The sequence below is a fragment of the Kovacikia sp. CALU 1929 genome (genome assembly GCF_056784235.1).
Genome location: NZ_JBXBCF010000068.1, coordinates 1 through 107282, shown reverse-complemented (window position 1 = coordinate 107282; position 107282 = coordinate 1). Strand labels below are relative to the sequence as shown.

The 107282-nt window shown below is 50.2% G+C and carries 90 protein-coding genes, 1 tRNA gene and 2 pseudogenes; 55 read left to right on the top strand and 38 right to left on the bottom strand.

Going from position 1 to position 107282, the window contains the following annotated elements; genetic code table 11:
* Nucleotides 1-614 (top strand): annotated as a pseudogene (locus tag AC1S52_RS15490) (IS256 family transposase); the annotation flags it as partial.
* 91 nt (nt 615-705) lie between these two features.
* Here AC1S52_RS15490 and AC1S52_RS15485 read toward each other — a convergent pair.
* The 6 genes from AC1S52_RS15485 to AC1S52_RS15460 all read right to left on the bottom strand — a co-directional run bounded on the left by AC1S52_RS15485 (nt 706) and on the right by AC1S52_RS15460 (nt 6688).
* A complete protein-coding gene (locus tag AC1S52_RS15485; RefSeq protein ID WP_482029924.1) occupies nt 706-918 on the bottom strand; it encodes a hypothetical protein in 213 nt (70 codons plus the stop codon).
* A gap of 97 nt (nt 919-1015) precedes the next feature.
* Complete coding sequence (locus AC1S52_RS15480) at nt 1016-2332, bottom strand: glycosyltransferase (protein ID WP_482029923.1); 1317 nt, start codon at nt 2330-2332, stop codon at nt 1016-1018.
* A 371-nt stretch (nt 2333-2703) separates the two neighbouring features.
* Nucleotides 2704-3093, bottom strand: a complete 390-nt coding sequence (locus AC1S52_RS15475) for a hypothetical protein (RefSeq protein ID WP_482029922.1) — start codon at nt 3091-3093, stop codon at nt 2704-2706.
* Between the two features lie 8 nt (nt 3094-3101).
* Nucleotides 3102-4088 (bottom strand): protein translocase subunit SecF, encoded by a 987-nt coding sequence (gene secF, locus AC1S52_RS15470; protein WP_482029921.1) that lies wholly within the window; start codon nt 4086-4088, stop codon nt 3102-3104.
* Complete coding sequence (gene secD / locus AC1S52_RS15465; RefSeq protein ID WP_482029920.1) at nt 4085-5497, bottom strand: protein translocase subunit SecD; 1413 nt, start codon at nt 5495-5497, stop codon at nt 4085-4087. The genes secF and secD overlap by 4 nt, the downstream gene beginning before the upstream one ends.
* A gap of 207 nt (nt 5498-5704) precedes the next feature.
* Nucleotides 5705-6688 (bottom strand): pyruvate dehydrogenase complex E1 component subunit beta, encoded by a 984-nt coding sequence (locus tag AC1S52_RS15460; protein ID WP_482029919.1) that lies wholly within the window; start codon nt 6686-6688, stop codon nt 5705-5707.
* Between the two features lie 100 nt (nt 6689-6788).
* On the opposite strand from AC1S52_RS15460, the gene AC1S52_RS15455 reads away from it, so the two are divergent.
* From AC1S52_RS15455 to ispF, 3 genes are all read left to right on the top strand, one after another.
* On the top strand, nt 6789-7787 hold the full coding sequence (locus AC1S52_RS15455) for a PhzF family phenazine biosynthesis protein (RefSeq protein WP_482029918.1): 999 nt from the start codon (nt 6789-6791) through the stop codon (nt 7785-7787).
* A gap of 501 nt (nt 7788-8288) precedes the next feature.
* Nucleotides 8289-11261, top strand: a complete 2973-nt coding sequence (gene pgmB / locus AC1S52_RS15450) for a beta-phosphoglucomutase (protein ID WP_482029917.1) — start codon at nt 8289-8291, stop codon at nt 11259-11261.
* 571 nt (nt 11262-11832) lie between these two features.
* On the top strand, nt 11833-12324 hold the full coding sequence (gene ispF / locus AC1S52_RS15445; protein ID WP_482029916.1) for a 2-C-methyl-D-erythritol 2,4-cyclodiphosphate synthase: 492 nt from the start codon (nt 11833-11835) through the stop codon (nt 12322-12324).
* A 15-nt stretch (nt 12325-12339) separates the two neighbouring features.
* On the opposite strand, the gene AC1S52_RS15440 is transcribed toward ispF, so the two are convergent.
* From AC1S52_RS15440 to AC1S52_RS15430, 3 genes are all read right to left on the bottom strand, one after another.
* Nucleotides 12340-13269 (bottom strand): sensor histidine kinase, encoded by a 930-nt coding sequence (locus AC1S52_RS15440; RefSeq protein WP_482029915.1) that lies wholly within the window; start codon nt 13267-13269, stop codon nt 12340-12342.
* 125 nt (nt 13270-13394) lie between these two features.
* Nucleotides 13395-14021: an L-threonylcarbamoyladenylate synthase gene (locus tag AC1S52_RS15435; RefSeq protein ID WP_482029914.1), complete on the bottom strand. Its 627-nt coding sequence runs from the start codon at nt 14019-14021 to the stop codon at nt 13395-13397.
* Between the two features lie 42 nt (nt 14022-14063).
* Complete coding sequence (locus AC1S52_RS15430) at nt 14064-15629, bottom strand: hybrid sensor histidine kinase/response regulator (RefSeq protein WP_482029913.1); 1566 nt, start codon at nt 15627-15629, stop codon at nt 14064-14066.
* Between the two features lie 122 nt (nt 15630-15751).
* Here AC1S52_RS15430 and AC1S52_RS15425 point away from each other — a divergent pair, with 122 nt between their 5' ends.
* Genes AC1S52_RS15425 through folP form a run of 4 tightly spaced genes read left to right on the top strand, consistent with a single transcriptional unit; the run spans nt 15752 to nt 19335 of the window.
* On the top strand, nt 15752-16432 hold the full coding sequence (locus AC1S52_RS15425) for an RNA polymerase sigma factor (protein WP_482029912.1): 681 nt from the start codon (nt 15752-15754) through the stop codon (nt 16430-16432).
* Between the two features lie 57 nt (nt 16433-16489).
* Complete coding sequence (locus tag AC1S52_RS15420) at nt 16490-17587, top strand: tetratricopeptide repeat protein (RefSeq protein WP_482029911.1); 1098 nt, start codon at nt 16490-16492, stop codon at nt 17585-17587.
* A complete protein-coding gene (locus tag AC1S52_RS15415) occupies nt 17574-18431 on the top strand; it encodes a DNA-methyltransferase (protein WP_482029910.1) in 858 nt (285 codons plus the stop codon). Before AC1S52_RS15420 ends, AC1S52_RS15415 begins: the two co-directional genes overlap by 14 nt.
* Nucleotides 18432-18477: 46 nt before the next feature.
* The gene (folP, locus tag AC1S52_RS15410) at nt 18478-19335 is read left to right on the top strand and encodes a dihydropteroate synthase (protein WP_482029909.1); all 858 of its coding nucleotides are present in this window, start codon (nt 18478-18480) and stop codon (nt 19333-19335) included.
* Between the two features lie 9 nt (nt 19336-19344).
* On the opposite strand, the gene AC1S52_RS15405 is transcribed toward folP, so the two are convergent.
* Nucleotides 19345-19962, bottom strand: coding sequence for a hypothetical protein (locus AC1S52_RS15405; protein WP_482029908.1), 618 nt, complete (start codon nt 19960-19962; stop codon nt 19345-19347).
* Between the two features lie 229 nt (nt 19963-20191).
* On the opposite strand from AC1S52_RS15405, the gene AC1S52_RS15400 reads away from it, so the two are divergent.
* Together AC1S52_RS15400 and AC1S52_RS15395 are read left to right on the top strand one after the other, a co-directional pair.
* A complete protein-coding gene (locus tag AC1S52_RS15400; RefSeq protein ID WP_482029907.1) occupies nt 20192-22066 on the top strand; it encodes a hypothetical protein in 1875 nt (624 codons plus the stop codon).
* A 135-nt stretch (nt 22067-22201) separates the two neighbouring features.
* Nucleotides 22202-22275: transfer RNA gene (locus AC1S52_RS15395), tRNA-Pro, on the top strand.
* 457 nt (nt 22276-22732) lie between these two features.
* Here AC1S52_RS15395 and AC1S52_RS15390 read toward each other — a convergent pair.
* Together AC1S52_RS15390 and AC1S52_RS15385 are read right to left on the bottom strand one after the other, a co-directional pair.
* Nucleotides 22733-23915 (bottom strand): annotated as a pseudogene (locus AC1S52_RS15390) (IS3 family transposase).
* Between the two features lie 57 nt (nt 23916-23972).
* A complete protein-coding gene (locus AC1S52_RS15385) occupies nt 23973-24167 on the bottom strand; it encodes a hypothetical protein (protein ID WP_482029906.1) in 195 nt (64 codons plus the stop codon).
* Nucleotides 24168-24274: 107 nt separating this feature from the next.
* On the opposite strand from AC1S52_RS15385, the gene AC1S52_RS15380 reads away from it, so the two are divergent.
* The 5 genes from AC1S52_RS15380 to AC1S52_RS15360 all read left to right on the top strand — a co-directional run bounded on the left by AC1S52_RS15380 (nt 24275) and on the right by AC1S52_RS15360 (nt 27823).
* Nucleotides 24275-24754, top strand: a complete 480-nt coding sequence (locus AC1S52_RS15380; protein WP_482029905.1) for a hypothetical protein — start codon at nt 24275-24277, stop codon at nt 24752-24754.
* A 140-nt stretch (nt 24755-24894) separates the two neighbouring features.
* A complete protein-coding gene (locus AC1S52_RS15375; RefSeq protein ID WP_482029904.1) occupies nt 24895-25308 on the top strand; it encodes a hypothetical protein in 414 nt (137 codons plus the stop codon).
* 52 nt (nt 25309-25360) lie between these two features.
* A complete protein-coding gene (locus AC1S52_RS15370; protein WP_482029903.1) occupies nt 25361-25636 on the top strand; it encodes a hypothetical protein in 276 nt (91 codons plus the stop codon).
* 24 nt (nt 25637-25660) lie between these two features.
* Nucleotides 25661-25858, top strand: coding sequence for a hypothetical protein (locus AC1S52_RS15365; RefSeq protein ID WP_482029902.1), 198 nt, complete (start codon nt 25661-25663; stop codon nt 25856-25858).
* 243 nt (nt 25859-26101) lie between these two features.
* Nucleotides 26102-27823, top strand: coding sequence for an SLC26/SulP family anion transporter (locus AC1S52_RS15360; RefSeq protein ID WP_482029901.1), 1722 nt, complete (start codon nt 26102-26104; stop codon nt 27821-27823).
* A gap of 85 nt (nt 27824-27908) precedes the next feature.
* Here AC1S52_RS15360 and AC1S52_RS15355 read toward each other — a convergent pair whose 3' ends face one another.
* Nucleotides 27909-29366, bottom strand: a complete 1458-nt coding sequence (locus AC1S52_RS15355) for an ammonium transporter (protein ID WP_482029900.1) — start codon at nt 29364-29366, stop codon at nt 27909-27911.
* 308 nt (nt 29367-29674) lie between these two features.
* Here AC1S52_RS15355 and AC1S52_RS15350 point away from each other — a divergent pair, with 308 nt between their 5' ends.
* On the top strand, nt 29675-30406 hold the full coding sequence (locus AC1S52_RS15350) for a response regulator (protein ID WP_482029899.1): 732 nt from the start codon (nt 29675-29677) through the stop codon (nt 30404-30406).
* 149 nt (nt 30407-30555) lie between these two features.
* On the top strand, nt 30556-32040 hold the full coding sequence (gene zds / locus AC1S52_RS15345) for a 9,9'-di-cis-zeta-carotene desaturase (RefSeq protein ID WP_482029898.1): 1485 nt from the start codon (nt 30556-30558) through the stop codon (nt 32038-32040).
* 187 nt (nt 32041-32227) lie between these two features.
* Here zds and AC1S52_RS15340 read toward each other — a convergent pair whose 3' ends face one another.
* A complete protein-coding gene (locus AC1S52_RS15340) occupies nt 32228-32545 on the bottom strand; it encodes a 2Fe-2S iron-sulfur cluster-binding protein (protein ID WP_482029897.1) in 318 nt (105 codons plus the stop codon).
* Nucleotides 32546-32777: 232 nt separating this feature from the next.
* On the opposite strand from AC1S52_RS15340, the gene AC1S52_RS15335 reads away from it, so the two are divergent.
* The 12 genes from AC1S52_RS15335 to AC1S52_RS15280 all read left to right on the top strand — a co-directional run bounded on the left by AC1S52_RS15335 (nt 32778) and on the right by AC1S52_RS15280 (nt 47285).
* Nucleotides 32778-33254, top strand: a complete 477-nt coding sequence (locus AC1S52_RS15335; protein WP_482029896.1) for a globin family protein — start codon at nt 32778-32780, stop codon at nt 33252-33254.
* A gap of 271 nt (nt 33255-33525) precedes the next feature.
* Nucleotides 33526-34209, top strand: a complete 684-nt coding sequence (locus tag AC1S52_RS15330; protein WP_482029895.1) for a V4R domain-containing protein — start codon at nt 33526-33528, stop codon at nt 34207-34209.
* Nucleotides 34206-34526 (top strand): hypothetical protein, encoded by a 321-nt coding sequence (locus AC1S52_RS15325; protein WP_482029894.1) that lies wholly within the window; start codon nt 34206-34208, stop codon nt 34524-34526. The genes AC1S52_RS15330 and AC1S52_RS15325 overlap by 4 nt, the downstream gene beginning before the upstream one ends.
* A 129-nt stretch (nt 34527-34655) precedes the next feature.
* Nucleotides 34656-35138, top strand: coding sequence for a globin family protein (locus AC1S52_RS15320; RefSeq protein ID WP_482029893.1), 483 nt, complete (start codon nt 34656-34658; stop codon nt 35136-35138).
* Between the two features lie 54 nt (nt 35139-35192).
* Nucleotides 35193-35849 (top strand): V4R domain-containing protein, encoded by a 657-nt coding sequence (locus tag AC1S52_RS15315; RefSeq protein WP_482029892.1) that lies wholly within the window; start codon nt 35193-35195, stop codon nt 35847-35849.
* A gap of 26 nt (nt 35850-35875) precedes the next feature.
* Complete coding sequence (locus AC1S52_RS15310) at nt 35876-37864, top strand: serine/threonine-protein kinase (RefSeq protein ID WP_482029891.1); 1989 nt, start codon at nt 35876-35878, stop codon at nt 37862-37864.
* 144 nt (nt 37865-38008) lie between these two features.
* On the top strand, nt 38009-38719 hold the full coding sequence (locus AC1S52_RS15305) for an NnrU family protein (RefSeq protein WP_482029890.1): 711 nt from the start codon (nt 38009-38011) through the stop codon (nt 38717-38719).
* 57 nt (nt 38720-38776) lie between these two features.
* A complete protein-coding gene (locus tag AC1S52_RS15300; protein ID WP_482029889.1) occupies nt 38777-39145 on the top strand; it encodes a thioredoxin family protein in 369 nt (122 codons plus the stop codon).
* A 54-nt stretch (nt 39146-39199) separates the two neighbouring features.
* A complete protein-coding gene (locus AC1S52_RS15295; RefSeq protein ID WP_482029888.1) occupies nt 39200-39916 on the top strand; it encodes a J domain-containing protein in 717 nt (238 codons plus the stop codon).
* A 165-nt stretch (nt 39917-40081) separates the two neighbouring features.
* Complete coding sequence (locus AC1S52_RS15290) at nt 40082-43174, top strand: PAS domain-containing protein (RefSeq protein ID WP_482029887.1); 3093 nt, start codon at nt 40082-40084, stop codon at nt 43172-43174.
* A gap of 8 nt (nt 43175-43182) precedes the next feature.
* Nucleotides 43183-44796 (top strand): hybrid sensor histidine kinase/response regulator, encoded by a 1614-nt coding sequence (locus tag AC1S52_RS15285; protein ID WP_482029886.1) that lies wholly within the window; start codon nt 43183-43185, stop codon nt 44794-44796.
* Nucleotides 44797-45068: 272 nt separating this feature from the next.
* Nucleotides 45069-47285 (top strand): PhoX family protein, encoded by a 2217-nt coding sequence (locus AC1S52_RS15280; protein WP_482029885.1) that lies wholly within the window; start codon nt 45069-45071, stop codon nt 47283-47285.
* A gap of 17 nt (nt 47286-47302) precedes the next feature.
* Here AC1S52_RS15280 and AC1S52_RS15275 read toward each other — a convergent pair whose 3' ends face one another.
* Nucleotides 47303-47902: a retropepsin-like aspartic protease family protein gene (locus AC1S52_RS15275; protein ID WP_482029884.1), complete on the bottom strand. Its 600-nt coding sequence runs from the start codon at nt 47900-47902 to the stop codon at nt 47303-47305.
* A 765-nt stretch (nt 47903-48667) separates the two neighbouring features.
* Here AC1S52_RS15275 and AC1S52_RS15270 point away from each other — a divergent pair.
* Together AC1S52_RS15270 and AC1S52_RS15265 are read left to right on the top strand one after the other, a co-directional pair.
* A complete protein-coding gene (locus AC1S52_RS15270; RefSeq protein WP_482029883.1) occupies nt 48668-50032 on the top strand; it encodes a glycosyltransferase family 4 protein in 1365 nt (454 codons plus the stop codon).
* A gap of 368 nt (nt 50033-50400) precedes the next feature.
* Entirely contained in the window at nt 50401-54033 is a 3633-nt protein-coding gene (locus AC1S52_RS15265; RefSeq protein WP_482029882.1) for a tetratricopeptide repeat protein, read from the top strand.
* A 20-nt stretch (nt 54034-54053) separates the two neighbouring features.
* On the opposite strand, the gene AC1S52_RS15260 is transcribed toward AC1S52_RS15265, so the two are convergent.
* From AC1S52_RS15260 to AC1S52_RS15240, 5 genes are all read right to left on the bottom strand, one after another.
* Entirely contained in the window at nt 54054-54284 is a 231-nt protein-coding gene (locus AC1S52_RS15260; RefSeq protein WP_482029881.1) for a hypothetical protein, read from the bottom strand.
* A 104-nt stretch (nt 54285-54388) separates the two neighbouring features.
* Nucleotides 54389-54736 (bottom strand): hypothetical protein, encoded by a 348-nt coding sequence (locus AC1S52_RS15255; protein WP_482029880.1) that lies wholly within the window; start codon nt 54734-54736, stop codon nt 54389-54391.
* 443 nt (nt 54737-55179) lie between these two features.
* The gene (gene pckA, locus AC1S52_RS15250; protein ID WP_482029879.1) at nt 55180-56994 is read right to left on the bottom strand and encodes a phosphoenolpyruvate carboxykinase (ATP); all 1815 of its coding nucleotides are present in this window, start codon (nt 56992-56994) and stop codon (nt 55180-55182) included.
* Nucleotides 56995-57596: 602 nt separating this feature from the next.
* Nucleotides 57597-57971, bottom strand: coding sequence for a DUF7980 family protein (locus AC1S52_RS15245; RefSeq protein ID WP_482029878.1), 375 nt, complete (start codon nt 57969-57971; stop codon nt 57597-57599).
* Nucleotides 57972-58272: 301 nt separating this feature from the next.
* Nucleotides 58273-60729 (bottom strand): tetratricopeptide repeat protein, encoded by a 2457-nt coding sequence (locus AC1S52_RS15240; RefSeq protein WP_482029877.1) that lies wholly within the window; start codon nt 60727-60729, stop codon nt 58273-58275.
* A gap of 320 nt (nt 60730-61049) precedes the next feature.
* Here AC1S52_RS15240 and AC1S52_RS15235 point away from each other — a divergent pair, with 320 nt between their 5' ends.
* The 3 genes from AC1S52_RS15235 to AC1S52_RS15225 all read left to right on the top strand — a co-directional run bounded on the left by AC1S52_RS15235 (nt 61050) and on the right by AC1S52_RS15225 (nt 63946).
* Nucleotides 61050-62426: an LCP family protein gene (locus tag AC1S52_RS15235; RefSeq protein WP_482029876.1), complete on the top strand. Its 1377-nt coding sequence runs from the start codon at nt 61050-61052 to the stop codon at nt 62424-62426.
* 16 nt (nt 62427-62442) lie between these two features.
* Nucleotides 62443-62979, top strand: a complete 537-nt coding sequence (locus tag AC1S52_RS15230) for a pentapeptide repeat-containing protein (protein ID WP_482029875.1) — start codon at nt 62443-62445, stop codon at nt 62977-62979.
* Between the two features lie 526 nt (nt 62980-63505).
* Nucleotides 63506-63946, top strand: a complete 441-nt coding sequence (locus AC1S52_RS15225) for a DUF3800 domain-containing protein (RefSeq protein WP_482029874.1) — start codon at nt 63506-63508, stop codon at nt 63944-63946.
* 33 nt (nt 63947-63979) lie between these two features.
* Here AC1S52_RS15225 and AC1S52_RS15220 read toward each other — a convergent pair whose 3' ends face one another.
* Both AC1S52_RS15220 and plsX read right to left on the bottom strand, forming a co-directional pair.
* Complete coding sequence (locus tag AC1S52_RS15220) at nt 63980-64984, bottom strand: beta-ketoacyl-ACP synthase III (RefSeq protein WP_482029873.1); 1005 nt, start codon at nt 64982-64984, stop codon at nt 63980-63982.
* Nucleotides 64985-65022: 38 nt separating this feature from the next.
* Nucleotides 65023-66072, bottom strand: a complete 1050-nt coding sequence (gene plsX, locus AC1S52_RS15215) for a phosphate acyltransferase PlsX (RefSeq protein ID WP_482029872.1) — start codon at nt 66070-66072, stop codon at nt 65023-65025.
* A 134-nt stretch (nt 66073-66206) separates the two neighbouring features.
* Between plsX and AC1S52_RS15210 the strand changes: the two genes are divergently transcribed.
* The 6 genes from AC1S52_RS15210 to AC1S52_RS15185 all read left to right on the top strand — a co-directional run bounded on the left by AC1S52_RS15210 (nt 66207) and on the right by AC1S52_RS15185 (nt 71556).
* Nucleotides 66207-68000 (top strand): phospholipase D-like domain-containing protein, encoded by a 1794-nt coding sequence (locus AC1S52_RS15210; RefSeq protein WP_482029871.1) that lies wholly within the window; start codon nt 66207-66209, stop codon nt 67998-68000.
* Between the two features lie 100 nt (nt 68001-68100).
* Complete coding sequence (locus AC1S52_RS15205) at nt 68101-68718, top strand: DUF4129 domain-containing protein (RefSeq protein ID WP_482029870.1); 618 nt, start codon at nt 68101-68103, stop codon at nt 68716-68718.
* Between the two features lie 65 nt (nt 68719-68783).
* Nucleotides 68784-69920 (top strand): DUF4350 domain-containing protein, encoded by a 1137-nt coding sequence (locus AC1S52_RS15200; RefSeq protein WP_482029869.1) that lies wholly within the window; start codon nt 68784-68786, stop codon nt 69918-69920.
* Nucleotides 69921-70070: 150 nt separating this feature from the next.
* Nucleotides 70071-70268, top strand: a complete 198-nt coding sequence (locus AC1S52_RS15195; protein ID WP_482029868.1) for a hypothetical protein — start codon at nt 70071-70073, stop codon at nt 70266-70268.
* Nucleotides 70222-71346: a DUF3616 domain-containing protein gene (locus AC1S52_RS15190; RefSeq protein ID WP_482029867.1), complete on the top strand. Its 1125-nt coding sequence runs from the start codon at nt 70222-70224 to the stop codon at nt 71344-71346. Before AC1S52_RS15195 ends, AC1S52_RS15190 begins: the two co-directional genes overlap by 47 nt.
* Before the next feature lie 12 nt (nt 71347-71358).
* A complete protein-coding gene (locus AC1S52_RS15185; protein WP_482029866.1) occupies nt 71359-71556 on the top strand; it encodes a hypothetical protein in 198 nt (65 codons plus the stop codon).
* 69 nt (nt 71557-71625) lie between these two features.
* Here the strand turns inward: AC1S52_RS15185 and AC1S52_RS15180 are convergent, their stop codons facing one another.
* The 5 genes from AC1S52_RS15180 to AC1S52_RS15160 all read right to left on the bottom strand — a co-directional run bounded on the left by AC1S52_RS15180 (nt 71626) and on the right by AC1S52_RS15160 (nt 76464).
* A complete protein-coding gene (locus AC1S52_RS15180; protein ID WP_482029865.1) occupies nt 71626-73059 on the bottom strand; it encodes a hypothetical protein in 1434 nt (477 codons plus the stop codon).
* 6 nt (nt 73060-73065) lie between these two features.
* Nucleotides 73066-73848, bottom strand: coding sequence for a PP2C family serine/threonine-protein phosphatase (locus AC1S52_RS15175; protein ID WP_482029864.1), 783 nt, complete (start codon nt 73846-73848; stop codon nt 73066-73068).
* A 15-nt stretch (nt 73849-73863) separates the two neighbouring features.
* A complete protein-coding gene (locus tag AC1S52_RS15170) occupies nt 73864-74517 on the bottom strand; it encodes a vWA domain-containing protein (RefSeq protein WP_482029863.1) in 654 nt (217 codons plus the stop codon).
* A 345-nt stretch (nt 74518-74862) separates the two neighbouring features.
* Nucleotides 74863-75936: an acyl-CoA dehydrogenase family protein gene (locus AC1S52_RS15165; RefSeq protein ID WP_482029862.1), complete on the bottom strand. Its 1074-nt coding sequence runs from the start codon at nt 75934-75936 to the stop codon at nt 74863-74865.
* 120 nt (nt 75937-76056) lie between these two features.
* The gene (locus AC1S52_RS15160; protein ID WP_482029925.1) at nt 76057-76464 is read right to left on the bottom strand and encodes a response regulator; all 408 of its coding nucleotides are present in this window, start codon (nt 76462-76464) and stop codon (nt 76057-76059) included.
* A gap of 585 nt (nt 76465-77049) precedes the next feature.
* On the opposite strand from AC1S52_RS15160, the gene AC1S52_RS15155 reads away from it, so the two are divergent.
* From AC1S52_RS15155 to AC1S52_RS15140, 4 genes are all read left to right on the top strand, one after another.
* Nucleotides 77050-77559, top strand: a complete 510-nt coding sequence (locus AC1S52_RS15155) for an allophanate hydrolase-related protein (protein WP_482029861.1) — start codon at nt 77050-77052, stop codon at nt 77557-77559.
* Nucleotides 77501-77647, top strand: coding sequence for a DUF4089 domain-containing protein (locus tag AC1S52_RS15150; protein WP_482029860.1), 147 nt, complete (start codon nt 77501-77503; stop codon nt 77645-77647). The genes AC1S52_RS15155 and AC1S52_RS15150 overlap by 59 nt, the downstream gene beginning before the upstream one ends.
* On the top strand, nt 77644-79029 hold the full coding sequence (locus AC1S52_RS15145; RefSeq protein ID WP_482029859.1) for an AtzE family amidohydrolase: 1386 nt from the start codon (nt 77644-77646) through the stop codon (nt 79027-79029). The genes AC1S52_RS15150 and AC1S52_RS15145 overlap by 4 nt, the downstream gene beginning before the upstream one ends.
* A gap of 617 nt (nt 79030-79646) precedes the next feature.
* A complete protein-coding gene (locus AC1S52_RS15140) occupies nt 79647-81803 on the top strand; it encodes a helix-turn-helix domain-containing protein (protein WP_482029858.1) in 2157 nt (718 codons plus the stop codon).
* A gap of 742 nt (nt 81804-82545) precedes the next feature.
* Here AC1S52_RS15140 and AC1S52_RS15135 read toward each other — a convergent pair.
* The 3 genes from AC1S52_RS15135 to acpP form a co-directional block, all read right to left on the bottom strand.
* Nucleotides 82546-84459 (bottom strand): transketolase C-terminal domain-containing protein, encoded by a 1914-nt coding sequence (locus AC1S52_RS15135; RefSeq protein WP_482029857.1) that lies wholly within the window; start codon nt 84457-84459, stop codon nt 82546-82548.
* 53 nt (nt 84460-84512) lie between these two features.
* On the bottom strand, nt 84513-85766 hold the full coding sequence (gene fabF, locus AC1S52_RS15130) for a beta-ketoacyl-ACP synthase II (protein ID WP_482029856.1): 1254 nt from the start codon (nt 85764-85766) through the stop codon (nt 84513-84515).
* Between the two features lie 120 nt (nt 85767-85886).
* Entirely contained in the window at nt 85887-86138 is a 252-nt protein-coding gene (acpP, locus tag AC1S52_RS15125; RefSeq protein WP_482029855.1) for an acyl carrier protein, read from the bottom strand.
* 478 nt (nt 86139-86616) lie between these two features.
* On the opposite strand from acpP, the gene AC1S52_RS15120 reads away from it, so the two are divergent.
* From AC1S52_RS15120 to AC1S52_RS15110, 3 genes are all read left to right on the top strand, one after another.
* Nucleotides 86617-87522 (top strand): CoB--CoM heterodisulfide reductase iron-sulfur subunit B family protein, encoded by a 906-nt coding sequence (locus AC1S52_RS15120; protein WP_482029854.1) that lies wholly within the window; start codon nt 86617-86619, stop codon nt 87520-87522.
* 29 nt (nt 87523-87551) lie between these two features.
* Entirely contained in the window at nt 87552-88163 is a 612-nt protein-coding gene (locus AC1S52_RS15115) for a DUF4333 domain-containing protein (protein WP_482029853.1), read from the top strand.
* 548 nt (nt 88164-88711) lie between these two features.
* Nucleotides 88712-89014: an RNA recognition motif domain-containing protein gene (locus AC1S52_RS15110; protein ID WP_482029852.1), complete on the top strand. Its 303-nt coding sequence runs from the start codon at nt 88712-88714 to the stop codon at nt 89012-89014.
* Nucleotides 89015-89165: 151 nt separating this feature from the next.
* Here AC1S52_RS15110 and AC1S52_RS15105 read toward each other — a convergent pair whose 3' ends face one another.
* From AC1S52_RS15105 to AC1S52_RS15090, 4 genes are all read right to left on the bottom strand, one after another.
* The gene (locus AC1S52_RS15105) at nt 89166-89996 is read right to left on the bottom strand and encodes an ABC transporter permease (protein WP_482029851.1); all 831 of its coding nucleotides are present in this window, start codon (nt 89994-89996) and stop codon (nt 89166-89168) included.
* A 112-nt stretch (nt 89997-90108) separates the two neighbouring features.
* Nucleotides 90109-90996 (bottom strand): ABC transporter permease, encoded by an 888-nt coding sequence (locus tag AC1S52_RS15100; RefSeq protein ID WP_482029850.1) that lies wholly within the window; start codon nt 90994-90996, stop codon nt 90109-90111.
* Nucleotides 90997-91211: 215 nt separating this feature from the next.
* Nucleotides 91212-92333 carry a polyamine ABC transporter substrate-binding protein gene (locus AC1S52_RS15095; RefSeq protein WP_482029849.1) on the bottom strand — a complete coding sequence of 374 codons (1122 nt, stop codon included), beginning with the start codon at nt 92331-92333 and terminating at the stop codon, nt 91212-91214.
* A gap of 9 nt (nt 92334-92342) precedes the next feature.
* Entirely contained in the window at nt 92343-93467 is a 1125-nt protein-coding gene (locus AC1S52_RS15090; protein WP_482029848.1) for an ABC transporter ATP-binding protein, read from the bottom strand.
* A 327-nt stretch (nt 93468-93794) separates the two neighbouring features.
* On the opposite strand from AC1S52_RS15090, the gene mrdA reads away from it, so the two are divergent.
* Nucleotides 93795-95612, top strand: a complete 1818-nt coding sequence (gene mrdA, locus AC1S52_RS15085; protein ID WP_482029847.1) for a penicillin-binding protein 2 — start codon at nt 93795-93797, stop codon at nt 95610-95612.
* Between the two features lie 164 nt (nt 95613-95776).
* On the opposite strand, the gene AC1S52_RS15080 is transcribed toward mrdA, so the two are convergent.
* Both AC1S52_RS15080 and AC1S52_RS15075 read right to left on the bottom strand, forming a co-directional pair.
* Nucleotides 95777-96109, bottom strand: coding sequence for a glyoxalase superfamily protein (locus AC1S52_RS15080; protein ID WP_482029846.1), 333 nt, complete (start codon nt 96107-96109; stop codon nt 95777-95779).
* A 228-nt stretch (nt 96110-96337) separates the two neighbouring features.
* Nucleotides 96338-96772 carry a C6orf136 family protein gene (locus tag AC1S52_RS15075; protein ID WP_482029845.1) on the bottom strand — a complete coding sequence of 145 codons (435 nt, stop codon included), beginning with the start codon at nt 96770-96772 and terminating at the stop codon, nt 96338-96340.
* A 178-nt stretch (nt 96773-96950) separates the two neighbouring features.
* On the opposite strand from AC1S52_RS15075, the gene AC1S52_RS15070 reads away from it, so the two are divergent.
* Both AC1S52_RS15070 and AC1S52_RS15065 read left to right on the top strand, forming a co-directional pair.
* Nucleotides 96951-97874, top strand: coding sequence for an ABC transporter ATP-binding protein (locus tag AC1S52_RS15070; protein ID WP_482029844.1), 924 nt, complete (start codon nt 96951-96953; stop codon nt 97872-97874).
* 163 nt (nt 97875-98037) lie between these two features.
* Nucleotides 98038-98721, top strand: coding sequence for a histidine phosphatase family protein (locus AC1S52_RS15065; protein WP_482029843.1), 684 nt, complete (start codon nt 98038-98040; stop codon nt 98719-98721).
* Between the two features lie 80 nt (nt 98722-98801).
* Here AC1S52_RS15065 and AC1S52_RS15060 read toward each other — a convergent pair whose 3' ends face one another.
* Nucleotides 98802-99989, bottom strand: a complete 1188-nt coding sequence (locus AC1S52_RS15060) for a glycosyltransferase family 4 protein (RefSeq protein ID WP_482029842.1) — start codon at nt 99987-99989, stop codon at nt 98802-98804.
* A gap of 232 nt (nt 99990-100221) precedes the next feature.
* On the opposite strand from AC1S52_RS15060, the gene glyS reads away from it, so the two are divergent.
* On the top strand, nt 100222-102375 hold the full coding sequence (glyS, locus tag AC1S52_RS15055; RefSeq protein WP_482029841.1) for a glycine--tRNA ligase subunit beta: 2154 nt from the start codon (nt 100222-100224) through the stop codon (nt 102373-102375).
* A 426-nt stretch (nt 102376-102801) separates the two neighbouring features.
* On the opposite strand, the gene AC1S52_RS15050 is transcribed toward glyS, so the two are convergent.
* Nucleotides 102802-104079 (bottom strand): tetratricopeptide repeat protein, encoded by a 1278-nt coding sequence (locus AC1S52_RS15050; protein WP_482029840.1) that lies wholly within the window; start codon nt 104077-104079, stop codon nt 102802-102804.
* Here AC1S52_RS15050 and AC1S52_RS15045 point away from each other — a divergent pair.
* The 4 genes from AC1S52_RS15045 (at nt 104078) to AC1S52_RS15030 (ending at nt 107141) form a co-directional block, all read left to right on the top strand.
* Nucleotides 104078-104230, top strand: coding sequence for a hypothetical protein (locus AC1S52_RS15045; protein ID WP_482029839.1), 153 nt, complete (start codon nt 104078-104080; stop codon nt 104228-104230). The genes AC1S52_RS15050 and AC1S52_RS15045 overlap by 2 nt on opposite strands.
* A gap of 9 nt (nt 104231-104239) precedes the next feature.
* Nucleotides 104240-104938, top strand: coding sequence for a Uma2 family endonuclease (locus AC1S52_RS15040; RefSeq protein ID WP_482029838.1), 699 nt, complete (start codon nt 104240-104242; stop codon nt 104936-104938).
* Between the two features lie 127 nt (nt 104939-105065).
* Nucleotides 105066-106343 carry a serine--tRNA ligase gene (gene serS, locus AC1S52_RS15035; RefSeq protein WP_482029837.1) on the top strand — a complete coding sequence of 426 codons (1278 nt, stop codon included), beginning with the start codon at nt 105066-105068 and terminating at the stop codon, nt 106341-106343.
* Nucleotides 106344-106379: 36 nt separating this feature from the next.
* Entirely contained in the window at nt 106380-107141 is a 762-nt protein-coding gene (locus tag AC1S52_RS15030) for a Uma2 family endonuclease (RefSeq protein ID WP_482029836.1), read from the top strand.
* Nucleotides 107142-107282: the final 141 nt, after the last annotated feature.

Genomic DNA, 107282 nt, shown 5'->3' with positions numbered 1-107282 from the left:
CTGTTAGGACTGTGGATGACTCAGAATGAATCGTCCAAGTTCTGGCTCTCGGTGCTCACAGAGTTGCAAAATCGTGGCGTTAAAGACATCTTCATTGCCTGTGTGGACGGGCTAACAGGCTTTCCAGAGGCGATTGAAACCGTTTTTCCGCAAACCCAGGTGCAACTATGCATCGTTCACATGGTGCGAAACTCCCTCAGCTACGTCTCCTATAAAGACCGTAAAGCGGTCGTCGCTGACCTGAGGGCAATCTATACCACTGCAACTGAAACCGAGGCAGAGCAAGCCCTGGTTGACTTTGCCGAACGCTGGGACAAGCAATATCCCACTATCAGCAAATCCTGGATGAGCCATTGGCACCGGATCATTCCCTTCTTTGCGTTTCCGGCTGACATTCGGAAAGCGATCTACACCACCAACGCCATTGAATCAATGAATATGACTCTGCGGAAAGTTTTACGCAACCACCGTTCCTTCCCTACCGATGAATCTGCCATGAAGGTAATCTACCTGGCAATTCATACATCTCGAAAAAATGGACGATGCCGATTCGAGATTGGAAAGCAGCTTTAAATCGTTTTGCCATTGAATTTGAAGGGAGGTTTCCGATGTGATATTCCTCTCTTGACACAAACTACTTTACAAACTCAATTGAAAGTCTTCAATTCATACAACTCTCCATTCATACCCAAAATCAGCAACGCCTCATTGAGAGACGGGGCTGGGGTTATCTACCTTTACCCAGGCAGAAGTGACATCTTCCAGAATAATGGGACAGTTTGTAGCGCTTTTCTTAGGAATAATCTTGACTCTCAGAGTTGAAAGATAAATACCATCATCAATTCGATGTCCATATCCAAATACAGTACCTAGATGTCCCATTGATTGATGTCGAGCATGGTCTCCGATATTAAACATGTTTCTTCTCCTAGCTCAAACTTCATTCATTTGACAAATTGTGTTGGCAAAGTCTCCATCGCAAAAGAGTTGGTAAGGACTAAACTGTAGCTTCTCTCTACCCGGCTTTAAGCGGATAGTCTTCCACTATCGCAACCCCCCGGTAACTTAAGGACTCATACAGTTGATACATCTGGTTTGCGATCGCAGCACGGCTAAACCGCTCCTGCACCCATTTCCATCCGTTTTCACCTAGCACTTGCCAGCTATCTGGATGCTGTAGCATCTGTTGCAAGGCGTTTGCCAATGCTTTAACGTCGCGGGGCGACACGAGGAGTCCTGTGTTATCGGGTACAACCGTTGAACGTAATCCACCCACATCGCTGGCAATGACGGGGGTTTTGGCAGCCATTGCCTCAATCGCAACCAGTCCAAACGGTTCATAGTAGCTTGGAACAACGCAAACGTTGGCAGCAGCATAATAAGCCGGTAATCGGGTTTGAGGAATACGACCTGCAAACGTCGTGACGGATTCTAAGCCTAACTCTTTAACCAGAGTCCGAATGCGCTGCTGTTCTTGGAAGTCAATTCCGGCATCCCGACTGCCCCCGACCAGGTATAGCTGAAATGGCTGTGACAATCTGGCACAGGCACGCACCAGGGTTTCAATTCCCTTGCGGGGATCAAACCGTCCGACATAGAGAATCAGAGGGATGGCTGAGTCAATGCCAAGCTGATGTCGGGCAGTTTGGCGATCGCTAGCCCCAAAGCGCTGAGTATCAATCCCGCAAGGAATCACCGAAATTCTACCTCGACGAGCCACCAGGTCACGCAAATCGGCTTCCTCCTGGGGACTGGTTGCCACCACATAGTCAGCCGTTTCCAAAATCCGTTTCTCCGTTGCCAGCCTGACCTGGGAGATCTTGGGGAGGGACTGCATCGTTTGATATTTCACAGCCCCAATTGAGTGGTAAGTATGGACCTGGGGAATATCTAACTCAAATTTGAGCCTTAAGCCAACCCAGCCAGACAGCCAGTAGTTTGTATGCAGAATCGAATAGTTGTTCCCTGATTTCCGGCGAAAATCATGCCATGCTGCCACAAACTTCGGCAGATGATCAAACAGCTCGTCTCGATGAATAAATTGAGTTGGTCCTGCGGTTAACCGAATTGTACGGCAACCCGGTGCATGTTCCACAACATCGGGTTGGTCTGGATCTTCACGCCGGGTAAACATGTCAACCTGGCACCCTCGTTGAGCCAGCGCTAAACCCAGTTCACGTACATAAACATTTTGCCCACCGGCTCCTTCCTTCCCCACCTCTGCACTTGGGTCCCCGTGGACTGAGATTAATGCACAGTGAGGTTGAGGCTTAGAAAGGACAGAACTCCCTTTTATCGAGGGTAAAGCGTCAAGAGGGTACGGTGCTTTCATAACTGACTGTTTGAACTACAAATTGCCACAAAAGCCTATCCGAAGACCTTTTAGGTTTAGCTTTGGAGGTGGCTAATTCTGGGTATGAACTGAAGGTTGTACGAATTGAAGCTTCGCCCTAATTCATACAACGATTCAGTATCCCCTGAGGTCTGAACGTTATACCAGTTCAATATCAGTGTGCACTTAACAAGGGGCTTAAGCCCCCTGTCTACCAGGCGTTCTTCTGTGCAGCTTCAAAGAGAATTGGTATAAGCGATTGAGGTTTTTCGGATAGGCTTTGAGTAAAGTTTTTCTAACCTTACCTTAGTGGGATCAAGTCAAAAAGCTGGGGGGAAATCGGGGGGAAATCGGGGGGCTGATGGGCGATATTAGCGCTGACAAATGAATTTCCAGAGGGGATGGGTGGGACCCTGCTGGCGAATGCGGTAAACCTGCTGTTCTAATCGCTTCTTTTCGCGATCGGGAATCCCCATCAAAATATTGCGGCTCTGCCAGATTAAGACACCTAAAGTAGAACCGACACAAATCGCCAGACCGATCGCCGACAGCCGATGAAATACTAGCCCATAGCGGACTGCTGACCAGGTGAAATGGTCGAGAATCAGGGAAATCGGGTAACGCAATCCCCATAAACTGAGGGAGCCAACGGTTAGCCAGAGTAACCCGACTACAAACCACCGACCATAAACGGTCAGCCGGTGCAACCGCTCCATTTCCTGTTGAAACGCTTTGTTGAAACCATCATCCGCGTCCAGCATAGGCTTTCCTACAAGGCTTCATCTGACTTTTGAGGCGGTTCGGTCACGACCAAATCCCCCGTTCCTGTGGCAGCCACTTTCTCGGTTCGTTCGCGCCAGAGTGCCAATAACGTACTGGCGATAAAAATGCTGGAGTAAACTCCAGCGATAAAGCCAATAATCAGTGCCAGGGCAAAGAACTTTAAAGTTTCTCCACCAAACAAAAAGATAGAAACCAGCGGCAGCAGCGTGGTCAGCGTGGTATTGATGGAGCGGGACAACGTCTGGTTCACTGCCGTATCGACAATATCGTCGATGGAGCGATCGGGGTTGAGGGCGATCGTCTCCCGAATCCGATCATAAATTACAACGGTGTCGTTTACTGAGAAACCAACAATCGTCAACAGCGCTACGATGAACAGGCTATCCACCTCAATCCCAAACAGTAGACCCAAGATGGAGAAGATGCCAACCGTCACCAACACATCATGGAACAGGGCAACCAGGGAAAAAATGGCATAGTCTAGCTGGAAACGTAGACTTAAATAAACTGTAATTCCAGCAAAGGAAACCAGGAGTGCCAGTAAGCCAGAAGACAAAATCTGCTGCCCAATCACCGGACCGACCGTATCAATCCGGGTGGTTGTCGGGTCGAAGGTACCAATTTTTTCACTTAACGCCGTTTGCAAACGCGATCGTTGATCAGGACTCAGGGGCGAAGAGCGAATCGAAATACCCCGCCGACCTTCATTGGTTGCTTCCTGTACACTGCTGTTGCCCAGCCCTTGCTCAACCAACACTGAGCGCACCGCCCCAATATCAATCGGCTTACTACAATCACTCTGGGTGCAATCCAGTTCAAACTGAAGCCGGGTTCCGCCAACAAAGTCAAGGCTGGGGCGCAGGGGTGAACCAAGTTGTTGCCAGGAAATAACCATTGCCGCAATCCCAGCCAGAATCAGCGCACCGGAAATTCCCCACCAGAGGTTGCGCTGCTTAATCACCTGAAGCTTCATGAGGTTGCCTCCGGTTGGGATTTGGTGGATGACAAGTTCGGGCAGAAATATCCAGGCTTACGCAGGTCAGGGAAGTTGAGTACAAACAGCAGCAGCGTGCGGCTACAGGTCAAAGCTGTGAACATACTAATCAGAACTCCAACGGACAGGGTGACTGCAAATCCCCGGACAAAACTGGTTCCCAGATAGCCCAGCGCTGCACAGGCAATCAGGGTTGTAACGTTGCTATCTAGAATGCTGGAAAATGCCCGGTAAAACCCAGCTTCAACCGAACGGTACAGTGTTTTCCCTGCCCTTAGCTCTTCACGGGTACGTTCAAAAATCAACACGTTTGCATCTACCGCCATCCCAATGCTGAGGATAAATCCGGCAATACCGGGCAGAGTCAGTGTAACTCCCAACAAATTAAAGGCAGCAAAGGTCAGTAGAGCATAAATAATGAGCGAAATGTCTGCAATCAAACCGGGCAAGCGGTAGTAAAACACCATAAAGCCGAGAACCAGCACTAAACCACCAATCCCAGCGTAGATGCTGCTCTGGATGCTGTCCTGCCCCAAACTCGCACCGACGGTACGGGTTTCAACTACTTCTACTGGAACCGGCAACGCGCCTCCGTAAAGTTGGGTTGCCAGGGTGGTCGCAGATTGCGCCGTAAAGCTTCCGGTGACAACCGCACTGCCGCCAGTAATCCCCGTTTGGGCGAATTCAGGACCCACCGTGGGAGCACTAATCAACTCGTTGTCCAGAAAAATGCCAATTGATCGCCCGGTACCCGCCAAGCTTTTGGTCAATTCCGCAAACAGATCGGCCCCTTTGCCATCAAATCTCAACCCCACTTCCCAAACATTTTGCACATTTGTCGATTGGGGATAGGCATCTTTTAAGTTTTCGCCGGTTAAGCCTGTGGGTTCAAACAGACCGGCGATCGCCGTATTACTCCGCTGAATTGCGGCTTTGTTGTCTTCCAGTGCCTTTGGGTCATCGCCCTTGCTTAGCGTTTCCTGCTGCAACTGCAATTCTCTCAGCACCCGGTATTCTGCCTGAAGCTGCGCCTCACTGCCCGCTTTTTGCTTGCGAAACTCCAGTTTGGCAACCCGATCCAATAAATCCTCCGCTTCCTTGGGATCGTTCACCCCCGGTAGCTGAACCAGAATCTGGTCGTTACCCGCTGACTGAACCACAATCTCGGAAACCCCCTGGGGATTGAGACGATCCTCAATCACTCTCAGAACGGCATCCATCTCCCTGGAGGTGATTTCTGGTACTTCTTTGGTGGTCTGTACCTGTACGGTTAATTGAGACCCACCCCGCAGATCTAAACCAAGCCGTGGTGGCATTCTGACAATCACCACGATGGCAGCAATGAGCAATACCAGGATAAGCGCTAAAAGCGATCGCTGTCTTTGCATGTTGTAACCCCTGTAACAATCGCTATGATAGCGCCTCTGGGAAGGATGAAGGATGAAAGCTGAAGGATGAAGTTAAGAGGTGAAAGTTGAGAGTTGAGAGTTGGGGTTTGGAAGTGGGGAGTTACCAATCACTCATTGACCGATCATTGCTGTTCTTCCGACTAACCACTAACAACCAACAACTAATAACCCCCTCACCGTTGACCCCTAAACCTTCAGTTCCACCATTTTTCTCACCGCTTCCACGATCTGGTTGGGTTGCACGATCGTCAGGTTTTCCAGGGTGCCGTTGTAGGGGGTGGGAATGTCCTGAGAGGACAGCCGCAAAACGGGGGCATCCAGTTCGTCAAAAAAGCGATCGTTGATAGAGGCAATAATTTCGGCGGCGACCCCCCCGGTTCGCATACATTCTTCCACAATAATCACCTTATGAGTTTTGCGGATAGAGGCTCCAATCGTCTCAAAGTCCAGAGGCTTGAGCGAGATCAGGTCAATCACTTCTGGGTCAAACCCATCCTTTTCCAGGGTTTTGACCGCCTGCATCACATGGTGCCTCATGCGGGAGTAGGTGAGGATAGTAACATCGCTACCTTTGCGAACGGTTTCGGCTTTATCCAGGGGCAGGTAGTACTCCTCTTCGGGTAGATGATCCTTCAGGTTGTAGAGCAAGACATGCTCGAAGAACAACACCGGGTTGTCATCCCGAATGGCAGATTTGAGTAGCCCCTTCGCGTTATAAGCCGTAGAGCAGGCAACAATTTTGAGTCCGGGCACTGCCTGAAAGTATGCCTCTAACCGCTGGGAATGTTCTGCCCCCAACTGGCGACCCACCCCACCGGGACCGCGAATTACCATGGGAATCTTGAAGTTACCACCGGAGGTATAGCGCAGCATCCCAGCATTGTTGGCAATCTGGTTAAACGCCAGCAGCAGGAAGCCCATGTTCATCCCTTCGATGATCGGACGTAAGCCCGTCATGGCGGCTCCAACTGCCATGCCCGTAAAGCTATTTTCAGCGATCGGCGTATCCAGCAGGCGCAATTCGCCATATTTCTGATAAAGGTCTTTTGTGACTTTATAGGAACCGCCGTAATGTCCCACATCTTCCCCCATTACCAGGACAGTGGGATCTTTTGCCATTTCTTCGTCGATCGCCTCCCGGAGGGCGTTGAACATCAGCGTTTCTGCCATGAGGTTCCTCTTCTCAAGTTAAGCCGTTCTCCATTCTATCGGTTGGGCGATCGCAGGAAAAGTATTATGAAGTGCAGGATCAAACTCACCGCAAATAAGTATGGCACCTCTGAAGTTCTTCATCGTTGATGTCTTTGCCGAAGCGAAGTATGCCGGAAACCAACTGGCCGTTTTTACCGATGCAGGCGATCTGACAACCGAGCAGATGCAGCAAATCGCCAGGGAAACGAACTTTTCAGAAACCACCTTTATCCTTTCACCTCAACCACAGGATGGCGGCTATCCCGTGCGCATCTTCACCCCAGGACAGGAGTTGCCCTTTGCCGGACACCCCACCCTGGGAACCGCTTTTATCCTGCAACAGGAATTGATCCGGCAGTCGGTGGAGACGGTCACGCTGAACCTGAAGGTGGGTCCTATCCCGGTCAACATTCTTTACAAAAACCAGCAGCCTGATGTGCTGTGGATGGTGCAAAATCCCCCGGTGTTTGGAGAAACCCTACCCGCTGAAGCTGTGGCGGCCGTTCTCAACCTGGAGCTTGATGATTTCGATACCCGCTTTCCAATTCAGGAAGTTTCGACAGGCGTACCGTTTATTATCACGCCGTTGAAGCGCCTGGAAGCTTTGCAGCGGATTAAGGTTAATGTAGACCGATTGGTTGCCCTGGTTGAACCGCTTCAGGCAAAGATGATTTTTGTCTTCTGCCCGGAGGTGCGCAACCCAACAAACCAGTTTAGTGCCCGCATGTTTGCCCATGCGGTGGGAATTCCTGAAGATCCCGCAACCGGAAGCGCCAATGGTTGTTTTGCCGCATATCTGGCGCATTACGATGATTCGCCCAGGTTAGGGAGTACGGAGTACGGAATGCAGGAGACCGAAGGCAGCGGTCAGAAAACAACTTCCCTCCCATCCGATACCCAGTCCCCCTCTCCCCTCTCCCCTTTCCCCCCTTCCTATCTAATGGAGGCACGGGTAGAACAGGGTTACGAAATTGGCAGACCTTCTTTACTCCTGTTGAGGGCGCAGAAAACGGAAGAAAAGATTGATGTTTTTGTCGGTGGCAAGGTGATATTGGTTGCCCGTGGAGAGTTTGTTTAGGGAGCTAAAATAAGATTACAGAACGTTGAGTTTTCCATAGAAACAGAACAGTTATTCGGAGTGGTGTTTTGCATTCGTGTAAGAAGTAATAGTGACGCAATCGCAAAACCGCCCTGGATTTCAAAAACTCCGCTCAAAGGTCAATTTTTGTTCCACAGCAGTTGATGTTCAAAACTTAAAAATTACTTAAGGAGTTTATGAAATTGAGGGTGCCTGGAGCATTCCCCTGGTAAAGAATTGCTCATGGATTAAGGAACGCTTTTTCTTTAACCTGATCGAAAAAATCGGAAAAAATAAGATCCAAAGTTGCGATCAGGATGTTTAATAACGGGAACTCTACATCAATAGTGAAAGATTGAGTTCCTTCACTTTTTTAAACCTCAAAAATCTTGTCCCCAAATCATAATTTGGATCGGTCTTTGTCTGTCCAAAAAGACAAAGATTAGGGACGTATGGGCGCGATCGCAAAAGAATTCACTCGTTTGTCAAGAAGGGCTACGAATGCAACAGGCTGATTGGATTGTGATTGAAACAACGGAAGACAGGTTTAACCCAGCTCAACAGCACCACAAGGAAACCGTCTTTACTCTAAGCAATGGGTATCTTGGAACCCGTGGTTCGTTTGAGGAGGGCTACCTGGGCGATCGCCCCGCCACCTTGATCCACGGGGTTTATGACGATGTACCCACGGTATTTACTGAACTGGCAAACTGCCCCAACTGGCTACCACTCACGATCTCAGTAGGTGGTGAGCGGTTTCGCCTCGATCAGGGTACCATTTTGAGCTATAAGCGCTGGCTCGACCTGCAACGTGGAGAATTGAGCCGTTACGTCCGCTGGCAAAGTCCTTCTGGTTATACCCTGGAGTTTCGCTTTGACCGCTTCGTGAGTCTGGCAGATGAACACGTCCTCGCCCTCCGCTGCCAGGTTACTTCCATTGACTACACGGGACCCGTGGAAGTCCACACCAGTCTCAACGCCTATTCCGACAACCAGGGCTTTATGCATTGGGACTCGGTAGACCAGGGAGGGGGCGACCATGCCATCTGGCTGCATGTCCGCAGTCGCCACAGCAAAATTGATGTTGGGATGGCGGCACGGCTTACCCTATCAGGGGTGGAAGCTGAGAACACCATTGCTATGGGGTTCCAGGGTTACCCCACCCTGGTGACACAGTTTTCCGTCGTACCGGAACAGACGGCTTATCTGGAAAAGGTGGTCACCGTCTACACCTCCCGTGATGTCGGTGAGCCAGTATTGATGGCACAGGATAAACTGGCAAACCTGGCGGACTACAAAATTCTGCTGGCTGACCACGAAGCCGCCTGGGCAGAGGTCTGGGAGATAAACGATATTGTTATTGAAGGAGATCTGACGGCTCAACTGGCAGTCCGCTTCAACCTGTTTCAACTGCTGGCGGTTGCCCCCCGCCACGATCGACGGGTCAGTATCCCAGCAAAAACCCTGTCTGGCTTTGCCTATCGCGGTCACATCTTCTGGGATACGGAAATTTTCATTCTGCCCTGTCTCACCTATACCCAGCCTGAACTGGCACGGAACCTGCTCACCTACCGCTATCACACGCTGGCAGGGGCACGTCGCAAGGCAAAGGCAGCGGGCTATGAGGGTGCCATGTACGTCTGGGAGAGTGCCGATACGGGAGATGAAGTCACCCCTAGCTGGGTACCCACTCCGACGGGTGAGGATCTGGTGCGGATCTGGTGTGGGGATATTGAGCTACACATCAGCACCGATGTCGCCTATGCCACCTGGCATTACTGGCAGGCAACCGGCGATGATGAATGGATGAGGGATTACGGTGCAGAAATGATCCTGGATACAGCGGTATTCTGGGGCAGTCGGGCAGAGTGGAACAACGATCGCCACTGCTACGAAATCAATCATGTCATCGGTCCCGACGAGTTCCATGAGCGGGTTGACAATAACGCCTTTACCAATGCCATGATGCGCTGGCACCTGAGAACCGCGCTGAAGGTGCTGGACTGGCTGGAGCAGAGCGATCGCGAACAAGCCACCGATCTGCAACAACGCCTGCATCTAACGAGCGATCGCCGCCAGCACTGGCAGGATATCATCGACAAAATCTGGATTGCCCAGGACTCCACCGGGTTAATTGAGCAGTTCCAGGGCTTTTTTGACCTGGAAGACATTGACCTGGCAGCTTACGAGCCGCGTACCCGCTCCATGCAGGCAATTCTAGGTATTGAAGGAGCCAACAGCCGCCAGGTGTTGAAGCAGCCTGACGTGGTGATGATGTTCTACCTGCTACGGCAGGGCATCTTCACCCAGCCCACAGAAGACGACTTCTCCCGTCAAGCCTTACAAACTAACTGGGACTACTACGTTCCTCGCACCGACCATACCTATGGTTCCTCCCTCGGTCCTGCTGTCCACGCCATCATGGCTTGCGAACTGGACAAACCGGCAGAGGCTTATGAACACTTCACGCGGGCAGCTTTAGTCGATCTATCCGATGTCCGTGGCAATGCCCATGAAGGGATTCACGCTGCGTCTACAGGTGGCACCTGGCAGGCAGTCGTCTTTGGCTTTGGTGGTATCCATTTGACTGAAAACGGACCCGTTGCCAAACCCCGCCTTCCCGAAGGTTGGACTCGCCTCAAGTTCAAGTTTGTCTGGCGCGGAAAAGTCTACCAATTTGACCTGCGCCAACAGGGATCCACCACCATCTGGAAACGCAGCCAGCCAGAGGCTTTCTCCCCCACTCCCCCACTCCCCCACTCCACTCCCCCACTCCCCCTCCAGGCTGTCATCTTCGACCTGGACGGCGTTCTCACCGACACCTCAGAGTTTCATTATCTGGCTTGGAAGCGGCTGGCACAGGAGGAGGGCATTCCCTTCAATCGCAAAGCGAACGAAGCCCTGCGGGGGGTTTCCCGACGTGACTCGTTGCTGTATCTGCTCAAAGGGCATTCTGTGACGGAGGCTCAGCTCCAGGAAATGATGGCACGGAAGAACGGCTATTACCTGGAGTTGATTCGCACCATTACCCCCGAGCATCTGCTCCCCGGTGTGCCGGAACTGCTGGATGAACTGCATGCTGCTGGAATTAAGATTGCGCTGGGGTCTGCCAGCAAGAATGCGCGGGAAGTGCTGGAACGGTTGGGAATTCTGCATCGCATGGACGCGATCGCCGATGGACTGAGTGTCACTCACTCCAAACCCGCCCCCGATGTCTTCCTTTATGCCGCTAAAGAGCTAAACCTCCATCCTATGAGTTGCGTGGTGGTTGAGGATGCTACCGCCGGAATTGAGGCTGCCCTTAAAGCGGGAATGTGGGCGATCGGGTTGGGTCCTGTGGAGCGGGTAGGGGATGCCCATCTAATTCTGCCCAACTTGCAGGGTGCCCACTGGGTCAATTGGCTAGAAAAGTTAGCCGAACTCAATCAAAAAGCACCCAGGGAGTTGATTCTGCAAGGATCAACCATGCTGTAACTGGAAACCTAACCGCCAGAGGGGGCGATCGCGCGTGAATGATACCGCGATCGCCCCTGAATCATCCTTCTTTCCCATTCTTCTCAATGGAAGTTGTAGCCATCGTGTAAAAAAGCACGCTGTCGAAAACACAGAATCGCTAAAAACGTTTTTGGACAGGATGTTCAGGATTCTTTCAGAAGGGATATGAATGATCCAGATTAGGGTTGACCCCAAGCAGGATTGCAAATTACCTGGCATCAGGCATTAACTGGAACTATTCTCACGCTGTTAATCGAGATGGGCTACAGTTTGCAGAGCGATCGCAAAACCCAGGCAGGCTTAGAGGTTCATGCTTAACTCGATGACAATCTCTATCCCTGGCATTCAAGTCATCGATGAACAATATTTATCTATATTCATCAACATGCAAAACCGTCAATAGCGAGAACTAGTAGAGCAACCCAAAAGTTATGCAACGTAGGTTGGGTTGAGCGGTAGCGAAACCCAACACTTTCAACAGATCGGTGTTGCAAAATTAAATACTCACTGTACTAGCGTTGAGATTTAAAGCAGTTTCGAGGGTTTCAAGATGGCAATCAATATTCGCATCGGTAATGGTTATGATATCCACCGTTTGGTTCCGGAGCGATCGCTGATCCTGGGCGGTGTGAATATTCCCCATGAATTGGGTTTACTGGGACATAGCGATGCTGATGTGCTGACCCATGCCATTATGGATGCCATGCTAGGGGCGTTGAGCCTGGGCGATATTGGGCTGTACTTCCCGCCCTCAGACCCGCAGTGGAAAGGGGCAGATAGCCTGGAACTATTGGCTCAGGTGAACCAATTAATCCAGGATAAAGGCTGGCAGGTGGGCAATATTGATTCAGTGATTGTGGCAGAGCGTCCCAAGTTGAAGCCTCACATTGCGGCAATGCGCGATCGTCTGGCAAGCGTTCTCAAGCTCCAGCCTGACCAGGTGGGTGTTAAAGCGACTACCAACGAAAAATTAGACGCAACGGGACGGGAAGAGGGCATGGCTGCCTATGCAGTCGTCCTGCTGCAAATGAAAGAGTCCTGATCCCAAGATTTTTCTTTACTCCTCTGTCACCCGGTAGCCCGGCAGGGAACACCGAATTTGAGTTAAAACCTCTCCTTGGTCGGCATCTTCTGAGCCGGTAATACTCGCATGAATAGGCACCACTTCCAAACGTCCTTGCATGGATTGCAGCAAAATTTGGACGATCAGTAGATTTAACCCCGGTGATGGCAGTGGTGGATTGGTGGCTGTTTCTGGCTGGAAGGTTTCTGGCTGCAATAGGTTAACCGGTTCAGTGCGGGCGGCAAGGGGGCACGAGTCATTAATCCAGATGTGAACATCCCCCAATTCTGCTGAAAGCTTTGCAGAAACAGTAATACTCTCTTCGGGCAGTCGTAAAATGGCTGACTCCACCAGATGCAGTAAGATCTGGCGGAACCTGAAGTGATCGACCTGCACATAAATGTCTGGGTCTGGGGGCTGCATGTGTAGTCCGACATTGCGGTCTTTTGCCAGAAGCTGGGTCAGATTGTAGACTTCCTGGAAAATCTGGGTCAGGGGAATCGGTTGAATCGTTAACTGAGTAGTGCCGTGTTGGACTCGGGCAGCATCTACCACCCTGTCCAGTACTTCAACCATTTTGCGGGCGGAGGTATGTGCCTGGGCAAGGAATTCTCGCTCCTCCTCTGGACTGTCGCAGAGGTCGGACAGAATCAGTTGGTGCATGCCGATGAGACCATTCAGCGGCGATCTCAGTTCATGGGACGTGCGTGCCAGATAACCGGACTTAAACTGGCTCATTTCGGTTGCCATCTGGTATGCCAGTTGAAGTTGCTTCACCGGGTCCAAGGAAGCATTGGTCAGGGGCGTTTCAACCAGCGCCGCCGATTTTGGTTTCCGTTTTCTGATGGTCTGCTGCCACAGGCGATCGCAGACTACCCCCAACCCAAAAGCTATCCCCATCCATACCAGGTTTGTCCAATTCATGAACCCAATTCCAATCCCTACTGAACTGTTGTACCCAAATTCTCGGTGAAAGCCCTCATTCAGAGAATTCCAAGAAACCTAAGGTGCTTGTTCTATCGGTAGGACAGCCTGCCACCTTAGAACGTTCAACGGAACACTAGCTGTACCGCCCCCTGCCTGAGGATCTCCCACCCTGCGCCCGTCCAACGGATGACGGATGACGGGATGCCTGAGCCTCCCTTGGCACCCATTTTGTCAGGTGACAAACCTTCCAGGGCTTCCAGTTCAGAAGCGAACAAAGTCAACACCTGGGGAAATTGCTGCTCGATTTCAGGCATGGTTAACAAAGGAGACTGACCAGAGAGATTGACACTGGTGGTTGCCAGGGGTCCCGTATGGCTCAGAATTGTGCGAGCTACTGCCCGGTCTGGCACCCGCACCCCAATCGTGCCTGGATCTTTAGGATTCATAGCCGCCGGAACGCGATCGCTGGCAGGCAAAACCAGGGTCAACGCTCCCGGCAGATATTTATCAGCTACCTGCTGCCAGATCTGTCGTTCCTCTGGGCTACCAGTCACATAGGGCCAAAGATCGGCAATTGTGGCTGCCATCAATATCAAGGGCTTATCCAGGCTGCGTTGCTTTGCCTCAAAGATCAGTTCTGCCCGGTCAGGACGAGCCGCTAAAGCAGGCACCGTATCCGTTGGAAAACTGATCAGATATTCGCCAGAGCGGCTCTTTTTTACCAGTTCATCCAGAGATACTTGAGTCATTTGGAGGGGAATGGGGGTGAGGGGGTGAGGGGTGGGTCTAGCTTACTGCTCTGAAGGCGGCTGTAGTGGTAGCCGGATATAGAATGTACTGCCTTTGCTAGGGAGGCTCTCTGCCCAGATTTTGCCATCATGCTGCTCGACAATATTGCGGCAGATGGAAAGCCCTAGCCCCGTGCCTCCTTTTTTGCGAGAGTCGGAGGCATCCACCTGTTGAAACCGCTCGAAAATGGTTTGTAGCTTGTCCCCAGGAATGCCGCGCCCTTCGTCTTGGACGGTAATCAGGAGGGAGGGAGTAGAGGGGGGAAGAGGGGAGGAGGGGAGGAGGGGAGGAGGGCATCCCCCCATATCCCCATCCCCATTCGCCACTTCCGCCCTTAACCACACCGTTCCCCCCGGTTCCGAGAATTTAATCGCATTACTGAGCAGGTTGGTCAGGGTTTGCAGGAGGCGATCGCTATCTGCCCACAGGTCCACATTTAGCGGGCGCGTGACCAGGGTAATGCTTGCCTGATCTGCCATGCCTTGCATGACTTCCGTTGCCTGGATGAACAGATCCGCTGCATTGCACAGGGCTTTTTGCATCGTCATCTTACCTGACTTCATTCGTTCCAGATCCAGGATGTCGTTAATCAGGCGGATCAGACGCTCGGCGTTGGTGGTGGCGATATTTAGAACGTTGAGTCCTTGCTCGGTGAGGTCGCCCAGTTTACCGGCACTCAGAATATCCAGTGCCCCCATCATGGAGGTGAGGGGCGTTTTCAGTTCGTGACTGACCAGGGAGATGAATTCATTTTCCAGGCGCTTGCGCTCCGTGATGTCGGTGATGATGTTGAGGGTGCATTCAATGCTGTCCAGTTCGATCAGTTCAATACAGAACAATACGGCTCGGACTTCGCCTGATTTGGTGCGAAATTCACATTCCTGGTTAAAGAGGGTTCCGGTTTCTCGCAATTCCTGGACTGCCTGGTTGTAAATTACCGGCTCAACTCCCAGACTCAGTTCGGCGGCAGTATGCCTAATCATTTCCTGCCAGGTATAGCCGCTAAGGCGTAAGAAGCTGGGGTTGACATCGATAAAGCGTCCTTCGGCAACAGAGGTAATGGCAATGGGCGCAGGGCTGGAGCGAAAGGCTTTGGTAAATTTCTCCTGGGCTTGCTGCCGTTCGCGGATCTCCTGTTGGAGTTGGAGGTTTTGTGCCTGAAGCTGCTTTTGCAGGTTGCGAATGGTGAGGTGGGTTTCAATCCGGGCTAACACCTCTTCTAGATGGAAGGGCTTGGTGATATAGTCAACTCCGCCAACGGAAAAGGCTTTGACCTTATCCAGTACGTCTTCCAGGGCACTAATGAAAATGACGGGAATATCGCGGGTGCGATCGCTCGTTTTCAACTGTTGGCAGACTTCGTAGCCATTCATTTCAGGCATATTAATGTCGAGCAAGATCAGGTCTGGCGGAACCACTTGCGCCCCCCGCAGTCCGGTGCTTCCTTTGGTGACACTGCGAACCTTATACCCCTGATCGGTAAGCATGGCAGACAATAGATTGAGATTGTCTGGGGTATCGTCGATGACCAAAATATCCGCTCTGGGGAAGGATGTTGGCATAGACATTGCAGGATCAGGGGATAGCGAATCCATCATCTTTCGTTACTATTTTTTGAAGAAATCGTGCCAATTGCAGAAAAGCGCCTATATATTTAAAGGTCGTTCTTTCCACCCCGGTAACTAAGGCTGTGTCCATTCCACCATTTCCCGCCATTCCCACATTCCCTGAATGTAACCATCCGATTGTCAAATCCCTGGCTCACTATAGCGATCAGGAATTGCTGACGTTGTTTCAGCGCCATCCCGACTCTGGACAATATTTTGCCACTATCTTTTGCCGCTACAGTCCCATGATCTATACGCTGATCCGCCACTCAGCGAGATCGCCCGTCCAGGCAGACTACCTGTTTGCGACGACCTGGCGGCATATTTTTCACGAACTGGGCGGGCTGGATCTGCGGAGTGGTGAAAGTGCGGGGATGACCTTGCAAAGCTGGCTGCTGAATGTCACAGCGATTTGCATCAATCGTTCTGACTTGCCACCAGTAGAAGCGATTCACTATGACTTGAAGGCAGCTTCCCCGCCGCTCTGGTGTTATATCGAGCGGGCACTGGATCAGCTCTCACCAACCCTGAGATTAATTGTTTTGATGGCGCAAACGTTTAACTGGAGCGAGACGCGCATTTCTGCTTATCTGCGGGCGGAAGGGGAAGTCATGGCTCCGGCAGAAGTGAGGGCGAAATTGCAGGAAGCGTATCGGCAACTGGAAGCGGTTCTGCCAGAGGATGTGCAGACAATTTATCTGGTTAGTGGTTTTGGCAGTGGTGGCAGGCAACTGGATGTTGATGCGGCGGAGAATAGAGCGTAGGGCGAGTGATGGGGGGATGGGTTTTTTTGACAGTTGTGATCGGGTAGGGAGGGCGTGATGGATTGGCAGCAAGGAACCGGGCAAGGTTGGAGAAGGGCATTAATGAGCCATCGGTTAAGGGCGATCGCTCTGGGGTTGGCAGTGTTGCCTCCGTTTGTCGTGGGTAGCCCATCGGGGTTGATGCAACCTGCTAGGGCTTCTGATCTGAATGAACAATTAACGGTGCGCCTGAACAATGGCACCTATGGTCGTTCTCGGAATACCGCTGACAGTCTGTTGCGGGTGGGCAAAACCCAGGAAAGGGATGGGTTTCTACCGGGGGCGGTTGATTCCTGGCAAAAGGCACTGAAAATTTACCAGGAAATTGGCGATCGGGAGGCGGAAACCCTCACCTATGGTTACTTAGCATTTGCCTATGCCCGTTTGGGACAGTACGCTGCCTTTGAAGATGCGATGCGACGCTGGTTGGCAAATTCCCGCGATCGCCAGGATTTTCAAACTCAAATTTACGCCCTCAACAGTTTGGGACGAAACTTGCAACCACGCGGGGGCATTGCTGGGGCAGAAGAGCTATTTGCCGATGCGGTCGCAATTTCCAATAGCATCCGGAGTCTGGATGGGCAGGCGGTTTCCTACGAAAGCATTGGCTTACTGGCATTGGGTACGGGCAATTACGAGCGTGCTGCCCAATCGTTTCAGCAATCGCTGGCAGCCAGTCGCAAGTCGGGGGATACGGTCGCGCAGGCAACCACCCTGAACCACCTGGGGGATGTTTACCGAATTACGGGATACTATGCCGAATCGATGCGATACTACGCTCTGGCTTTTCGGCTGGCGGATATGAACCGCGATCGGTCCAACCAGTACCGGGCAATTGATGGCATGGTCACGGCTTACAATGCTGCTGGCTCTTACCAACAGTCCGTTCGGATGCTGAACGAGCGGTTGGGGATCGCCCGCACCCAGGAAAATCTGCGTCAAGAGCTAACTTCTCTCCATGCCCTGGCACAGGTTTACCAGCAGACCGGTGACAAGTCCCAGGCGGTGGCTTCCTATGAGCGGGCAATCGCGATCGCCCGTGCGTTGCAAGACTACAACCAGGAAGCAATTTTGACCCAGCGGTTGATTAACCTGACGGACGATGGCAACCGTTGACTACCAGACTGAAACCGGCAGTTTGTTCTGTGGAGATTCCCTCCAATGGCTACCCACCCTTGCTGATGCGTCCGTTGACCTCGTTTTTGCCGATCCTCCCTACAACCTGAAGAAGGCGGAATGGGATACTTTTGAGTCCCAGGAAGCCTACATTGCCTGGTCGCTTCAGTGGATTGAGGAAGCTGCCAGAGTTTTAAAGCCTGCTGGATCCCTCTATATCATGGGTTTTTCGGAGATACTGGCAGATCTGAAACACCCTTGCAGCCGTTATTTCAAAGAATGTCGCTGGCTGATCTGGCATTACAAAAATAAAGCCAACCTGGGCAATGACTGGGGGCGATCGCATGAAAGCATTTTGCACTTCCGCAAAACTGCCAGCACCAAAATTAACATTGATCGAATTCGGATTCCCTACGGCAACCATACCCTCAAGTATCCTTCCCATCCCCAGGCGGCGACCAGCCAGTACGGGAATGGTGCCGGACGAAAAAACTGGACTCCCCATCCCAACGGAGCCAAGCCCAAGGATGTGATTGAAATTCCCACCACCTGCAACGGGATGCAGGAAAAGACCCGACACCCGACTCAAAAACCCGAAGCACTGATCCGCAAGCTTGTATTTGCCGCCTCTGACCAGAACGATATAGTTCTGGATCCCTTCTCTGGCTCTGGAACCACTCTGGTAGTGGCGGAACAGTCCGGGCGCAGGTGGTTAGGATGCGAAATCAATCCAGAGTATAACCAGTGGGCGATCGCCCGCCTGCAAACCACCCCCCACTTGAGCGATGCGGAGTGGGTTCTGAGCGATCGCAAAAACGAAGAGCGGCGTAAGCGCATCCGGTAGCCCATCCCCCACCCCCCACCCCCCTTATCCCCTATCTCCCCATCCCATGAAGCCACTTTCTTCCCTCCCCGCCTGGAATCTGCCGAATGGTACTTTTTCCTGGGGGCAACGAACTTACCTGATGGGCGTTTTGAATGTCACCCCGGACAGCTTCAGTGATGGGGGACAATTTGATCGCGTAGAGACTGCCCTGGCGCAAGCTCGATACCTGGTTGAGTCGGGAACCGACCTTTTGGATGTGGGGGGACAGTCTACTCGTCCCAATGCGGCTGAGGTATCCCTGGAAGAAGAACTGCGCCGCGTAGTTCCGGTGATTGCAGCAATTCGACAAACCCTGCCGACACCCATTTCAATTGATACCACCCGCTCAGAGGTTGCCCAAGCCGCGATCGCCGCTGGAGCTGATATTGTCAACGATATTTCGGGTGCAACCTACGATTCTGACATGCTGCCAGTGGTAGCAAAACTGGGGGTACCCATCATCCTGATGCATAGGCGAGGTAAGCCCCAAACCATGCAGCAACTCACCGATTATCAAGATTTGATGGGTGAAATCATTACCTTTCTGCAAGCACGGGTGGAAGCAGCGATCGCAGCGGGGATTGATCCTGCCCTGATTGCGATCGACCCTGGGATTGGGTTTGCCAAAACCTACAGTCAAAACCTGGAAATTTTGCGGCGATTGCCAGAGTTCCAGTCCCTCGGTTGCCCCATCCTGGTTGGTCCCTCACGCAAAAGCTTTATTGGGCATATTCTGGATCAGCCCAATCCTAAAGAACGAGTCTGGGGAACGGCGGCAGCCTGTTGTGCCGCGATCTCAGGGTCCGCTGACATCATCCGAGTCCACGACATCCGCGAAATGAGAGATGTGTGCCGGGTTGCTGATGCAATCTGGCGGCGTTAATTGACGATGTTAATTGGCGGCGGCTTCCTCCTGCTCCCTCATAGCCTTGAGCAGAGTTGCCAGCACCCGATCTTCTGAAGAGTTCACCCGTTTGTCGAGCATGGCAATACTCACTGCCTTGGGCAAAGCTACCGCCGCCACATCAGCGTCTAACCCGCTCATCAGGTCATCCAAGGACTGGGGGACTTTCAACGCAGATCGAATCCCCATCAGGGTCAACTCATCCAATCCAATCATCTGTAATTGGGGACAGATGACAGTCCAGTCTATGGGTTCTCCCGGATTGCCAATCTGGATCAAATACGCCAGCAGGCGATGCATTTTGCTTTGCTGCTGGGGCGTAAACTTTGCAGCAGTCGTTGAAAGTAAATCGGCTTCCGAATCCGCCTGGTTAAGGTTACACAGGATTTGCTGCCAATCTCTAGGGTCACAGGCTTCTGGCTTATCCACAGTCAGAGAAATTTGAATTTTGTCAGCCCCAGAATCTAACTGAGTTACCTGAGCATTAACACCCAGAAAACCAAGCCAGTGAGAAACCGTAGAAACTAGAGTTGCACGGGTCGCCCGACTGTTTGCTAACAGCCGCAGTTGGGTCTGCACCATTGGGCGCACAATTTGCGTAAGCATAGGTAGCCCGAAGATTAATAGCCTGAATCTCTAATCTAGCCCCTAGAATATCTAACTTTCTAAGGTTCTGATAGAAACTTTAGCGATTCCCTAACAATCAACCAATCCCCCTTCCCCTTTCTCCCTACTGTCAACTCAAAACTCAAAACCCTTCACTCTTGTGATCTAATTGTGCCGTCTTCGCCGATCGCGAGTAGGATATTGGCGACAGTCTAGCCTCGATCGTCCAATGGAAGTACTAACGCACTCTGAGACTCTGGCTCATCAGGAAGGATTGCAGCAGGTTTCTCAACAGTTGCAGGATTTTTTGTTATCGCTGCCCCAGGGAATTCCATTTCAAGTCCAGTGTGTGGTTAAGCGGGGCAACCTGATGGTTTTGAGCCAGCACACCCCCGATGAGCAGCCTGGTGAGCAATCTCTGTTCGAGGCACTGGAGCAGGCAATTCAAGTCTTTGCGCCGGGATGGGTCGAAACCGTGTTTGGGACTAGCACCATTCCTCACAACGCCCAGGTAAAACTGTATCTCAGGCGGTTGGGGCAAAAACAGCCCTATGCGGTTCACACCTTCAAACTGGCTTCAGTAGATTCATCGGAATCGGAGCAGTTTGAGCAGGCTGCAATGGACGCTGACACAATCGCGTTATCCCCTGAGGACCCGAAGTATCTGGAAGAACCACTGGATCGCCAGGGAGAAGCCGTTGATCTAGATCATCTACTGGTTTTGGACCCCGACTCTGACTCAGAAGAGGCTTCGCTGGTTACGGATACACTCGACTCGGAAAAATCCGTGCCGGAGGTTGAGGAGCCAGCCGAGCGATCGCAATGGATCCTTTGGGGCGCGGCGGCAGTGGGGGTCAGTATTGTCTCTTTTATCGCTGGAATTTTGATCGTTTCTCGCCCCTGTCTCATCCAGCAATGTGAGCCATTTGAGGCGGCTGAGGCAACCAGTCAAGATGCAACCCGGATCCTGGGGCAGGCAACCTCAGAACAGGATTTGCGGCAGGCCCAGGAGAAGCTAAAAGCGGCAAGTCAACGGTTGAGCAAAATTCCCCTCTGGTCTGGGCAATATAAGGCGGCTCAGGCGATCCTACAGACTGACCAGGCTCAAATGGGTCAGATAGATACGATCCTGGCTGCGGAAAGCAAAGCGGATGAAGCAATCCAAAAAGGACGGTCTTTACCCCATTCGGTGACTGAGTGGCAAAATATCCAGTCGCTTTGGAGGAGCGCGATCGCCCAACTTGAATCCATCCCCCAGACAACGCCACTCCATCCCTTTACCCAAAAGCGTTTGACCATCTATCGAGAAAATCTGCTGATGGTCGAGCAATACCTGATGGCGGAACGGCAGGCTCAGAAAAAGCTGGCAGCAGCTAAATCCACCGCAAGTATTGCCCTGACACGGCAGGGGGTTGCCCAATCCATTGAAAACTGGCAACAGGTGCAGGTAACCTGGCAGGTCGCAATCGATGCTTTGAAGCAGATTCCCAACACAACGACTAGCTTTACCCCCTCCCAGGGATTGCTGGCAGATTACGGCACCAAACTGGCGATTGCCCGCGATCGCATCAGCCGGGAACAGCGTGCCCAAACTGCCTATCAACAGGCAGTGGCTCTGAGTCAAAAAGCGGAAAGGTTTCAGCAGCAAAGCCAGTGGACTCTAGCAGTCACCAACTGGCGCAGTGCGCTCAACCAAATTGAGCAAATTTCCGAAAATACAGCTTTCTACGACCCGGCACAAAAGCTGATTCCTACCTATAGCACCTCGTTGCAGCAGGCAGAAACCCAACTCAGAACAGTGGTTGCTCAACAAAAGCTGCGCGATGACCTGAATCGCATTTGCTCCGGTTCTCCCAGAACTTGTACCTATTTGGTTCTGGGCAATAGCATTCGGGTACAGTTTACGCCTGCCTATGAAAACGCCTTAAAGCAAGCATTTTCTGCGGGTCAGTCAGGCAATTATGGGGTGTTAGGCGGTGCCGTTAACCACGTCGATACTCTCCAGTCAGCCCTTCAAACGATTTCTAACAACTCAGGACTGGCGATCGAAGTCTACAATGCTGGCGGTACTGAGATGGTTGGCTCTTTTAACCCCACCAGTTAAGCCTGAGCCAGTCCATGCTATTTTGAATAAGCCCATGCTTCAGAGACCATGATTGAGTCAAGTGATACAATGAGTGTCAGTCTGGTATACACCAGATGAGTTGTAGTGTCGCGATGTTTTTATCGTGAACTATGCCGGGATGTGGCGCAGCTTGGTAGCGCACTTCGTTCGGGACGAAGGGGCCGCTGGTTCGAATCCAGTCATCCCGATTTATCAATTTGTCGAATTGTCCGTTAAAGAGCTATTTAAAATTGACAAATAGCTCTTGTCAAAGATTTATGCTGACCAACGTTTTTTTGAAGATTTTCAGGTGTTGTCCTAAAGGTCTTTTTCCAGGTCTGGAAAAATCAGTTTTAAATAGTTATAGGGGAAGAATAATTGCAAGCTTTATTTGGCTTCAGGAGCCATGCCTATAAAAAGACAGTCACCTAACCTGGGTGTCGTCTCGAACGAAGTGCGCCTTTTTATCCACCAATTATGTTCTCTTCTACCCATCGTTAGCCAAAGAATCGCTTGAGACCTGAATCTCTGAGTGTTTGCAGCGCTTCCAGCCGAGTGTCTTTCTAACGATATCAAGCTAAAAAGTCGATTGCGACTTTCATACGATGAGTACTCCTTAGCGCGAGACCCGCCACCTGAGATTGATCCGCTTTTGTAGACAATAACTCAAGCAACAGATGATTTTAGTCTAGATGCATCATGGTACCTCTGTTCAAACTCAACGGGAGAAAGATAGTTGAGGGTTGAATGTTTGCGGTGTTGGTTGTAAAACCCTTCAATCCAAGTGGCAACTTCGACCTGTAACTGAGCCGATTGCAGACCTCCATTTTAGAGACCAACTCTGTTTTCAAGGTAGAGAAGAAGCTTTCAGCGACCGCGTTGTCCCAGCAGTTGCCTCGACGGGACATACTGCACGTCAGCCCCCGAGCGGAGAGCACCTGACGATAAGCATGGCTGGTGTACTGGCATCCCTGGTCAGAGTGAACCAGTAACCCCGTTGGATGGGGGAGGCGATGGCCAAACGCCCGTTGTAAGGCTTCGAGTACCAGATTTGTCTGGAGATGGTCGGCTAACACCCACCCCACGACTCGCCGAGAGAACAGGTCAATCCAAACCGCCAGATAGCGCCACCCTTCCGTAGTGGGTAAGTACGTAATGTCTCCGACCCAGACTTGGTCCGGATGGTCTACTGTAAACTGACGGTTGAGGTGATTGGGAGCCGCCGGTGTCTCCGGGGTTGAGGCTTGCCGACTCCGCTTGGGACGAGGTCGAGCAACGAGACCCTGTTGCTGCATCAATCGAATCACCCGTTTGCGACTGACAGCCCACCCTTGCTGGACCAGTTGAACGGTAATGCGGGGAGATCCGTAACTTTGATGGGATTGCTCAAAAATATCCGTCACCCTCTGGGCCAGGATGCGTTCTTGCAGTTGGCGTTGGCTGGGTTTGAGCGCCAACCAACGGTAAAACCCACTGCGGCTGACCTTGAGCCATCGACCCATCCACTGGACGGGGTAGTTCACCTTCTCTGCGGCGATCAATTCGTACCGTTCACCGACAGATCCCGAGCAAAGAAGGCAGCTGCCTTTTTTAAGAAATCTCGCTCCATTTCCAACTGCTTCACCTGCCGTCGCAGTTGCACCAATTCTTGACGCTCATCACGGCTTAAAGCCCCGGACAATTTAGCCGCAGTATTTCCCTGGCTCTCACGGACCCAACGGCTGAGGCTACTCTCCGCAATCCCTAAATTACGAGCGACTTGTCGAACCGATTGCTTTGTGCTTACAACAATTTTGACTGCTTCCGCTTTTTGCTGATCTGTATATTCCTTGCGGATTTTCTGACTCATGGAACCCTCCTAGTTCTAGGGTACTCTTATTCAGATGTCCACTAAACCGGATCAATCTCAATGCGTAATTTTGTTGGGGTCGCGCCATTCCTCAATGCATTCGGCAATCCCTTGGCAAACTTGCATCTGGTGTTCGGCTTGTCGAGCCAGTAAAATCCCCGCATCGGAACTCAATTCCAGGTCGGCAAAACGAACGACTAGAGACCGATGTGAATAAAAATCGTAGGGCAGGTCTGAATCACACTCTGTCATGGCAGAATAGGAGCACTAAAAATTCTAGAGAGCTTGATTCTATTCTGTTTCAAGCTCTTTTTCTTATCCTTCTTTTGCCCCTTCGTGAATAATCCAGGTTAGAAGGTATGGCGTTAGGATTTACCCAATGGTTGGTACTACGACGCTACATCAAACATGTGGGTTGGTGGGTTGTGGCAACTGGAATTGGTGCGATTATTGCATGGCTGATTGGCTTGAAAGTCATAGTCATGCTGACCCTGATTTTCTTTGATGGGGTAGCGACTGAACCAACACCGTTTGCGCTATTGAAGGCAGTTTTTTTTCTGGGAGCCTGGGTGGGGGCAGTATTGGGACTTGCTCAGTGGTTTGTACTCAGAACCCATGTTCGTAAAGGGATTACGTGGGTGGCTGCCAATGCATTAGCCTGGGGGGTAGCACTGCCGATAGCCTTGATGGGAGCAACCCTGGCGCAACCGGGAGAATTCACAATTCAAACAGCACTGATTGGAGTTGCCACAGGAGCCACAACCGGCGTGGTCGTTGGAGTAATTACAGGAATTACATTATTTTGGCTCTTAAAACCTCGGTTACAGAGACATTACTGAGCATTGCATTGCCCCTACCAGACACCGACCACGCCGTTGAAACATCACCAGAGTGTTGAACCCTGTGGAAGATGGATTTCCTCACAAGTTCCTCAAATTTGAGATCTACTTTAAATGGTGAACCTGAAGCGGAGTCCGTCATGGTTTTCCTCAAAGGAATCGTGGTTTGGATCATCATGATAGTTGCGGAAACGCTGCATGGAACGGCTCGTAACCTATGGCTTGCCCCTTATATGGGTGATCTCCCTGCTCGTCAGATTTCGTTTTTCACCGGTTCTATTCTTATCCTGGCGATCGCCACTCTTTTCGTACAGTGGCTCCAGGCATCGCGCGCTCAATTGTTTAGGGTGGGTATACTTTGGGCGCTCCTCACTTTAGCGTTTGAGATTAGTCTGGGGCGATTGATCCTGGGCTATTCGTGGGAGCGCATTCTGGCGGACTACAACCTGTTGCAGGGCGGCTGGATGGCGCTGGGTCTGGTCATTCTGATATTGGCTCCTCTGATCGCTACACAGGTGCGAGGAGTGTTGACCCATCGGAGGCAAAGCGTTTAGTGGAGGAATATTTATATTTTGTTTCAGCAACGCCCGTTTTACTGAATCCCAAGTGGTCGATTTGCATATGTTGGGGGTGGCTGGCGTGTTTAGAGGTGCTTTACTGGCGACATTACACGGTTCGCTGGTGATTTCCAGCCTGCACCAACGCACGACTGAGAGCGAGTCGGAAGTGGCAGGTTATCAATTTGGGCAGCCTTATGTCACCTATAACTTTCTCTCAGGACACTCTGGCTTTCTGGGACGACTGCTGATTCCCTGGCTGGCTATCCGTAATCACCGCACGTTCCACTTTTTGCTGGTCGCTTTACCCACAGTCGTTATCTAGTGTGCCGCTTTAGGGGTCGGTGTGGTGGCATTCAACCTGAATGGCTTTAACTTCAACCATTCCCTCTCTGACAGCCGGGGCGCATTGATTAGAACAGATGCCGATCTGATCAATCGCGCTAATCTGGGGATTCAAGCGCTCCATGCGCCCAATGTCCATCATTTTCCCAATCTGTTGTCTGCTGGAGAGTCGGTACCCGTCGTCATGACAACGGCAGGTTGAGGATCCGTCCTGACAGGGAAAACCTTGTGCGGACTACAGCCCATCCAACCCAAAAGATTCTTTAAGAAGCTTGAAGTCAGGAAAATTAAACATGAGAAAATTACGGCGATTTGCACTTGAGCGAATCGCAAGATTGGGCAGTCGTTCCTTGTCCTTCAAGACCTTGCGCTTCAAAATAACTGGCGATCGCGATTGGTGCCTCAATCTCAAACGACTAACCGTTACTAATGAATTCGTAAGTCCGTGACTACAAAGCTGAAAACACCAATCACTGTAAGATTCCGCCTGGTGGGCTTACACCAGCTATTGTCCTATCAGCGATCGTGGTTGCGTGGAGACGTGCTGGCAGGCATCACCGTAGCTGCCTATCTGATTCCCCAATGCATGGCGTATGGAGAACTGGCAGGGGTTGAACCTGTAGCGGGGTTATGGGCAATTCTGCTGCCGTTAATTTTCTACACGGTGTTTGGGTCATCCCCTCAACTCTCCATTGGTCCAGAATCAACTACGGCTGTCATGACCGCAGCGGCGATCGCTCCACTGGCAGCAGCCGATGGCAGCAACTACGCCAGTTTGGCTGCTCTGTTGGCTCTGGGAGTCGGTTTAGTCTGTTTGATTAGCTATGGTGCCCGATTGGGGTTCCTGGCAGATCTGCTATCAAAACCAATTCTGGTTGGCTATATGGCAGGGGTGGCGGTGATTATGATCGTCGGACAACTCGGCAAAATTAGCGGCATCTCAATCCAGGCAGAGAGCGTGTTGGGAACGGTAGGTGAATTCTTGCACAGGTTGAATCAAGTTCATTTGCCAACGTTGATTTTAGCGGTTCTGGTTTTGTGCTTTTTGTTCATTGTGCAACGTCGTTTTCCCTCTGCCCCGGTTCCATTACTGGCAGTGTTACTCTCCACCGCAGCCGTTGTTCTGTTTGATCTGGATCAACAGGGGGTGGCGGTGGTTGGTGCCATTCCAGCAGGCTTACCAAGCTGGGCTTTGCCCAAGATAGCGGTTCAGGATGTGCCAGCAATGGTTGCTTCTGCGATTGGCATTGCCATTGTGGGCTATTCGGATAATGTGTTGACTGCCCGTGTTTTTGCCACCCGCCATCACTACAAAATTGATGCCAACCAGGAATTACTGGCGTTGGGGATTGCCAACCTGGGCAATGGATTAATGCAGGGTTTTCCGATCAGCAGCAGCGGCAGCCGCACGGCGATAGGTGATTCCCTGGGTAGCAAATCCCAGCTATTTTCACTGGTGGCACTGGTGGTCGTTATCCTGGTTCTGTTGTTTTTACGTCCGTTGCTGGCACTCTTTCCCACGGCGGCTCTAGGGGCAATTGTCATTTTCGCTGCTACCAAACTGATTGAGATTTCCGAGTTTCACAGATTACGCCGATTTAGAGGCAGTGAATTTGCCCTGGCTCTGGCTACACTCGCGGGTGTGTTAATCACCGATATTCTGGTTGGGGTTGCCGTGGCAGTCAGTTTATCGGTCATTGACTTGTTCGCTCGTATCGCTCGCCCTCACGATGCGGTTATGGGTCAGGCTCCAGAGATTCCTGGACTGCACGACATTGAAGATTGGGAAGGAGCCATTACCATTCCAGGTCTGGTGATTTACCGTTACGATGCACCGCTCTGTTTTGCTAACGTGGAAAACTTCAAGCAGCGTGCCCTCCAGGCGATCGCAACTGAAACGGTTCCCGTAGAGTGGTTTGTATTAAACACAGAAGCTATCGCTGAAGTGGATATTACAGCAATTGATACGCTATCAGAACTGATTGATGAATTAGCTAGCCAGGGCATCACATTTGCAATGGCACGAGTCAAACAGGATCTTTATGCCCAACTCAAGCGATCGGGATTGTCGCAAAAAATTGGACGTGATTATATCTATCCAACCTTGCATACAGCGATCGCCGGATTTGAAGCTCGTCATCCACACTCCAGCGATCGCTCAACATAAAAAACTAACGCCTGGATTGGTTCAAGAATAACTGCACGGGAAGCCAGAAATAGCTCCCATCGCCTATTTCAGCCCTATGGGCAGCTTAGTTCTCTGACTCTACAAAGCCACTGTATGCCTCCATCCCGTGCTCACTCAGATCCAATCCCTGGAGTTCCTGATTGGGGGATACGCGAATTCCAATGGTGTACTTCAAACCAACCCAGGCTACTAAAGCAAACAGGGCGGTAAACCCCCCGATCGCAAGAATACCAACGAGCTGAGCAAAAAGCTGCTGCAAGTCCCCACTCAGCAGTAAGCCAATGCCTGGACCAACACCCTCACCATACCAGCTATAAATGTTAGGTCCTACACTGAATAGCCCAACCGCTAACGTTCCCCAGATACCACATACCAGGTGAACCGAAATTGCCCCTACCGGGTCATCTATCCGCAACCGATCCAGCACCGTCACTGAGAAAACCACAATCACCCCAGCCATTAGCCCAATAATGGCAGCGCTGCCGACTGTGACATAGGCACAGGCAGCGGTGATACCAACGAGTCCTGCCAGAATGCCGTTGATGATCATTGATAGATCAGGCTTGCCTAAATAGAGCCAGGACGCGATTGTGGCTCCAATCCCACCCAATGCCGCAGATAGGTTCGTGGTGAGAATAATGTGTCCAATCTGTTCTGGGTTGGCGCTCAGGGTAGAGCCGGGGTTGAAACCAAACCAGCCCAGCCAGAGGATGAGACACCCCAGGGTAGAAATACTCAGGTTGTGGGCAGGCATTGCCACTCCCACCCCTCCGCGATAGCGACCCAAACGCGGCCCCAACAGGATTGCGCCCATCAGTGCTGCCCAGCCGCCAACCGAGTGCACAACCGTCGCTCCGGCAAAATCATAAAAGCCCAGGTTAGATAGCCACCCATTTCCCCAAACCCAGTGCCCGGTAATGGGGTATGTCACTCCAACCAGCAACAGGCTGAAGACAAAAAAAGCGAGAAAGCGAATTCGTTCAGCAACCGCGCCGGAAACGATAGTCGCAGCAGTGCCTGCAAACGCCAGTTGAAAAAAGAACTTGACGCTCAGGGGAATGCTTGCCCAACTGAGGGAGTCAAATACTCCCTGATAGCCAACTCCAGTCGTCGGGCTATTGTCAGCCCCCACCAAAAAGAACCCGCTAGAACCAAAGTAGGGGGTACCATCCCCAAACATAATGCCAAAGCCGATCGCCCAGTAAGCAACCGTGGACAGCGCAAACACAATCAGATTTTTTGCCAGCAGGTTAACGGCATTCTTGCGGCGACAGAAGCCGGTTTCCAGCATACAAAATCCGGCATTCATAAAAAACACCAGGACTCCAGCAAAGATGACCCAGAGGGTATCCAGCACCACCTTGACTTCGACCGGAATGGGGGTTGAAGCAGGCTCTACTGCCCCCCCACTCCAACAAAAGCCAAGCAGGAGAAAGGGGGCGATCGCCCAACCAATCCCCCCCCTCAAAAATTTTTGAAATCCAGGGAATCGTTTCGATTTCAACTTCAAGCGCTTTGGCATAGGTTTTCGGGACCTCGTAACAGGCAAAACACACCAGGGAATTTGAGGATTCATCTTGTACCCAACTGTACGGATGCAAGTGCATTCCAGGATACCGATTTATCGGATTCTTCCTCGGTACTATTATTGGGTAGTACCTCACCCTTTTGAGGGAAATTATTTCGCTATGCAGACTTTTAAGACAAAATCCTTCTGGGATTTTTCTAGTACTCCCAGGCACAAATCTGGATACGTTGACCTAAATATTTAGCTCCTTTTGAACCCTGCATCCATGCTCTACCAACAGCTCTACCCATTCATCAAAACCTATGGCTGACTCACAGAAGCTTGTTCTGATGGTGCAGATGACGAGAATTCAGGGACTCATCTGGCAAACGGTGCTCAAGTCTCAGCAGCTTTCTGTTATCTGGGAAACTCCAGATATAAATTTGTTTGACAGCATTACTCAACTTCAGCAGGCTGGACTTGCTTTACCAGACTTGCTGCTGATTGATGTCCGAATGGATCACTTTAACCCCTACGCCTTCTGTCGCTGGTGTCAGCAAAACCATCCGACCGTCAAGGTGATCTTGACCAACCCTTCTCAAAAGGAAATCCTGCCCTCTGAGCGACAGTGGGCGGTTCATCAGGGTGCATCCGACTTTTTACCAGGGTTTCAACTGGAGAACCTGGTTAGCAGTGTTGCTTTTTCGGTCAAGCGTGTTTTGGATATTTTGGATAGCCATCCATTAAATAATGGCGCGCTGATCTCGGTGCTGCTGTCTATGAAGCGACAGCTAGATGCGCGTTCAGCAGTGCGTTCTCAACTTCAGCCAGATCCCCCGAGGGAACCTAAGAAAAGGGCGATTCCTCTAGACCTGCCTGAAGAGGTACGACTGGAAGTGAATGGTCACTCCCCCTCTGGTTATGAAAAAGACAGTTATTACCTGGGTGAAAATTCCCGTGTCCGTTCCACCAGCAAGCCCAAATTCTTAGAAGAGGGCAGCCCGGTTGAGCCTGAATCGCCACCTGTTCGGCGTTATCGAGGATTGATTTATTAATAAAGCAGTAATTGGTAGGTTCCGGCTTAGACCTCCGAGGTTTTCAAAACCTCGGAGGTCTGGAGGGTTTGAGGTTAACCGACCAGAACCCTATATCCTCAAAAGCATTGTTACTTTACAATATTTAAGGAATTGTAAAGGACAGATAGATGCGAGTTGCGATCGTTGGGGCGGGGCTGGCGGGGTTGGCAGCAGCAGTAGAGCTGGTCGATGCTGGACATGAGGTTGAAATTTTTGAGGCACGCCCCTTTGTCGGAGGAAAGGTCGGTAGCTGGGTCGATGCCGAGGGTAATCACCTGGAGATGGGTCTGCATGTCTTCTTTGGTTGCTACTACAATCTGTTTGACCTGATGAAAAAAGTGGGTGCTTTTCAACACCTGCGGCTAAAGCCGCACACCCATACCTTTGTGAATCGAGGCGGACAACTAGGCGCACTGGATTTTCGCTTCCTTACAGGTGCCCCATTTAATGGGCTAAAAGCATTTTTCACGACTTCTCAGCTTTCTTTACAAGACAAAGCGCAAAATGCGATCGCCCTTGGCATCAGTCCTCTGGTGCGGGGCTTAATCGACTTTGACGGTGCCATGAAAACAATTCGTAACCTGGATGGCATCAGCTTTGCTGACTGGTTTCGGCAACATGGCGGTTCTAACGGTAGCCTTAAGCGGATGTGGAATCCGATCGCCTACGCCCTGGGCTTTATTGATACTGAAAACATCTCTGCCCGCTGTATGCTCACGATCTTCCAGTTTTTTGCCGCCAAAACGGAAGCCTCGGTGCTTCGAATGCTGGAAGGTTCGCCGGATGAATACTTACACAAACCGATTGTTAAGTACCTGGAAGAACGGGGTGTGCAGATTCACCTGCGCCGACGAGTGCGTCAGGTGCTATTTGCAGAGCAGGCAGGACAGACCCATGTAACCGGCTTATTGATTGGCAAAAGTGAAGCCGAAGACAGCTTTGCCGAAGAAACCATTACTGCCGATACCTACGTCGCTGCCTGTGATGTGCCTGGAATTCATCGCCTCCTGCCCCAGGAATGGCGCAAATGGAAGGAGTTTGACAATATTTACAAGTTGGAAGCCGTCCCCGTCGCCACCGTGCAACTGAGGTTTGACGGTTGGGTCACAGAACTCAACGATCCAGACCAGCGCCAGCAACTCAAACAAGCCGTTGGATTGGACAACCTCCTCTACACCCCCGATGCCGATTTTTCCTGCTTTGCTGACCTGGCACTGACCAGCCCCAGCGACTACTACCGGGAAGGACAGGGTTCTCTACTACAACTGGTGTTGACTCCCGGCGATCCCTTCATTAAACAGAGCAACGAGGCGATCGCCCAGCATGTACTCAAACAGGTGCATGATCTATTTCCCTCTTCCCGTGAACTGAGCATGACCTGGTCCAGCGTCGTTAAACTTGCCCAATCCCTTTACCGGGAATCCCCCGGTATGGACCTCTACCGCCCCAGCCAAAAAACGCCCATTCCTAACTTCTACCTGGCTGGTAGCTACACCCAGCAGGATTACATCGATAGCATGGAAGGAGCAACCATTTCTGGTAAACAAGCCGCCGCCGCCATCCTGGAACCTACCGGGTATCGGGTTAAAGGGACTGGGTTATTTAAATATTAAGCCTGGTGTGCAACTGGATAGCCAAGATCCCAGATATTTCGTTGAACCTGGTTCAATTCACCTGAACAATCCTGCCTAAACCAGCTACCAGATTGTTCAGGAACGGACACTGAGGATACAGCCATTTTCGGTCCTGCTTAACACACTTCCCTGACACCTACACCTGACACCCGACACCTAACACCTGCTACAAGTAGAGCGCAGACTGATACAAAACCTTCTCCTGATGGGTTTCCAGGGTGCAATCAGACAGAGGCGTTCCGACACAGGTGATCACATAGCCCTGTGCCACTTCCTCTGGACGCAGGAACTTTTGTTCACTCTGATCGACCTCCCCCTCAACCAAGCGGGCAACACAGGCAGAACAGTCGCCCTGCTTACACCCCGATGGCAACCGAATCCCCGATTCCTCGGCAATATCCAGAATATATTCCCCATCCGGAACCGAGATTGTAGAGTCGAGACCTGCTTCCGAGTTCAAAAGTCGCACTTGATAAACCGTCATCTCCAAATTCCTCAAGATTTGGGGAGCAACCGTGCATCGTTTTTTTACTATAGCGATCGCCAGGATAGATAAGAAACTGGATCAGTGCCCATTCCACCCTTACAACAATCGAGGTCGCTCGGCCGGATCGAGCAATCGCCGTAGGCAGCTTCCCTCAAATGTTTCAAATCATGTAGGAAAGGGAATCCTGAAACCATGTTTGTAAAGTTACATTAACTACAGGAGATCGGTCATGCTGAGTCCAATGTATGCTCTGGACACCCAAATGGACGGACGATATGCCACTGACTCAGAACTTCATCTGGCTGGGAAGTACGTTGAATCTTACACTCTACGCCTCAGCGCCTATCGTAAGATTCAGGCAGCCGAAACCCAAATTGTGCAACAGGTACAGACTCGCATTCGGCAAATTGACCCCAATATTCTCGTTTATGACCGGGTTGATGTCAGCAAAACCTGTGAGCGAGATCTGCTCTATGTCCTCCGCTACTCCGCGATCGCCCTGCTGACCAACTCTACAACCCTCCTGGAAGAGCGCGTCCTCCTCTGGCTTCAGACCATCATGCGTAGTTTCAAAGACCATCAGCGTTGCTGTGATTTGACCTACCGGGTCATGCAAGAAGTGATAACGGAATACTTGACTCCGGCTGAAGCGGCTCTCTTTTCCCCCATTCTTGAACTCGATCGCCAGTTCCTGGGCACCCGCTAAATCGATAAGAATCTTTACCTGGATTCCCTTGTAGAAGTTAGATCCTTAGGGCACGGGGAATATTAATTTAAGAGCAGACATGACAATGCATCTGTCCTTCCCTATCTCAGGCGCTTTAGCTGACAGTTTGCTATCTTCGCCCCAGATACCCTACCCAGGTGGTGCTGAATAGCCGTATGAGTTGAAACTTCGTTCCAATTCATCCAACTTCTAATTCATCCCTAGAATCAGCAACGCCCCTACCCACTCAAACTATTGCCGAGAGATAATTATGGTAATTGCAAATCCTTACCAAAATTCCGCCAAGCTCAAGAACCCCAAAAAGCATAACCACTATGGGTTTCGTGACTTTTTCCAGTTCGATACTGAAAGGGGCATCATCACCGACTGGAATGATGGTCAAAATGTGCTGACAACGGAAGACTTTATCATTGGTCTGGTCGAAGGTTTAGAAGAAGAAGTGGGCGATGCTTCCGCCGTCACCATGTACACTATCGGCTGCGAGTGGGGACAGAAAGATGCTTTCTTCTTTGAAAAATGGTTTCAGAAAGAGTTTGACCGCAACATTCGCCAGACCAACCTGCTGTTTTTGTTAGAAACCTGGTGGTGGCCCTTCACCTCCCAGGGGTGGGGACGTTGGGAAGTAGACATGGGCGATCGCAAACAGGGCTTCATGTTCATCAATATCTTTGACTCGGCGATCGCTCGTACCCTGGGAGATGTGGGCAAGCCGGTCTGTTTTCTCTACGCCGGTTTGTTTGCTGGCTTTTTCACCGAAATGGTGAAAAAACAACTGAGCTGCATTGAAATTCAGTGCTACTCCATGGGAGAAACCTACTGCAAGTTCCTTCTAGGAGGTCAAGACCGAATTGATGCCGCGTCCTTCTGGCTCAACGAAGGGGCAACCGCAAAAGATATCGAGAAGCGTCTGCGGTCAGGAGAACTAGTGCGATGAGTACCATGACCCTACCCCACACCAATGGTTCTGCCGCTTTCCGTCCCTCCGAAGCTTGGCTGCAATCCTCTGTCCAGAAATTCTTCACAGGTATTAACTGGGAGGATAACCCGCCAGAAGTACAGGAGGCGAAGATAGCATCGTCGGAATCCGGTAATGCCGGTCCGCTCAATCTGACAATGCCCGTGAACCAGTTCTTTGCCACATTCAATTGGGATGGGAGTGCGATCGCTGGTGCCGTTCCCCAACAGCAGTCCTTCAGCCAGACACCCAAGCCGAACGAAATCACTCTCGATGACTTTTCAAGTCTCTTTTAGAAAGGATGAAGGATGAAAGCTGAAGGATGAATGTCTACTTCCCTTCTCTTTGCTCCTATCCTTTGGAACAAGCCATACATCCTTCCTCCTTTATCCTTCCTTCTTTATCCTTCTTCTTTCCTACTTGCCATGCACCCCCAAATTGAAGCCATTTTCGACCAAGCCGAAAGCCGCTACCTCAACCCTGAAGAGTTAAACCTGATTAACCAGTATGTTGACTCATTGCCGGAGCGATTGGAGGCATATCGCGCGGTTAGAGACCACGAGTTGGAAGTGATGCAACAGGTAGCCGACCAGTTGCAGGCGGCGATGCCCCAGGAAAAAATTGAAAATCTGGAGCGCAGTATTAAAAATGCCCTCTTGCTTCTCCGCTATTGCTCGATGGGAATGTTGCTGAATGATGAATCCTTTGTCCAGGAAAGGTTGCTAGGCTGGTTACGCGGAACCATGAGCGTCTATAACACTCAGGCAATTGACACTACCCTTCATCGCCTGTTAAATCAACGCCTCTCCCAAACCCTCAGTGCAACCCACATGAACCTGCTGGCTCCCTTTCTGTCAATGGCTCAGAATACACTACTGCAAAACACTCCGTCTCCCGCGATCACCTGATTTTATCCTTCATCCTTCCTCTTTCCCCCTCCCCCCCTCTCCTGGTACTAAGCTATGATTTCCGTCGCTGATCTACTCGTTGATAACCGAATTCCCGGTAACTACTACGCTACCGATGCCTATGTGCGAAGTGACCTGGAAATGGGCTTGCTGGAAAACCGTCGCGGCGATCGCCTGCTGGCACTTCCAGAGACCTTGATCCAGGCAATTTATGCTGGATTGGAAAAAGAAACGGGTCAAGCATCCCGCCTAGTCTTACGCAACTGTGGGCGCTGGTGGGGCAAAAACTTTTACATTCGCTTCCGGGAAGAACTGACCGAGTATTATGGTACTGCTCTGGCTGATATGCCAATGGCAGAGTTTTTGCAATGCCTCCAAGCCTGCTGGATTACCTATGGCTGGGGCAAGATTGAACTGGATCAGTCCCATCATCAACGTGGTTTTCTAGTGATTAAAACCTGGAACTCCCCCTTCGCCCGCCTCGCTCCCAAGGGTGAACTGCCTGTGTGCCATCTGGAAGTAGGGGTTTTAAGCGCATTCTTCAGTCAGTTAACGGGTAAAGACCTGTCCTGTGTCCAAACCAGTTGTGAATCGCAGGGGGCAGACTGTAACCGCTTTATCCTTGGTCTAGCTAAGCGTTTAGGATCGGCTGAGAGCATGGTAGAAGACCACCAAGATCATGACACCATTATGGAAAAACTTTATGCTTAAACCATTACTTTCAACTCCTTAATGATGTGTCAAACCTCCTTGTAAAAGAGCTGAAAAGCTCCAAGTATCGGCTTCTGGGGCTGGTCGGACAAGGACAATTCGGGCGGGTTTATTGTGCCAGTCACCGTAGAACAGGTCATCTTGTTGCCCTTAAAGAGCTAGGCAAAGAACGGTTTCCAACTCATAAGTTCCTGCGCGAACTGCGCTTTTTGTTGAGCTTACAGCATCCCAATATTGTTAACTGTCGCGCCCTGGAGCATACGCGCACTGGGCGCTATTTAGTCATGGATTACTGTGAAGGTGGAACCCTGCGCAGCTTGATGGAGGAAGACGTTCGACTGCACCCTGCCCATTGCCTAAAGTTAGTTGGGGACGTGCTGGCAGGATTAGACCATGCCCATAGTAGGGGAATTATTCATTGCGATATAAAACCAGAGAATATTTTATTGACGGTACAACCAGACGGATGGACCGCTCGGATCTCTGATTTTGGGATTGCCCGCTTGAGTCAGGAAATTTCCAAGGATGGTACGGGTAATACCGGTTCCCCTGCCTATATGGCTCCTGAACGGTTTTATGGTCAGTATTCCCAATCCTCCGATCTTTATGCAGTGGGTATCTTGCTGTTTGAGTTGCTGACGGGCGATCGCCCCTTTTCAGGGCAACCGGCGGAGCTGATGTCGGCACACTTAAACCAACCCGTCAAAATTCCTGAAACCATTCCACCTGCTCTGCAAAGGATAATTTTCACCGCACTACAAAAATTGCCTGCCCGTCGATTTCATTCTGCTATAGAGATGTTGACGGCAGTTGAATCAGCCGCCACGAATTTGAAATCTGAATTCAGCCAAGAGTGGGCGCGCATCAGCCTCTTGCAGTCAACGATTCATCTACCCATCTGTGCATTTAAACCCCTGCGCCAGGAAACTTTGCAGGCTAACGTGAAGCAGTTAGTCGTAAAACTGCGATCAGCTCAACCAGAACGGGAGACTGAGTTCAGCAACCCCAACCAGGATGACCTGATCGATCTTCAAACAGGTGAAAGAGAAAATGAGAGCGATCGCATCTACCGAGTTTTTGGCAGTTATGTCGGGTATCAGAGCTATCCAGAGGGGATCTTGCAGCCTGATAGCCATCAGGACGATGACATCTTCCTGACGACGATTCGCTTACCGGATAAGGTGCAGCAGTTGGTGGTGCGTTCCCAGGGATGTTTTGCAGTGACCCAGCGTTCTGTTTATTGGCTCCCGGCGGGGCTATTGCAGTCGCAGGTTGCCCAGCATGGGCAAAAACACCTACAGCAAGGAGGGGGAAATCGATTCCCAAGTCAACATTTAGTGCCTCATTTAATCGCTGATTTTCGCAAAGACTTTGCTGTGGCGATCGACCCCAAGGGTCAGTGGATGGCAACGGTGCCCTTAGAACCCACCCAAGGGGTCATAGAGTTAAGCTTCTGGCACCTGACTCGAATGCATCTGGTTAAGACCATCACCTGCCCTTCCAGCCATCTCTTTCAACTGATGGCACTGGATTCACGCCATATCGCTTTGTTTTCCCATACTGTAGATCCGGCGAGTAACACCTGTATTACGGGTGCTTTGGCTGAAGTATTTACCCGCCGGGGTAATGCGGTTGGGTCTCTAAAACTGCCGGTTCCTTTGCATCATTTACTAGCCAGCCCAACCCCTTACCGATTGCTTGGGCTAGAGCCAGGACATCCTAATACCGTTTTGCTGATTGACCTGAAACCACTCCGGATTTCACGTATCGGACTGGAAATTTCTCCGATTCTGGCAGCGGCAAACGACTGGGGCTATATTTTGATAGCGACTGATGGACAGATTGTCCTGCTAGACAAATATGGTCAACCAGTAGGACGGATTCAGGGTCCCCCCAACCCGGTCGCGATCGCGCCCCTCAACCCCTACGGTCTATTAATCTCCACCTGGGAAAATGGACAGGGAAGCCTGTACACTGTGGATCTACGCCAGCTAGATTTAGAGTTTATGTTTTAGAAGGGAAGTTTGCGGTTTGAGTTGAAAATGACCAATGACCAATGACCAATCACCCCTTTCTTCCCCTTAAAAACTCTCAACTTTCAACTAAAAACTCCTCCTTCCCTTCCTCCCACCATTCCCTGTACCCTATCTCTATACCCTATGCCCAACTGGTTAACGCCCAGCCACTTGATTATGCTTGGGCTGTTGATGACTTTTGCGATCGCTCACAGTGGACTGGCTGCCCTACGCGATCGGGGTGAAAAATTGATGGGTCCCCGTTTGTATCGGGTGCTGTTTGCGCTCGTCAGTCTCCCTCTGGCAACGGTACTGATCATCTATTTCTTTAACCACCGCTATGACGGACTCCAATTGTGGCAGGTGCAGGGAGTTGCCGGGGTGCAGACCACTGTTTGGGTGCTATCTGCCCTCTCATTTCTGTTTCTCTACCCGGCAACGTTTAACCTGCTGGAAATTGCCGCAGTTCAGAAGCCCCAGGTGCATCTGTTTGAGGCCGGCATTATTCGGATTACCCGGCATCCCCAAATGGTGGGACAAATCATCTGGTGTATTGCCCATACCCTGTGGCTGGGGACATCCTTTATGGTGATCACCTCAATGGGGCTAGTGTTGCACCATGTGTTTGGGGTCTGGCATGGCGATCGCCGTCTCCTGGCTCGTTATGGTGCAGCGTTTGAAGCGGTAAAAGCCAGGACATCCGTGATTCCATTTCTGGCGATCGTTCAGGGCAAACAATCCTTCAGCCTGCTCGAATTTCTTCGACCTGCTTACCTGGGAATTGTCGCCTTTATATTACTGATTTGGTGGGCACATCCTGTGCTGATTCGTGCAACTGGAAGCATACCCTGGTAGGATGATCCCTAAAGAGATATAAAAATCAGAGTTATAGAAAGGAAACTTGTGATCTCAATGGGTGAACAAACATTTGAACAAGAAGTTTTAGAATCTACAACTCCGGTTCTGGTTCATTTTGGTGCTCCTTGGTGCGGTCCCTGCCGCATGATTGAGCCACTCTTGCTCCGGTTTCAATCTGAGTGGAACAAGGGTTTCAAATTTATTGGAATCAATGCGGATGAAAATTTGAAGCTATCAAGCCATTATCGGATTACCACCTTGCCAACCATTTTGTTTTTTCAAGGAGGTAAGGTCATCCATCGGCTAGAAGGGCTTTATAAACGAGATGACCTTCAGGTAGAACTGCAAAAGTTCATGGGGGGTTCTCTGCAAACCAGGGCTTCGGCGATCAATGCCCAGCCTCTAAAGCCGCTCAGGTCGTGAACTTACTCATGTTCAAGTCTTTTTCCTCTTTCCTGCGAGCGGTAAGATAGCCCTATGGCTATTTTTGATCATTACCGCACTCTCAATGTCAAACCAACGGCGACCCAGGAAGAAATTAAAAGGGCGTATCGGCGTTTGGCGAAGCAATTTCATCCTGATAGCAATCGGGAAACTTCTAATCACGAAAAGATCGCAAAGGTCAATGCGGCTTACGAAGTGTTGGGCGACCCAGACAGTCGTCGCTCCTACGACCATCAGCGTCAGTACCATTCTCAGCTAGAGTCTGCTGGGTTTACGGTGGATGAGTCTAGCCGCGAACAGCGAACGGCTGCTGCCCAGGCACGTTACCGGCAACAACGCGCTGCTCGGCAAGCAGACGAACAGTTACAGCTATGGTTAAATCGGGTTTATACTCCGGTCAGTCGCATTATTCAGCAGATTTTGAAACCGATACGGGAGCAGATTGATGATCTCTCAGCCGATCCGTTTGATGACGAACTGATGGAAGACTTTCAGAACTATCTGGAAGACTGCCGCGATCGCCTGAGTCGGGCTGAAGCCATTTTTCGGTCTTTACCGAACCCACCCAATGTGGCTGGCGCGGCTGCCAGTCTTTACCACTGCCTGAATCAGGTGAATGATGGGATTGAGCAGTTTGAGTTTTATACTCTCAACTACGATGAGTATTATCTCCACACGGGGCAAGAACTGTTTAAAATTGCCGCTGGTCTGCGCCGGGAAGCCCAGTCAAGTGTGAGGAAGATTGCTTGATTGGCTATCGATCGCCTCATCAGATCCTCATAATCTCTCAGTAGTTTATAGAGATGGGAGGTGTGGGTGTCAGTCTTTGACATGAGCGCTGAGCCGAATGGTGTCAGATGTTAGATGTTAGGTGCTTTTGCCCATTGCCCATTCCCAGAATCTTAGAAAAGTGCCATGAGTAAGCGAGTTGTTCAAGCGGCGATCTCCTTCGTCATGCTGATGGGGGTAATGGTTCTGGTTGGCTGGCAGTTTGAGATTGAACTGTTGAAACATGGGCTTCTGGTCAGTCCTTTTACGATGAAGGGGAACACAGCACTGTGCTTTGTCATTGCAGGAATTTCTCTGGCTGCATTGCAGATTAAACCTCAGGCGCAAAATTCAAATCTCAGACATGGGCTGAAGATTTTACCCCTAGTGGGGGCAGGGTTCATTACCCTTATCGGTACTCTCACCCTCAGCGAGTACTTCTTTGGCTGGAATCTTGGCATTGATCAGTGGTTATTTCGAGATCGGGTAGCCGCCATCAGCACACCTTACCCAGGCAGAATGGGAGAAACATCAGCCCTGAATATGATGCTGATTGGAGTTACCCTGATACTATTCAGGCAAAATCGACGGCAGAGTGATTGGTTGGCTCAACTATTGAGCTTTCTGATTGGTTTGATTGCGTTGGTGCCACTCGTCGGGTATTTGTTTGAAATCAGCGTTCTTTATACGTTTGACGTGCCTTCTACAGGAGTTGCCTTTAGCACAGTGGTCACATTTCTGGTGCTGAGCCTGGGACTACTGTGGACTCGACCACGACGGGGGCTGATGCAAACGGTGAGCAGTCCCCTGCTGGGAGGGGCAATGGCGCGGCGACTGCTGCCCTGGATGCTACTCTACCCACTTCTACTGAGCTGGCTGATGTTGCAGGGTGAGCAACGGATATGGCATGACCCTGCACTGACCCATGCCTACCGCATTTTTCTCCTCACCATTAGCTTTTCGGTGCTGATCTGGTGGACTGCCCGATCGCTCAATCGCACCGATTCCCAGCGGCAGCGGGCTGAAAAAGCGTTAAAGCAGTTGAATCGATCACTGGCAAAGGGGGTGGCAGAGCGCACCGCAGAACTGGCAGAAACCCAAACCGTTCTCCAAGATATTTTCAACAGTGCGATCGCCTCTTCAATTGTGCGCTTCCGTGTATTTCCTGATCGAGCCTGGAAGTATGAATACCAATCGCCGGGTTGTGAAACGCTGTTTGGCTATCAGGCAGAAGAAATTTTAGGCGATCAAACCTTTTGGTTATCGCAAGTGGTTCCAGAGGACTTGGAAACCGTCATGATGCCGCTGTTTGAAGCGATTTTTGCTCGACGCACCACAACGGTTGAATATCGCTTTCGTCACAAAGATGGTTCCCTCCGCTGGATCTCTGGCACCTATACCTCGCGCCACGATGAAGCGACCAATAGTTGGATAGTCACTGGCGTTAGCAGCGACATCAGCGATCGCAAACAGGCAGAGGCATCCCTGCGGGAGAGCGAGGAGCGATCGCAACTGGCATTTGAAGCCTCTGGTGACGGGTTGTGGGATTGGCACATCACTACGGGCACCGTCTATTACAGTCCTCTCTGGTTGGAAATGTTAGGCTATGCTGCCGATGAGTTGCCCCAAGATTTCAGCACCTGGGAACAGTTGGTACACCCGGACGACATGGGCTGGGTCAGGGAGATTCTGGCAAAGCACTTGCAGAATAGCACGGTACCCTATCAGTTTGATTACCGGTTGCGAACCAAACTGGGCACCTGGAAATGGGTCGCCGATTACGGCAAAGTCGTTGTCCGAGACGAGCAAGGCAATCCCTTGCGAATGCTGGGCACCCATCGGGATATTGATGTGCGTAAACGTGCTGAAGAAGCGTTGCGGCAGAGTGAAGCCAGAAGCCGCGCTTTAATTAATGCCTTACCCGACTTGCTGATCCGGATGCGCACAGACGGCACGTATCTGGATTTTCATAACAACAGTGGCTTTCAGGTTTATCGGCGCTATGACGTTTATGAAGGCGTTACGGTGTATAACGCACTCCCCCACCATCTGGCAAACCAGCGGATGGACTATGTGCAGCAAGCGGTGCAAACCAGCAAGCTTCAGGTGTATGAGCAGGAAATCATGGTTGCGGGCAAAAATCGAGTCGAAGAAGTACGAATCGTGGTCTGTGGCGAAGCTGAAGTGCTGGTAATTGTGCGGGACATCACCGATCGCAAACGCGCCGAAAAAGAACTGGAACTACAGGCTATCGTCACTCGCAGTATGGCAGAAGGCATCTGCCTGGTGGGGGCAGCAGATGGGGTGATCGTTTATACGAATCCCAAATTTGATCAGATGTTTGGCTATGACCCTGGTGAGCTTGCAGGCAAAAACGTTGAGATTGTCAACTACCAGGATGAACACACCACTGCTGGCGAAGTCGCCCAGATCATCATGCAAACCATATTGACTAAAGGGGAAGCCACCTATGAAGTTCACAATCTTAAGAAAGATGGTACTCCCTTCTGGTGTCGAGCAACCGCCTCCACCTTTGAACATCCCGAACATGGCACCGTGTTCGTGGTCATCCAGCAAGATATTACTGAGAGCAAGCAAGCAGAAGAGCGAATCAACGCTTCCCTCAAGGAGAAGGAAGTCCTACTTCAGGAAATTCACCACCGGGTCAAAAACAATTTAGGAATTGTCAGCAGTTTGCTTCAGATGCAACTCAGACGCACCCAGGATGCTGAGGCAGTAGCCATTTTGCGCGATAGCCAGAACCGTATTGCCTCGATCGCCCTCGTCCACGAAAAACTCTACCGCTCTGAAGACCTGGCAAATGTGAACTTTGCCCAATACATTGCTGACCTGACTGCCCATTTATTTTCGTCTTACAATATTCGTTCGCGCCAGATTCAACTCTTGACTCAAGTGGATGAGGTTTGCCTGGATATTGAAACTGCCATTCCCTGCGGCTTAATTATCAATGAACTGATTTCGAATGCGCTAAAGTACGCCTTTCCTAACGAGCGGGGGGGGCAAATTCGGGTCAGGCTCTACCAGGAAGGAGAAAACGCGATCACGCTTCTGGTCCAAGACAATGGCAGTGGGCTTCCACCAGACTTTGACATCACCACAACTCGAACATTGGGCATGACTTTAATTCAGGGCTTGATCCAACAATTAAGGGGAACGATCGCCATCAACCGTGACCAGGGCACTGAGTTTAGAGTTTGTTTTTCTGGAAATATTAGGTAACCATAAAAATGGCACTCGAAAATAATTCCCTGATCATGTTTAGTTCCCCAGCAGACTCGACTGACTCAACCACTCAGATTCTAGTTGTCGAGGATGAGTACATTCTGGCTCTTAATCTGCAAGAAAGCCTGGAGTTTCTTGGCTATGGGGTGGTAGGGATTGCCGACTCAGCGGAAGCCGCGATCGCAAAAGCGCTTCAGCTTCAGCCTGATCTGGTTTTGATGGATATCCGGTTGCGGGGTGAAGCCGATGGCATTCAGGCAGCCGAGCACATCTGGAACAACCTGCAAATTCCCGTTATTTATCTCACTGGGCATTCTGACAAAAGTACGGTAGAGCGGGCATCCCAAACCCTTCCATTTGGCTACATTCTGAAACCTGTGAATGAACAGGAACTTTATGTTGCCATTCAAACTGCCGTCAGGCGCTGTGAACGAGAGCAATTTTTGAGTACAGTGCTGCGAGGGATGGGAGACGGGGTGATGGTCGTTGATCCAAAGTTACAGGTTAAATACCTCAACCGGGTGGCTGAAACATTGACCGGGTGGCATTTAGCCGCAGCCATCGATCGACCTCTAATCAATGTGTTTAACCTGGTGGATGAGCAAACCCGGCTTCCCGTAGAAAATCCGATTGTGACTGCCCTTCAGCAAGAAACCACAGTTTATATCAGAGATAGCCTCCTACTTGTCACCAGAGACGGCACGCTGATTCCCATTGCCGACAGCGCCACTCCCTTGAGAGACCCCCGAGGCAACGTCACGGGGGCTGTTATGGTGTTTCGAGATGATACCCAACGGCGACTGGTGGAAGAACGCAACCTTGCCCTGGAGCGCAGTCACCAGCAGGAAACTCAAATTGCTGAACTTGAACGCCTCAACCAATTGAAAGATGACTTCCTGGCAACCACATCCCATGAACTGCGCACACCCTTGTCAAATATTAAAATGGCGGTTCACCTGCTGGAAACCATCCTAAATCAGCCAACAGGCATGGAATCCGAGATCCATTCAGATCCGCAGTCGGTGGCTCGCTACCTTAAAGTCTTGCACGAGCAGTGCGACCAGGAGTTGAATCTGGTCAACGATTTACTGGATATGCGGGCAATTGAGGCAGATTCCTACCCCCTGGATCTGATTCCCATTCATCTGCAAGATTGGCTTCCTCAACTGATTGAGCGATTTCAGAAACGCTCCGAAACGAATCAACAAACGCTTCAGGTCACGACTGCTCCAACCCTTCCGCCCCTGCTTTCTGATCTGCATAGCGTCACCCGCATTATGTCAGAGTTGTTGAATAACGCCTGTAAGTATACGCCTCCTGGTGGAGCCATTCTGGTGTCAGCATCCTCCACTGCCGCCTCCATCCAGATTTGTGTGACTAACTCTGGGGTGGAAATTCCCTTAGAAGAGCAGGAACGAGTGTTTGAACCGTTTTACCGGATTCCCAAGAGCGATCGCTGGAAACATGGCGGCACGGGCTTAGGATTAGCGCTGATCAGAAAATTAACCAACCATTTAGGTGCCACCCTGTCAGTTTCCAGTGCAGCAGGCCATACAACCTTCACAGTAGAATTTCCCATACCTCCTTCAGGGTCTCCCACCCAAAACCCAGAGATCTGAAAAATGCGACTGAAAGTAATATGACCGAAAATAATACGTCTAAAAATAATGTTGCTGAAGTCTGAATAAACCCGTCTATTGTGAACTTCTCTTAACCACTGGATCATGATTCCTTAATCCAGTCGAGCTAAAGTCGTGGAAAAAGCATCTGCTGAAAAGCCTATGCATAAAGACTTTCAGATGATGTATAACCGTAGCCATCAGGGTTAGGACACAAAGCATACCATCTGAATACACCAGCCTTTCACCGCTAACCCCAACACCTGCTACAAATGACCCTCAATCGCAGACATTTCCTCCTGTTTTTAGGCGCAACCCTTGGCACAACCGCGTGTGGTGTATTTCAACAAACAGGACAGCAGCCACCGAGCGATCGCGTCATTAAACTGGCATTTCAACCGATTAAATCTCCAATTCCGCTTTCAACCAATGATGTGGCCGCTGCCGAACAGGTCACAAATTTCAGCACCTACGAAGTACTGGATGACCTGGTACTGCCAGAAGGGTACACCTACCATGTCATCGCTTCCTGGGGCGATAGTGTCGGCAATTCGCGCTTTGGCTACAACAATGACTACCTTTCCTTCATCGAAACGGAAAAGGGGGAAGGGTTACTGGCAATCAATTTTGAGTACATCAGTGCCATCCCCTGGCTCCAGACTTATCCAACGGTGATTGGTAAGGCTTTGCCAATAGCAGAAGTGCAGAAAGCCGTTGAAGCCGCGAAAAAAACAACCAAGGGAAATCAGCCTCCCGGCTTAAATGCCCATGCATTGGATGAGCGGGATCCACTCAAGGCACAGGTCGAGATAATTTGCCGAGAGGCACTAATTGACCAGGGTGTTGGCGTGATTTCGATTCGTCGAGAACCCAGCGGCGCTTGGAAGCGAACCTACTCCCTCCGCGATCGCCGCATCACGGGCATTTCCGGTTTAACCGATGAACGCTATTTAAAGTCAACAGGTCCCGCTGTTGCAGTCTTCCGCAAAACCAGTGGGAAAGGCTATATTGACAAGCTGGGTGACAGGATTATTGGCACCTTTCAAAATTGCGCTGGGGGCACCACTCCCTGGGGAACGGTGTTGAGTGCGGAAGAAAATTTTCAAGGGCAGGTGCCCGAACTGGTTTATCCAGATGGCACCTCCTTTGACCCCAAAGAGCGTCCATTTACCATTACCAGCGAAGAGTTAGGCGGACTGGGTAACGTTTTTGGGCTGGCAGGGAACAAATACGGTTGGATTGTGGAATTTGACCCGGCAGACCCACAGGACAACGGCACAAAACATACCTGGCTGGGGCGCTACCGCCACGAAGCCGTTGGGATTCGGGTAGTGGCAGGCAAACCGTTGGCGTTCTATTCCGGGTGCGATCGCCAGGGCGGACACCTCTACAAATTTGTCAGCCAAAATCCAGTCATCGATCCTACAGACAAAACCAACTCTAAACTGCTGTCCGAGGGGATGCTTTACGCGGCTCAATTGAATCCCGATGGTACCGGAAGCTGGATTCCCCTGACAGTCAGTACCCCGGTAAATCCCATTCCACCCACCTTCCTCAGCGGAGTCATGCTGCCCCTGCCTAAACGTCCAGAGGGCGGCATCCTTAAAGCAGAGGATGATAAGCAAATCGAAGCATTTAAGCAAAAATTCAAAACCCTGGGTGAACTCTATACCGGCAGTGCCCAGGAAAAACAGGGAGCAATCTTAATTGATGCTCACTATGCGGCAAATGCAGTCGGTGCTACCTGCACGGCTCGCCCCGAAGACACAGTTGTAGGAGCCGATGGTTCCTTGCTGATTGCCTTTACCTCAGGCAGTATCGGTAAAGAAACTGGTAGCCCCGATATGCGCATTTTCAAAGGACCGGACGGCAGTTCCGCCTACGAATTTGGTTGGATCATGCGGCTAACGGAAGATAACAACGAGCCAACCGCTCGCTCCTTCCGTTGGGAAATGATTGCCACAGGCGGCGAACCTGCCAGCGGCGGGGCGGGGTTTGCCAATCCTGATAATCTGGCATTTGACCCCAACGGCAACCTCTGGATGGTCACCGACATGTCCTCTGGCACGATGAACCGGGCAGTTCCCGACAAACGAGTTGAACCAAATGGAAGAGTGATTAGCCAGTCCCATCTACGGGGCATCTTTGGCAACAACTCCATCTGGTATATGCCACTCTCAGGCGAAGCAGCAGGACAGTCATTTTTGTTTGGCATAGGTCCAATGGACTGCGAAACCACCGGACCCTGCTTTACCCCCGATGCAAAAACCTTATTTCTATCGGTTCAGCACCCAGGAGAGGTCAACGGCATCAGAAAAGATATGGCAGTAGAAACTCGTCAGTTTTCCCTCCGTACCACGGAGGGGCAAGCGTTCATTCAAACTCGCCAGGTACCAATCGGGTCAAATTGGCCCACAAAACAACCCAATGATCCACCAAAACCTTCAGTCGTCGCAGTTTCTCATCAAGAGAACCAGGCGATCGCTTGATGGGAAAGTCAGAAGTCTCAACGCCGATAAAACTCCACAACATGCTGCTTGATCTTGACATCGTAATTGTCAAAGAAGTCATGCCCTAGAAGACCGATATCCGTTTTTTCAGCGATCGCAACCTGGACATTTCTAACTTCAGCCCCACTGACTGACATGGAACGCACCTGCGCCAGCGGCATCACGACCACCCTGCCATCTGCCATTTCAAACTCGCCAGCACCCGTAATTGGGAGTTTCAAAGCGCTTGCCATCCGACGGGTAATTAAGGTGCCATCTGCCCCCGTATCGACAATCATTTCAAAGGTCTGATTGCTGTTGAAGGTCACATCAATGACCGGGGTTTTGCCCATACGGTACTTGATTTTTGCTTGAAACATGTTCCCAGCAGGGGCACTGGTGGGGGCATTCCTAGTCGTGGGATTGCTGCGTGCCGGTGGAGTACCCCCACTACATAACTTATCGAGACCTACCACTCGCCCTGAAGACGTTACCATGTAGCAGCTATCACTCTGGGCAGATACCTGGGACATTTGCAGCAAAACGCTCACTCCTGGCGCGATCGCCATCAACGCAAAACCAGCAAACGACAGCAGCCGAATGGAATTTTTTTTCACCTTGCCTCTCCCTGGGTTTGTGCAATTGCCCGACTGTATAACAAACGAATACTCCCTATTGTCGAAAATTTGAGCGATTTTTTACCATCTCTAGAAAGCATTTATGGAATCTTATTCTGACAGAGGCAGGGGTGCCCTGAAGACTCTGGTACTGAGTAGTTGTACTGGGTAGCCATTTAGTATGGTTACCCGGTAACTTCACGTATTATTTGAAACAATGTACGGTATACGAAAATGGCACTATATAACGCTCAAAATCTGTATACTTTGCTCCACAACCGCCAGAATTACCTGGATATTTTTATTTGCTTAAATGTACCACTTTAGGTAGATGCGAGAAACTACTTACTCTACAATTTGGTTGTTTAAGTGTTACCTAATGGTTTTTATGAACCTATTTCAGCCAGGTTAGAAAAGCGATTAAATCACAAATACGAATTCCGAAAATTCTCGTACATATAGGTTTCAAGCATTGTTTCAAAGTACCTAAATAACAGCCAAGTTCCCCACCAAACAAAGGCTTTACAAAAAGTTCACAAATGAAAGATTATGGTCATTCTGAATAGCTCTTCTCCGGATACTCGTTGAACCCTCCGTAAAGTTGTGAAGATAGTGAGTATTCAAGATTGCAGAGTAGCCACTACCTGGCACTTAGCCTTTTCCATACTTGCCTGACTCGGTTCGTCTGACTCGGCACTGGAAAGGCGCTTCTGCAAACCTGAATGCTCCCTGAACATGTCACAGCAAAGGTTCAAGGAGTTTGCAATGGTGAAGAAATCCGCACCGAAAACGCTGGATTTAACTAAATCAGGGTCTTCACCGACAAACTGTCAGACAGTTCAAAAACAACCGGAAAAGGTTTTCCGGCTTTCCATCTTCACGCAGTTCTATCCACCTGACTTTGCTGCAACCGGTCAACTAATTGAAGAACTGGCAAATCACCTTAAGAATCAGGGTATGCAGGTGAAAGTCTTTACTGGACAGCCAGGATACGCATTTAGCAAAGCATCTGCGCCGGTTAAAGAGGAGTCTGATTTACTACACATTCGGCGATCGCGCACCGCCAGACTTTTTCCCAACCAGATCCGGGGAAAAGCCATTAATGGGCTAATGTTTGCCCTTCGCTCTGCCTTACACCTGCTAAAACCCAAAAACCACGGGGATGTCCTGCTGCTGACCACAGCACCTCCGTTTCTACCCATTTTAGGCTATCTTGCCCACCTGCTCTTTGGTGTTCCCTACATCTGTTTGCTTTATGACCTCTACCCCGATGTAGCCGTTGGGCTAAACGTGGTCTCTGAAAACCACTGGATGGCTAAAGCCTGGGATTTCATCAATCGCTGTGTCTGGAGAAAAGCTGAGGGTGTGATTGTTTTAAGTTCCTCCATGCGGGAACGGATTATTGCCAAATGTCCAGAAGTTGCTGACAAGATTTCGGTAATTCATAGTTGGGCAAACCCCAACTGGATTGTGCCGATGCCAAAGGAGCGCAACTGGTTTGCACTTAAGCATCATTTAGCTGACAAGTTTACCGTCCTTTACTCCGGCAATATGGGTCGCTGCCATGACATTGACACGATCTTGGAAGCAGCGGTTGAGCTTCGCGCTGAACCGATCCAGTTTGTGTTCATCGGCAATGGCGCAAAACATGAATCATGCATTGACAAAGTCAAACGGTTAGGGCTAGACAACTGCCTATTTCTACCTTATCAGGATAAAGCGGCTCTGCCCTATTCCCTTACAGCCTGCGATCTATCCCTGGTCAGCATTAGCCCTGGGATAGAGGGTTTGGTTGCTCCCAGCAAGTTCTACTCTGCGCTTGCATCCGGCAGACCGATCGCAACCATCTGTGAGCGGTCTTCTTACCTGCGTCAACTGATTGCCGATGCCAAATGCGGCGCATCCTTCGACAACGGTGATGGGCAAGGACTGGCTGAATTTATTCACCGTCTGGCAACAAACCCTGATCTGGTTACAGAGATAGGCAATACAGGTCGTCGCTATCTGGAGGCACACTTCACCCCTGAAGTCATTTCCAGACAGTATTCTGTAATTCTGCGGCGGGCAGCCATGAAGCGAGAAATCGTCTCTTTGCCACCCCAACCCTCCGTCAACGGACCTTTCTCTTAGCCTTTTTGGGAACGTAAATCAGCAAATCCCCTTGTTAAGGATGGGTGGCGAAGGCTGCTCATCCTTTTTTTTAAGGAGGTTTAAGTTGAGAGTTTTAATACCAATTTGAATTGCAACCACACAGATCCCGGTACAGGCTTGGCAGTGCCAAGTCCCTCCTGAACTTTGATGTGCCCACAAATCCGTTTAAATCGGTATAAGTTTAGAGTTTTGAAGTTTACGGATAGTGGATGAAGGCTATACAGCTTTGTTCATAAGGGGAGACTAAGGGCTACAGTTTCCTGACACCTGACATCTGACACCTATTCAAGCTGGAATCATTTCTGGGCAATCTGTAATTACTAGTCGTTCCACCCATGACTTCACCCATGACTATTCAGAAGAGTGTCTTGAGCGTCAACTGTTGCCTGGTGTCTTCGGTTCTAGCGATCGCTGCCCTTGCTGGTTTAACGCCTGCCACCGGCAACTTTGTTCTTTCTCCAGCAGCGGCACAAACAACAACCGAGCGCAAAACAGAGGCGGAAGCTCTCTTACGGCAAGGGGTGGAACAGTTTGATCAGGGGCAGTACGAAGCGGCAGCGAAGCTGTATCAGCAGGCATTGGTGATTTATCGCGAGATGGGGAATAGGCGGGGAGAAGGCGGGGCATTGATGGAGCTGGGACTGACCTATGCCACCCTGGGGGACTACGATCGCGCGGGTTCCCTCTATGAGCAAAGCCTGACCATTGCCCGCGAGGTGAAGGATCGCCATCTAGAAGCTGTCACCCTCAATAGCATGGGTTTTGTTTATGCCGACCGGGGCAATTATCCACAAGCGCTTGAGCAGTATCAACAAAGTTTAGCGATCGCCCGCGAACTGAAAGACCGCTTGCTGGAGGGGCGCGTTTTAGGCAATTTAGGAAACGCCCACAGCAGTTTGGAAAATTATGCCAGGGCAATTGAAATTTATCAGCAGCGATTGGCGATCGCCCGCGAACTCAACGATCGCCGGGGACTGAGTACGGCTCTGGGTAATTTAGGAATTGTCTACAAGTCATTGGGAGAATTTACCAAAGCGCTAGATCACTATCAACAAAGTCTGGCGATCGCCCGTGAACTTAAGGATCGGTATGGGGAAGGCACTGTAGTGGGAAATTTAGGCAGTGTTGCCTTTGCCCAGGGTGAGTATCCGCAGGCAATTGAGTACTATCAGCGAAGTTTCCAGATTGCTCAAGAAACAAAATTTCTCTATGGTCAGGGAATCGCATTGGAGCATTTAGGCAATGTCTATCAGGCGCAAAAAGATAGCGCTAAAGCACTCGCCTATTTTGAGCAAAGTGCTGAGATTGCCCGACAGATAAAAAATTACGGCATGGTCAGGCGGTTACTCAAGTCCATCGCTACGATTTTTCAAGCTCAGGGTAACGTCACCAGAGCATTGGAGTTTTATCAGGAAAACCTGGCGCTGGCTCAACAGGTGAAAGACCGGGCTGGAGAGGCATCTTCCCTGGAAGATTTAGCCACTTTTTTCTATTTTAGGAGTGATTATCCCCAGTCAATTCAATGGGCACAACAGAGCTTGGCCATCGCCCGTGACTTGAACAACCCAAAGCTTGAAAGCTCCGTGCTGCGGACGGTCGGTACCACCTACTTTGCTCAGGCAGACTATCCGGCGGCGATCGTCCACCTGCAACAAAGCTTGAAGATTGCCAGAGCAACCCAAAACCGCCTCCTGGAGGGGGGAACACTCAACAATTTGAGTCTGGTCTATCGCACGATGGGGGAATATGACCGCGCCCTGGAGGCGGCTGAACAAAGCTTAGCGATCGCCCGTACTCTCAAAAGCCGTTATCTGGAACAGACCTCATTAAGCAATCTCGGTTCTGTCCTGACCTTTCTAGGGGCTTATGGTCAGGCAATTGAAGTCTATCAGCAGAGTTTAGTCCTTGCCCGTCAGGTGGGCGATCGGCTGGGGGAACACAACACGCTGGGTAATCTAGGCGTGGCTTATCTATCACTGAATAACCCTATAAAAGGGTTGCAATATACCCAGGAGAAGCTGAAAATTACCCGCCAAATTTCTGATCGCTCTGGGGAGGGAAGTGCCCTGAGCAATCTGGGTATCGCCTACGATGACCTGGGAGACTACGCTAAAGCGGTTGAGTACTATCAGCAGTCATTGGCGATCGCTAAAACAATTGGCAACCGACAGGGAGAAGGCATTGCCCTGGGTAATCTGGGCTTGCTCTATGAAACACTGGGCGATGCAACCAGGGCAATTGATTATCAGCAAAAGCGGTTGACCCTGACCCGTACCATTAAAGACCGGCAGGGTGAAGCACAGGCATTGATTAATCTGGGGAAGGTTTACACCGCTCAAAGTCAGGTTGCTGAAGCAATAGAGTTCTACCAACAGGGGTTGGAGATTGTCAGAACAATGGGTGCCCGCCGAGAAGAAGGAATTGTCCTTAGCAATCTGGGCGGTGTTTTCCTGGATGCGGGTGATCTGGTTGTGGCTGAAAAGTATTTACGCCAGAGCATTGAAGTCTGGGAATCTCTGCGGGCAGGCTTGGGCAGCGATGATGCCAGCAAAGTTTCTATTTTTGAATTTCAGGCTCACACCTACCGCCTGTTGCAAAAAGTTCTGGTTGACCGCAACCAACCCCATGCCGCCCTGGAAATCGCTGAACGAGGACGGACTCGCGCCTTTGTCGAATTACTAGCAACCCGGCTGGCTGACCAGCGCAAAAATTTAAGGGGAGGCGAAAAACCGCAAACTCGATCCTCCGGTAGAGATGGGAATCAGCCAGTTGGCGCGAATTTGAAATCGCCTACGTTTGAGCAAATCCAGCGCATTGCGCAGCAACAAAATGCCACTCTGGTCGAGTACTCCATCCTCTATGGTGAGGTAAAAGTGAATGGGCGCGAGGTGACTCAAGAATCTCAGCTTTTGATTTGGGTCATTCAACCCACAGGAACGATTACACTGCGTCAGGTTGATCTGCACCTTTTACAGGAGCAAAACACTTCTCTCAGCAGCCTGGTGAACCGTAGCCGCAGCCAGATCGGGGCAGGTGGGCGCGGCATCGGTGTCATAAACAGCAAACTGGAACCTGCCAGTCTTACCAATCAACCTTTGCAGCAACTCCACCAACTGCTGATTCAGCCGATCGCAGATCTGCTGCCCACAGACCCCAATGCCCGTATCATTTTCATTCCCCAGGATGCGTTGTTTCTAGTCCCCTTTCCCGCCCTGCAAGCTCCAGCGGGACCCTACTTAATTGAACAACACACCCTCTCCATCGCACCCTCCATCCAAATCTTAGACCTGACCCGCCGGATCAAAGCTGAAAAACAGCCCCCATTCCCCACCCCCTCTGCTCTCATTGTCGGCAATCCCACCATGCCCAAAGTGGTCTTAGCAGCCGGAGAACCCGCGCAACAGCTTGCGGAATTACCGGGGGCAGAGCAAGAAGCAACGGCGATCGCTACCTTGCTCAATACCCAACCGCTGATCGGGAATCAGGCAACCAAATCCGTAGTGATGCAGCAGATGGAAAATGCCCAGATTATTCACCTGGCAACCCACGGGTTACTGGATGACTTCAAAGGGCTAGGAGTACCGGGGGCGATCGCATTAGCTCCTTCCCCCAGAAATGCTGCCCTGGCTCCCTCTGGTCAAGACAACGGACTACTGACTGCCAGTGAGATTTTAGACTTAAAGCTAAATGCAGAATTAGTTGTCCTGAGTGCCTGTGATACCGGACGGGGTTCGATCACAGGTGATGGAGTCATTGGCTTATCTCGCTCCCTATTGACTGCCGGAGCTTCCAGTGTAATTGTCTCCCTCTGGGCAGTGCCCGATACGCCCACAGCTTCACTAATGACCACCTTTTACCAGCATCTCCACCATCGTGGCTGGGACAAAGCCCAGGCACTGCGACAGGCAATGCTAACGACCTTAAAGCAATATCCCAATCCCCGCGATTGGGCTGCCTTTACCTTGATTGGAGAACCCTAAGGGTGAAGCTACACCCTTTCTCAGTGCCCTGAAAGATTGGCTGTCACAATCTGACTGCCCGAAGTGTCTACACCTGTCTCAGCACCAAGCTGCAATGCACTGCCAGCATCTTCATCAGGCTTTTCAATCACATCGCTTTCGTAGCTAGACTCATCCTCATGGATTGGGTCGTTTTCGGCGGCTTGTTTGAGTTCAACCGGGTTCGGCGTATTGAATAAAAGCTTTTGTTGCTCGTTGTGGTCAGTCACCATAATTGCACCTGGTAAGCATTAACATTTACTTTCCAGTGTTCAACGCTATCCCTAATCCCGCGTCTTTCTCAAGAAATAATCTGAGCAGGACTTCAGCCTAAATGCTAGGCGCGATCGCGCTCCAGATCTCGGATGACTTTCTCGTAGACCCAGATAGACGAGCGATGTGGATTTTGGGCTTTAGTTTGCTCCACCAAACGGACAGCCAGGTCTTCATTGCCATTGACCAACTCCAGCAATCGGCGATGTAAGCCAAGCACCTCCCAACCAGGACTGGTGGACTGCTGAGTTTGCTGGACAACCTGTTCTCCTCGCTCAATGCACTCATCCAGGATTTGTTCAACCTGGGCTTTGAGATCGGATAGGCTGTCATCCAGCTTTTCAAATTTTTCTGCGGTATATGCCGCTAGACCGACACCGAAGTAAACTGCCTTCTGGAAAACGTCACTCAAACTATCCATCTGCGTTGTAATTCTCTTTACAAAGATGAGATTTGTTCCATCTGTTAAACCTCACCAACTTAGAAACCCGTAGTTTTTCCTGGGAAAAATCTCCAGTTCTCAACTTGGATGCAGGTTTATTCCGTGATTACAACATAAACTCGCAGGGGTTCGCCTGAAAAAGTGTAAATATTCAAATAAATCGCCACTTTAATTAAGAAATTGATAAGTTATTGCAAATCTTAGATGGGCGTAATTAATAACGGGATGGGCAACTAATTTACCCTCATTCCCACCCTTCTCCCCAAGGAGAAGGGCTTTCAGACATTTCCTGTTCCCTCTCCCATCGGGAGATGGCTAGGGTGTAGCTTGCGTCCCAAAGGGTGGGCAGTTTTTGCAGGCATTTTAGCAAAGTTGCAGATCGCATCATTAGGAGACCGTTATAGCGATTAGGTTCATTCAACCATTGGACCCGCTTCCACAATTGCCTGGGGTGCCTCTGCAAACTGCTTGAAGTTCTCTGCAAATTGCTTTGCCAATCCCCGCGCCTGTTGGTCGTAAGCAACCGGGTCATGCCAGGTCAGTTTGGGGTCTAAAATTTCGGAGGGCACACCAGGAACTGATTCAGGTACGAGAATTCTGAAGATGGGATGGGGTTTGTAGTTGACCGACTCCAATGTCCGATTCAGGGCAGCAGAGACCATTGTACGGGTGTGTTGAATCGAGACTCGTTTGCCAACCCCGTAACCTCCCCCTGACCAGCCGGTATTCACTAAGTAGACTTGGGTATCCGGGTGTTGCAGCAGGCGATCGCCCAACATCTCTGCATAGACCATAGGTGACAGCGGGAAAAAGACCTGCCCAAAGCAGGCAGAAAACGTGCTTTGGGGTGTGGTAATCCCTCGCTCTGTTCCTGCCAGTTTACTGGTGTAACCTGACAGAAAGTGATACATTGCCTGTTCACGAGTTAACCGGGCAATCGGAGGTAACACCCCAAAGGCATCGGCAGTCAGAAACAGAATCGTTTGGGGATGATTCCCCAGTCCAGAGGCAACGCTATTGGGAATGAACTCTAAAGGATAGGCAGCGCGGGTGTTTTCGGTGAGGCGATCGCTGTCATAGTTCAGCTTGCGGGTCACTGGATCCAGGTCCACATTTTCAAGTAATGCCCCAAACCGAATGGCTGACCAGATCTGCGGCTCATTTTCCTGGGACAGGCGAATAGTTTTCGCATAGCATCCCCCTTCAAAATTAAAGATGCCATCCTGCGACCAGCCATGCTCATCGTCTCCAATCAAGCTCCGCTCTGGGTCGGCTGACAGTGTAGTTTTACCCGTTCCTGAAAGCCCAAAGAGCAGAGCAGTGTGACCATCGGCAGCTATATTAGCGGCTCCATGCATGGGCAGCACATCGCGTTTGGTCATGACATAGTTCAGTAACGAGAATACCGACTTCTTCATCTCTCCGGCGTAGTAGGTGCCGCCAATCAGCACGATTTTGCGAGTCAGGTGCAACACAATGAAGGCTTCGCTATTTAAGCCATTGGTTCCCGATTCCCCCCGCAGTCCGGGTAATGCAATTACGGTGAAATCGGCATGGTGGTTGCCTAACTCTTCAGAGGTGGGGCGGCGGAAAAGCTGATGCACAAATAAGTTTTGCCATGCAAATTCATTAATTACCCGCACCCCAAAGCGATAGGTCGGATCAGCCCCAACATAGCCATCGAAGACATAAAGGTCACGCTGCTGTCCATATTCCAGTGCTTGCTGATGCAGCCATTCAAAAGTTGCTTCGGAAAGGGGACGGTTAATTTCATTCCAATCAATCTCATGACGAGTTTCTGGCTCATCTACAATGAATCGGTCTTTGGGGGAGCGCCCGGTATATTTTCCCGTCTCGACACAGAGCGCACCATTTTCTGCTAAATGCCCTTCACCCCGTATTACCGCATGTTCTACCAGTTCAGGAACAGAAAGATTGTGGTAAACCTGATGCAGATTTTTTGCTGCCAGAACTAGCAAATTATCAACGGTTTCTATCGGTGTTTGTTTAGATTCTTGTAAATCATTTTGCTCAGAGAATCTAGCTAGATCTTCTTTAACTGGGTGCAGATTCCATGTGGGGTTAGTCTGAAGAAGATGATCATCGGATGTAACTAATTCTTGATTATCTGGTGTGACTACTTCACACCGATTTAAGCGGGAGCAAATGAGCCACGAAATAACTTGACGCTGGTAATCTTGATTCTCTAAGTTGCTCTGGACTTCCATACTAAAGCCTCCCATGATCAAATTGTGATGATTTTCCCCTTATCGAACAGCCTGATTAGCGCTTAAAAGCAACTCCACGCAAATACTGAACCCCGCAAATACTGAATCCTTCAAGAAGGGGTTATTAAAAGTTAAAAAGAGTGGACAAGAGGCTATCTTTTGAATCAAGATTTGCTTCAACGAAGTTTCTGATTAGAACCTCTTCTGCAAGAAATGGCAGAATTAAGAGGTCGTGACTTCTCCTCACTTCCCCTGCGCTCCTCACTCTCCCTAAACCTGAAGTTTTTGGTGCTGAGTAATCACTTCAAGTGGGAGCATTATATTTGTAATATGTCTGATCCCAGCTTAAATAGCAAGTTAATAATTATGTGTTGATTGACAAGAGTTTCCAGCACCAATCGTGGACATATTCGGCACTTCAACCCCACCTATGACATAAGTTTATCTATACTAAATCGTCAATGCCCATACTTTCGTGAGAATATTCAACTAGATAAATAAAGTGTGAATTAAGTTCTGTAAAAGTAGCAAATTTTTTAGTGCTGTAACGAAAGCTGGTTCAGCTTGTCTGCAACGCTTGCCTCACTTGTTTAGGAGAGAACTCAAGGCTGTAAATTCATCACAAAATCAGGTACAGCCAGAACATGAAAGTAAACCAGCATCGAAACAAGAATGGTGTAAAGGGTAGAGCCACCAAGCCCAATGAGTAAATCTCGTTTGAGGTTCCGTTTCTCTTCCGTTAAGAACATATCCATTGCGCCAAACTGCATCATCAGAATGCCGAAGACATTTGAAAGCCAGTAACCAGCGATCGTCCCAGGCAAAAACCAGTCTGAGTGAAACCAAGCCACCGCATAGCCAAATACCAAGGCGATCGGTAGATTAAAGAACAGATCGTTCCACCAGGAAAGGGGAGACAGCATATAGCCAATTCCCACCATTGCCCCGCCCCGTAGTTTCTTAAACAGATTCAGCATTTCGATTGCCAGATGATTACGCCAATTAAGAGCCTGTTTGACACCTAAACCAAATCCACGTTGAGAACCGTAGTTCTAAGCCCTCACCCCCAGCCCCTCGCCCAGGGGGCGAGGGGAGCCGGAAGAACCCTTCAAAGTCCCTCTCTGGAGTTATGGGTCACCTGCTTGACAAAATCCCATGACAGGGATTTAGGGTGAGGGCTAACCTGGCAATCTCCAGGTTTCAAGTTGTATGGGGTTTATTAGCAGTTTAGCCGTTATTGACTTTGCGATTCTTTAACGACCTTTAAGATCGTTGTGACTAACGGTAGTGCTGAATAGCATCACCCCGATTTGACACCATGACTTGATTCAATTCATTCTCGTCCAGTGTCTTGTGCAGTTTTTTGAGTGTACGGACGGTCTGCTCATAGTTAGTGGTATCACCCTGGTCTGAGAATAACCTGGCTGCTTGCCGCAGATCATGAGTAGCATCCAATCGGTGCCCAATTTTGATGCAGGCAAGCCCCCGGTAAAAATAGGCGTTGGCATCCTGGGGATTGAGGCGGATGACTTCGGTATAGTCCTGAATTGCGCCCAATTTGTTTTGCATCCGGGTCCGGGCAAGCCCCCGGTAGAGGTAGGCGATGGAGTAGTCAGGGTTGACTTGAATCGCATCCGTGTAGTCGGCGATCGCCCCCAGTTTGTCCCCCATTTCTGAGCGGATAAACCCCCGGTTGCAGTAGGCGATATAGTTTTGGGGATTGTAGTGGATGGCTAAGGCAACATCTTCCAGTGCCCCCTGGCGATCGCCCCCGTCATAGCGAGCCAAGCCCCGGTTGTTGCAAGCAATATCGTGATTGGGCTGAATCCGCAAGACTTCTGTGTAGTCAGCAATTGCCCCCTGGCGATCGCCCAGGTCATAGCGGGTCGATGCCCGATTGAAGTAAGCCGCGGTATCGGTTTTGTCTAACACGGGGTCGTCAAATCGATCCACCAAGCCCTGAATTACTTCATGGTCGGTCGTTCGCAGACCCACAGCAGCTTGGGGAAACACAACGCTGGCAGTCGGAAGAGACTGGGCACCCAGGATGGCAAAACTGCGATCGCAGACCAAAAAGTTTTCACTGGTTCCCAGAACCTTGAACCGAAACTGGTCTGGGTACTGCCGTTTTAGCTGGGTCAACTGATTCAGGGTGTCATAGAGGAACCCTTTTTCAGATGGATTGATGCTGCGACGGCGATCGATGGAGCGGGGGAAATGCTGGTTGGCAATATCACCCAGATGTCCCCATCCAATATCCAGACAGCCTTTGCGATCTAGAAATGCCTTAAACTTCTGAATCACCGTGTTGTTTAACGTTTCTGGGGTTGGGAAAGGATAGACCACAATCAGCCTTGCCTGAGCAGTCTCCAGGGACTCTTCCAGCAGCTTGCGACTGAAACCCTGGGCAGCATCACCGCCTTTGACATCAAACACTAGCTCGTAGGGGCGGGCAGGGGGATGGGACTGTAACTGCTGGCTCACCTCTTCCAACTGGCTTTGAACGGCAGCTTCCACTTGAGATTGCACATCCACAGTGCTGTTCTCTACCCATTCAACCCGCGCTGCCAGATATTTCACCTCATTTTGTAAAGCGCTGGTATCCAACACCTGGGGCAGACGGTTGACCCAGTCGCGCAGGGTTTTCTGCTGGCGATCGATACTGTGGGTAAACTGTTGTACAGCCGTTAGCTGCTGCTGGAGCGGTCCCAATTGGGTAGACACCACTCCTTGCACTTCGGTTTGCAGGGTTGACAGGTCGGCACTGGTTGGAAGCTGATTGAGCCGTTGTTCCAGTCCGGCAACCGTGGTTCTCAAGGTTTCTAACAGAGAAGCCTGAGAGTGCGCTTGATGGTCTAACAGCGGCGCAGTCGCCTGTCCGGACTGGATTTTGGTGGTCACTGTATCAAGCTGCTTCTTCAAAATGGCGGTGGCAATTTTGAGCGGGGTGACGATTTGTTCAATCGATTCACTTTGTTGAGCAAGCTTTTCGACCTGGGTGTTGAGGCGTGCCAGTTCACGCCGAGACACCATATCGCCCATCATTTTGACCAGAGAATCGACATCTTGCTTGAGCGAACTGGGGTCAAAGGGGGTAGGCAGCTTGTTCAGACGGCGATTGAGATGGTCAATCTGTTCCTGCATCGCCCGGTTACTGTTCAGCTTTTGTTCGTCGCTCAGGTTTTGCAGATTAACTCGCAGTTGGGACAATTCTGATTTAATCAGGGCGATCGCGTCTTCCAAGCCCTCCACCCGGTTGGTCGCACTCATTCGATGGAGTTGAGTGGTAATACCGCTGAGGGTATCTGCCACACTGGTATATTGTTCCTGCAACTGGCGCATTTCCTGCCGGACTGAACGCCATTCGGGTTTGGCAATTTCGCGCTTAATTAGATTAATCTCCTGGGTTAGCTTCTCCAGGTTTTCCTCACTCTTACTCAGCACCGATTTTCTTAAGCTGGCAAGGTCAAGAAAGTTGGGTAATACCTGAACTTGCTGTTGCAACGCCGCAATGTCGGTTGATAGTTTCTGGTCAATCTGCGACGCAGCAACGGCAGCCCCCTCTTTCACCGAGGCATCCCCTCGCCGTCGGTTAATTAGGTTCAGTAAAAGCAACGCTGACATTGGCGCGGCTGTCAAGAGTAACGGTTGCACAGCTACCGCTGCGGCGACCGAACCAACGCCTGTTCCAACTAATAGTAGATACTCCGTGATGTTTAACCAGTTACGTTTCACAGATGCCTCAGACCGCTGATGGTTTAAAAAGACTGGAAGACTGGACACGAGCCATGCGGGGGGTTCTTTTTCTCTTTCTTCATCCCCTTGCAGAGAGAATCAGGAAATCTATCGTCTGGGGATTGGGGTTCTGATAAGAACTTTATATAGTTGCGAATAATAGGAATGTAACCGGAAATGTTAGGTTAACCGGGGGCGATTCCGTCCACTATAAGCAGGGTAATCTCCGTCATCACGTTATAATCTTCGGATGTTTAAGCTACGTAAACCGGGTAAACGGGCGGTAGTTTGCAAAACGCAGTCAAGAGGTATCTGAGGCAGTGACACAAATCGAGAGCCGCACCAAAACTCCACCATCCACCGTTCCCGGTCCACCCAATCGTCCACCTAATGCCGCACCGTCGCTTGCTCCCCCTACAAAGCAGCGATCGCTGGCAGACTGGGTATTTCGCGGCTTGATGGTGGCAGTCGCAGCCACCGCTTCGGCAACCCTCGGTCTGGCAGTTGCCATGCTCACGCCTCTCCCCACGGGGCTTGCTTCCAGCGAAAAAGATGGGTATTCCCTGGATGATCTCTGGCAAAATGGGTTTCAGTACAAAGTTTCCCGTCCAGTCAATGTCCTGGTGATGGGAATTGACCGGGTGCTCGATATGCCCAAAGGCACTGAAACTATTTTTGATGGGCGCAGTGACACGATGATGCTGGTTCGGGTTGACCCGGCAGAAGATGCGGTTATGCTACTTTCCATTCCCAGGGATACTCAGGTTGAAATTCCCGGTATAGGCATGACTAAGGTCAACGATGCCAACGTGCGGGGTGGTCCGAAGCTGGCAGCAACCACGGTGAGTAGTACCCTAAATGGGGTGCAAATTGACCGTTATGTCCGGGTCAGCACCGATGCCTTTCGGGAAATAGTGGATCTCTTGGGAGGCGTTGAGGTCTTCGTGCCCAGAGATATGTTCTACGAAGACCAGACTCAGAAGCTAAGAATTGATCTGAAGCAGGGGCAACAAACTCTCAACGGTGACCAGGCTGAACAGTTTGCCCGTTTCCGCTACGATGATTTGGGTGATATTGGACGGGTACAGCGGCAGCAAGTTCTACTAAAGGCACTCCTGAAACGGCTGACCAACCCAATGGTGATTCCTCGCTTACCTTCCCTGGTTTCCGGGATGCAGAAGTACATCGACACCAATTTGACGCTGGAAGAAATGCTGGCGTTGGCAGGTGCGGGACGCAAGTTGAGCCAGGGCAATTTTAAGATGGTGATGCTGCCAGGACGCTTTAGCACTCCAAGTGAGTTTATTGCCAGCTATTGGATCATGGATCCAGCAGGGCGCGATCGCGTTATGCAACAATACTTCAAGGTTGATCCGGTGGGTACCTTTCAGGAACCTCGCCCAGCCAGCGCCCTGCGAATTGCGATCCAAAATGCCTCTACCAATCCAGATGCGGCACACGAGATGCGGCAGCATTTAACCAAGCTTGGTTTCTATAATGTCTATATCGCCCCCGACTGGGCAAATCATCAGCATCAGACCCAAATCGTGGTGCAGCAGGGCGATTTGAGCGGTGCCGAGGAGTTGAAAAACCTGCTTGGTACGGGCATGGTTGAAGCCAACTCAACCGGGGATTTGGAATCTGATCTGACTGTTCGGGTGGGGGATGACTGGACAGCCGCCTGGGAGCGGGAATGAGAAGGACAGTTTCCCAATGCCTTTGCCCCAAATTTTGCCCAAGAATTTGAAACCAATCATTTTGAGAGTGCTGGTGGTGACTCTCGCGATCGCCCTCGCCTGTTTGTGGGTGTTACTCAGCGCTAAACCAGCGTTTGCCCAGGAAAAAACGATCAATTATAACAACACCACCCTGCTTGGACGGGATTTCTCTAATTCCGATTTGGAAGGAGGAGTGTTTGTTGCAGCCGAGATGCGGGATGCCAACTTTAGTGGAGCGAACCTGAAAAACGCCATTTTGACGAAGGGCAATCTGTTGGGAGCCAATTTGACCGGGGCAAACCTGGAAGGCGCTCTGGTCGATCGCGTCACCCTCTACAAGGCAAACTTGACCAACGCCATTCTAGTCGAAGCAACCCTGACCCGCAGCATCTTGGACGAATCTGTCATCACAGGAGCCGATTTCACCGATGCCCTGATTGACCGCTACGATGTCTCCCAGCTTTGCCAGCGGGCAGAAGGAATCAATCCGGTTACAGGAGTTGCTACCCGCGATAGTTTAGGCTGTCGCTAAGGTACAGTGTGACGGGCATCGAGGGCTTCGAGTTGAGCATTTAAGTTACCTGGGAAGACCAAAGTTACCTGTTGAAAGGTTTTGGACGGGATCTATCCCTATGTGCTATGAGCTGAGCGCGGTTGAGAGAGCTGCATTTGCGGTTCGTTGAGGTAAAACTCACTCGGCTGCCGTTTTTTTAACATATGCACCTTCTATATCTTGACGACGCTGGCTCCGCTGCAAATAGTAATGAAGAGTACTTTGTCTTAGCGGGTGTTTCTGTTTTTGAAGCCCAACAAACTGGTTTACTCAAGAGCTAGACAGGCTTGCCCAAAGTATTGATCCGGCAAATCCAAGCCAAGTAGAATTTCACGCTTCAGAAATATTCTCTCGACGAACCGCTCCTTGGAATTCAATGTCCCGTGAAGATGCTCAAGGGGTTATCAAGGCAGTTTTATAGGTTCTAGCAAGAAGCTATGATAGTGCGCGTGTATTTGCCTGTGCAGTTCATAAAGCTTCGTATCCTGGTCGTGATCCTGTTGAGTTGGCGTTTGAGGATCTCTGTAGTCGATTTAATCTTTACTTATCTCGTCTCAGGGCTTCAGGAGATCGTCAGCAAGGTCTGCTAATCCTTGATAAGAGTACCTATGAAACAACGTTACAAAGACTAGCAAGGGATTTTCAAACCATTGGAACTCAGTGGGGTGTGATTCGCAACCTCGCTGATACTCCTTTTTTTGTAGATTCTCATGCATCAAGGCTAGTTCAACTAGCCGATCACGTTGCGTACTCCATCTTTAGGCGTTACAACGCACGAGACACGCAGTATTTTGATATTTTTGCTTCCAAGTTCGATTCAGCAGATGGAGTCGTACATGGATTAGCTCATAAACAGATGATTGATCAAAACTGTATGTGCCCTGCCTGTCTCAGTCGGCGCGTATCTCAATCTTTGCGAGGTGTGATTGGTGAGGGCGACGTCTAAAACTTCTTCCCCGTGCCCTGCACCCAATTCTTACTACTTTCCCCACTCAAACACAACTGCGCCCCAGGTCAACCCGGCTCCAAAACCGGAAGCCACAATGGTATCGCCAGGTTTAACGGTGCCCTGGCGTACTTCCTCATCCAGTGCCAGGGGAATGGAAGCCGCTGAAGTATTGCCGTACTTCGCCAGATTACTGATCACCTTTTCAGACGGAATTTTTAAGCGGGCAGCCACCGCATCCAGAATCCGCTGGTTTGCCTGGTGCAGCAGCAACCAGTCTATATTTTCAACCGACAGATTTGCCCGGAATAGAGCCTTCTCAATCACTTCGGGTACCTGACGCACGGCAAAGCGGTAAACTTCCTGCCCATTCATGGTGACCGGATGAAACGTACCCTGCCCGATCGTAGTGTCCTCCAACAACTCCTTGGGTTGGGGTTGGTATGCCAGGTTGAGGCAACTATTCTGCGTTCCATCGCTGCGGAGTTCAAACCCTAGCAGCCGATCGCGATCGCTTGCCTGAAGCACCACTGCCCCGGCACCATCCCCAAACAGCACACAGGTCCGGCGATCGGACCAGTCCACCCAGCGGGAAAGGACATCTGCTCCAATCAGTAAGACATTCCGGTAAGTACCAGCCCGGATAAATTGCGCCGCCGTCACCAGCCCAAACACAAAACCAGAACAAGCAGCCGTCAGGTCAAAGGCAACTGCTTGGGTCGCTCCCAATCGTGCCTGAACCAGGCAAGCGGTACCAAACAGGTCGTCGGGGGTAGAGGTTGCCAGCAAAATCAGGTCCAAGTCTGTCGGTTCCAGACCCGCCATGGCGATCGCCCTCTTACCTGCCTCTGCCGCCAGCAACGCCAGTGACTCCGAAGGAACCGCCAACCGCCGCTGGCGAATGCCCGTGCGCGACGCAATCCATTCATCCGAGGTCTCAACAACCCGACTCAATCCATCATTCGCCAGGGAGGTCGCCGGTGTGGCAGAACCCGATCCTGTAATTGCGATGCCCGTCCCTATCTGTTTCAAAGCCATTCTCCATCGGTCACTGGGATTTCCAGAAAGTTAGGCGATCAGCCATCTGCCTGATGGCTACCCACCACTGACTGTCGATCATCCCCTCGGTAGCGAGACTGAATCCGCTCCAACACTTTATTATCAAACGCTTCTCTGGCAAGCCGCGCCGCATTGAAAATACTGGGAGCCTGGGAACTGCCGTGGCTAATAATGCAAACCCCCGCCACCCCCAGCAGCAATCCGCCCCCATGTTCGGCATGATCCATCCGCTGCTTAATCCGTCTCAGGTTTGGCTTCAGGAGAGAAACGCCCACCTTGCCGTGCAAACCCTGGGGCAGTTCCTCCCGCAAAATTTGCAGCGCCACCTCGCCCACTGCCTCCGCAAACTTCAATAGCACGTTACCGACAAACCCATCACAGACAATCACATCAAAGTTGCCGGACAACACATCCCGCCCCTCAGCATTGCCAATGAACGGAATCTGGGCATTTTTCTGCAAAAGCTGATGGGTGCGCAGTGCCAGTTCATTTCCCTTACAGTCTTCCTCACCAATATTCAGAAGCCCCACTTTAGGGTCAGACACCCCCAGCACATACTGGGAATACATGGTGCCCAGAAAGGCAAATTGCTCTAAGAACTTGGGGCGACAGTCTACATTTGCGCCCACATCCAAAATGATGACTGGTTTACCGGCAACCAGAGTAGGTAGCACGGCTCCGATCGCCGGACGGTCAATCCCCGGCAACCGACCGAGACGCAGCAGTGCCGCTGCCATCGCCGCCCCCGAATGACCGGCAGAGACAACCGCATCGGCTTCCTTCTTCTTGACCAAATCCATCGCTACATTGATCGATGCCTTTGGTTTACGTCTGAGCGCACTTAACGGCTCTTCACTCATTTCAATCGCCCCCTCAGAAGGCACAATTTTGAGGGAAGACAGATTGACAGCCGACTTTACCGAATTCTTTATCTGGTCTGGCTCACCGACCAGCAACACCTCAACACCCAATTCTTCCTGTGCCCTGAGTGCTCCAACCACAATTTCAGCCGGGGCATTATCCCCGCCCATTGCATCGATCGCAATCCTTGCCCGCGTTGATCCCATTGGTCAAAGTTATAGAAACCTTACAGATTCTATCAGTTTTACCCGCAAGTTATCGTTTGATGAAGCCAGCAAAACCTGGAAAACCCTGTTTGACTATTCGTTTCATCCGTCTCAGAACCATCATCTAAAAACTGATGCAAAAAAGGAGTGCGCGAGAAACCAGTCCAAACGGGGCATTATTCATTCAGCAGAGTTCTCCCCACCCACTTTCTACCGTGCATCTATCATTTAACCGCTTCAGTCGCTATGTGGCGCTTTTGCTGGCACTGGCATTACCCGCCTGTCAGGAAGGACAAACTCAGCCCATTCGCCCAGACCCCCTACCCCAGGATGAGCAGATTCAGGTCTACACGAACCACAACCTTGCTACCAGCTACACCGATCCTTACCGTAACCAGACCCGCGACGGCGACGATCTGGAGCAAGTGATTGTAGAAACCATCTCCGCTGCTCAAACCAGCATCGATGTGGCAGTCCAGGAGCTTCGCCTGCCCCGCATTGCAGAGGCACTGATCGAACGACACCGGGCAGGGGTCAAGGTGCGAGTCGTTTTAGAAAACACCTACTCCCGCCCCTTCAGCAGTTTTACCCCAGAAGAAATTGCCAAACTGCCAACCCGCGAGAAAAGCCGCCACGAAGAATCCAAACTATTGATTGACCTGGACGGGGATGGTCAACTGAGCCAGGAAGAAATTAACCAACGGGATGCCCTGGTCATGCTGGATCGGGCTGGCGTTCCCCGGATTGATGATACTGCCGATGGTTCAGCCGGTAGTAACCTGATGCACCACAAATTCGTCGTGGCTGACAGCCGGATGGTGATTGTCACCTCCGCAAATTTCACAACCAGTGATGTGCATGGAGACTTCAAAACTTCTGCCAGTCGGGGCAATGCCAATAATCTGCTGAAATTGGACAGTCCGGAACTGGCAGCCCTGTTCACGCAGGAGTTTAACATCCTCTGGGGAGATGGACCAGGCGGCAAACCAGACAGCAAATTTGGAGTGAAGAAACCCTTTCGTCCGGCACGGCAGGTGACGATCGGTGCTACCCAGGTTGAGGTGCAATTTTCGCCTTCCTCCCGCACCATTCCCTGGAACAACAGCACCAACGGCATGATTGGCAAGGCACTCAGTACAGCGACCCAGTCGATTGAGATGGCTCTATTCGTCTTCTCAGACCAAACCCTGGTTAACCTACTGGAGCCTGTGCAGCAGAAGGGGGTTGAAATTCGAGCACTGATTGAGCCGGGTTTTGCTTACCGTCCCTATAGCGAAGCCCTCGATATGCTAGGCGTCGCGATCGCTGATGAGAACTGCAAATACGAACCTGGCAACCGCCCCTGGCAGCACCCGATTACAACCGCTGGTGTGCCCCGCATGCCGCCCGGAGACTTGTTGCACAACAAATTTGGCGTTGTCGATCAGCAAACCGTGATCACGGGTTCCCACAACTGGACCGATGCCGCCAACCTGGGCAACGATGAAACCGTCCTGGTGATTAAAAATCCAATGGTTGCCGCCCACTACCTGCGAGAGTTCGATCGCCTCTACACCAACGCGATTCTAGGCGTTCCCCCAGCCATTCGCAAAAAAGCAGAGGTACACCGTCAGCAGTGCCCCCTACCCCAGGCGGTTGCCCCCCGTGCGGCTCTCCCCATTACGCCAGATAACGACAAAAGCCTGACACCGACGAGAGCAGCAAAAAAATCTACCCCGTCTCCATCCCAGCCAGCAGAGCAGCGAATTAACTTGAATACTGCCACCCAGTCCCAACTGGAATCCCTGCCGGGGGTAGGCCCCGCCCTGGCAAAGCGAATCATTGCCGCCCGCCAGCAAAAGCCCTTCCGCTCCCTAGAGGATCTTGATCAGGTTTCCGGAGTTGGACCCAAACTACTGGATAAGCTCAAAGACCAGGTGACCTGGTAAAGGAAGGCTAAGTAACGGCTACACCCTCCTTTTCCACGTAACACCTAACACCTAAATACCTGCTATATAATGCCTGCAATGAGAGGATCCCAACAACCTGATGTCAGCGCCCGCTTTTGAGACAAGCAACTTTGAGACAAGCAACTTAGACTGGCAGATACAGCAAACCTGGAAACGATTGAATGAATGGCTGGAACTGCAACTGTCTGGGTTTAGCGATCGCCTGGATGTACCTGATTGGTCTCCGGCAGCGTGGTTTTTAGAACTGGCGTTCTGGCTGATCGTGGGTTTGCTCGTCGCCTGGTTGGGTTGGCAGCTCCTTTATCGTTTTTATCCTTCGCTGGTAAGGTGGAATGCGCAAGTCCAGCGATCGCTGAATCAGCCCAGTCCTTCAAGAAACTTCGACAAAACCGTCCAGGACTGGCTACGGCGGGCGCAGGAGTGGCAACAGCAGGGCAACTATCGGGAAGCCTGTCGATCGCTTTATATGGCAATGATCCAGCAATTGAACGATACCCACCAGGTTCCCCATGCAGCCAGCCGCACCGATGGAGAATATTTACAACTGGTGCGGCAGCTACCCGATGCCGGTTCCTATCAAATGCTGATTCAGGTTCATGAGCAGATTTGCTTTGGAGAGGGAGCAATCACATCTGAGGTCTTTCAACGTTGTCAGCAGTCATTTCGCAAGATTGAAGGAAACGGAAGGCAGGAGTAGAGAGTGAAAAAGAGAAAGAGGCAAAATCCAAAACCTAAAATCTAAAATCCAAAATCAAATTGGGAATGAAACTGAGGAAACGGTGGATATGGCTTGGGGGACTGACGGTAGTGATGATTGCACTACTAACGCTGATCATGGCTCCCAGAAGCAATCCCAATGTTCGGGGTTCGACCTTTAGCCGCGCTCCCGATGGCTACGGTGCCTGGTTTGCCTACATGCAGCAGCAGGGGGATGTCGTGCAACGCTGGCAAAAACCTTTGAACGAGTTCTGGAACCAGCCTGCAACCAGCACTCAGGCAAAATCTCCTGTGACGCTGTTACAAATCCATAGCCAATTAACACCCGCAACAAGCCTGACTCCCCAGGAAGAAAGCTGGGTTTCGCAAGGGAACACCCTGGTCATTTTGGGAGTCTGGGCACGGGTAACACCAGCCAACTTTAGGACTGACCAGTCCAGCCCGCAAGGGTTAGTCAAGATTGAGACAACCCGACGAGAGCAATCCCCAGAGGGGTTGTTGGGCGATATCTTTGGGGCAATTGTCTGGCGCAGAGCGATCGGAACCGGGCAGATCATTCTAGCCACTACGCCCCACCTCGCCGCCAATGCCTATCAAAAGGAACCGGGCAACTTTCCGTTTCTAGCGCAACTGGTCAAGCAAACCAACAACACCATCTGGGTAGACGAGTACATGCACGGCTACCGGGATACCAAAACGACGGCTGCCAAGCAAGAAGCCAGTCCCTCTGCCTGGATCGATTATCTGGTCAAAACTCCGCTTTTGCTTCCTGCAATACAGGTGGGTGTGTTGCTGTTAGTCCTGATTTGGGCAAACAATCGCCGGTTTGGTCGTCCTGTTCCACTCAAAACCGTTGCAGTCGATAACAGTGAAGCCTACATTCAGGCATTGGCAGAGGTGCTGCATAAGGCGAACCGGAGTGAGTTTGTCCTGGAAACCATTGGCAAAGAGGAGCAACTTCAGATTCAACGGGCTTTGGGACTGGGAGAAACACTGCTTGAACCGGAAACAGTCATCGGCGCATGGCAGCAGCAAATGAAGGACTCTAATTTGGAAATTAGACAGGTACTAAAGCCTCGGTTCAAGAAACAATCGGCAAGCGAACAGGATGTGCAAACCTGGTTAAACAATGTTAAGGCAGTCCGTCAAAAGCTTTCCAAAAGCCTATTCGACAAGCCTTAACTGCCAAGCCGATTACAAGACCCAGGAAGTTTTCGGAGAGGCTTTCCATGAAAACCGCGCTTGCAACAGCCGCTAAAGGGTGGGGAAGGCGCGGGAGAATTGCCATATTCACTAGAATTGGAATGTAGCGTTCGGTGAAACACCATACTGATGAACAATACACTCACAACTCTGCTACTACTCTGCCTCTTGCTGTTCCTGCTGATTTCCCCATTGTCAGCCTTTGCACCACTGCTTATGGTTGCGGTAGTTTCGATCATTGTCATGATGGGGTGGAGCCTGTTACGGATTCTGATTATGGGTGGCTCAGACCAGAGCGATCGCCCTCAAGCAACTGATGGTGATTAATGTGGCAATTCCTTTTTTACTGAGTCGGGTATTGCTGCGCTTTGCTAAAAAATCAGATGACTTGCTGGGTGAACTATCGGCAGTGGCACGAACACCGGACGGAAGCCTGTGGCTGGGTTCTGATGAACTCAAGACGATTGAGCGGCTATCTCCCATTGAATCCTGTGTGTTTGGCAACCATCAGTCCTTTGCCATCAACGATTTTATTCCTCTTTTTAATCAGGAGGATGAAATTGATATTGAAGGGATTGATTATGGGGATTCCTATCTTTGGATCACTGGCTCCCATAGCCTGAAACGAAAAAAGCCAAAGGGCAAAAACTCTGACAAAGATATTAAAAGACTAACGGAACTTAAACTGGACGCAAATCGCTATTTGATCGCTCGAATTCCAGTGGTTGAAGGGGAGCTATACAAGTCCTGTGACGATCCCAACCGGACGGATAAAAAACTTACCGCTGCTTGCCTTGAATGGAGTGAGGGCAGCAACCAATTAACCGAGGCGTTAAAGCAGGATGACCATCTTGGAGCCTATCTTTCAATGGCATTGCCCAGCAAAGAGAATGGCTTTGACATTGAAGGATTGGCAGTTCATCAGAATCGGCTTTTCCTGGGATTGCGGGGACCCGTTTTACAAGGTTGGGCAATCATTTTAGAAATTGAAGTTCAAGAATCTGAACCGGGAACTTTGACCCTGAAGGCGATCGGAGAAGGTGGCGAGCTGTACAAAAAACACTTTCTTGAGCTGAATGGGCTGGGCATTAGAGAACTTTGTTTCTATGGCAATGATCTCCTGATTTTGGCAGGACCTACAATGCACCTCGAAGGTTCCATGCAACTTTTCCGATTGAAGAAAGTGTTGAACCGCTCGGCAGACTCGCTGATGATGCAAACATCCAATCACCTGGATCTCCTGTATGATCTACCCTTTACCATTGGCAGCGATCATGCTGAAGGGTTAGCGCTTTTTCCCTGCCTGGGACAACAAAATGCACTGCTGGTAGTTTACGATCTACCTGATGAAAAGCGAAGGATTGAACCAAACGCCATTTTTGCAGATGTTTTTCTCCTAGAATAAGGTTCTAAATTTATGGATGCCCATGAACGGCTAAAGAAAGTTGAAACGGCAAAACTGGAAGCCGAGATCGCCAAAATTGTCTCTGAAGCTACTGGCTGGCAATACACCTGCAATGTTTCTCAGGTTGAGTACGGGGAACTGGGACGGGCAAACCTGAAGTTAACCCTCGAAACATCCGATTGGTTAAACACCAGCATCAAGCAGGATTGAGCAGGACTGGATTCACCCTTTTGATGAATCCGTAGTAATTTTTTTTGTGCCAATGACTGCCAATGATTACTACGGATTCAGCCTATCGATGACTTTTAGCCACAGAAACCCGATCGCCACCAGTCCCAGACATAGGAAAGCGCCGACGGCTGTTAGCTCCATTTCCCCGGTATCGACCTTGGAACGGCTGAGGAAAATCAATAACGCAAATATACTCGCAAGTGCCGTAACGACTGTTCCCAGCTTACTCCAGTCCGTGGGATTGCTCTTTGAAGTGGCTACGAGTGGTTGATTGACAGCCACGGTTGGACTCTGAGAAGCCATTTGACGAACCGTTATTTGAGCCGCAGATCTGGCTCGTTGCAGAAGGTTGCCAGACGTTGAAAAGATCGTAATCTGTTGAGACCGCCATTGCCCGGTTGCCTTTTTCAGATTTTTGCCTGCTTTCTTCAATGCCTTGACTGCTGGGTTTTTGGTAGGTGTTGCAACGGTTGGAAAGATATCAATAACCAGATTGGCTTTGCGATCGCACCAGTAACACCTGCCGTAGGTTTTGCTGTACCAATGGTTTTTCCCGCGCTTGCAGGGTACCAGTTCAGCGCGGGCAGCTTTCAACGCCCTGACCCAGTCTGCCGGGGTCGGGCGCAGTTCAGGTGCCCGATGTCCCGCATTAAAGCAGCGAAGAAAACAATCCTGTAATTCGGGATGAATAATATCAAGGGGAATGGTGAGGGGTCCCGGCTGAATCAAACTGTGGGGGGCATAGCACCAGAACCCCCGCCGCAGTAGTTCACCAGGCAGCGGAGAATCGCCTTCCCCAATCCACTTGCCCTTAAATGGATAGTCACCAAACAGCAGCAGATGGATAATCACACCCAACCGGAAGCGATCGTGAACCTCTGTTTGCTCAACCGTTGCCAGGTGTTGACTCATTAACTCAACCGGGGTAAAGCCTTCCGAACCTACCGGACAGTAATAGATTTCACCCGTTTCGGGATGGCGCACCTGAAACGAGTCGGTATCAATGATGGCAGGCAATGCGCGATCGTTGACCAGGATATTTTCCGGTTTAATGTCGCCCAGCACATACCCTGCATGGTGAATTGCCCAGATGATAGAGGCAATATTCATGGCAGTAGTGTGCAAATAAAGCCAGTTAAATCCAGGTAATACCTTTTGCCGCCGGGATGGGTTGTAAACATCCAGCAGTTGCACACTGTTGGCAATTTCTGGCATCAAAAAGCCCACTGGCTGACCACTGGCATCCTTCAACAAAGATTTAGCCCAGGCAAAGGAAATATGATTAATTTCCGCGTTTGGATCGCGAGGTGGATTGGCAACCATCACCTCCAATTTCTGAATCCGTTGAGGCGTTGGAGTGTGGTAAACCTTCGCCAGAACTCCCGTTAAATTTGTCTGCCAAACTTCCCCCTCACCGCTTTTAGCAATCCGCTGCGTCAAGGAAATCGTATGACCAGTACTGGCACAGGTAAAAAAAGACATGGGTAATTAACAATACCGACACAGCACCAACGTCTTATCATCATCGGTCTTTTGATTCAGCCGTTCAGATGCCAAAAAATTGATCAGATATTCATCATCCTGGTCTGGGCTAGGGGTCTCGACGAGATAGTCTTCCAACGGTTTGAAGAAAGGGGAAAATGCGGTCCAATCACTGAGACGGATGGCAACCCGTTCGATCGCATCTGAGGCGGCACAGATGAAGATTGGCTGATCCAGCAAAACGCGGACTTGCATGTCTTCCAGGGCATTGGAAGAAGTAACGAAGGTCGTCTGATTGGCAAATTCGCCCTTATCGGGTTGAAAGATCAGTTGGTAGTCCCTTGTTTTTGAGCGGGTCACGATAAAACCATCTCCAATTTGCATGGCGGCGACCCAGTTTGGCGTTGCCAGAAATAAAAGCAGGGTACACGCCAGGTCATCCGCCGAGTAGCCACCGATCGCTGCCTGGTGGTTCAATCCATCCCGAATTTTGGAGAAGGTTTTGGTGAAGATTTTGCGTGCCGTTTCTTCAGTGGGGGCATGGGGCAGCGAGTTCCACGAATGATGCCGCTTTTGCAGCCACCCCTCAGTCGCTGCCAGATAGTCTAGCGCAGTCGTCACTGCCAGTTTTGCGCCAATCTCAGAATGGCGGGCACTACCCGCCCCGTCGGCAACCGCGCCAATCACCACATCCCCCAGCACGAGATCGCCGCCAAAATCTTGACAGGGAAGCTGGTGGCACTGATGACTAGTGCCAATTACAGAACGGGCAATTGCTTGCCAACCCACAAGAAACCCTCAGTGTCAGGAAATTTCTGCCCAGCCCACCGGAGGCAGGGCGATCGCCTCACCTACCTTACCACTGGAGACTCGCTTCATCGACGTACTTAACCAGACAAACAGAGATTGAAAATCTAACCCATGCAACTTGGCGGGAGGACGTTCTGGCGCTGCAATTTTGCTCAGGGTAGTCAGATCTGCCCCTTCTACACCCACGGCAAAGAAACAGAATTTGCGATCAGCTTCCCCCAAGCGGACGCGCTGTGCCGCATTATGCCAGCTATCCGTGGGTGCGCCATCGGTGATCATAAAAATCCAGGGGCGATAATATTGAATGCCATTGGTTTTATAAACTTCCTTTCGCCCTTCCAGCAGATCGATCGCGTACTCGATCGCTTCTCCCATTGGGGTGTAACCATTTGCCTCTAAAACAGGGGGAGTTAACTGGTCAATCGTGACAAAGTCTTGAATCAACTGCACCGGACCAAAGGTGACGATCGCTACCTCCACGCTCAGAGAGGCTTTCGTATCTCGCTGCACATCTTCCTTCAACACCCCCACACCACGACTCAACTCCTGGATTGGCTGGCCCGACATTGAGGTGGAAGTATCCAGCAAAAGAACCACCGGGCAGCGGTTCTCAGGGTTTTCAACAAATTCGGGTAATCCTACAGGCATGGGAAACTCACACGGGGATCAAAATTTCCCCAATTTTACCGTTTGTTGCTTGCTTGGCAAGTACGGACATTTCCCCTAGCAAACCGGAGGATTATGGCAGAGTCATACAAAAAACTATGGTTCAAAGGTTTATAAAGATTTTTGGTTTAAACCTTGGGGACTCGAAATTAATCAAGTCCCAACGTCATTCCCGCGCAGGCGGGAATCCATCGTGGAGCAGATTGTCTAGCGGGTACTTTATTTTGGGGCACATCCCTTGTCTAGATTGCAACCTGTAGATCTTGCTCTCAACATGGATGAGGTTTATCAGCTTTATAAGGGGGGTCTTGAATTAAAGTGCGAACTCTATCTACTCATTAACCGGATCAGGGTCGCCTCCATCACAGCGGTTATTTGTCCCGACACCGTGTAAACCAGAGCTTCCCGGTATACCCGCTGGGCAGGATGGTTGATACTATTGGCGGCCCCTCCAGAGGCAGTGATAGCCCCATGAGCACAGCGGACTGCCAGTTCGATCGCCCATGCCCGTAGTGGCAGGTTTTTCTCAAAGGAATGATGGTCTGTGCTGGCTGAAAAAATGGATTGACGACATTCCTCTAACTCCTTTGTCAGAGACTCCTGGGCAGATTGCAGGAAGGACAATTGTTTTGCCTGATAAACCGCTCCCAGAATATCCAGTCCTGCCCTGGCACAACCCAGAGCAAAAAAACTGTGATGCAAGACATTCAGGCGATCGCTCGTCGCTACAGCATGGATTGGACTCACCCGTACAACCTCAGAATTGGGCAGAAACCAGTCCTGAAACTGTACCGTCACGGTTCGGGTCGAGTTCATTGCTGCCAGCGCCATCGGTTCGCTGCAAATCACTTTGCCCCCCGTGGGTTGCTCGGTGGTCTGAAAGGGCACTATCCCGTACACCGCCTGACCATTAGGTAAAACCGCCGCCCCAATAAAGGATTGGAAAAAGCCATACCCCGTCACCCAGGGAGACTCGCCAGTAAGCAAGTAGCCATCGGCATGGGCGATCGCTTTAACGGGAGGATGCGATCGCCGCAAATGGGCAAAGCTAATTCCTACCAATACCCGTCCACTACCCATATTGGGCAAATATGTTTGCTTCAGAGACTCATTCTCACTGTGTGCTAACAGCGTACCCGCACTTTGATGCTGTGCCTGCAAAAATGCCAGAGCGCCTGAATAGCGGGCAACCCCTTCCTGAAACCAACGAAAGGTAGATTCTTGGACCTCAGCCCCACCCCAGGCTTGGGGCACTCGCAATGCCAACAATGAATGAGTGCCCAGGACTTGCAGGGCTGTTTGGAGGGCGCTGGGATGACAATCGATTTCAGCCGCTTTGGGAGCAACTTCAGTGCGAAGTAGACTTTCCACTCGCTCTATCAGGGCTTGACTCGACTCCATGAAAATACCCTGGGGCAGGACGGTGTTGCTGAATAGAAGTATGGATTGAAATTTCGTTTCAATCCATACAACTTTTACTTCATACCCGGAATCAGCAACGCCTGGGGCAGGACTGACTGCTTAGACTGGAGAAGCTGTTCGGTGGATCATGGATCGCACCTGGGTCTTCAAGTCGTCTAGTTCAAACGGCTTGACTATATAAGCATCCATTCGGTTGTCCAGGCTCTTTGCTTGCTCTAGCGTTTGGTTTCTGGATGATATGAGAATAACCGGAATCCTGGAGGTATGGGGCTTTCTCCGGACTTGCTTTAAGAAAGCAAAACTATCCATCAGCGGAATTCCGTCATCACAGAACACAATCAAGTCTGGGGTGGTCATTTGCATCAGTTCAAGGGCACTGTCCCCATCCCTGGCAGAGGCAACCTCATACTCACAGGATTCCAGATAAGTCAAGATGAGAAAAATGGTGTAAAGCTCATCTCCAATCAGTAGTAAGCGATCGCGTTTAGCCCCTCTTTTTTCTTCCATCACAGTCCTGCTCTCCTGCATACATGCCCAGTTTTGCCGGTTCCATTTCTGTCTCATCTCGCCATGTAAAACTGGGATACTGATATCTATTCATCAATTTCCGGCTAAGTTCCACAGCATACACACTGGAAATTAAAGGCAATCTTAATAAAAGGATTCCGTAGAATCCCCTGGATACAATTAAAGTTCTGAAATAAAAAATAAAAATTGATACCCTCCACTCGCTTCAAGGAAGGGTTACCGATTCCAGGGATGAATTCAAACATCGCTCCGGGTCATCGTGCTATTCAGCAACATGCCATAACGACATATTCCACTGGAACAAGTCTTCCTATCCTGCCGGTTCTGGAATAGCTGGTGCAATTGATACAGTAAATGTGCTTCAATCAGGGGAAATTAGTGCTGGTATTGCCTAAAGCTGGCCCAAACCGTTCTAGTGGTCGATCAAGAATTATTTTGTGAGCTGAAAAATCCAAAACGATAACCCCTTATTCAGGCTCACAAATTTTAAGACTGCCAACCACTGGTGCAGGCTGGGCAACTCAGGCTTGTTACTAAGTTTTAGTAGAGATTGTCTCAAACTGAATGGAAACAACGGTTTACCTGGCTGTGAATGGAACCCTGATGCGGGGGTTAGAGTTGAATGGCAATATGACGCTGGTGGGGGCGCAGTTCGTCCGGGAAGCATGGACTGAGCCAGCCTATCGGCTTTGGTCGATTAGCGATCGCCACCCAGCGATGATGCGTGTCCATCAGGGCGGAGTATCCGTTGCGGTTGAAATTTGGTCGGTACCGGCATCCGGCATCAGCTTCTTGCTGTTGCTAGAGCCTCCTGGACTTGCGATCGGCAAGGTGCGCCTCGTCAATGGTGAGGAAGTATTGGGAGTAATCGGTGAAGCTTTTCTGTGTGAAGGGCAGAAAGAGATTACCCAGTGGCAGGGGTGGCGAGCATACATTGCCCACTTGACAAAGAACGAGGAAGAGGAAACCTGTGATGACGAAGCAACCAATCGACCCAACGGAATTTGTGGAGCAGATGGCAGCAGTGATTGGACTTCCCCTGCAACCAGAGCATCAACTGGGAGTTGTCGATAACTTTACTCGGATCATCTCCCTTGCCCAGATCATCACTGAATTTCCCTTGCCAGAAGAGATCGAAATTGCCCCTGTGTTTGAGCCATGATTAATTATCCAGATGCAACCAGTATTGCTGCCAGTGTACGTGGTCAGGAAGTTTCAGCGAAAGTGGTGGTTGCCGCTGCCCTCGCCCGGATTGCCGATCAGAATTCGACCCTCAACTGTTTTACAACCGTTCTGGCGGATCAAGCCCTAGAAGATGCGGCAGCGGTTGACGCGGCGATCGCCAGTGGCAGAGATCCGGGTCCCCTGGCAGGCGTTCCCTTTGGGGTGAAGGACCTGTTTGATATTGCCGGTGTCACCACCCTGGCAGGTTCTAAAATCAATGCTGACCGTCCCCCTGCCAACCAAGATGCCACCCTGATTACTCGCCTCAAGCAGGCGGGAGCCATCCTGGTTGGTGCCCAAAACATGGATGAGTATGCCTACGGCTTTGTGACTGAAAACAGCCACTACGGTCCGACCCATAACCCCCATGACCTAACCCGAATGACGGGAGGATCTTCCGGTGGATCGGTCGCGTCGGTCGCCGCCGGTCTGGTACCCGTTTCCCTCGGCTCTGATACAAATGGTTCTATTCGGGTGCCCTCGTCACTGTGCGGTATTTTTGGATTAAAACCGACCTTCGGGCGGCTCTCCCGCACCCGGACTTACCCATTTGTCCATAGCCTCGATCACCTGGGACCTTTTACCCGTTCAGTCCGGGATGCCGCCCTGATCTTTGACCTGCTCCAGGGAACAGACTCCGAGGATCCAGTGTGTACTACTCGTCCCCCTGAACTGTGTCTACCTGAGCTTGCGAAAGGAATTGAAGGTCTGCGGATTGCGGTTGCGGATGATTATTTTCTCAAAGGGGCAGAGCCTACCGTTTTGAAGGCATTGGAAACGGTTGCTAACGCGCTGGGTGTAAGCCAACAGATCAGTATTCCAGAAGCTCACCGGGCACGGGCAGCAGCCTTTATTATCACTGCCAGCGAAGGCAGTAACCTGCACCTTGAGGATCTGCGTCAGCGCCCTCAGGACTTTGACCCAGCAACCCGCGATCGCTTCCTGGCAGGCGCATTAATTCCATCCACCTGGTACATTCAGGCACAGCGGTTCCGCCGTTGGTACCGCGATCGCGTCCGAGAATTGTTTAACCAGGTGGATATTATCCTGGCACCTGCCACCCCCTGTACTGCCCCCTTGATCGGACAACAGACCCTGGTGCTGGGCGATGAGGAAGTTCTGTTGCGTCCCAACATCGGGTTGTATACCCAACCACTTTCCTTCATTGGACTGCCAATCATTTCAGTCCCCGTTCAGCAACCAGGTGGATTGCCCATTGGGATTCAGGTGATTGCCGCTCCTTACAATGAAGCACTGGTGCTGCGAGTGGCTGCCTACCTGGAAGCTGAGGGAGTGGTATCAGCCAAGTGTGTCTTTTAGGGGCAGTTGTAGGAATTACTCTTCCTAAAAGGGTACTCTAGTAGAGCAACCTAAAAGTTCTGCAACGTAGGTTGGATAGAGTGCCAGCGAAACCCAACACTTTCAACGATCAGGTGTTGCAAAATTAAATACTTACTGCACTAGTAGAGGAATCCACACTCACCGTATAGCAACTCAATTCAGTACCCAACATGGGCAACCGATCGCAACGGTTCTGAAGCAATTGAATCTGAAGCAGAAATATCCAGCTTTTCTCAAATCTTTCAAATCTCTAACGGTTCAGCCAAAAGGAAAAGGATGGCAAGTAACCCTGCGTTGAAAATTCCCAGCTCGACATCTTTAGGAAGCTAGAAAGAGTAACTTGGGTCAGACAAGGGGTTTAAGCCCTTTGTTAGACCTCCCCATCAAATAGGCATTTTTCCCCAGTCATATAATTGTCTTTCAGCTAGATCCGTGATACGAGTCACTGGACTTACATGCTTTACGTGAGTCCAGTGATTCCTGAATTCATGACCAAAGGATGCACCTCCATCTTCATGCATGCCAAAAAACAAGCGTAATTTCTTGCACGTGTGTTATATTTAGCTTGACCATAAAATCACACGTGTGAGAATCTCATGTCTGACTATGACAACAAGTTGCCTGCCTACTTTGGGATGATTGTGTCTGAGTTGAGAAAACATGCAGGGTTGAAGCAATCTGAGGTTGCACAAAAATTGACTGTTGATGCAAGCAGAATTTCACGAATTGAGTCTGGAGAAGTCTCTCTAAACAGTTCTGAAGCTGAAGCCCTTTTGAAGGCGATAGGTACTCAAGATGCAGAAAATCTTCAAGAATTTCTTAATCAAGAATGGGAGGTTTTGGAAAGACCGTACTTTCATCACCCTGAGCGAGATACTCTTTACAACGCAGAGCTTACTCTTCAAAAGCTCTCAAGCTTTTATAAACAAGAGGATTTACCTACTCCACTGTATGGAGAAGCAAAGATGCATGAAGAGTCTCTCTTACAGATGGCAAAATATTTGATGTCATTACGACATTCAGTTGCATATATTGGCGATATCGGAGTTGGTAAAACTACTGCTGTATGTATTCAGACTGGGCTTAGTTTCTCAAAATCTGATAAAGCAACCTTGCCAACTACTGCCTTAGAAACTGGAGCGGGAGGTACAACTGTTTGTGAAGTTAGAATTCGGCAAGGACTTCAGTATTCTCTTTCAGTAGAGCGTGTAATAGATGCTGAAATATATAAATTAGCAGGAGAACTTTGTGCAGGTATATATGATAGTAACGATATAACAAAAGAAGTTTCTTCCTCGGAGAAAGAGAGCCAAGCTAAAGGTGTCTCTAGAGAAATAGATCGAGCTTTGCGTAACATGACTGGATTGACGCGACGACGCCAGAAGCTTTCCGATGGCAAAATGCGAACATTCGATCCTTTAAAGGAACTTGCAGAAAATTCAGAGAGCCTGGATGATTTGTGTTCTGAATTCAATCAGAGATTATCGTTGTGGAAAAGATCTAGAAGAGAAATTTCCTATGATGAGATGAGTGAAACGTCAGAATTAGAGTGGCTACAAAAAGTCTTTATGGATATAAATAATGGGCGTCATGATGAATTTTCTCTACCCAAACGTATAGACATCATTATTCCATTTAATCCATTGAGCACGCCTAGTTACGAAATAGAGATGATTGACACCAAAGGGGTTGACCAAACTGCCATTCGACCTGATTTGCAAGCTTGTATTGACGACCCTAGAACTATTATTGTTCTCTGTTCTAGATTCAATGATGCTCCAGGTACATCAGCTCAGAGCCTGATTGAACACTTGAATAAAACTGGACAGTCAAATGTTTTAGGAGAAAGAATGAGCATATTGGTATTGCCAAGACCAACGGAAGCAATTGCCATGAAAGATGATAGCGGTGAACAAGCGCAAGAAGATGAAGATGGCTATGGAATGAAATCTGAGCAGATAGAGATGCTGCTCAAGCGTATTGGATCTGAAAACATACCATTACACTTCTTTAACTCTGTCTCAGACGACCCTCAGAATCTTAACTGTTTTATTATCGATCGTTTGCTCAAGCTTAGAGGAGAAAAGATTGATCGAATTTCTGCAATATGTAGTGCTGTAGATTATTTAATAAAAAATCAAGAACAGGAATATGTCAGAGTATCCCAGAATGAGGTGTCGAAAAGGCTTAAAATCTTTCTGTCACAATATTCTGAACTGCCTAACTATGATTGGAGAATTGAGGAATACTTACTTGATGAGATTAGAACTACTCATGCTAGAACAGTTTGGGCATCAGTACGCCGAGAAGGTTCTTGGGGTAATCTAGATGTACATTTTACCCTTGGCTATGGTGCGAGGGTAGAAGCTCGCAAGTGTACTGAGAAGATATTTTACGGCTTGCGTGAGATAGTACAAAACATGCTTGGAGATAAACATTTAGAGCCGTCCCATGTATTCCTCAATGAGTTAGATTCAAATTGGTTTTCCTGGTACAACAATTTCTTGAACCGAGTGCAGAAGATCGGTAATCAAATATTTAGAAACTCTCTAGACAATCATCCTGTCTGGATAGAATGTTCTGAATTATACGGGCAGCAAAAGTTATTCCGTTACGAAGTTGCTTCAAAGCTTAAGCATTGGTTTAGAGATTCTGAACAGCAACACCTTTACAAACTTTTAGAAAACCGTATCGGGGAAATGTGGAAAGCAGAAGTTTTAAGTCAGCTAAGTAATTTTGTGGATGAAGAGTGAGATATCGAGTTCAAATTATACAAATTAAAGAGGTCTAACAATTCGGTTGGAGCGGACTGCCAAAAAGTGTTGATGTAGATACAAAGGTTGTTTGCAGCTGCTCAACCACACCGTTCAAAAGAACTCGCCATCTTAGAACGTTCAACTTATTTCTGCTAGCCGCCTTAGTCCTTACTCAGTTGGCTGACCATTCCCATCGCTATCTCGTAATTCCAGCCGTCTAACCCGTCGTTGCAAATCCAGCATTTGAGCCTGGAGATCTAGTCGCTCACTCTCGCTAATCAGGTGGTATCCCTCGTGGCGCTGAACAATCCGCTCTCACCTATTTATATTGGTTGTTAGCTCAACGATTCCCTTCTGCATCCTGAGTTGCCCTTCTTGCAAGTCTCTTTGGACGTTCAAAATTTGCCCTAATAAGTCTCGCAATTCATCGTCGGTCATCCCATTGCACTCCGAAAACGCAGGAAATCCTATTTCTAAAATATGCGATCGCCCCTCTTCTAGGGAAGCAGACTTTGTATAGAAATGGGTACAGCTTCAACTCCCGCAACGATTAAAGGGACACGTTCAGTCAGCCTATATTCTTGTTTCTGGGCGTAGTCTGATTGCTTACCTGATACAGAAGGCTGGGTGCAAACCTACTTAACAAAATCTCCGGAGTCTCGAAGACTCCGGAGATCTAAAACTTGTTAGTTCAGGGCATTTACCTTTAGATTCTCTGAGGAAACCTTGATTACTGCGTTTAAGCAACCAACTCTTTTACCTTCTTCATAATGCCTGCTGGGTCAAGCCCTTGGTGGGGATACTGTTCCCACAAGCCACCACAGCCTTCTTCGTGGGTGCCCAGGTAGGCAAATTTGGGTGAATAGCCCCGTTCCAACAACCAGGACCCAAAGCGGCTGCCTAAACCAGTTCTGCGGTTGAAGGGTTCGACCACCAAGACAAAGGGAGATTTACCGACGGTGGCGATCGCCGCATCATCGACCACGTTGAGCGTTGACTTATTGATTAAACCAACATCAATGCCTTCTTGCTTCAGGCGTTCTACGGCATCCAGCGCCCGGTACAGAGCATCCCCAAAGCTGACGATGTAACCCGCAGACCCTTCCCGCACGACTTCATCCTTACCGGGAACGAAGGTGTAACCACTGCCAAACAGTTCATCACCTTTTGAGTCCAGGATCAGAGGCGTTTTAGAGCGGGTAGAGAAGATGAACCGCAGACCAGGGTCGAAGAATACGGCTTCTACCACCGCTTTCATCTGATTGGCATCGGCAGGGAAATAGAGCTTAGTGTCGTAGCCATCATCCAGACCATTGTCGGCAAAGAAATTGTTTAAACCAAAGTGGCAAGTGTTATCTGCCATGTCGTCAATCCCAGAGTGGGAGAAGTGGCAGAGCAGGTTGGAATAGTTCAACCGTGCCATTGTGATTTCGGAAATGCACATCTCCAGAAAAGCGGCGAAGGTGGCAAAAATTCCCTGTTTACCGGCTTCCATGCCAAACCCAGCAGCAGCAGACAGGTTACCCCGCTCCATAATGCCGGAGGGAATGAAGACTTCGGGGTGGGTATCGTGGATTTTCTTCAGACCGCAGGAACCTTCCAGGTCGCTGTCAATCACCACCACTTTTGCTTTCCGCTCCGCCTCGCTCATCCGATCCAGGACAGCATTCACGGCATCTCCAAACACATTCCGGTTGGAATCCCACTTGCTGCCGATACCCAGGAAAGTATAGGTATTTTTGGGCGCTTGAATGTCTTTCAGATGTTCAACAGCGGCAGTGTGTCCGTGTTTCTCTAAATATTGCAGCGCCAGTTTGACTGAGATCACATCATGCCCGTGGTTGGAGCCTTCCAAACCATCAATACCGGGACACATGGGACGCTTATTAATGATAGCGATCGGTCCAGGGGTGTTAATTGCTTCAATAATCCGGGCGTAGAGACCATCCAGGTCTTCCCCATCCCCCTCTAATACTCTGACCCCGTGACCTTCCAGGGTTTTGGCAACGCTGAAGCCAGGCAGATACCTGGAGGGATGACCGGCGATCGTCACATCGTTATCATCAATAATCAGCTTGACATTAAGATGCTGAGCAACGGCAAGACGGGCAGCTTCGGCATCATTCCCTTCCTGCTGGGAACCATCCGAACCCAGGCAAAACACCGCTTTACCGGGATGCGCCAGCGCCACACCGTTGACGTAGGGCCACATATGACCGAGGCGACCGGAGCTGAATTTGACCCCTGGGGTTAACCCCAGTTCCGGGTGACCGGGAAGCTTAGAGTGGGCAAGCCGATAGCTCATCAACTGCTCGACTGGGAGATCACCATGCAGAGCTGCCATAAGATACTGGGTGCCAACCCGATGTCCCGCTTCATCAAAGAAGACGGGGACAAACTGATTCGGTGCACCCCGAAACAGGGCATCCAGGATCATCACTTCTGGAACCGTGTCATAGGGACCGCCCGTGTGTCCTCCCACTCCATGAGCTGCACCCGTGGCTGTGAAAAATACGATCGCATCCCGACAAAGCTGAATGTTAGCCTTCAAGGCTTCACGCTGCTCAGCAGACAGGGTGGGACTGGTCGGATCGAGTGCCACAGGTTTGTAAGCACCAAGGTCAATTGGGAAGCGAACGGTCGTCGTTGTCATGGCTTATGAGTTAAATGCTTAACAGCTTACCACTTTGGGATCACGATTGATGACTACTGGCGATACTTCTTGAACGCCAATGTGACGTTGTGCCCACCAAAGCCAAAGGAATTGGATAAGGCAACCTCAACCGGCATCTCACGGCTTTGATTCGGCACATAATCCAGATCGCAGTCTGGATCTGGATTCTCTAAATTAATCGTAGGGGGTACCCGATCCTTCGCCACTGCCATCACTGTCGCAACCGCTTCAATCCCCCCGGAACCGCCAAGCAGGTGCCCCGTCATCGATTTGGTTGAGCTAACGGCCGCTTTGTAGGCATGATCTCCCAACACTTTCTTAATCGCTGCCGTCTCCGTTGAGTCATTGGCAGGGGTGCTGGTACCGTGGGCATTGATATAGCTGATCTGGTCAGGAGTCAGGTTGCCATCCTTCAATGCCAGAGAAATTGCCCGCGCTGCCCCCTCACCACCGGGGACTGGGGAGGTCATATGGTAAGCATCACAGGTCATGCCATAGCCCACCATCTCAGCATAGATGCGGGCACCCCGTGCCAGAGCGTGTTCCAACTCTTCAATGACCAAAATACCGCAGCCCTCGCCCAGGACAAACCCATCCCGGTTTTTGTCAAATGGGCGACTGGCATGGGCCGGGTCATCGTTACGGGTAGACATGGCTTTGCAGGCAGCAAAACCCGCAACTGAGAGGGGAGTTACCGCTGCCTCTGTCCCTCCACAAACCATCGCCTGGGCATAACCCTGCTGCACCAGACGGAAGGCATCTCCGATCGCGTTGGAACCTGCGGCGCATGCCGTTACCGAGCAGGAATTAGGACCCTTAGCCCCAATATGGATCGCGGTTAACCCCGCCGCCATATTGGCAATCATCATCGGGATCATAAACGGGCTACAGCGATCGGGTCCCTTGGTCAGGTAGATCTCCTGCTGATCCTCCAGCACCTTCAAGCCACCAATTCCCGTTCCAATCAAAACACCGACCTGTTGCGCGTTCAGGTCATTAATCACAAACTGGGCATCGGCGATCGCCTGTTTACTGGTAGACACCGCAAACTGGGCAAACCGATCCATCCGTTTGGCATCCTTCTTTTCTAGATAGGCGTGGGGGTCAAATCCCTTCACCTCTCCAGCAATTCGGCAATCATGCCGGGATGCATCAAACAGACTAATGGGAGCAATCCCATTCCGCCCGCTCATTAGCCCTTCCCAGTAATCGGTCAGGGTGTTTCCAATCGGGGTTATTGCGGCAAGCCCTGTAACGACGACTCGCTTACGGTCAACACTGGTCATGATTTCAACGATGGTAGTGGAGATACCTGGAACAGAGATAGCAGTTGAAAGTTGAGAGTTAAGAGTTACAAATCGTAAGACTGTAATTTCCAACTCTAAACTCTCAACTCTTAACTTAAACTAGGCGGATGCCGTCACTTTATTGCTGATGTAGTCCACCGCTGCCTGAACCGTTGCAATTTCCTCAGCGGCTTCGTCTGGAATTTCGACATCAAATTCTTCTTCCAGTGCCATCACCAGTTCAACCGTATCAAGGGAATCGGCTCCCAGATCGTTCGCAAAACTGGCTTGGGGTGTTACCTCACTGGTTTCAACCCCCAGTTGTTCAGCTACGATCTTCTGAACTTTATCAAAAATCTCTGTGTCGGTCATAAGCTTCCTCGATGGATGCAGCGGCAAGAATATTCTGAACATTTGCTCCGATGCCTATACCCATCCAAGACCCAACGATCCCTTCAGAGGCACACTGCAATCTGAGCATTCTTTATCTTATCTGAAAGCGCGATCGCTCGACTCAGGGATGATCGCTTTTGGAATTGGGAGGTGAGGGGTGAGGAGTAAGGGGTTGTTAGTTGTTGGAAGGAGGTCAGTGGTTAGTAGCCAGTTTTCAAGGGTGTTCGCCTTTGGTGTTCCCGCAGGGTGGGGTGAGGGGTGAAAGGAATGCTAAGGCTTCGAGTCAGGTTCTAAACTAATAGTAATTCGGTGTGCGACAATCCCCAGACCCCCGGCATCTGTAAGATTTACTTTAGCCAATTACACACAGATCAACGAAATGCCGGGGATCTCGGCACCAAGTTGCACATCCTCTAACAACCAACAACTCTCCTCTCTCCTCACCCCTCATCCCTCTATGCCTTCCTCTCCGCTTAAGTATGCTTATTTCCCTGGTTGTGTCGCTCAGGGAGCCTGTCGGGAACTGTATCAATCAACCCAGGCACTAACCCAGGCGTTAGGAATTGAACTGATTGAATTAAAAAAGGCTTCCTGTTGTGGTTCTGGCACGTTCAAGGAAGACTCTCAATTGCTAGAAGATACAATCAATGCCCGTAATATTGCCCTGGCAGAAGAGTTGAACTTGCCACTGTTGACCCATTGCAGTACCTGTCAAGGGGTGATTGGTAGAGTCGATGAGCGGCTGAAAGAGCGACAGGAGTCCAATCCTGCCTATGTTGAGCAGGTGAATGGGCTATTGCATCAGGAAGGTTGTTCGCCCTACCGGGGAGCAACGGAGGTAAAGCATCTCCTTTGGGCACTGGTTGGCGATTACGGCTTGGAAACTTTAGAAAAACAGGTAACTCGTCGGCTCTCTGGACTGAAATGTGCAGCTTTCTACGGGTGCTACCTGCTACGTGTTCAATCCCACATTCCGTTTGATGATCCGTACAATCCCCAGTCGATGGAGAATGTGTTTCGAGCCATAGGGGCGACTCCTGTTTACTACCGGGGGAGAACCCAATGTTGTGGTTGGCCCCTCTCTAGCTATGCCACCGAGCAGTCGTTTAAAATGGCGGGAATGCACATCCAGGAAGCGATCGCCCAGGGTGCAGACTGCATCGTTACGCCCTGCCCCCTCTGCCACCTGAATCTGGACTCTCGCCAACCTGAAGTGGAGAAAGTGATTGAGCAGAAGCTGGGGTTGCCCGTTCTACACCTGCCCCAATTAGTTTCCCTGGCACTGGGTATTCCTCCTCAAGATTTGGGGCTGCATCGTCATATTGTTTCGACTCGTCCGGTACTAGAAAAGTTGGGACTTTAATGGAAAACGAGAGGATACCTGACAAAAACATGGTCATTTTGATTGGCTTAGTTGCCGTTCTATCCGGTTGCGTTGCCAATCCTCCGGCTCCTATTGCTTCTTCCCCTACCCCTACCCCCGCGACCCCTGCTCCGCCTGCCAGCCCAACCACCAGTCCCACCCCTGCGACCCCTTCTGCCTCTGCCACTCCTGATTCCTCTGCAACTAACCCAGGCAATGCTAAAACCACCCAAGAAATTGAAACCCGTTTAAGCAACGTTGTCTCTCAGTCAATGGGTGTTCCGATGCAGTCTGTCAAGTGTCCAGCAGGGGCAGAAGTAGCGGTGGGGAGTCGGTTTGACTGTGAAGCAGTTTTGGATGGTCAGACATTTGCGATCGCAGTTGAAATTACCGATGTAACCGAACCTCAATTTAAGTGGAGTACAAAGGGGTTGTTGCTGACCTCAAAACTGGAAGCCTATATTCAGAAAGAAATCAAAGACAGAAGTGGGATTGATGTGACGACCAGTTGCGGCGGCAGTATCCGCATCGCGAACACAGGCGAGACGTTTGAATGCCAGGTCACAGATACTAAGGGTCAGGCACGTTCCGCAAGAGTAACCGTTAAAGACGATCAAGGGAATGTAGAGGTGTCGATTTAAGAATTGTTAGTGGTTAGTTGCTAAGGATTATGGATTAAATAAGGTGTAACGGTAGGGGCGGGTTTTGGCAGGAGTTCAGCCTTTGGACTCCAAGCTTTGAGCTAAACCCGCCCGTACAAAAGATTTTCGTTTAATTCAATCCTTATTCCTAATGGTTTGGAGTGGGGAGAGGTTTTGCATAGGGGAAAGTATGTCCTGGAAACGGCAACCGGCTCCTTGAAGCCTCTGATTCCTTTACCTTCCTTTTCAGGGTTAATGCAAAAAAATTCACACCTTCAAGGTCAAATCTAACAACTCAGAAACTTATTTTAATAAAAATTAACCTCAACTCATAACGGCTGACCAGTAAAGACTTCACGCTCCACCTGTCTTTTTACTTTTGCCTTTTAATTAAGCTCAATTCGGTTCAGAAATTGCGTTTTCATTAGTTGATCCTGTGCTAACGTAAAAAGCGAGTATTTGATTCGGCTGCGTCGTTTGTCATGTTCAACAGGCTTCTCTCCGGATTTAAAACTCTCCAACATGTCAATTTCCGGAGATCTCCATCCATGTCAATCTATGTAGGTAACCTTTCCTACGCTGTTACCCAGGAAGAACTTTCCGCCATTTTTGCTGAATATGGAACCGTCAAGCGGGTTCAGTTGCCAACCGACCGTGAAACCGGTCGTCCTCGAGGCTTTGGCTTTGTGGAAATGGAAACGGACGATCAGGAGACGGCAGCTATTGAGGCTCTGGACGGCGCGGAATGGATGGGTCGCGACTTGAAAGTGAATAAAGCTAGACCCCGTGAAGAACGCAAGCCAGGTGGCAGCTTTGGGGGCAACAGTAGAGGTTATTCACGCCGCTTCTAATTAACTTTTGAATTGTGGATCTAGACTTTGGACTTTAGGCTATTTGAGATCTCCGGCGTTAGAGCTAAGTTTCTCTGGTCAAAGTTCAAAGTCTATTTTTATGGTTCTCCAGCAGTTGGAACTTTCCTACTTTTCGGTAGCGCCTCTTAATTTACCCAAATCGCTTTTGTTCACTGCGGAAGCGGATGTATTCTGCGATCGCAAAAACGATTCCGGTTGACAGGATCAGGACAACACTGAGGGCGTTGATGTCAGGCTTAACGCCTGTGCGAATGCGGCTAAAGATTTCCATTGGCAATGTGGTGACACCACCTCCAGCCGTAAAACTGGCAATTAAAAAGTCATCCAGGCTGAGTACAAAAGCCAATAAGCAACCAGAAATGATGGCAGGCATCAATTCTGGCAGCAACACCTGAATGAATGCCTGGGTTGGGTTCGCTCCTAGATCAAGCGCGGCTTCTTCCAGATTAGGGTTGAGATTGGTGATCCGGGCGGAAACAACCCAGGCGATGTAGGACAGGCAGAACACAACATGGGCTGCCACCACAGTCCACAGGCTCAGTTGAAGCACTCCTCCCGTCAGGGGAATGGCGATCGCTGCCAGGAACACCAGAGTGGCAACGGCCATTGCAATATCTGGAACGATCAGCGGCAGATAGGCTACTCCCTGGTAAAGCCCCTTCCCCCGAAACTGATAACGGGCTAAACCGACCGCCATCAAGGTGCCAACCACCGCAGCGATTGCAACCGCTAGAAAGGCAACCTGTAAGCTGGTTAGAAGCGAACTGAGAATGCGACTGTCCGTAAAAAACTTTTGGTACCATTCCCAGGTAAACCCTTTCCAGGAAGCGCTATAGGGCGATTTATTAAAGCTGTAGAATGCCAGTACTGCGATCGGCAGATACATAAAGCCAAACATCAAAAGGGCAAACAGCGCTTGCCAGGAAAAGGGGAATTTAGGTCTGGGTTGAGGTTTAGGCATAGATGGGTATGGGGGGATGGGAGGCATGGGAAAGCAGGATAGGGAAGTTGTTTAGAATGATGAGTTGTAGTACCGACTTCTAACTTCTGACATCTACCCATCCGATTGCTGTCTATCTCTTGAGGCTTGAGTCGCCATAGCGAATTTGCAGAGCGATCGCGATGCTGACAATCAAAATCAGCATGGTACTGAGGGCAGAACCAAACCCCCAGTTTTGAGTAGCTCCCAGGAAATAGTTGTAGATCAAACGGGCAACGGTCATGCTGGAAGCCCCCCCCAATAGTTCAGGGTTGATGAAATCTCCCATGCAAGTGATAAACACTAGCAACGAACCCGCTGTAATACCAGCCATTGATTGGGGGACAGTCACTTTCCAGAAGGTTTGCTGGGGATTAGCACCCAAGTCTGCGGCAGCTTCCAGCAGTTGCCTGTCTAGTTTTTCCAGGGAAGCGTACAGAATCAGCACCATATAGGGCAGTAAGCCATAGGTCATGCCAATTAAAACGGCAGGTTCTCGATTGAGGATATCCAGGGCGGGGAGGTTCACCAAACTCAGCAAACTGTTGAGAACGCCAGTTGGGCGCAAAATCGTGATCCAGGCATAGGAACGCAGGAGGGAAGAGGTCCATAAAGGCAGGACAAAACCCAGCAATACAAGATTTTGCCAGCGTTTAGGTACTACCAGTGCAATCCAATAGGCAACGGGAAATCCTAACAGCAGGCAAAGAGCCGTTGAACTAATCGAGAAGAATAGCGATCGCCACAAAACGGGCAAATAGTCGGGCTGGAAAATCCGAAAGTAGTTATCCAGCCCGGATGGATTCACCACATCCCCAGGTTTAATCCCTGGAACGAGGCTGAGTTCAACAATCAGCAGAATCGGGATCACGAGTAGCAACGTTAGCCACACCCCTGCTGGAGCCAGCATCACCACAGGCTCCAGCCATTTGGGGGGAGCCTTCTTAGAGTCAGCAGCAGTGGGGAGGGGAGGGGAAGACATAGGGAAGGATGAAGTTGAGAGTTGAGAATTGAGAGTTAGAAAGTGAGAGTTGAGAGTTAGAAAGTGAGAGTTGAGAGTTAGAAAGTGAAGTCAAGGTTAGTAATGGGTAATAGTCCCAGCTATCTGACCACTGGTGACCCTCTAACAACTAACAACCCCCCTGCCCCTCCGCTCCCCTGCACCTCTAACAACCAACAACCCCTCACCCCTCACCCCTAGCTACTTGTCAGCTTGGTCCAATACTGGTCATACAACTCCGTGGTTTCAGGATCAACCGGAACAATGGCTTCGCAGATATCAATGATCTCATTGGGAGGAAACAGACTTTGGTTATCCCGCAGGGGAGCAGGAAGTTGGTCGTAGGCAGCCTGGTTGGGAGTGGCGAAGAAGAGCCGTTCAGTGACATCCACAGCGATCGCAGGCTGGAGCATGAAATTAATCCAGGCATAGGCGGCATCAGGATTAGGGGAAGTTTTGGGAATCACCATTGTGTCACTCCAGAGGGAGGCACCGCTTTTAGGCACCACGTACCTCAGATTCAAACCTGGGTTTTCTTTCATCAGTCGGACTGCATCTGCAGAGTAAGCCATTGCAATATAAAGGTCACCCGCCAGCAGACGTTCTCGCCAGCCATCCGTTGTGAAGTTTGTAATCGCAGGCTTCAATTCCACTAACTTTTCATACGCCTGATTGATCTCGGCAGGATTCGTGGTGTTGTAAGAATAGCCCAGGGACTTGAGCGCCGCTCCGATCACTTCTCGCACATCGTCTAGTAAGGTAATACGGCGGGTTAGTTTCTGCTGATTGCTCCAGAGGTAGTCCCAATCTTCTGGACCCGGATCAAGCTGATTGGCATTGTAGACCAGACCTGTGGTTCCCCAACTGATGGGAATGCTATGGCGGTTACCAGGGTCATAGGCTGGGTTTTGAAACTTAGGCAAAATGTTCTCAACACCAAGCAGACGAGAGTGATCAAGTTCACTCAAGAAACCCCGTTTAGTCATTTCCGCCACTTTATAGTCTGACGGATAGATGATGCTATAGATGACACCCTTACCGGCTTGAAAGGTCGCCAGCATTGTCTCGTTGGAGTTGAAAATGGCTGGAACCGCCCGGATCCCGGTTTGGGTTTTGAAGACCTCTAATAAAGGATCATCTACATAGCTAGACCAGGTGTAGATGTGCAGTTCATCCTTATTTCCGCGAGGGCGGGTGGCGGGTCTGACTTCGGCTAGGGTCCAACCGCAACCAGAAAGTGCCAAGCCTGTCAGGGTTGCAGACGAGGCTTGAAGAAATCGGCGACGGGTTAATCTGGAGTCGGAAAGGTTTAGCACCACGGGAAGCCCTCAACTTGCAATTGCCAGACAATCATCAAAGGACCAGTGGACATAGATGGGGGTATCAGAGCCAGGAAGATTGAAGGCATTGGGCTGCCTAACCGTCAGGCGATCGCCCGAATCCAGTTCCACCAGGTAGTGAACGTGAGTGCCCAAATACATGACATTGACTAACCGCCCCTTAAACCAGTTGACCTGATCATTCGGTTGAGATCGGCTGACCTGAATTCTTTCGGGACGTACACTAATCATCACTGGACCGGAGGAGGGGGTATTGCCCATTTCGGGTGGTTTTACCTTCATCTTTAGCCCCTTCTCAGTAGTGACCCAGAGCATTGCCGGATGAGATCCTTCAATTTTGGCAGGAAATAGATTGGTATCCCCAATGAAGTCGGCAACAAAAGGAGTCGATGGTTGCTCATAAATTTGGTTTGGGGAGTCTATTTGTTCAACCCGACCCTGGTTCATCACGGCAATCCGGTCAGACAAGCTGAGGGCTTCTTCCTGATCATGGGTGACCATCACAAAAGTCAAACCCAACTCCCGATGAAGGTTGGTTAGCTCTACCTGCATCTCTTTCCGCAGCTTCAAATCCAGTGCTCCCAGGGGTTCATCCAGCAGCACGACCGCAGGGCGGTTAACCAATGCCCGCGCCAGGGCGACTCGCTGTTGCTGCCCCCCGGAAAGCTGAACTGGAAAGCGATTCACAAAGGATTCCATCTTAACCAGTTTGAGCGCTTCTTTGACCCGGTCTTCAATTTCAGCTTTACTCCGCTTTCTGAGCCGCAATCCAAAGGCAATGTTTTCCTGAACGGTTAAATGGTTAAACAGGGCATAGTTTTGAAACACCGTGTTGACCGGACGGCGATAGGGCGGCACCTGAGTCATTAATTGCCCTTGAATCAGAACTTCGCCAGCAGAGGGGGTTTCAAACCCGGCAATCAGCCTGAGGGTGGTCGTTTTACCGCATCCGGAAGGACCCAAAATGCTAAAAAACTCTCCCCGCAAGATGTTAAGGTCAACGCTACGCACGACGGTTTCGCCAGCGAATACCTTAAAAACTTTTCGCAACTCAACATCAAAACCGGTGTCGGCTTTTGTCGCCTGCAAATTTGGGGTGACAGTTTGAGACATAATGGCGATTCCCTAATGGCGATTCCCGATGAGAACTCCACCAGCTTCATAGATCTTCATGGTAGAGTGGCAGTCTGAGCGTGAAGTTTATTCTACCGACCTGGCATTCATTGAGAAGTTTTAGCAGATTTTAAAGAAGGAATTTTAAAAGGCGTTTTTTTTGAATGCTTTCCTAGATTACCCGATGCGATTTGACCTTTCCAGAATAGATGAAGCAGTATCTTGGTATAGGTTGCCCATCTATGCATGAATAGAGACTACCCTTTTCAGCCTCCTGATTTTGCTTTTTCGTCCTTTTGTTAAGGGATTTCGATTAACGGTGGATGTATGACTCTGACTCAGCCTTCTTATACAGCGGCTCAAAAAACGGCTCGTACCGTTGGTCGCGGCTATCAGTCGGTTGCCCTAATGCTGGGTATTTCCCTGGTCATGCTGGGGGGGATTTCTGCTCGGTTGGGTTACCTGCAATTGGTAGAGGGCGATCGCAACCGCCAATTAGCAGACAATAACCGAATCCGCCTGATCCCAAAACAGCCAGAGCGGGGCACGATTCGAGACCGCAAGGGAAAGGTTTTGGCTGTTAGTCGATTATCCCACTCTGTCTACCTGTGGCCCCTGGCACAGAAAAAGGCGGAATGGAATCAGACCTTCAAACGATTGGCGCAACTGCTTAATATTCCCGAAAGCTATCTTCAGAAGCGGATTGAACAGGCAGGCTATAACTCTCCCTATCTGATTCGAGTGATGCGCAGTATCAGTCCGGCGCAGGTCACTGTGCTGTCTGAATATGCCAGCGAGCTAGAAGGGGTGCAGGTAGAGCCGGAGGCGGTTCGCTATTACCCCAATGGAGATCTGGCAGCTCATGTGCTGGGCTACACGGGTGAGATGAGTGACCAGGATCTGGAACGGCGGCAAGAAAAGGGCTATCGCCTGGGTGATGTGATTGGTCAAATGGGTATTGAGTCTGCCTATGAGGACTTGCTCCGGGGTGAATGGGGCGGGCAACAGGTCGAGGTGGATGGCATGGGGCAGGTGGTGCGGATCTTGGGCAGAAAGCAGACCCAGTCTGGTAAGAACGTCAACCTGACCCTGGATATGGAGTTACAAAAGGCGGCGGAGGTGGCGTTGGGCGATCGCAAAGGGGTGATTGTTGCGATCGACCCCAACAATGGCGGGGTGCTGGCAATGGTTAGCCGTCCTGCTTTTGACCCAAACCTGTTCTCAGCCCGAATTAGCGATGAGCAGTGGAAGCGATTGCAGAGTGAAGACCATCCGTTTGTTAACCGAGCCTTACAGGGTTTTCCGCCTGCCAGCACTTTTAAAATTGTAACCACGGCTGCTGCCCTTGAAACGAACAAGTTCAGTCCAGACACTGTTCTGCAAACTTACCCATCCCTAACGATTGGTGGTATCGAATTTGGTGATTGGAACCGTGCTGGGTTCGGACCCCTCAATTTCGTCGGCGCAATGGCATGGAGTAGTGATACCTTCTTCTACCAGATTGCCATGGGAGTGGGTGATAAGGATCTGATTCAATGGACTCGTCGGTTTGGGTTTGGCAACAAAACCGGGATTGAGCTGTCTTCCGAAGAGGCTGCCGGATTGGTACCGGACGATGCCTGGAAGCGGAAGGAAATTGGAGAAGGATGGTTTTTGGGTGACACCGTTAATATGTCAATTGGGCAGGGCTATTTGCAATCCTCTCCGCTTCAGGTTGCTGTGATGTTTGCTGCTGTTGCTAACGGTGGATATTTGGTTAAGCCCCATTTGCTGAAGGACAATGAAGCTGCCAAGAATTGGCGAGAGCCTCTGAATCTCAAGCCAGAAACTATCCAGATTTTACAGGAAGGGCTACGGGCGGTGGTCGAAAGCGGCACGGGAACGGCGTTAAATGTGTCAAACTTACCACCTGTTGCAGGCAAAAGTGGCACCGCAGAGGACTTTGGGCGTAAGTCTCATACCTGGTTTGGAGGGTATGCTCCAGCCAATAAGCCAGAAATTCTTGTGGTGGCTTTTGGCGAAAATTCTGGGGGTGGTGGTGGTTCGTTGACCGGACCTATGGTGCGCCAAGTGCTTGAAGCTTATTTCAATCCGAATAGGAAGCCAGTAAAACCGGCTGAGGTTGAGCAGGTGGTAACGGATTAAGGGGAGTTGGGAGTTTCAAGTTGGATATAGCGTTTCCTTCTGGGTGATGAGGTGCACTCATCTATTTGACTCAAGGGTTTTGCGGCTATCGATGTACCTCACTGGATTCAAAAACGCTATAAACTGAACTTTCTTTCCCCTTCATCCTGTTATTCAGCAACACCTCAATTCCTTCGTTGTCCAATGCGTAATCGATTCCCATCGGGATCAGTCAGATGTACTTCGCGTGCCCATGGTTGATTCACAACTTCGGCGTTAAACTCCGCAGCAATTTCATCAACATCATCGACGTATAAATATACAAGCGTGTTCGGTCGAGCGTCGCCTTCGTGTTCCGACAAGTGGAGCGCATTAAGCCCGCGACGGAGAAATAAATAAAGGGGAAATCCTGGAGCAAAGCGATGTTCTCCTTCAATCACAAAATCCAGTCGTGAGTACCATTTAGCGGTTTCATGGGCATCCGCCACGCGAAAAATCGGGACAAGTTGTTCAGGCATAAGAAACCCTCTCCATCAGAAAACTTGGGCTTTGAGGTGACCTGTCATCAGCAAACCCGCAGGATAAAGTTCTGCCAATCCCCAGATCCCCGGCATCTGAGAGATTTACTTTAGCTAATTACACGCAGATCAACGAGATACGGGGGATCTCGTCTATCAGGTTGCCCATCAGGTTAGTAAGAGGCAGTCGTTCATTTGTACTAACTGATCGCTGCTAATATACCAGATTCAGGAAGCCCCAGGTTGAATAAACTGCTTTAGGATCGTTTTAGGAGAGCGATCCCAAGTGTCAATATGTTCGTAGATCAGGGCACCTGAGTTGAGTTTGTAGAGGGAGTAGCCGTTGAAGAAAATTTTTGCCTTCCACGGGACTCGTAGGGTACCGCGAACCGTCCAATCTGCCCGAATGGTGTCTTGAGCAGCCTGTTGAACATTGTGCAAATCGAAATAGAGTTCAGTAAAAAATAATCTGCCGTGAAACCGTAGGGTCCAGAAGATAATGCGGTAGTTGAACTTGCCTTTGAACTGGTTAACCGGGTCACGGAAGAAAATGTCCTGGCTGTAAATGTCATAGGAAATGTCTTTCTGAAACAGGGTGGGTAGATCGTTTTTGAGGGTAGCGATCGCCCGCTCAACCTGGTCAGCATATGTGGTTTCAGTCATAGTTAAGGGGTAGATATCAGATGTCAGGTGCCAGATGTTGGTTGTTAGCAAGTAATTATTTGTGATTGGTCAGTAGCTTTCAGCCTTCAGCTTTCAGCCTACCCTTTGAAACAAAACCGTAAAGCCATTACCCATTACCGCCCTTAACTCTCAACTCTCAACTCTCAACTCCTTTCCCATGCTTATCTTAGAGGCTCAACATCTCAAAAAGATTTATACCGAAAAAGGTCGCACGGTTAGTGCGGTGCGAGATGTTTCTCTGCAAATTTTGGCGGGACAGGTGTTGGCATTTTTGGGCCCGAACGGGGCAGGAAAAACAACCACTATTAAGATGATTGCAGGGCTGATTCAGCCCGATGAGGGGTGGGTGAGGATTGCAGATCGCGATCCCCACTCCAATCCTGAGACGCTGCGGTTGTTGGGAGCTGTGCTGGAGGGGAACCGAAATGTTTACTGGCGGTTGACCCCGATTGAAAACCTGGAATATTTTGGGGTCCTGCGGGGAATGAGCCAGCGAGCGGCTCGTTTGCGGGCACAGGAGCTACTGGAGCGATTTAATCTGACGGATAAGCGGCGGAGCCAGGTGCAATTTCTCTCTCGTGGGATGCAGCAAAAGCTGGCGATCGCGGTTGCCTTAATGCATCACCCCCCCTTGTTGCTGCTGGATGAACCCACTTTAGGGTTGGATGTGGAAGCCACTGAGGACGTTAAACAATTGGTGCGTGAAATCGCCTGCGAAGGCTGCGCCATTCTGTTAACAACCCACCAACTTGCGATCGCTGAAGAGCTTTCAGACCGGGTTGCCATCATCAACAAAGGGACGATTATGGCTGAAGAACCAACGGAACAATTGATCCGACAGTTTTCTGGCAGTGCCTATTTAATAGAGACAGAATCGGCGATCGATCCGGAACGACTGAGCAAAATTGCTGCTCTGGGTGCCGAAATTCAATCAGATTCCACTATTCATGTGGGCGACCCAGAAATTCTTTACCCGGTACTAGAAATTCTCAAACCGCTACCCCTATTGCAGGCACAAAAGGACCAGGCAAATTTGACCGACGTGTTTCTAAAGTTGGTTAGGGGAGGAGTTGAGAGTTGAGAATATGATTTTGCCAAATCCTGAACGAGTTTTCATGGCTTTCAACCATCAATTCATATTTTGAATCAGCAACGCCCTATGCCCTTTCCTCTCCCGAATACGAAAAACGAACGATTTTTGTTGTGGGTGTATTTTTAGATGAACATCCGACGTTAGAGTTGCAATGAATCAAATTTGGATTATTCGACATGGTCAGAGCCTATCCAATGCAGGGCTACCAACCACGGGACCAGACGACAATGTATTGACTGCCACTGGAGAGGCACAGGCAAAGTGTGTCGCGATCGCAATTCACCATCAGCCTGACTTGATTGTGACCTCTCCCTATGTCAGAACCCACCTCACAGCCCAACCCTTACTTCAAAAGTTTCCCAATCCATCCACTGAAACCTGGGCAGTACAGGAGTTTAGCTATCTGAGCTTACCCCATCATTTGATCACAAACCACACGGAACGTCGCGCCATGAGCATTGCCTTTTGGCAGCGTTGCGATCCTCAATTTGTTGATGGAGAACGGGCAGAATCCTTTGGCACTTTAATGAATCGGGTGCAAGAAACCCTTGGTCAACTTCGACAGGTTCAGGGCTTTACGGTACTTTTCAGTCACAGCACATTTACCAAAGCTTTACTCTGGCAAATTCTGGCAGCACCCGCCCGGATCGATACCGCCGCAATGAGGCATTTCCACTGGTTCCACAGGGGTTTTCGAGTTCCCAATGCCTCCATTTTGAAGCTCGAATTTACAGGCAATTCCACCATTCGCTGGAGCAATTTTCATACCGAACATATTCCGGAGTATTTACAAACACCGAAGCTCGAATGGGCGATCGCGAGTTCAGTAGGGTGAATCGGTAGATGATGGGGGGATGGGAGTAGGTATCAAACTTTTATCTTTAGCCTTTAGCCCTTAGCCTTCAGCCTTTTACCTTAGTCATATTGCCCGGAAGCAAGACGATGATTAAACAACCACTGGCGATTTTCGGGGGTGTCAAATATCCAACGGTTTAGCAGCTCAGCAAACTTGACCGGAACCTGCAATCGTTCCCAGGCATCTTTGGAATTGGTGGAAAGTTGCTGATAAAGCCCAGGGTTTGAAAGCAGTTTTTCTACCCGTTCCGCTAACGCAGAAGAATCTCCCGCCGGAAAGACCAGGGCATTGTCATGATCCACTAAATTGCCCTCAAACATGGGGTGATCCGATGCCACTATAGGAGTATACGAACATAACGCCTCATAAATAGTCATAGGTAATCCTTCTGGATAATCATGACGACTTGGAATAGTGACCAGATCCGCTTCTCTCATTAAAGGGACAACTTCATTGTTAGACACCAGTCCTAAAAACTCGACCTGCCGATCAATGTCTAACTGCTTTGCCTGCTCCTGGTAATAGGAAATGTCTCCTTTTCCTGCCATTTTAAGGGTGATTGGTAGATTCTTAGACTTGAGCTTTGAAACCGCTGCTAAAATATCCCCAACCCCTTTCGATTCGATCATTGAACCCACATAAACGAGCTGAAAGTTTTCCTTGTCGGGTTGAAGCTGTTTCGGGAGAAATTCCTCTGGAGTAACCGCTGGCTCCCAATCCCAGGGAATGATTTTGTCAGGATTGACCCCTATGTTTTGGAGCGATCGCGATGAATTAATGTTGTGGTTGGCAACCCATTCAATCTGTTTTTGGTTCAGCAGTCTGGCAAGCAAATAATTCCTGAATCTATCAATCAGTCGATTAGTTGAGAAGGAGTCAGCCAGCAGAGCAAGGGTTCGTACTTGATTGCGATTTGCCCACTGGAAAAGCCCTCTAAGTGGCACGTTGATAATCAGGTGGGTTGGGTTGTGCTGTTCCACTAAACGAAGCAACTCTTTCACTGGAATTTTAGAACCATACCCTCCACCGATCGCTCGCACTTGATTCGGAAGAACTTCGTTATAAGCTTCATCCGTAACACAGGCAAGAACGGCGATCTCATCAACTTTTTGGGCGAGTTCGGCGATCGTACTGATGGAGTATTTTTGGGCATGATAAGTTTCAGCACCTCCCTGACTAAAGCGATTGAACGCTTCACGATAGTCACCGCAGTATTGGATGATTAAGACACGGGGTTTGTGAACCATTCTGGACGTTTTTGACATCTCTCTATAGTGGGTAATACTCATGCATACATCGGGGGAGTATAGGAAACAAATCATTTTCTCTCCTATACCTTTAGAGAGGTTTTTGGGTCATCACAAACAACTACGGGGTTTGAGTCGGATGGATGACTGCAATCAGAGTTGTTTTCACTTTTTCTCAAATTCCCATATGATTTAAGACTGAAGTATATCGGGCAGGCGAGTTCAGAGTTTTATGGCAACGTTTTTACTAGAAATAGGGACAGAAGAACTACCTGCCGATTTTATTGATGGCGCGTTGGAACAGTGGCGATCGCGCATTCCTCAAAGTCTTTCTGAACATTATCTAACCCCAGAGAGTGTCGAATTTTATGGCACCCCCCGTCGTCTTGCGGTCTTGATCTGGGGGCTGCCCAAACGCCAGCCTGATCAAGAAGAGGAGATTAAGGGACCGCCTGCCCAGGCAGCCTTTAAAGGCGGGGAACCAACCAAAGCAGCCATAGGCTTTGCTCAGAAGCAAGGGGTGAGTTTAGAATCTCTGGAAATTCGCGCTACCGAGAAGGGCAATTTTGTGTTTGCTCGGAAAATGATTGTGGGCAAACCCACCGCCGAGATTCTGACTCAGCAGGTACAAGAGTGGATCATGGTTTTAGAAGGGCGGCGGTTTATGCGTTGGTCCGATGGTGATCTGCGGTTTCCCCGCCCAATCCGCTGGTTGGTCACCCTACTGGATAGTGAAGTGCTGCCGGTTGAACTGGTGAATGGCTCCCAGGGGTGCCGCAGCGATCGCCTCTCCCAGGGGCATCGCGTCCTGCATCCGCAGCCGGTTGAAATCACCCATGCTGAAGAATATGTCCGGCTTTTAGATGCTGCTTTTGTCCAGGTCAACATTGAGAAGCGGCGTAGTCTGATTGAACGGCAGGCTACGGCGGCGGCAGCGAAGGTGAACGGAGTGGCGGTTATCCATCCAGATTTGCTGGAAGAAGTGACGAATCTGGTGGAATATCCAACGGCAGTGGTGGGTCAGTTTGATGCAGAATTCCTTGAACTGCCACCGGAGGTGATTACGACTGAGATGGAGAGCCATCAGCGTTACTTCCCAGTGCTGAAGGAAGCGGAGTCTCTGGAACTCTTGCCCTATTTCATTACGATTTCCAATGGGAACCCAACCAAGTCAGACATCATTGCTAAGGGGAATGAGCGGGTCATTCGTGCCCGCCTATCTGATGGCAAATTTTTCTTTGATGCCGATCGCGCCCAGCCTTTAGAAAGCTATCTCTCCAAACTAGAAACGGTGACTTTTCAGGCAGATCTGGGTTCCGTTCGCGCTAAGGTAGACCGGATCGGTAGGGTTGCGAAACAAATTGCCGACCAGCTTCAGGTCAAGAACCAAACAGAGATTCAACGAACTGCTCTGCTCTGCAAAGCGGATCTGGTGACGCAGATGGTGGGGGAGTTTCCCGAATTGCAAGGGGTAATGGGTGAAAAATATGCCCGTACCAGTGGAGAATTGGAAACGGTCGCGATCGCCATCCTGGAACACTACCTACCCAAAGGAGCGGGTGACAAACTGCCCGCCACCCTGGCAGGTCAGGTCGTTGGGATCGCCGATCGCCTGGATACCCTGGTCAGCATTTTTGGTTTAGGCATGGTGCCCTCCGGTTCTTCCGATCCCTTTGCTCTCAGACGTGCTGCTAATGCCATCGTCAATATTACCTGGGCTGCCAATTTGCCCCTCAACTTGTATCACTTGTTGGATCAGGTGACGGCCGATTTTGCCCAGTCCTTTGCCACCGTAATGAAATCGTCCTTGGCTGAATTGCAACAGCAAATCCAGGACTTTTTCCTGCAACGGATTCGTACCCTGCTCCAGGAAGACCGCCAGGTAGACTATGACCTAGTCAATGCCGTGTTAGGTGACAATGATGTGGAGTATGCGGAACGGGCATTGAAAGACCTGCTGGATGTGCGCGATCGCGCCCTCTTTTTACAATCCATCCGCAACGACGGCACCCTGGGAACCATCTACGAAACCGTCAACCGCTCCTCCCGGCTTGCCGCCCAGGGCGATCTGGATACCACTGCTCTAGATCCTGCTCCCCTGGTCAATCCAAAGCTCTTCAAGCAACCATCTGAACAGGCTTTCTATGATGCGCTGGTGAAACTGCTGCCCCAAACCCAGGCAGCCCGGAAAGAACGAAACTACCGAAAATTGGTGAGTGCCCTGGCAAACATTGCCCCCACGGTCAGCACATTCTTTGACGGTTCCCAAAGTGTACTGGTGATGGATTCGGATCTGGATATCCGGCGCAACCGACTACATTTGCTAGGGCTGTTGCGTAACCATGCGCGGGTATTGGGTGATTTTGGGGCAATTGTGAAAAGCTGATTGTTGTATGTCAGGTGTGTTAGGTGCTAGGTGTCAGGTGTCAGGCATCGGTGCCAAACTTTGACGTGAGTGCTCAGCCAAACAGTGCTGTTAACGGGAAAGGGTAGTGCGACAATGCTTTTCGCTTGTTAATTTGTCCTAGATTTTGATGGTTATTGTTATACCTCATCGACTCCATGACAAAAAAGAAGAGACATCTTAAAGATGTCTCTCCGAGGCAATTTAACGTTGTCTTGTCTCAAGTGGGAGGGCGGAAGCCTGATCCTGGGGGTTTTTGCTTATATTTATCATCCGATCAATGGTGGAATCTCCGTGTGATCACGGTCGTAAAGGATTGTGATTCTTTAAAGGCGATCTCGTGACTGGGATATTACGGAACCGTGATCCCACTGAGACACTGACTGTGATGCCTATCACACACTTTTTCTATTTTCCATTTCCTGATGGCTTTGAGGGATTATTCAATAAATCTAGGACTTCTTGCAAGTTGGTTTGAGCAATCTCCAACTTTGGATCAAGTGCGATCGCCTGTTGATAGGCTTCAACCGCTTCTTGTAACCTACCCTGCTGCCTAAAAACATTGCCTAACCCAGCGTGTGCCAGAGCATGGTAATTAGTGGGTAGAGGTTCTGGCGGTGGAAAATATGGAGTTTTCAGAACATCACGATAAGCCACTATTGCCTCATCAAACCGCTTCTGTTCTGCCAGCCCATCTCCCAAAAGCACATACGGGATTGGATTGTAGTCCTCACTCAGTTCAACCGCTTTTTGGTAAGCGGCGATCGCCTGATTGAGTTTGCCTTGCTGCTTCAAAACTTTGCCGATCTGGAGATACGACAACCAAACATCCTCTGACTCCGGTGAAATTTGAATCGCTTTTCGATAAGTTGCAACTGCGCTATCAAATTTCCCTTGTTCAGCTAATGTATCTCCCAAAAGCATATAAATTTCGGCATCATCCGGCTCAAGCTGAATAGCGGTTTGGTAGGCTGCGATCGCCTCATGGAGTTTAGCTTGACCTGCCAACAGCATCCCTAGATTGTAATAAGCAGTCGCGTTGTCAGGCTTGATGTCGATTGCTCGACGAAGGAGCGCGATCGCTTCGTCTACTTTTTGCTGTTGCGATAACTCATGGCTGAGACTGAGATACGCATCGGCATTATCGGGATCTCCTGCATCAAGCTCGATTACCCGCCGGTAAAGAGCGATCGCCTCGTCATGGTTTCCTTGAAACGACAACCCATCTGCTAATCGCTTCAGAGTATGGATATGTTCGGGATCTAACTCAGTTCCTTTACGATAAGTACTGACTGCTTCTTCCCACTTTCGTTGGGACGAAAGTGCTTCTCCCAATCCAACTTGGGCGGCTGCATAGTTGGGGTCAAGCCGAACGGCTTTGCGGAAGATAGATTCTGCCCGCTCTAGCAGTTCTCCAATTCTGATAGGTTCTACAACACGAACCTGTTGAAGCAGCAAATTACCCAACCCCGTATAGCCTATTGCATCATCGGGATGGCTCTGAATAACTTGCTGCCAGATATCCTTAGCCTCCGCATAACGTCCGGCAGATTGAGCAGTGGTGGCTTGTTCAATCAACTGTTTCATTGTTTGAGCGATCGCAGGTTGAGTAGTCCATTGAAAAGCTACTACGGTCAAGGCTAGACACGTCGAAACCAGGGAAATCACTATCCTGGGTTTTTTCATGGCACAAACCGAATGTATTGACGCAGAAACCTATTTTTCCCATCTTATTGAAGTTGATCCAGCGATCGCCCCCATACTTTGCAGACCTTTTGGAGGTGCGATCGCGCTTGCTATGCTTAAGTTTAACTACTTCAAACAACGGCATCTGTAAGGCTACCCTATGGTTTCCCAACTACCAGCAGTCTCCTCAACTGAGATCATCTACCCCGAAAGTGACGGCAAGCCAATAGCTGACAATACCAAACAGTTCCGTTGGATTGTGGTGATTCAGCAAAATTTAGATTGGCTGTTTGCAGAGGATCCAAACGTTTTTGTGGCAGGTGATCTGCTCTGGTATCCAGTAGAAGGAAAGCCCAAAATTGTCACTGCCCCAGACGTACTCGTGGTGTTTGGTAGACCCAAAGGGGACAGAGGCTCTTATCAACAGTGGAAAGAAGGGGGAATTGCTCCTCAAGTAGTGTTTGAAATCCTTTCTCCTGACAATACCCAGACTGAGATGGAGAAAAAACTGCTGTTTTACGAACGGCACGGTGTTCAAGAATACTATATCTACAATCCAGATAATAACGAGCTACGCGGTTGGTTACGGGGGGAGGATGGCTTAGAAGCGATCGCCTCAATCGCTGATTGGGTCAGCCCCCAATTGAAGATTCAATTTAACTTGTCGGGCGAAATTCTCCAGATCTACCATCCCACTGGGGAACCTTTCTTGAGCTATGCCGAAATTGCCGAACGGGGGAAGCAGGAACGCCAACGAGCCGAGCAAGCAGAAACTGAATTAGAACGAGAACGTCAGCGATCGCAAGCTCTGGCAGAACGACTTCGCGGCATGGGAATCGATCCAGAACAACCCACTTAATCTGAAATTCTGGGTTTAGATTTTGATCGCCGCAAAACCGCTACTCTAGAATGGGATTTCTGCTTTTTCTTTGAAGCTGAACCAATCTAAAATTCACTATCATCAATCCAAAATCTGAGATCTACCCGTGCTTGACCTGAAGCTCCTTCGAGAAAAACCAGACTTTGTGCAAGAGCGGTTGAACAGCCGCAATGGCAACTATGACATCCAGCCCATCGTGCAGCTTGATGAACAGCGGCGCAAACTGGAAAGCGATCGCTCCCAACTTCAAGCACGCAGCAACGAAATTGGCAAATTGGTTGGGCAGAAGATGAAGTCGGGCAGCAAGCCCAACGATCCGGAAATCCTGGAATTGAAGGAAGAGGGCAACCAGATTAAAACTCAACTCAGCGCTCTGGAACCCCAGGAAAAAGAGATTAAAGCCCAAATAGACTCTCTACTGTTAACTCTGCCCAACCTACCCCTCGACTCAACCCCACTTGGCAAGGATGAAACCGAGAACGTAAGAGTTCGGTGTTGGGGCGATGAACACAAACCTCAAATTCAAGTTCTACCCCACTGGGAAATTGGCGAAAAGCTGGGCATTCTCAACACCGAGCGGGCAACTAAAGTAGCACAAACTCGCTTTGTCGCATTGATGGGATCGGCTGCCGCATTGGAGCGGGCACTAATCCAGTTCATGCTGGATACTCATATCGCCGCAGGCTACCTGGAAGTTCTGCCACCATTTTTGATCAACAGTACCTCCTTAACCGCAACCGGACAACTGCCCAAGTTTGCCGAAGAAAGTTTTCAATGCAAAGACGATGATCTGTGGTTGGCTCCCACCGCTGAAGTTCCTGTCACCAACCTCTATCGGGATGAGATTCTATCAGCCGATCAACTACCGATTCACCACTGCGCTTACACCCCCTGCTTCCGCCGCGAGGCGGGCAGTTATGGGCGCGACACCCGCGGACTGATTCGGTTGCACCAGTTTAATAAAGTAGAACTCGTCAAAATTGTCCATCCCGATACCTCAGAACAGGAACATCAAGCATTAGTACAGAACGCTGAAGCAATTTTGCAGGCTTTAAAGCTTCCTTATCAGGTGATTGAGCTTTGTACAGGCGATTTAGGCTTTGGTGCTGCCAAATGTTATGACCTGGAGGTCTGGTTGCCCTCAGCAGGCACCTATCGAGAAATCTCCAGTTGCTCAAACTTCTGGGACTTTCAGGCACGGCGGGGTAATATCCGCTTTAAGGAAACAGGTCAGAAAGGAACTGTGTTTGTTCATACCCTCAACGGCTCCGGATTGGCAGTTGGACGAACAATGGCAGCCATTCTAGAGAACTACCAGCAGTCCGATGGAACCGTGAAAGTGCCGGATGTATTGCAACCCTATTTCAAGCGAGAAATCCTCTGAACTCTTAAAATAGAGGTCAGTTTCGGAATTAGTCCTATGGTTTCAGCCCGTGACTATGACCTCCTGGCTGATGAGCCACTGAGCGATGAACCTGAATTGGAAAACTCCCTACATCTGGCTCAAATCGTTTTGCTGCTGACGTGCCTGGAATGGTGGTGGCAACAGCGGCAAGATTTTTTTGCAGCAGGCAATCTCAGCATCTACTACAAACCAGAGCAACTGGAACGGAATACTTTTCGAGGACCTGATTTTTTTGTTGTTTTGGAAACGCAGCGACGACCCCGGAATAGTTGGCTAGTTTCTAAGGAAGGTAAGTTTCCCAACCTGATTGTGGAAGTTCTTTCGCCCAAAACTGCCAGGGCTGACAAAACAACTAAGAAAACTCTGTATCAGGATGTTTTCAAAATACCCGAGTATTTCTGGTTTGACCCCAGAGCGAATCGATTGGAGTTTAAGGGTTTTCGCCTACAAGCAGGACAGTATCAAGAAATTGTGCCAGATGCCCAGGGATGGCTGTGGAGTGAACAGTTAGAACTGTATCTGGGAGTGGCGAATGGGATGTTGCGCTACTTCACGGCTGATGGGGTAATCATCCCCAACTTTGAAGAAGCAACTGCCCAGCAAGATCAGGTGATTGCAGCGATCTCACGGCGGGCAGAGCAGGAACGACTACGGGCAGAGCAGGAACGACTACGGGCAGATACGGCTGAGGCAATCCTCTTCCAGGAACGTCAGGACAAGGAACGGTTGCGGGCGTTGTTGCGATCGCGAGGCATTGATCCTGACACCCCGACCTAAGAGACTGTAAATTAGTTTGTGTCAAAGGTCAAAAAACAAGATCTAATGAACTAATGAACAAAGGCACTAAACTATGACCTTTCGACCGGAACTCATTGACGAGTTGCTCAAAGAATATCGTACTCCCCGAAGACCTAATGG

What these genes read in the sequence shown, in the direction of transcription:
- AC1S52_RS15485 (WP_482029924.1), bottom strand. Translation starts at nt 918, where the DNA reads ATGTTTAATATCGGAGACCATGCTCGACATCAATCAATGGGACATCTA.
- AC1S52_RS15480 (WP_482029923.1), bottom strand. Translation starts at nt 2,332, where the DNA reads ATGAAAGCACCGTACCCTCTTGACGCTTTACCCTCGATAAAAGGGAGT.
- AC1S52_RS15475 (WP_482029922.1), bottom strand. Translation starts at nt 3,093, where the DNA reads ATGCTGGACGCGGATGATGGTTTCAACAAAGCGTTTCAACAGGAAATG.
- secF (WP_482029921.1), bottom strand. Translation starts at nt 4,088, where the DNA reads ATGAAGCTTCAGGTGATTAAGCAGCGCAACCTCTGGTGGGGAATTTCC.
- secD (WP_482029920.1), bottom strand. Translation starts at nt 5,497, where the DNA reads ATGCAAAGACAGCGATCGCTTTTAGCGCTTATCCTGGTATTGCTCATT.
- AC1S52_RS15460 (WP_482029919.1), bottom strand. Translation starts at nt 6,688, where the DNA reads ATGGCAGAAACGCTGATGTTCAACGCCCTCCGGGAGGCGATCGACGAA.
- AC1S52_RS15455 (WP_482029918.1), top strand. Translation starts at nt 6,789, where the DNA reads ATGGCACCTCTGAAGTTCTTCATCGTTGATGTCTTTGCCGAAGCGAAG.
- pgmB (WP_482029917.1), top strand. Translation starts at nt 8,289, where the DNA reads ATGCAACAGGCTGATTGGATTGTGATTGAAACAACGGAAGACAGGTTT.
- ispF (WP_482029916.1), top strand. Translation starts at nt 11,833, where the DNA reads ATGGCAATCAATATTCGCATCGGTAATGGTTATGATATCCACCGTTTG.
- AC1S52_RS15440 (WP_482029915.1), bottom strand. Translation starts at nt 13,269, where the DNA reads ATGAATTGGACAAACCTGGTATGGATGGGGATAGCTTTTGGGTTGGGG.
- AC1S52_RS15435 (WP_482029914.1), bottom strand. Translation starts at nt 14,021, where the DNA reads ATGACTCAAGTATCTCTGGATGAACTGGTAAAAAAGAGCCGCTCTGGC.
- AC1S52_RS15430 (WP_482029913.1), bottom strand. Translation starts at nt 15,629, where the DNA reads ATGTCTATGCCAACATCCTTCCCCAGAGCGGATATTTTGGTCATCGAC.
- AC1S52_RS15420 (WP_482029911.1), top strand. Translation starts at nt 16,490, where the DNA reads ATGGATTGGCAGCAAGGAACCGGGCAAGGTTGGAGAAGGGCATTAATG.
- AC1S52_RS15415 (WP_482029910.1), top strand. Translation starts at nt 17,574, where the DNA reads ATGGCAACCGTTGACTACCAGACTGAAACCGGCAGTTTGTTCTGTGGA.
- folP (WP_482029909.1), top strand. Translation starts at nt 18,478, where the DNA reads ATGAAGCCACTTTCTTCCCTCCCCGCCTGGAATCTGCCGAATGGTACT.
- AC1S52_RS15405 (WP_482029908.1), bottom strand. Translation starts at nt 19,962, where the DNA reads ATGCTTACGCAAATTGTGCGCCCAATGGTGCAGACCCAACTGCGGCTG.
- AC1S52_RS15400 (WP_482029907.1), top strand. Translation starts at nt 20,192, where the DNA reads ATGGAAGTACTAACGCACTCTGAGACTCTGGCTCATCAGGAAGGATTG.
- AC1S52_RS15385 (WP_482029906.1), bottom strand. Translation starts at nt 24,167, where the DNA reads ATGACAGAGTGTGATTCAGACCTGCCCTACGATTTTTATTCACATCGG.
- AC1S52_RS15380 (WP_482029905.1), top strand. Translation starts at nt 24,275, where the DNA reads ATGGCGTTAGGATTTACCCAATGGTTGGTACTACGACGCTACATCAAA.
- AC1S52_RS15375 (WP_482029904.1), top strand. Translation starts at nt 24,895, where the DNA reads ATGGTTTTCCTCAAAGGAATCGTGGTTTGGATCATCATGATAGTTGCG.
- AC1S52_RS15355 (WP_482029900.1), bottom strand. Translation starts at nt 29,366, where the DNA reads ATGCCAAAGCGCTTGAAGTTGAAATCGAAACGATTCCCTGGATTTCAA.
- AC1S52_RS15350 (WP_482029899.1), top strand. Translation starts at nt 29,675, where the DNA reads ATGGCTGACTCACAGAAGCTTGTTCTGATGGTGCAGATGACGAGAATT.
- zds (WP_482029898.1), top strand. Translation starts at nt 30,556, where the DNA reads ATGCGAGTTGCGATCGTTGGGGCGGGGCTGGCGGGGTTGGCAGCAGCA.
- AC1S52_RS15340 (WP_482029897.1), bottom strand. Translation starts at nt 32,545, where the DNA reads ATGACGGTTTATCAAGTGCGACTTTTGAACTCGGAAGCAGGTCTCGAC.
- AC1S52_RS15335 (WP_482029896.1), top strand. Translation starts at nt 32,778, where the DNA reads ATGCTGAGTCCAATGTATGCTCTGGACACCCAAATGGACGGACGATAT.
- AC1S52_RS15330 (WP_482029895.1), top strand. Translation starts at nt 33,526, where the DNA reads ATGGTAATTGCAAATCCTTACCAAAATTCCGCCAAGCTCAAGAACCCC.
- AC1S52_RS15325 (WP_482029894.1), top strand. Translation starts at nt 34,206, where the DNA reads ATGAGTACCATGACCCTACCCCACACCAATGGTTCTGCCGCTTTCCGT.
- AC1S52_RS15320 (WP_482029893.1), top strand. Translation starts at nt 34,656, where the DNA reads ATGCACCCCCAAATTGAAGCCATTTTCGACCAAGCCGAAAGCCGCTAC.
- AC1S52_RS15315 (WP_482029892.1), top strand. Translation starts at nt 35,193, where the DNA reads ATGATTTCCGTCGCTGATCTACTCGTTGATAACCGAATTCCCGGTAAC.
- AC1S52_RS15305 (WP_482029890.1), top strand. Translation starts at nt 38,009, where the DNA reads ATGCCCAACTGGTTAACGCCCAGCCACTTGATTATGCTTGGGCTGTTG.
- AC1S52_RS15300 (WP_482029889.1), top strand. Translation starts at nt 38,777, where the DNA reads ATGGGTGAACAAACATTTGAACAAGAAGTTTTAGAATCTACAACTCCG.
- AC1S52_RS15295 (WP_482029888.1), top strand. Translation starts at nt 39,200, where the DNA reads ATGGCTATTTTTGATCATTACCGCACTCTCAATGTCAAACCAACGGCG.
- AC1S52_RS15290 (WP_482029887.1), top strand. Translation starts at nt 40,082, where the DNA reads ATGAGTAAGCGAGTTGTTCAAGCGGCGATCTCCTTCGTCATGCTGATG.
- AC1S52_RS15285 (WP_482029886.1), top strand. Translation starts at nt 43,183, where the DNA reads ATGGCACTCGAAAATAATTCCCTGATCATGTTTAGTTCCCCAGCAGAC.
- AC1S52_RS15280 (WP_482029885.1), top strand. Translation starts at nt 45,069, where the DNA reads ATGACCCTCAATCGCAGACATTTCCTCCTGTTTTTAGGCGCAACCCTT.
- AC1S52_RS15270 (WP_482029883.1), top strand. Translation starts at nt 48,668, where the DNA reads ATGGTGAAGAAATCCGCACCGAAAACGCTGGATTTAACTAAATCAGGG.
- AC1S52_RS15265 (WP_482029882.1), top strand. Translation starts at nt 50,401, where the DNA reads ATGACTATTCAGAAGAGTGTCTTGAGCGTCAACTGTTGCCTGGTGTCT.
- AC1S52_RS15260 (WP_482029881.1), bottom strand. Translation starts at nt 54,284, where the DNA reads ATGGTGACTGACCACAACGAGCAACAAAAGCTTTTATTCAATACGCCG.
- pckA (WP_482029879.1), bottom strand. Translation starts at nt 56,994, where the DNA reads ATGGAAGTCCAGAGCAACTTAGAGAATCAAGATTACCAGCGTCAAGTT.
- AC1S52_RS15245 (WP_482029878.1), bottom strand. Translation starts at nt 57,971, where the DNA reads ATGCTGAATCTGTTTAAGAAACTACGGGGCGGGGCAATGGTGGGAATT.
- AC1S52_RS15230 (WP_482029875.1), top strand. Translation starts at nt 62,443, where the DNA reads ATGCCTTTGCCCCAAATTTTGCCCAAGAATTTGAAACCAATCATTTTG.
- AC1S52_RS15220 (WP_482029873.1), bottom strand. Translation starts at nt 64,984, where the DNA reads ATGGCTTTGAAACAGATAGGGACGGGCATCGCAATTACAGGATCGGGT.
- plsX (WP_482029872.1), bottom strand. Translation starts at nt 66,072, where the DNA reads ATGGGATCAACGCGGGCAAGGATTGCGATCGATGCAATGGGCGGGGAT.
- AC1S52_RS15210 (WP_482029871.1), top strand. Translation starts at nt 66,207, where the DNA reads ATGCAAAAAAGGAGTGCGCGAGAAACCAGTCCAAACGGGGCATTATTC.
- AC1S52_RS15205 (WP_482029870.1), top strand. Translation starts at nt 68,101, where the DNA reads ATGTCAGCGCCCGCTTTTGAGACAAGCAACTTTGAGACAAGCAACTTA.
- AC1S52_RS15200 (WP_482029869.1), top strand. Translation starts at nt 68,784, where the DNA reads ATGAAACTGAGGAAACGGTGGATATGGCTTGGGGGACTGACGGTAGTG.
- AC1S52_RS15195 (WP_482029868.1), top strand. Translation starts at nt 70,071, where the DNA reads ATGAACAATACACTCACAACTCTGCTACTACTCTGCCTCTTGCTGTTC.
- AC1S52_RS15185 (WP_482029866.1), top strand. Translation starts at nt 71,359, where the DNA reads ATGGATGCCCATGAACGGCTAAAGAAAGTTGAAACGGCAAAACTGGAA.
- AC1S52_RS15180 (WP_482029865.1), bottom strand. Translation starts at nt 73,059, where the DNA reads ATGTCTTTTTTTACCTGTGCCAGTACTGGTCATACGATTTCCTTGACG.
- AC1S52_RS15170 (WP_482029863.1), bottom strand. Translation starts at nt 74,517, where the DNA reads ATGCCTGTAGGATTACCCGAATTTGTTGAAAACCCTGAGAACCGCTGC.
- AC1S52_RS15165 (WP_482029862.1), bottom strand. Translation starts at nt 75,936, where the DNA reads ATGGAGTCGAGTCAAGCCCTGATAGAGCGAGTGGAAAGTCTACTTCGC.
- AC1S52_RS15160 (WP_482029925.1), bottom strand. Translation starts at nt 76,464, where the DNA reads ATGGAAGAAAAAAGAGGGGCTAAACGCGATCGCTTACTACTGATTGGA.
- AC1S52_RS15155 (WP_482029861.1), top strand. Translation starts at nt 77,050, where the DNA reads ATGGAAACAACGGTTTACCTGGCTGTGAATGGAACCCTGATGCGGGGG.
- AC1S52_RS15150 (WP_482029860.1), top strand. Translation starts at nt 77,501, where the DNA reads ATGGCAGCAGTGATTGGACTTCCCCTGCAACCAGAGCATCAACTGGGA.
- AC1S52_RS15145 (WP_482029859.1), top strand. Translation starts at nt 77,644, where the DNA reads ATGATTAATTATCCAGATGCAACCAGTATTGCTGCCAGTGTACGTGGT.
- AC1S52_RS15140 (WP_482029858.1), top strand. Translation starts at nt 79,647, where the DNA reads ATGTCTGACTATGACAACAAGTTGCCTGCCTACTTTGGGATGATTGTG.
- AC1S52_RS15135 (WP_482029857.1), bottom strand. Translation starts at nt 84,459, where the DNA reads ATGACAACGACGACCGTTCGCTTCCCAATTGACCTTGGTGCTTACAAA.
- fabF (WP_482029856.1), bottom strand. Translation starts at nt 85,766, where the DNA reads ATGACCAGTGTTGACCGTAAGCGAGTCGTCGTTACAGGGCTTGCCGCA.
- acpP (WP_482029855.1), bottom strand. Translation starts at nt 86,138, where the DNA reads ATGACCGACACAGAGATTTTTGATAAAGTTCAGAAGATCGTAGCTGAA.
- AC1S52_RS15120 (WP_482029854.1), top strand. Translation starts at nt 86,617, where the DNA reads ATGCCTTCCTCTCCGCTTAAGTATGCTTATTTCCCTGGTTGTGTCGCT.
- AC1S52_RS15115 (WP_482029853.1), top strand. Translation starts at nt 87,552, where the DNA reads ATGGTCATTTTGATTGGCTTAGTTGCCGTTCTATCCGGTTGCGTTGCC.
- AC1S52_RS15110 (WP_482029852.1), top strand. Translation starts at nt 88,712, where the DNA reads ATGTCAATCTATGTAGGTAACCTTTCCTACGCTGTTACCCAGGAAGAA.
- AC1S52_RS15105 (WP_482029851.1), bottom strand. Translation starts at nt 89,996, where the DNA reads ATGCCTAAACCTCAACCCAGACCTAAATTCCCCTTTTCCTGGCAAGCG.
- AC1S52_RS15100 (WP_482029850.1), bottom strand. Translation starts at nt 90,996, where the DNA reads ATGTCTTCCCCTCCCCTCCCCACTGCTGCTGACTCTAAGAAGGCTCCC.
- AC1S52_RS15090 (WP_482029848.1), bottom strand. Translation starts at nt 93,467, where the DNA reads ATGTCTCAAACTGTCACCCCAAATTTGCAGGCGACAAAAGCCGACACC.
- mrdA (WP_482029847.1), top strand. Translation starts at nt 93,795, where the DNA reads ATGACTCTGACTCAGCCTTCTTATACAGCGGCTCAAAAAACGGCTCGT.
- AC1S52_RS15080 (WP_482029846.1), bottom strand. Translation starts at nt 96,109, where the DNA reads ATGCCTGAACAACTTGTCCCGATTTTTCGCGTGGCGGATGCCCATGAA.
- AC1S52_RS15075 (WP_482029845.1), bottom strand. Translation starts at nt 96,772, where the DNA reads ATGACTGAAACCACATATGCTGACCAGGTTGAGCGGGCGATCGCTACC.
- AC1S52_RS15070 (WP_482029844.1), top strand. Translation starts at nt 96,951, where the DNA reads ATGCTTATCTTAGAGGCTCAACATCTCAAAAAGATTTATACCGAAAAA.
- AC1S52_RS15065 (WP_482029843.1), top strand. Translation starts at nt 98,038, where the DNA reads ATGAATCAAATTTGGATTATTCGACATGGTCAGAGCCTATCCAATGCA.
- AC1S52_RS15060 (WP_482029842.1), bottom strand. Translation starts at nt 99,989, where the DNA reads ATGGTTCACAAACCCCGTGTCTTAATCATCCAATACTGCGGTGACTAT.
- glyS (WP_482029841.1), top strand. Translation starts at nt 100,222, where the DNA reads ATGGCAACGTTTTTACTAGAAATAGGGACAGAAGAACTACCTGCCGAT.
- AC1S52_RS15045 (WP_482029839.1), top strand. Translation starts at nt 104,078, where the DNA reads ATGGCACAAACCGAATGTATTGACGCAGAAACCTATTTTTCCCATCTT.
- AC1S52_RS15050 (WP_482029840.1), bottom strand. Translation starts at nt 104,079, where the DNA reads ATGAAAAAACCCAGGATAGTGATTTCCCTGGTTTCGACGTGTCTAGCC.
- AC1S52_RS15040 (WP_482029838.1), top strand. Translation starts at nt 104,240, where the DNA reads ATGGTTTCCCAACTACCAGCAGTCTCCTCAACTGAGATCATCTACCCC.
- AC1S52_RS15030 (WP_482029836.1), top strand. Translation starts at nt 106,380, where the DNA reads ATGGTTTCAGCCCGTGACTATGACCTCCTGGCTGATGAGCCACTGAGC.